Annotated in this window: 106 protein-coding genes, 1 other RNA gene and 2 other annotated features (1 of these 109 only partly in view); of the genes, 14 read left to right on the top strand and 93 right to left on the bottom strand. The window is 37.8% G+C overall.

The genetic code is table 11. The features are described from left to right. Positions 1–234: 234 nt before the first annotated feature. From OSO01_RS00635 to OSO01_RS00730, 20 genes are all read right to left on the bottom strand, one after another. Positions 235–1,515, bottom strand: coding sequence for a Glu/Leu/Phe/Val family dehydrogenase (locus OSO01_RS00635; protein ID WP_147207807.1), 1,281 nt, complete (start codon positions 1,513–1,515; stop codon positions 235–237). Positions 1,516–1,800: 285 nt separating this feature from the next. After that, complete coding sequence (locus tag OSO01_RS00640; RefSeq protein WP_147207808.1) at positions 1,801–2,388, bottom strand: genetic competence negative regulator; 588 nt, start codon at positions 2,386–2,388, stop codon at positions 1,801–1,803. Between the two features lie 279 nt (positions 2,389–2,667). Next, on the bottom strand, positions 2,668–2,943 hold the full coding sequence (locus OSO01_RS00645) for a hypothetical protein (RefSeq protein ID WP_147207809.1): 276 nt from the start codon (positions 2,941–2,943) through the stop codon (positions 2,668–2,670). Positions 2,944–2,953: 10 nt separating this feature from the next. Continuing rightward, entirely contained in the window at positions 2,954–3,520 is a 567-nt protein-coding gene (locus tag OSO01_RS00650; protein ID WP_147207810.1) for a CPBP family intramembrane glutamic endopeptidase, read from the bottom strand. Between the two features lies 1 nt (position 3,521). Next, the gene (locus OSO01_RS00655; RefSeq protein ID WP_147207811.1) at positions 3,522–5,060 is read right to left on the bottom strand and encodes a RecQ family ATP-dependent DNA helicase; all 1,539 of its coding nucleotides are present in this window, start codon (positions 5,058–5,060) and stop codon (positions 3,522–3,524) included. Positions 5,061–5,063: 3 nt separating this feature from the next. Beyond that, a complete protein-coding gene (locus tag OSO01_RS00660; RefSeq protein WP_147207812.1) occupies positions 5,064–6,119 on the bottom strand; it encodes a YpbB family protein in 1,056 nt (351 codons plus the stop codon). A 27-nt stretch (positions 6,120–6,146) separates the two neighbouring features. Further along, the gene (locus OSO01_RS00665) at positions 6,147–6,881 is read right to left on the bottom strand and encodes a YkgJ family cysteine cluster protein (RefSeq protein ID WP_147207813.1); all 735 of its coding nucleotides are present in this window, start codon (positions 6,879–6,881) and stop codon (positions 6,147–6,149) included. A gap of 219 nt (positions 6,882–7,100) precedes the next feature. Continuing rightward, on the bottom strand, positions 7,101–7,610 hold the full coding sequence (locus tag OSO01_RS00670; protein WP_147207814.1) for an ECF transporter S component: 510 nt from the start codon (positions 7,608–7,610) through the stop codon (positions 7,101–7,103). 2 nt (positions 7,611–7,612) lie between these two features. Then, complete coding sequence (locus OSO01_RS00675; RefSeq protein WP_147207815.1) at positions 7,613–8,044, bottom strand: DUF4430 domain-containing protein; 432 nt, start codon at positions 8,042–8,044, stop codon at positions 7,613–7,615. 361 nt (positions 8,045–8,405) lie between these two features. After that, a complete protein-coding gene (locus tag OSO01_RS00680; protein WP_147207816.1) occupies positions 8,406–10,160 on the bottom strand; it encodes an ATP-binding protein in 1,755 nt (584 codons plus the stop codon). Continuing rightward, positions 10,160–10,876, bottom strand: coding sequence for a response regulator transcription factor (locus OSO01_RS00685; RefSeq protein ID WP_147207817.1), 717 nt, complete (start codon positions 10,874–10,876; stop codon positions 10,160–10,162). Before OSO01_RS00685 ends, OSO01_RS00680 begins: the two co-directional genes overlap by 1 nt. A 195-nt stretch (positions 10,877–11,071) precedes the next feature. Further along, positions 11,072–12,262, bottom strand: a complete 1,191-nt coding sequence (gene ccsB, locus OSO01_RS00690) for a c-type cytochrome biogenesis protein CcsB (protein WP_147207818.1) — start codon at positions 12,260–12,262, stop codon at positions 11,072–11,074. A 42-nt stretch (positions 12,263–12,304) separates the two neighbouring features. Then, positions 12,305–13,948, bottom strand: coding sequence for a cytochrome c biogenesis protein ResB (resB, locus tag OSO01_RS00695; protein ID WP_147207819.1), 1,644 nt, complete (start codon positions 13,946–13,948; stop codon positions 12,305–12,307). A 25-nt stretch (positions 13,949–13,973) separates the two neighbouring features. Continuing rightward, on the bottom strand, positions 13,974–14,552 hold the full coding sequence (gene resA, locus OSO01_RS00700) for a thiol-disulfide oxidoreductase ResA (RefSeq protein ID WP_147207820.1): 579 nt from the start codon (positions 14,550–14,552) through the stop codon (positions 13,974–13,976). A 64-nt stretch (positions 14,553–14,616) separates the two neighbouring features. Further along, positions 14,617–15,351 carry a pseudouridine synthase gene (locus tag OSO01_RS00705; RefSeq protein WP_147207821.1) on the bottom strand — a complete coding sequence of 245 codons (735 nt, stop codon included), beginning with the start codon at positions 15,349–15,351 and terminating at the stop codon, positions 14,617–14,619. Positions 15,352–15,878: 527 nt separating this feature from the next. Continuing rightward, positions 15,879–16,409 (bottom strand): spore maturation protein, encoded by a 531-nt coding sequence (locus OSO01_RS00710; protein ID WP_147208062.1) that lies wholly within the window; start codon positions 16,407–16,409, stop codon positions 15,879–15,881. Continuing rightward, complete coding sequence (locus OSO01_RS00715) at positions 16,409–16,999, bottom strand: nucleoside recognition domain-containing protein (protein WP_147207822.1); 591 nt, start codon at positions 16,997–16,999, stop codon at positions 16,409–16,411. The genes OSO01_RS00710 and OSO01_RS00715 overlap by 1 nt, the downstream gene beginning before the upstream one ends. Continuing rightward, positions 16,992–18,029 (bottom strand): D-alanyl-D-alanine carboxypeptidase family protein, encoded by a 1,038-nt coding sequence (locus OSO01_RS00720; protein WP_147207823.1) that lies wholly within the window; start codon positions 18,027–18,029, stop codon positions 16,992–16,994. The genes OSO01_RS00715 and OSO01_RS00720 overlap by 8 nt, the downstream gene beginning before the upstream one ends. Positions 18,030–18,306: 277 nt before the next feature. After that, a complete protein-coding gene (gene scpB / locus OSO01_RS00725) occupies positions 18,307–18,882 on the bottom strand; it encodes an SMC-Scp complex subunit ScpB (RefSeq protein WP_147207824.1) in 576 nt (191 codons plus the stop codon). Positions 18,883–18,884: 2 nt separating this feature from the next. Beyond that, positions 18,885–19,628, bottom strand: a complete 744-nt coding sequence (locus tag OSO01_RS00730; RefSeq protein WP_147208063.1) for a segregation/condensation protein A — start codon at positions 19,626–19,628, stop codon at positions 18,885–18,887. Positions 19,629–19,850: 222 nt separating this feature from the next. Between OSO01_RS00730 and OSO01_RS00735 the strand changes: the two genes are divergently transcribed. Next, positions 19,851–19,943, top strand: a complete 93-nt coding sequence (locus tag OSO01_RS00735) for a YjcZ family sporulation protein (protein ID WP_077603073.1) — start codon at positions 19,851–19,853, stop codon at positions 19,941–19,943. A 96-nt stretch (positions 19,944–20,039) separates the two neighbouring features. On the opposite strand, the gene OSO01_RS00740 is transcribed toward OSO01_RS00735, so the two are convergent. The 10 genes from OSO01_RS00740 to OSO01_RS00785 form a co-directional block, all read right to left on the bottom strand. After that, positions 20,040–20,396 carry a GNAT family N-acetyltransferase gene (locus OSO01_RS00740; RefSeq protein WP_147207825.1) on the bottom strand — a complete coding sequence of 119 codons (357 nt, stop codon included), beginning with the start codon at positions 20,394–20,396 and terminating at the stop codon, positions 20,040–20,042. Between the two features lie 259 nt (positions 20,397–20,655). Beyond that, on the bottom strand, positions 20,656–21,087 hold the full coding sequence (locus tag OSO01_RS00745; RefSeq protein ID WP_077603075.1) for a peptidylprolyl isomerase: 432 nt from the start codon (positions 21,085–21,087) through the stop codon (positions 20,656–20,658). A gap of 240 nt (positions 21,088–21,327) precedes the next feature. Next, positions 21,328–22,653 carry a diaminopimelate decarboxylase gene (lysA, locus tag OSO01_RS00750; RefSeq protein ID WP_147207826.1) on the bottom strand — a complete coding sequence of 442 codons (1,326 nt, stop codon included), beginning with the start codon at positions 22,651–22,653 and terminating at the stop codon, positions 21,328–21,330. A gap of 189 nt (positions 22,654–22,842) precedes the next feature. Continuing rightward, positions 22,843–24,315 carry a spore germination protein gene (locus tag OSO01_RS00755; RefSeq protein WP_147207827.1) on the bottom strand — a complete coding sequence of 491 codons (1,473 nt, stop codon included), beginning with the start codon at positions 24,313–24,315 and terminating at the stop codon, positions 22,843–22,845. Positions 24,316–24,428: 113 nt separating this feature from the next. Next, complete coding sequence (locus OSO01_RS00760) at positions 24,429–24,857, bottom strand: stage V sporulation protein AB (protein ID WP_147207828.1); 429 nt, start codon at positions 24,855–24,857, stop codon at positions 24,429–24,431. After that, positions 24,835–25,452: a stage V sporulation protein AA gene (locus tag OSO01_RS00765; RefSeq protein WP_147207829.1), complete on the bottom strand. Its 618-nt coding sequence runs from the start codon at positions 25,450–25,452 to the stop codon at positions 24,835–24,837. The genes OSO01_RS00760 and OSO01_RS00765 overlap by 23 nt, the downstream gene beginning before the upstream one ends. A 140-nt stretch (positions 25,453–25,592) precedes the next feature. Beyond that, positions 25,593–26,348: an RNA polymerase sporulation sigma factor SigF gene (sigF, locus tag OSO01_RS00770; RefSeq protein ID WP_147207830.1), complete on the bottom strand. Its 756-nt coding sequence runs from the start codon at positions 26,346–26,348 to the stop codon at positions 25,593–25,595. 7 nt (positions 26,349–26,355) lie between these two features. Beyond that, the gene (gene spoIIAB, locus OSO01_RS00775; protein WP_147207831.1) at positions 26,356–26,796 is read right to left on the bottom strand and encodes an anti-sigma F factor; all 441 of its coding nucleotides are present in this window, start codon (positions 26,794–26,796) and stop codon (positions 26,356–26,358) included. Continuing rightward, a complete protein-coding gene (spoIIAA, locus tag OSO01_RS00780) occupies positions 26,793–27,146 on the bottom strand; it encodes an anti-sigma F factor antagonist (RefSeq protein ID WP_147207832.1) in 354 nt (117 codons plus the stop codon). Before spoIIAA ends, spoIIAB begins: the two co-directional genes overlap by 4 nt. A gap of 183 nt (positions 27,147–27,329) precedes the next feature. Continuing rightward, on the bottom strand, positions 27,330–28,508 hold the full coding sequence (locus OSO01_RS00785; protein ID WP_147207833.1) for a D-alanyl-D-alanine carboxypeptidase family protein: 1,179 nt from the start codon (positions 28,506–28,508) through the stop codon (positions 27,330–27,332). Between the two features lie 162 nt (positions 28,509–28,670). Between OSO01_RS00785 and OSO01_RS00790 the strand changes: the two genes are divergently transcribed. Continuing rightward, complete coding sequence (locus tag OSO01_RS00790) at positions 28,671–29,393, top strand: 3-ketoacyl-ACP reductase (RefSeq protein ID WP_147207834.1); 723 nt, start codon at positions 28,671–28,673, stop codon at positions 29,391–29,393. Positions 29,394–29,713: 320 nt separating this feature from the next. Here the strand turns inward: OSO01_RS00790 and OSO01_RS00795 are convergent, their stop codons facing one another. The 4 genes from OSO01_RS00795 to OSO01_RS00810 all read right to left on the bottom strand — a co-directional run bounded on the left by OSO01_RS00795 (position 29,714) and on the right by OSO01_RS00810 (position 33,469). Next, positions 29,714–31,006, bottom strand: coding sequence for a pyrimidine-nucleoside phosphorylase (locus tag OSO01_RS00795; RefSeq protein ID WP_147207835.1), 1,293 nt, complete (start codon positions 31,004–31,006; stop codon positions 29,714–29,716). A gap of 39 nt (positions 31,007–31,045) precedes the next feature. Next, positions 31,046–32,227: a phosphopentomutase gene (gene deoB, locus OSO01_RS00800; RefSeq protein WP_147207836.1), complete on the bottom strand. Its 1,182-nt coding sequence runs from the start codon at positions 32,225–32,227 to the stop codon at positions 31,046–31,048. A 151-nt stretch (positions 32,228–32,378) separates the two neighbouring features. Next, positions 32,379–33,269, bottom strand: a complete 891-nt coding sequence (gene xerD / locus OSO01_RS00805) for a site-specific tyrosine recombinase XerD (protein ID WP_147207837.1) — start codon at positions 33,267–33,269, stop codon at positions 32,379–32,381. A 2-nt stretch (positions 33,270–33,271) separates the two neighbouring features. Then, on the bottom strand, positions 33,272–33,469 hold the full coding sequence (locus OSO01_RS00810; RefSeq protein WP_147207838.1) for a DUF4227 family protein: 198 nt from the start codon (positions 33,467–33,469) through the stop codon (positions 33,272–33,274). A 237-nt stretch (positions 33,470–33,706) separates the two neighbouring features. Here OSO01_RS00810 and OSO01_RS00815 point away from each other — a divergent pair, with 237 nt between their 5' ends. Beyond that, entirely contained in the window at positions 33,707–34,570 is an 864-nt protein-coding gene (locus OSO01_RS00815; protein WP_147207839.1) for a fructosamine kinase family protein, read from the top strand. A 196-nt stretch (positions 34,571–34,766) separates the two neighbouring features. Here the strand turns inward: OSO01_RS00815 and fur are convergent, their stop codons facing one another. From fur to OSO01_RS00830, 3 genes are all read right to left on the bottom strand, one after another. Continuing rightward, entirely contained in the window at positions 34,767–35,240 is a 474-nt protein-coding gene (gene fur / locus OSO01_RS00820; RefSeq protein WP_077603089.1) for a ferric iron uptake transcriptional regulator, read from the bottom strand. 177 nt (positions 35,241–35,417) lie between these two features. Further along, positions 35,418–36,062 carry a stage II sporulation protein M gene (spoIIM, locus tag OSO01_RS00825; protein WP_147207840.1) on the bottom strand — a complete coding sequence of 215 codons (645 nt, stop codon included), beginning with the start codon at positions 36,060–36,062 and terminating at the stop codon, positions 35,418–35,420. A gap of 131 nt (positions 36,063–36,193) precedes the next feature. Further along, the gene (locus OSO01_RS00830; RefSeq protein ID WP_147207841.1) at positions 36,194–36,736 is read right to left on the bottom strand and encodes an NUDIX hydrolase; all 543 of its coding nucleotides are present in this window, start codon (positions 36,734–36,736) and stop codon (positions 36,194–36,196) included. Positions 36,737–37,553: 817 nt separating this feature from the next. Here OSO01_RS00830 and OSO01_RS00835 point away from each other — a divergent pair. Next, the gene (locus tag OSO01_RS00835; protein ID WP_147207842.1) at positions 37,554–38,474 is read left to right on the top strand and encodes an aldo/keto reductase; all 921 of its coding nucleotides are present in this window, start codon (positions 37,554–37,556) and stop codon (positions 38,472–38,474) included. Positions 38,475–38,598: 124 nt separating this feature from the next. Here the strand turns inward: OSO01_RS00835 and OSO01_RS00840 are convergent, their stop codons facing one another. After that, complete coding sequence (locus OSO01_RS00840) at positions 38,599–39,405, bottom strand: SDR family NAD(P)-dependent oxidoreductase (protein WP_147207843.1); 807 nt, start codon at positions 39,403–39,405, stop codon at positions 38,599–38,601. A gap of 207 nt (positions 39,406–39,612) precedes the next feature. Between OSO01_RS00840 and OSO01_RS00845 the strand changes: the two genes are divergently transcribed. The 3 genes from OSO01_RS00845 (at position 39,613) to OSO01_RS00855 (ending at position 42,941) form a co-directional block, all read left to right on the top strand. Further along, positions 39,613–40,356 carry a glycerophosphodiester phosphodiesterase gene (locus OSO01_RS00845; protein WP_147207844.1) on the top strand — a complete coding sequence of 248 codons (744 nt, stop codon included), beginning with the start codon at positions 39,613–39,615 and terminating at the stop codon, positions 40,354–40,356. A gap of 100 nt (positions 40,357–40,456) precedes the next feature. Then, the gene (gene rnz, locus OSO01_RS00850) at positions 40,457–41,374 is read left to right on the top strand and encodes a ribonuclease Z (protein ID WP_147207845.1); all 918 of its coding nucleotides are present in this window, start codon (positions 40,457–40,459) and stop codon (positions 41,372–41,374) included. A 187-nt stretch (positions 41,375–41,561) separates the two neighbouring features. Further along, positions 41,562–42,941 (top strand): aldehyde dehydrogenase, encoded by a 1,380-nt coding sequence (locus OSO01_RS00855; RefSeq protein WP_147207846.1) that lies wholly within the window; start codon positions 41,562–41,564, stop codon positions 42,939–42,941. A 44-nt stretch (positions 42,942–42,985) separates the two neighbouring features. On the opposite strand, the gene OSO01_RS00860 is transcribed toward OSO01_RS00855, so the two are convergent. The 11 genes from OSO01_RS00860 to OSO01_RS00910 form a co-directional block, all read right to left on the bottom strand. Then, positions 42,986–44,239, bottom strand: a complete 1,254-nt coding sequence (locus OSO01_RS00860) for a DNA polymerase IV (protein WP_147207847.1) — start codon at positions 44,237–44,239, stop codon at positions 42,986–42,988. A 110-nt stretch (positions 44,240–44,349) separates the two neighbouring features. Then, a complete protein-coding gene (locus tag OSO01_RS00865; protein WP_147207848.1) occupies positions 44,350–45,471 on the bottom strand; it encodes a M20/M25/M40 family metallo-hydrolase in 1,122 nt (373 codons plus the stop codon). A 398-nt stretch (positions 45,472–45,869) separates the two neighbouring features. After that, positions 45,870–46,853: an aromatic acid exporter family protein gene (locus OSO01_RS00870; protein WP_147207849.1), complete on the bottom strand. Its 984-nt coding sequence runs from the start codon at positions 46,851–46,853 to the stop codon at positions 45,870–45,872. A 76-nt stretch (positions 46,854–46,929) separates the two neighbouring features. Further along, positions 46,930–47,361, bottom strand: coding sequence for a BrxA/BrxB family bacilliredoxin (locus OSO01_RS00875; protein ID WP_147207850.1), 432 nt, complete (start codon positions 47,359–47,361; stop codon positions 46,930–46,932). A 144-nt stretch (positions 47,362–47,505) separates the two neighbouring features. After that, positions 47,506–48,777, bottom strand: a complete 1,272-nt coding sequence (locus tag OSO01_RS00880; RefSeq protein ID WP_147207851.1) for a dihydrolipoamide acetyltransferase family protein — start codon at positions 48,775–48,777, stop codon at positions 47,506–47,508. Positions 48,778–48,791: 14 nt separating this feature from the next. Further along, entirely contained in the window at positions 48,792–49,775 is a 984-nt protein-coding gene (locus OSO01_RS00885) for an alpha-ketoacid dehydrogenase subunit beta (RefSeq protein ID WP_147207852.1), read from the bottom strand. Between the two features lie 3 nt (positions 49,776–49,778). Beyond that, a complete protein-coding gene (locus OSO01_RS00890; protein ID WP_147207853.1) occupies positions 49,779–50,783 on the bottom strand; it encodes a thiamine pyrophosphate-dependent dehydrogenase E1 component subunit alpha in 1,005 nt (334 codons plus the stop codon). Between the two features lie 46 nt (positions 50,784–50,829). Continuing rightward, the gene (gene lpdA / locus OSO01_RS00895; protein ID WP_147207854.1) at positions 50,830–52,251 is read right to left on the bottom strand and encodes a dihydrolipoyl dehydrogenase; all 1,422 of its coding nucleotides are present in this window, start codon (positions 52,249–52,251) and stop codon (positions 50,830–50,832) included. Next, the gene (buk, locus tag OSO01_RS00900) at positions 52,252–53,346 is read right to left on the bottom strand and encodes a butyrate kinase (RefSeq protein WP_147207855.1); all 1,095 of its coding nucleotides are present in this window, start codon (positions 53,344–53,346) and stop codon (positions 52,252–52,254) included. Positions 53,347–53,406: 60 nt separating this feature from the next. Next, entirely contained in the window at positions 53,407–54,504 is a 1,098-nt protein-coding gene (locus OSO01_RS00905) for a Leu/Phe/Val dehydrogenase (protein ID WP_147207856.1), read from the bottom strand. Positions 54,505–54,639: 135 nt separating this feature from the next. Next, positions 54,640–56,673 carry a sigma 54-interacting transcriptional regulator gene (locus OSO01_RS00910; protein WP_147207857.1) on the bottom strand — a complete coding sequence of 678 codons (2,034 nt, stop codon included), beginning with the start codon at positions 56,671–56,673 and terminating at the stop codon, positions 54,640–54,642. Between the two features lie 201 nt (positions 56,674–56,874). Here OSO01_RS00910 and OSO01_RS00915 point away from each other — a divergent pair, with 201 nt between their 5' ends. Together OSO01_RS00915 and OSO01_RS00920 are read left to right on the top strand one after the other, a co-directional pair. Then, positions 56,875–57,108 (top strand): DUF2627 domain-containing protein, encoded by a 234-nt coding sequence (locus tag OSO01_RS00915; RefSeq protein ID WP_147207858.1) that lies wholly within the window; start codon positions 56,875–56,877, stop codon positions 57,106–57,108. A gap of 370 nt (positions 57,109–57,478) precedes the next feature. Further along, a complete protein-coding gene (locus tag OSO01_RS00920; RefSeq protein WP_147207859.1) occupies positions 57,479–58,873 on the top strand; it encodes an aspartate kinase in 1,395 nt (464 codons plus the stop codon). Between the two features lie 914 nt (positions 58,874–59,787). Here OSO01_RS00920 and glnA read toward each other — a convergent pair. The 7 genes from glnA to gltB all read right to left on the bottom strand — a co-directional run bounded on the left by glnA (position 59,788) and on the right by gltB (position 71,474). Beyond that, complete coding sequence (glnA, locus tag OSO01_RS00925) at positions 59,788–61,125, bottom strand: type I glutamate--ammonia ligase (RefSeq protein ID WP_147207860.1); 1,338 nt, start codon at positions 61,123–61,125, stop codon at positions 59,788–59,790. Positions 61,126–61,212: 87 nt separating this feature from the next. Beyond that, positions 61,213–61,620, bottom strand: a complete 408-nt coding sequence (locus tag OSO01_RS00930) for a MerR family transcriptional regulator (RefSeq protein ID WP_281289808.1) — start codon at positions 61,618–61,620, stop codon at positions 61,213–61,215. Between the two features lie 115 nt (positions 61,621–61,735). Continuing rightward, positions 61,736–62,977, bottom strand: coding sequence for a methionine gamma-lyase family protein (locus tag OSO01_RS00935; protein WP_147207861.1), 1,242 nt, complete (start codon positions 62,975–62,977; stop codon positions 61,736–61,738). A gap of 4 nt (positions 62,978–62,981) precedes the next feature. Then, entirely contained in the window at positions 62,982–64,223 is a 1,242-nt protein-coding gene (gene hflX, locus OSO01_RS00940; protein WP_147207862.1) for a GTPase HflX, read from the bottom strand. An 89-nt stretch (positions 64,224–64,312) separates the two neighbouring features. Further along, positions 64,313–65,224, bottom strand: coding sequence for a stage V sporulation protein K (gene spoVK / locus OSO01_RS00945; protein ID WP_147207863.1), 912 nt, complete (start codon positions 65,222–65,224; stop codon positions 64,313–64,315). A gap of 186 nt (positions 65,225–65,410) precedes the next feature. Beyond that, positions 65,411–66,907, bottom strand: coding sequence for a glutamate synthase subunit beta (locus OSO01_RS00950; protein WP_147207864.1), 1,497 nt, complete (start codon positions 66,905–66,907; stop codon positions 65,411–65,413). Further along, the gene (gene gltB / locus OSO01_RS00955; protein ID WP_147207865.1) at positions 66,900–71,474 is read right to left on the bottom strand and encodes a glutamate synthase large subunit; all 4,575 of its coding nucleotides are present in this window, start codon (positions 71,472–71,474) and stop codon (positions 66,900–66,902) included. Before gltB ends, OSO01_RS00950 begins: the two co-directional genes overlap by 8 nt. 120 nt (positions 71,475–71,594) lie before the next feature. Here gltB and gltC point away from each other — a divergent pair, with 120 nt between their 5' ends. Next, the gene (gltC, locus tag OSO01_RS00960) at positions 71,595–72,488 is read left to right on the top strand and encodes a glutamate biosynthesis transcriptional regulator GltC (protein WP_147207866.1); all 894 of its coding nucleotides are present in this window, start codon (positions 71,595–71,597) and stop codon (positions 72,486–72,488) included. 101 nt (positions 72,489–72,589) lie between these two features. Here the strand turns inward: gltC and mtnN are convergent, their stop codons facing one another. The 17 genes from mtnN to cymR all read right to left on the bottom strand — a co-directional run bounded on the left by mtnN (position 72,590) and on the right by cymR (position 89,675). Beyond that, complete coding sequence (gene mtnN / locus OSO01_RS00965; protein WP_147207867.1) at positions 72,590–73,279, bottom strand: 5'-methylthioadenosine/S-adenosylhomocysteine nucleosidase; 690 nt, start codon at positions 73,277–73,279, stop codon at positions 72,590–72,592. 12 nt (positions 73,280–73,291) lie between these two features. Further along, entirely contained in the window at positions 73,292–74,008 is a 717-nt protein-coding gene (locus OSO01_RS00970; protein ID WP_246144995.1) for a YrrS family protein, read from the bottom strand. Positions 74,009–74,454: 446 nt separating this feature from the next. Continuing rightward, positions 74,455–74,931: a transcription elongation factor GreA gene (gene greA, locus OSO01_RS00975; RefSeq protein WP_077603122.1), complete on the bottom strand. Its 477-nt coding sequence runs from the start codon at positions 74,929–74,931 to the stop codon at positions 74,455–74,457. A 209-nt stretch (positions 74,932–75,140) separates the two neighbouring features. After that, a complete protein-coding gene (gene udk, locus OSO01_RS00980; RefSeq protein ID WP_147207869.1) occupies positions 75,141–75,779 on the bottom strand; it encodes a uridine kinase in 639 nt (212 codons plus the stop codon). Between the two features lie 21 nt (positions 75,780–75,800). Further along, positions 75,801–76,439, bottom strand: coding sequence for an O-methyltransferase (locus OSO01_RS00985; RefSeq protein WP_147207870.1), 639 nt, complete (start codon positions 76,437–76,439; stop codon positions 75,801–75,803). 234 nt (positions 76,440–76,673) lie between these two features. Beyond that, positions 76,674–77,792 carry an endolytic transglycosylase MltG gene (mltG, locus tag OSO01_RS00990; protein ID WP_147208067.1) on the bottom strand — a complete coding sequence of 373 codons (1,119 nt, stop codon included), beginning with the start codon at positions 77,790–77,792 and terminating at the stop codon, positions 76,674–76,676. Positions 77,793–78,044: 252 nt separating this feature from the next. After that, a complete protein-coding gene (locus OSO01_RS00995; RefSeq protein WP_077603126.1) occupies positions 78,045–78,320 on the bottom strand; it encodes a DUF1292 domain-containing protein in 276 nt (91 codons plus the stop codon). After that, positions 78,320–78,745 carry a Holliday junction resolvase RuvX gene (ruvX, locus tag OSO01_RS01000; RefSeq protein ID WP_147207871.1) on the bottom strand — a complete coding sequence of 142 codons (426 nt, stop codon included), beginning with the start codon at positions 78,743–78,745 and terminating at the stop codon, positions 78,320–78,322. The genes OSO01_RS00995 and ruvX overlap by 1 nt, the downstream gene beginning before the upstream one ends. Further along, positions 78,742–79,011, bottom strand: a complete 270-nt coding sequence (locus tag OSO01_RS01005) for an IreB family regulatory phosphoprotein (protein ID WP_077603128.1) — start codon at positions 79,009–79,011, stop codon at positions 78,742–78,744. The genes ruvX and OSO01_RS01005 overlap by 4 nt, the downstream gene beginning before the upstream one ends. Positions 79,012–79,105: 94 nt before the next feature. Further along, positions 79,106–81,748, bottom strand: coding sequence for an alanine--tRNA ligase (gene alaS, locus OSO01_RS01010; RefSeq protein ID WP_147207872.1), 2,643 nt, complete (start codon positions 81,746–81,748; stop codon positions 79,106–79,108). Positions 81,749–82,209: 461 nt separating this feature from the next. Next, positions 82,210–82,415: a binding site (T-box leader), on the bottom strand. Between the two features lie 143 nt (positions 82,416–82,558). Continuing rightward, positions 82,559–83,623, bottom strand: a complete 1,065-nt coding sequence (locus tag OSO01_RS01015; RefSeq protein WP_147207873.1) for an AI-2E family transporter — start codon at positions 83,621–83,623, stop codon at positions 82,559–82,561. Positions 83,624–83,669: 46 nt separating this feature from the next. Further along, the gene (locus tag OSO01_RS01020) at positions 83,670–83,858 is read right to left on the bottom strand and encodes a YrzR-like zinc ribbon domain (protein WP_077603131.1); all 189 of its coding nucleotides are present in this window, start codon (positions 83,856–83,858) and stop codon (positions 83,670–83,672) included. Positions 83,859–83,922: 64 nt separating this feature from the next. Further along, positions 83,923–86,259 (bottom strand): SF1B family DNA helicase RecD2, encoded by a 2,337-nt coding sequence (gene recD2 / locus OSO01_RS01025; RefSeq protein WP_147207874.1) that lies wholly within the window; start codon positions 86,257–86,259, stop codon positions 83,923–83,925. Positions 86,260–86,271: 12 nt separating this feature from the next. Then, positions 86,272–86,943 carry a tetratricopeptide repeat protein gene (locus OSO01_RS01030; RefSeq protein ID WP_147207875.1) on the bottom strand — a complete coding sequence of 224 codons (672 nt, stop codon included), beginning with the start codon at positions 86,941–86,943 and terminating at the stop codon, positions 86,272–86,274. A 15-nt stretch (positions 86,944–86,958) separates the two neighbouring features. Then, on the bottom strand, positions 86,959–88,071 hold the full coding sequence (gene mnmA, locus OSO01_RS01035) for a tRNA 2-thiouridine(34) synthase MnmA (RefSeq protein WP_147207876.1): 1,113 nt from the start codon (positions 88,069–88,071) through the stop codon (positions 86,959–86,961). Positions 88,072–88,084: 13 nt separating this feature from the next. Then, a complete protein-coding gene (locus OSO01_RS01040; RefSeq protein ID WP_147207877.1) occupies positions 88,085–89,227 on the bottom strand; it encodes a cysteine desulfurase family protein in 1,143 nt (380 codons plus the stop codon). 22 nt (positions 89,228–89,249) lie between these two features. Continuing rightward, positions 89,250–89,675: a cysteine metabolism transcriptional regulator CymR gene (gene cymR, locus OSO01_RS01045; protein WP_077603136.1), complete on the bottom strand. Its 426-nt coding sequence runs from the start codon at positions 89,673–89,675 to the stop codon at positions 89,250–89,252. A gap of 345 nt (positions 89,676–90,020) precedes the next feature. On the opposite strand from cymR, the gene OSO01_RS01050 reads away from it, so the two are divergent. Beyond that, positions 90,021–91,295 carry a replication-associated recombination protein A gene (locus OSO01_RS01050; RefSeq protein ID WP_147207878.1) on the top strand — a complete coding sequence of 425 codons (1,275 nt, stop codon included), beginning with the start codon at positions 90,021–90,023 and terminating at the stop codon, positions 91,293–91,295. 218 nt (positions 91,296–91,513) lie between these two features. Further along, entirely contained in the window at positions 91,514–92,185 is a 672-nt protein-coding gene (locus OSO01_RS01055; RefSeq protein ID WP_147207879.1) for an RsfA family transcriptional regulator, read from the top strand. A gap of 89 nt (positions 92,186–92,274) precedes the next feature. Here OSO01_RS01055 and ssrS read toward each other — a convergent pair. From ssrS to OSO01_RS01110, 12 genes are all read right to left on the bottom strand, one after another. After that, a non-coding RNA gene (gene ssrS / locus OSO01_RS01060) (6S RNA) lies at positions 92,275–92,457 on the bottom strand. 68 nt (positions 92,458–92,525) lie between these two features. Further along, positions 92,526–93,896, bottom strand: coding sequence for an NADP-specific glutamate dehydrogenase (gene gdhA, locus OSO01_RS01065; RefSeq protein WP_147207880.1), 1,371 nt, complete (start codon positions 93,894–93,896; stop codon positions 92,526–92,528). A 585-nt stretch (positions 93,897–94,481) separates the two neighbouring features. Further along, positions 94,482–96,260 carry an aspartate--tRNA ligase gene (gene aspS / locus OSO01_RS01070; RefSeq protein ID WP_147207881.1) on the bottom strand — a complete coding sequence of 593 codons (1,779 nt, stop codon included), beginning with the start codon at positions 96,258–96,260 and terminating at the stop codon, positions 94,482–94,484. Between the two features lie 3 nt (positions 96,261–96,263). Next, positions 96,264–97,547, bottom strand: coding sequence for a histidine--tRNA ligase (gene hisS / locus OSO01_RS01075; protein WP_147207882.1), 1,284 nt, complete (start codon positions 97,545–97,547; stop codon positions 96,264–96,266). A 138-nt stretch (positions 97,548–97,685) separates the two neighbouring features. Beyond that, positions 97,686–97,907: a binding site (T-box leader), on the bottom strand. A gap of 152 nt (positions 97,908–98,059) precedes the next feature. Further along, positions 98,060–98,233, bottom strand: a complete 174-nt coding sequence (locus tag OSO01_RS23170) for a hypothetical protein (RefSeq protein WP_186813508.1) — start codon at positions 98,231–98,233, stop codon at positions 98,060–98,062. A gap of 86 nt (positions 98,234–98,319) precedes the next feature. After that, positions 98,320–98,766 carry a D-aminoacyl-tRNA deacylase gene (gene dtd / locus OSO01_RS01080; protein WP_147207883.1) on the bottom strand — a complete coding sequence of 149 codons (447 nt, stop codon included), beginning with the start codon at positions 98,764–98,766 and terminating at the stop codon, positions 98,320–98,322. A 14-nt stretch (positions 98,767–98,780) separates the two neighbouring features. Further along, positions 98,781–100,976 carry a RelA/SpoT family protein gene (locus OSO01_RS01085; protein ID WP_147207884.1) on the bottom strand — a complete coding sequence of 732 codons (2,196 nt, stop codon included), beginning with the start codon at positions 100,974–100,976 and terminating at the stop codon, positions 98,781–98,783. Between the two features lie 409 nt (positions 100,977–101,385). Continuing rightward, positions 101,386–101,898 carry an adenine phosphoribosyltransferase gene (locus tag OSO01_RS01090; RefSeq protein WP_147207885.1) on the bottom strand — a complete coding sequence of 171 codons (513 nt, stop codon included), beginning with the start codon at positions 101,896–101,898 and terminating at the stop codon, positions 101,386–101,388. Next, entirely contained in the window at positions 101,888–104,203 is a 2,316-nt protein-coding gene (recJ, locus tag OSO01_RS01095; protein WP_147207886.1) for a single-stranded-DNA-specific exonuclease RecJ, read from the bottom strand. The genes OSO01_RS01090 and recJ overlap by 11 nt, the downstream gene beginning before the upstream one ends. A gap of 89 nt (positions 104,204–104,292) precedes the next feature. Continuing rightward, positions 104,293–104,655, bottom strand: a complete 363-nt coding sequence (locus tag OSO01_RS01100; RefSeq protein ID WP_147207887.1) for a LapA family protein — start codon at positions 104,653–104,655, stop codon at positions 104,293–104,295. A gap of 207 nt (positions 104,656–104,862) precedes the next feature. Next, entirely contained in the window at positions 104,863–107,115 is a 2,253-nt protein-coding gene (gene secDF, locus OSO01_RS01105; RefSeq protein WP_147207888.1) for a protein translocase subunit SecDF, read from the bottom strand. A 43-nt stretch (positions 107,116–107,158) separates the two neighbouring features. Then, entirely contained in the window at positions 107,159–107,458 is a 300-nt protein-coding gene (locus tag OSO01_RS01110) for a post-transcriptional regulator (RefSeq protein ID WP_147207889.1), read from the bottom strand. Between the two features lie 231 nt (positions 107,459–107,689). Here OSO01_RS01110 and spoVB point away from each other — a divergent pair, with 231 nt between their 5' ends. Continuing rightward, on the top strand, positions 107,690–109,240 hold the full coding sequence (gene spoVB, locus OSO01_RS01115; RefSeq protein WP_147207890.1) for a stage V sporulation protein B: 1,551 nt from the start codon (positions 107,690–107,692) through the stop codon (positions 109,238–109,240). Positions 109,241–109,411: 171 nt separating this feature from the next. Continuing rightward, entirely contained in the window at positions 109,412–109,795 is a 384-nt protein-coding gene (locus OSO01_RS01120; protein ID WP_147207891.1) for a TIGR04086 family membrane protein, read from the top strand. A 65-nt stretch (positions 109,796–109,860) separates the two neighbouring features. Here the strand turns inward: OSO01_RS01120 and yajC are convergent, their stop codons facing one another. From yajC to OSO01_RS01160, 8 genes are all read right to left on the bottom strand, one after another. Beyond that, complete coding sequence (gene yajC, locus OSO01_RS01125; RefSeq protein ID WP_246144997.1) at positions 109,861–110,130, bottom strand: preprotein translocase subunit YajC; 270 nt, start codon at positions 110,128–110,130, stop codon at positions 109,861–109,863. Positions 110,131–110,146: 16 nt separating this feature from the next. Further along, complete coding sequence (gene tgt, locus OSO01_RS01130; protein WP_147207892.1) at positions 110,147–111,286, bottom strand: tRNA guanosine(34) transglycosylase Tgt; 1,140 nt, start codon at positions 111,284–111,286, stop codon at positions 110,147–110,149. Positions 111,287–111,344: 58 nt separating this feature from the next. Further along, positions 111,345–112,373 carry a tRNA preQ1(34) S-adenosylmethionine ribosyltransferase-isomerase QueA gene (gene queA / locus OSO01_RS01135; protein WP_147207893.1) on the bottom strand — a complete coding sequence of 343 codons (1,029 nt, stop codon included), beginning with the start codon at positions 112,371–112,373 and terminating at the stop codon, positions 111,345–111,347. 40 nt (positions 112,374–112,413) lie between these two features. Further along, on the bottom strand, positions 112,414–112,605 hold the full coding sequence (locus OSO01_RS01140) for a DUF2905 domain-containing protein (protein ID WP_147207894.1): 192 nt from the start codon (positions 112,603–112,605) through the stop codon (positions 112,414–112,416). Continuing rightward, positions 112,605–113,612, bottom strand: a complete 1,008-nt coding sequence (ruvB, locus tag OSO01_RS01145; protein ID WP_147207895.1) for a Holliday junction branch migration DNA helicase RuvB — start codon at positions 113,610–113,612, stop codon at positions 112,605–112,607. Before ruvB ends, OSO01_RS01140 begins: the two co-directional genes overlap by 1 nt. A 15-nt stretch (positions 113,613–113,627) precedes the next feature. After that, positions 113,628–114,236 carry a Holliday junction branch migration protein RuvA gene (gene ruvA / locus OSO01_RS01150; RefSeq protein WP_147207896.1) on the bottom strand — a complete coding sequence of 203 codons (609 nt, stop codon included), beginning with the start codon at positions 114,234–114,236 and terminating at the stop codon, positions 113,628–113,630. Positions 114,237–114,295: 59 nt separating this feature from the next. Next, positions 114,296–115,027 (bottom strand): YebC/PmpR family DNA-binding transcriptional regulator, encoded by a 732-nt coding sequence (locus OSO01_RS01155; RefSeq protein WP_147207897.1) that lies wholly within the window; start codon positions 115,025–115,027, stop codon positions 114,296–114,298. Between the two features lie 84 nt (positions 115,028–115,111). After that, positions 115,112–115,343 carry the 3' end of a YhcN/YlaJ family sporulation lipoprotein gene (locus OSO01_RS01160; RefSeq protein ID WP_186813509.1) on the bottom strand. Its footprint extends 263 nt past the window's final position, so 232 of the gene's 495 nt are visible here — the last part of the coding sequence; its start codon lies off the right edge, out of view; its stop codon occupies positions 115,112–115,114.

A 115,343-nucleotide genomic window follows, 5' to 3' on the forward strand; every position in this document is an offset into this window, starting at 1 on the left:
GAAAAACGATCAATTCGCCGCTGTTTAGTGAATCAACCGCCTTTTTATCCTTATTTTTCACATTAAATTTTCATTACCTATCGTACAACGAAGCTGACAGCATGGCAAATACAAAAGATTATCTTCATAAACAAATAAAAAACTCTTGTTGTGAAAGAGTTTTTTATTTATATCCTTTAGAACATTAAATTTCTGAATAGATTCTTTTCATAGATTGCCACATTCCGTTTTTAATTAAACCCAGCCTCTGAAACGGGAAGCTTCAGCCATTTTCCGCACGCCTATCATATAAGCTGCCAGCCGCATATCAATTTTTCTTGTTTTTGCCATATTGTATATACTATTAAAAGACTTAATCATAATTTCATGTAATCTTTTGTCGATTTCTTCCTCTGTCCAATAAAAGCCCTGATTATTTTGTACCCATTCAAAGTAGGATACAGTTACTCCACCGGCCGATGCCAGAACGTCAGGAACAATCAGAACATCTCTTTCTGTAAGAATTTTTGTTGCTTCCATTGTTGTTGGGCCATTTGCTGCTTCTACAATAATAGAGGCCTTAATATTATGTGCATTATCTCTGGTAATTTGATTTTCAACTGCTGCCGGAACAATAATATCACAATCGAGCTCAAATAATTCTTTATTCGTAATCGTTTTATCAAAAAGCTTCGTAACTGTTCCAAAACTATCACGGCGATCCAGCAGGTAATCAATATCTAAACCGTTCGGGTCGTGCAATGCTCCGTATGCATCAGAAATTGCGACAACTTTCGCACCGGCATCATGAAGAAATTTGGAAAGGAAACTTCCGGCATTTCCAAACCCTTGAATAACTACCCGGGCTCCTTTGATATCAATTCCTTTCTTTTTCGCTGCTTCATTTAATGCAATCGTTACCCCTTTAGCTGTTGCAGATTCTCTGCCGTGAGAACCGCCAAGAACGATTGGCTTACCAGTTATGAACCCAGGGTTATTTAATTTATCAATTTTACTATACTCATCCATCATCCAAGCCATAATTTGCGAATTTGTAAATACGTCTGGAGCTGGAATATCTTTTGTTGGACCAACAATCTGACTCACAGCCCGGACATATCCGCGGCTTAAAGCTTCCAACTCTCTAAAGGACATTTCCCTTGGATCACAGATGATTCCGCCTTTTGCTCCCCCATAAGGCAAATCGACAATTCCAGCTTTTAAGCTCATCCAAATTGAAAGTGCTTTCACTTCTGTTTCGGTAACATCCGGGTGAAAGCGGATCCCGCCTTTTGTTGGACCGATAGCATCATTATGTTGTGCCCTGTAACCTGTGAAGACTTTAACCTTTCCATCGTCCATACGAACTGGAATACGAACAGTAAGCATACGCAAAGGTTCTTTAAGTAAATCAAACACTTCCTCAGGGTAACCAAGTTTGCTTAATGCGGTTTCTACAATAGACAATGTAGAATTTAACACATCAGTATTTTCTTGATTTTCTTTGGAAGTATCTCCTGCTTTATCGGCTACCATTAATATTTACCCCCTACTATTATATCAATGTTTTACTCACTCCAAGTTTAGTATACACTTTCATACGGATTATGCAATAAAAGAGATGAACGTCATATTTATTAAGAATTAATATGACAGAGATGTATATATTTACCCGGCATTCATAACATGACAGAGGTTACGAATAATATATATTGGATTCCTTCATTCTGAAAAAATCCTGATGTATCAAATACTTATATTTTCAATTTATCGGCTGCCCAATTTGGAGAGAGGAATCCCCTCTCCAAATGAAGTTTCATTTTATGAAGCGAAATAATGATTTATTTCAGAAATTGCATCTTTTTCAAAAATAACTTTTCCGTACTCTTTTATACGATGAGAAGTTAAAATACTTGGGTGGGCAAATTCAGACATGAGACCAATAATATTTTCCTTATGACTGACTGTTTGCACATAAGGATCTAACAACATAAAATAACGGTTTTCCATAAAATATACGTTGGATTCTTTGATATTCATATTTGATAAATGCCCTGCTACGGAAATGACATCTTCAAAATCATCAAAGGAGAAAATAAGCTCTTTACTTTCGTCAAGTGTCACTTTCATCTCGATGTATTCATCATCTAACTCTATATCAACCTCATCATATTGGTGCGTCACAAAAATATGCATTCCCTGGGCTTGCATAAGATGTACCTGCACAAGTAACATTCCTTCAAATTCCATTCCAAGCTCACTGCTTGCTTCGTACATCATGTCACTGAACAGAGTACGAACATTAGATGCATCATGCCATAAGTCCTCCCGGGTAAACCCTCTTTCTATAAGATCATCGAACGTAAGAAAAATTTTAAACTGATCTGTTGAAATTCGTTCGATTCGCATACTGCATCCCCCTTTTACTCTTAACTTCGTAACAAGTATTTATATTACTATATGCACCATTTTCAAATGATGAACATAACCTGCTTGTATCGTTTTGAAAATGGGTATTCAATAGAGCGTAGAAATTATTAATTTTATTTTAAAAAGATATTTGAAAAAATGAATGAATTACTAAATAACCATGTTTTCTTTATCATTTTAAATACACTTCTATATATACTTGTACACCAATTATAACATTTTATGTGTTCGTTTAATTATATTATGCTTACTTCAAAATCAAATAAACCAGACAATAATTCCTGCAAGAGCGAGAAGTAATACAACAATAAAAATAAAACGTAATAAAGAAAAATTGACTTTGAAACGTATTTTACTGCTGTCTTTATGTACTTCATTTCTTGGTGGTAAATTTAATACATCTATTTCAACAGATGTTTGCTCCTTATGTTCATTCTGGTCCTGAACAGCTTCTTCTGTTTCTTTATTATGTTCTGCTATATCTTGAATAGCTTGTCTTAATGCTTCTGCTTGATCGTTTTGCTTGGAGCTCAATGCCATCACCTCATTTCTTTAACCGTATAACTAACCCAAGTAGAAAGTCAATAAAAAAATGCATGACAATGGGAATAATTAAATTAGCAGTATATTCATAAACCCAGCCGAGATAAAAACTGAGGACCAGTGCTGCAAAAAATAGTACAGGCTTCTTTAAATATCTTATATGGGCCAATGCAAAAAGAATACTTGCAAATAAGTATCCAAAAGTGGTTTGAATGGCCCCTCTAAATAAAAACTCTTCACAAATTGCTACTGTCAGTGTAAATACAAATATAAAACTTATCGGCTGATTTTGAAATATAAGTTCATTTATTCCGCCATCATCCCAGTATTTTTCAGGTGTTACGTACATTAAAGCAATCTCAATGCAAACGATGATAACAGCAGATAAAAACCCGAAGAAAATGATTTCCTTCAAATCCCATCTGAAAAGATTCAACCAATCAAAAAACGAATCAAACAGGAAAAAACTTAATATCATTGCCAACAGGAAAAATAATTCTTGAGAGAAAAATAACTGAATCCTTAGTTCTTTTTTTGACATTTGTTTTATCAGGTCATACTGTTTCACCTTATACCTCTTCCATATTCAGGACCTTTTGAAGCTTTTTGCGCCAATTTATTGGAGAAGAAGCTTCTGGTATTTTAAAAAGTGATTCAGGTACCCATTTATTCCAGTCAAAACCGCAGTTGCTGCAGCATTGATCGGTTGGGTCCCCAAATCCATCCTGAAAAGGCTGATAAAGTGTTTTCCGCAAACAATCCCCAGTCTGAACCCACCGGTATAACTCATTTAATTTATCATTTTTGTATAACTGCCGTTTTTCCAAGTATTGAACGATACTTTCTCTAACCTGTTTCCATTTCTTTTCATCAATAAACCATTCATTATCCTTAATAAGCCCATATTTTTGCAGTTGCCTCTGGATAAACCGGGCTGCACCTTCATTAATATCGAGCAGTATATGCAGTTGTTCAGGAGATGGCAAATCAACTTGAGTACTTTGACAGGTCAAGATTGTCGTGATAAGGCGATCAATAACCTCCATTGACGGCAGTTCATTTTTAACCATATTTGCCGATAGACGAAAATCTCCCTTATGATAAAGAATTACGCCGACACTTGATTCTCCGTCTCTTCCGGCTCTGCCTACCTCTTGAATATAAGATTCAATCTGGAGCGGAAGGTGATAGTGAACCACCAATCGGATATCTGATTTATTAATTCCCATTCCAAAAGCGCTTGTACAGCAAATAATATCAATTTGATTATTCATGAACTGCTGCTGAATTCGCAAGCGTTCAGATGCTTCCATTCCGCCATGATAATAAGCAATATTTCGTTTTGGAAGTTTGACGGATAAAGACAGAGCTGTTTCTTCTGCAATTTGTCTGCTTGTAAAATAAATTAATACAGGAATGAAATATGACTTTGTCATTTCTACAATGCGGTCTAATTTTTCTTGATCATTCTCCACTTCTTCCACACAAAAAGCAATATTGTTCCGATCCATCGGATAAATATGCCTTTTCATGTCCGGCTTGTTCAAGCTATGGATAATATCGGTCTGGACATCTGGTGTTGCTGTAGCACTCAACGCCAATACCGGAGGATGATTTAATGCTTCAATCACTTCATGCAGACGCTGATAGTCTGGACGAAACTCATGCCCCCATTGGGATATACAATGCGCTTCATCCACTACAAAAAGTTTAATCGGCAGCTGCTTTAAATAATTTTGATGCTTTCTTTTTTGAAGCCACTCCGGGGAAACATAAATAAGCCGGTATGAATCTAAATTATTTAAAGCTCTCTGTTGTTCCATAAAAGGCAAAAAACTGTTTAAAGCAATAACATCTTTAAAGCCGGCAGCCTTTAGCTCCTTAACCTGATCAATCATCAAAGAAATTAACGGAGATACAACAATAGTAATGCCGTCTAACAGCTTTGCAGGAAGCTGATAGCAGATAGATTTACCGGACCCTGTCGGCAATACACCAAGGACATCCTTCCCGCAGAGGACATCAGATATGATTTCCTTCTGTCCCTGCCGAAAAAAATCATAATTAAAATGACGATACAATGCTTCTTCTAAATGAATTATTCTCACCCTCTACTTATTGTATAAGACCAGCGCTAAACGAATTTGAAAATAACTGATATCCGGATTCACATTATTTTTAATTTCTTTTAAACGATAGGACTGCTTTGAATGTACGACTTCTTTAATCTCTTCATAAATCGTGGAATTCAAGTAATCAAAAAAAGGAAACTCCATCTCATGCATAGCAATCTCCACCAAGTGGTCCTGTATCGTATTTGCTTTTAAACGACGGATTTGCACAATTTCTTTAAAAGAATGCTTCTTTTGAAGTAAACGGAGTGTATGCTGGGCTGTTTGACTTAAGGGTGTATCAGAAATATATAAGTTTTTTGTAAAGTGCTTGAGCATTAGATAATCATTATCATGCTCCTGAACCCTTAACAGGCGATAAAAACCTTTTTGCAGAATTAAAAAACAATCCTGAATAGAAAGCTGATAATCCTGCGAAAGCTGCTGCAAACTGCTGCCGTAAGAGTAGTAACTGGTTATACGATCAACAAACATCGATGCTTCGAGGTCTGTCAGGCCGGATAAAGCTTTTTCTAATTCTTTATATAGTTGTTGTAATACCTCTTTTGAACGCTGCTTATACTGCTTATAAAAACCTTTAACAAATTGTTCAGCTTCATGGTTATCTGAAATGGGAATAAAAAGATATTGTTTTTTAGAAGTGTTGGTAATGGTTTGAATAAAAAGCAGCAATCGCTGCTTGAATGTCTCCATCACATTTGCATATTTCGCACCCGCAAATCCGTCAAGATTTGTTTTACATGATGCAAGCCAGGACTTTCCTTTTTTTGTGATTTGTATTTTTTTCTCATTATCTTCCCTCAAATAATCAAGTTCTATTAACTGGTTAAGCTGTATCCTGTAATCGTCTTTAGCCAAGCCGGGGTAGATACCGTAGTAATCAGCGATATGATAGAACCTGGCATCCTGTATAGTTTGGATAGCTTTTTTTCCGATTAAAAGATTATACACACTGGAAGATGTACGTTCTTGATTTATTTTTTGAAAACAATCCATAAGGATTCCTTGAAAAAGCATCCTGACACCACCACCCATACTGAAAACATCCTCTAAATTCCAAGCTTATTGAACAGCCTCTTTCATCCAGTTTATTAATAAATCCTCCTGATATAAATCTCCTGGATAATCTATTCTCTCTATTTTTTCATTTTCGTATAAATATTGTAATAGTTCGTTCATTGCCCCCATGTATTCATGGTATAAGAACTCGTAGCTGATTGTTTCCTGAGGCATTATATTGTCTGCACAAACTCCAGGATCTGTGTAATTCACATATGTTCTGCACGGCAACGGGCGAAACTCATATATAGTACAAGCATTTGCTTCCAGATTTAAAAATGGGCATGGGAGATGTTCCTGTTTGTATTTATATTTCGCATCTGGATCAGAAATCATATCCGTATGACTTAACCTGTTAATCTTTTCTCCAAAAGTTTGATAATACTGGCCAAGATGCTCTTTCATAAAATGCTTTTTATCATCGGGCATTTTATGAATTGCATTTTTGATAAGCTCTGCCTCCATTTTATTTATTACAATAGGAAAATAACAACAAAAAGCGCAGCCCATCTGGCACGTCGGCATAATATCAGCCGTAGATTCCATATCACTGATTTCTTCAGTCACTGCCTGCAATAACTGAACGAATGCCTTAGCAATTTTATCGTCAGCTGACATCTCTTCATTATCTAAAATATAATCAACTATTTCCTCAAAACGTTCTTGTTTAATTTGATATTTTGTATTAATTTCCTCACATTTCAGCAGAATTTCATCGTAGGTTAAAAACATAGACATTGGCTGGACTCCTATTTTATACATGATAAAAAGGCTATCATGCAATAAAGATTCAATTATTAATATAGAAAAGTATATCACGAATGATTATATGTTTATATATTTTATGATCAGAATAACTTCTAATGGGAAAAGACACAGGCCAATAAAATAACTCCTCAGTATACGTAACAAAAGAGAAAGCTGCTCATGAGCGGCTTTCTCTTTTGTTATAAGTAGCTAATATTTGATTCGAAATCTATTTTTCGAATATCTTTTAAACAAACCATGAAGCAATGGATATAATAAAAGGATAAACACACCATTACCAATAGCATGTGCTGTATCAAAAGGAAGCCCGGCTAAATAATATGGCCAGAAATGTCCCGTAACCTGAAACGTCGTTAAAGAAATAATAAAACCATAAAAATAACCGCTGAACATCGAAAAAAGGATAATAAAAAGTAAGGGAACATTTTTCCAAATAATGCCTATAATTCCTGCGGTTAAACCAATTAAACACCATGAGATAATTTGCCAAACAGTCCAAATTCCCATGCCAAGCAGCATGTTCGAGAGAAATACCACTAATACACTTAAAATAACAGATGATACTGGACCGAGGAAAATTCCTGTTAAAATAATAATTGCTGTAATAGGCTGTACATTAGGAAGAAAATGAAATGCATATCTGCCTACTACAGCCAGTGCCGCAAGTAGTGCAAGTAATGTCAGCTTGTATGTATTCATTTTTACTCTATTGATTGCAGATCAAATATGATTTCTTCGCCACCATTCAGCTCATATTCTCCTGCCCCAACCGGAGAAGACTCTCCGTCTACATAATACATCCAGTACTTTCCTTCGTCTTCATCATCTGACACTCGTTCAATCGAAGTGATAAAACCGTTATCTTCTTCTACATAGAAGGCATCCTCCAGTACATTTAAAAGGATATCCCCCTCTTCCACTTGAACAATTTCTTCTGATACATACTGATTCCCGTCATCAATTGTTATCGTTATTCGTACCTCATCTTCGGCCAGCTCCTGCTCTTCACCACTTGATTCATTCGTACTGACTGAAGTATTAGAGTTTTCATTTTCATCCCCATTATTACCGCACGCTGCAAGCAGAACAAAGGATATTAACATAATACCTAAAAACTTCAACCACCTATTCATCTTCATGTCCCCTTTCGTTATCAACTTCAAATTTATCCATAAAGTGTGTGTTCAAAAAGTCCGATAAATAGGACCAAGAAGTTCAAGGCGACTAACTTTTTGAACATCCTCATAAAGAAAGCCTGTTTAGTTAACAGGCTGAAGATGGAACAATATATACTTACTCCGTTCAATCCAGCTGCTTTACTTTGGCATTGGAGTGGTGGAAAGAAAGGTACTGCTTTTGCCAAGCTCTATTTAACAACTAATTATAAAGGAGTATAAATAGAGCTGCGAGTACAGTAACAGCTTTCACTGATTACCTCTCATCCCCTAATTTTTATTTTGTATATACCAACTATCTTATCATATCTATTAATTTTTAGGAATGTTTCATAGGTATTTCAAAACTAAATGTTGTACCAATATCCAGCTTACTCCTTACCTGAATTTTCCCATGATGCGCTTCAATGATATTTCTGGCAATGGCTAATCCTAAGCCTGTTCCCTGCTTCTCTTTCTTCACCCGTGATTTATCCGCTTTATAGAAGCGCTCAAAAACAAATGGCAGATCTTCTTCCGGGATGCCGCTGCCATTATCCTCTACTTCTACGTGAAGGAAATCTGAGTTGCTAAGCGCGTGCACCTCTACTTTTCCACCCTTGACAGAGTGACGGAGTGCATTATCAATTAAATTGGTTAACACTTGTTCGATTCGATCTGCATCCATTTCACCAATCTGCTCATGCATATCTAAGCTTAACGAAAGTTCTACTTCACTCTCTTGAGCAAGCCCTTGAAATTTATGCACAATACGCTCAACAAACGCCTGAACAGCAACAGACTCAACATGTAGTTGAATTTGACCGGCTTCCATTCTTGCTAAGTCAAGTAATTCATTTACAAGCCTGCCCATTCTGAGCGATTCTTCATATATAATCTTAGCCAGTTCATTCTTATCTTCTTTTGTTTCAGCAATATCATCGACAATTGCTTCACTATATCCTTGAAGCATAGAAATAGGTGTACGCAATTCATGCGAAACATTTGCGATAAAATCCTTGCGAAGTTTATCAAGACGCCGTTCTTCAGTCATATCACGGATAACGGCAACACAGCCCCGTACATGGGATTCATCATACAATGGCGTTACTAGCATTACATAGTTCCGCCCTTGGACAACAGACTCTTTTAACACCGCTCTCTCTTCAGCAATTACTTTATTGAGAGCATCCTTAAGTTCCGTTGGAAGCTGCTTTTCTTTATCCTCTTTCTGATTATGCTCATAATTCCAGTTATCTAAATATGCCTCTGCCGGGGGGTTCATAACGATAATTTCTCCATCTCTATTAAGTGTGAAGACACCATCAGCCATCGAACTCACAATGCTGGATAATTGTTCTTTTTCCTGCCTTAAAGCCTGAATATGATAATTGAGCTGATTACCCATACGATTAAATTCAATGGCTAAATCACCAATCTCATCCCGGGTTAATACAGGCACTTTGGTATTGAATTCACCACGAGTCAGATTATAGGCCGCTTCCCGCATTTTAATTAATGGCGCTGTAACACGGGATGATAAAAATACAGCAAAAAAGGTTGTCAGCAGTATTGCAATACCTGCACTCAGCAAAATCAGTTTGGTTGTCTGATCTTTGGTTTCATTAATCATATCCAAGGATTTAAAAACAAACACAGCTCCCCCGTTTTCCAAGGGCGAGCCTACTGAAATAATTTCATTCTCATCCTCAATCAGTCCTTGAGAGCTCTGTGCAGTGACTTGAACAAGCAATTCCTGGGCTTCTGGATCATTTAACATCCATGATTCATCAATAAAACTTAAATCTGTGTCCTCGGAATCAGAAATCCATGGCTCACCGTCTGCATAGTAAATGACAATTCGGCTGGAGGGATCTCTCAGCATCTCTGTAGCATCCTCGATAAAATCCAGATTATAGTCTGAATCAACCAATGAAGAAATTTTCGCAGCCATTTGTGTCATGTCATTTTCAGCTTCCTGAATATGATAGGTTTCAAAAAACTGCATTAAAAAGAACGTTAATACACTTAATACAAAGGACACTAATAATAATATCGTTAATGATAGTTTACCTACAACGCTCTTCCAAAACATCAGTCTTGTTCAACCTCAAATTTATAGCCGATACCCCAAACTGTTACAATCATTTTCGCAGCCTGCGGGGAAACAGAATTTAATTTTTCACGTAAACGCTTTACATGTGTATCTACTGTACGAAGATCACCAAAAAATTCATACTGCCAAACTTCTTTTAATAATTGCTCACGATTAAATACTTTATCCGGTGAATTTGCTAAAAAGCAAAGCAGCTCATATTCTTTAGGTGTCAAGCTCACTTCCTGATTATCTGCAGTAACCCGGTGCCCATCATGATCAATGGTCAAGTGTGGAAATACTAATAAATTTTTTGCGGTCGCATCTGACTGCTGATAATTTACATTAGAGACTCTGCGCAGAATAGCCTTCACCCGCAGTACAGCTTCTCTTGGACTGAATGGTTTAACAATGTAATCGTCTGCCCCTACCTCAAAGCCTTGCACACGATTGGATTCTTCCCCTCTTGCCGTTAACATAATGACGGGTGTATCCTTTTCTTTTTTCAGCTCTTCGCAAACCTGAATTCCATCCATTTCCGGCATCATAATATCTAAAATAATTGCATTGTAATTATTTTGTAAAGCCATCTCTAACGCAGTTTTTCCATCTGCTGCTTCATCTATTTCAAAATCTTCTTTTTCTAAGTACATTTTTATTAAACGTCGAATTCTTTCTTCATCGTCTACCACTAATAACTTTTGTGCTTCACTCATTTACAATTCACTCCTCATTTCAACTCTAATTAGCATTATAAACGAACCTGTTTGAAAAGTTAAGGAATTAAGAGAATCCTTGTATTCTTAACAGGTTTGACAGTCGCTTAATTAATCTTCATCCAAAAAGGGAATTGCTACCAAATGGTTGATAACAATCCCCTTTTTCTATTTGTAATCACCATACAGGCAGTGTTATGCGTATGAATGTAAGCTTGCCAGTATAAGATTTACTACAATCAGGTTGAACATAATAATTGCAAAGCCAACTACTGCAAGCCAGCCTGATTTTTCCCCATGCCAGCCTCTGGAGAGCCGTAAATGAAGGAATGCTGCATAGAAGAACCAAGTAATTAATGCCCAGACTTCTTTTGGATCCCAGCCCCAGAATCTTCCCCATGCCAGCTGAGCCCAAATAGCTGCGAAAATCAGCCCGCCTAAGGTGAAGACAGGGAAACCGATAGCAACAGAACGGTACATGATTTCATCCAGCATATCCGGTTTTACACCCTTGAGAAGCGGATGGAGTCTTTTACCAATTCGTTTGCGGGAAATTAAAAACGTAATACCATAAATAATCGTTCCTGCAAAGAATGACCAAATCACTGTATTTAGTTTTCTTCCTGCTTCGTCGCCATGCATCCAGGCTGGCGCCTCGAACCAGGAATTCATTACATTTTCTGATAGTAATGTGCTGTCTTTAGGTGCTGCAATCGGCGGAAGCTGGTATTCAGCCATAACAGCCTGTCCATCTCTTTCCACTTCAAAGGTTGCTTGATAAGAAACCGCGTTAAAGATTGATGTAATAGCAATAAATCCAATAAATAAAAAGATACAATAAATAACAACTTCAAGCATCGCATTGCGAAAAGTCAGCTTGGTTTGATCAATTTGTCGGATTAAATACATTAATCCGGCAACAAAACTTATAAATAAAATCCCCTGCCCTAATGCAACTGTTGTCACATGGATGTGCAGCCAATTACTTTGTAAAGATGGTACCAGTGGTGCTGCTCCTGTGGAAAACATGCTTGCATAAGCGATAATAATTGTTGCCAAAGGAAGAGCAAATACTCCTAAAAAGGCTGTTTTATAGTAGATGTAAATAATAATAAATGCAAAAATCATTGACATCCCTAAAAAGGTTGTAAACTCAAAAAGATTACTTACAGGCGCATGGCCAGTCAACATCCACCTTGCAATAAAATAAACTAATTGAGATGCAAAACCAATAATTGTTATAACTAAACCGATGGTCCCTGCTTTTGTTTTCTGATGTCGTTCACTTTTATTTTGACGAATTGCTCCTCCAAAGAAAAAGGTTGCAACTAAATATAAAATAAAAGCAATAAGCAAAGCTCCACTACTAAGACTGTATAAATCCATTCGCTTACCTCCAATCCTATCTTAACCATTCCGTTTTAATGTTTACTCATCTATTTCCTGCTGATCCTTGACCATCTTAATGTTTGTATCCTCTACAGCTTTTTCAATATCACGTTTAATTCCGTGCCAGTTTTTATTTGTATGAGCTGCTAAAAGAAGCGTATTGTCATTTTGTTTATTAATCCAGACTCGGCGATGCTGCCAGTACATTCCCTGAATAACACCAATCATAAAGATCATGGCACCTACAAAAAAGTAGGGAAGCGTCCGGTCTGAGCTTACTGCAATACCGCTGACATCCCGGAATTCAACATCATCAATAGCTACCTTGTATTGATTTTCTCCAGTAGCATCGATATTCCGGCCAACCCCCAGAAAGCTCACTTCTCCTTCTTCTGAACCGGGAGGATAAACTGTCACAACAAAGGCTGGATTTCTAGGAAAATCTGTTTCTGAAGCAGGATTTCCGTTTTCTGTCATAATATAATCTGGATAATAATTTGTTAATTCTACCCGGAAACCGCTGTCTAATTCATATACTGAATCCGGATTTGTTAAATCAATGGTAAAATCTCCAAGCGATTCTTCTTCTGAATCATCTGCTTCGTGAATATGAAAGCTCATATTTTCAAATTCATTTAACTGATATCCCTGCTGATATAGTGTGTATTTATCAAATTTTGCCGGGTTATTCATTTGAATAGAATGCTCCAGAATGGGTTCCAATTCCGGCTCAGCACCTACCACATCAGCATTCTTTGCTTCGTAAACGACAATATCTGTCTGGAAATTACTTGCAATTTCTTCCTCTTTCAGAAAAGCCTCCTGAAAGCGCTCATCATCTTGATCATGTGTTTCCAATATAAAGTCTTTATTCTCTATGTAATACTGATTGTTTGTGCCGGGAATAACTCTCTGCTCCCCTTCACGAACCCACATATATTCTTCAGTAAACATGATTGGTGTTGTACGTAAGATAGCTGCAATCAATATAATAATAAGTCCAATATGGTTTACATAAGGTCCCCACCTGGAAAATCGGCCTTTCTCTGCCAATATCTGGCCATCTTCTTCCGTGATTTTATACCTGGAATTCTTCAATCCTTTAACCAGTTTGTCTATATCTGAGTCATCCGCATTTATTGACTCGCTGTACAGGCGCTGTCTGGATAAAAACTTCTTATGTTTTTTCGGTTTCTGGTTTCTTAAAGCTCTAAAAAGCGGGACAAAACGGTCTAAACTGCAAATAACCAACGAAATACCAATTAAAGCAATTAAAGTAATAAACCAGTAAGAGCTATACATATGATGAAATCCGAGCTGGTAGTACATTAGACCCCAAATACCATAACGGTCTTCATAAAAAATTGCCGGATCTCTTGATACAGCATCCTGCGGTATAAATTGCTCCTGCGGAAAAATCGTACCAAATATAGACGCAACTAATGCTGCTACAATAAGCCAGACGCCTACTTTTACAGAGGAGAAAAAACTCCAAATTTTATCTATAATTGATTTTTGATATGTTTGTGAGCGTCGGGCACTGCCGTCATAGCGCATATTTAAAAGCTTTTTGCCGTCATTCCCGTCAATATGCTGATTTCCTTCTACAGGCTTTCCGCATGCTTCACATAACACGGTACCCTCGGGATTAATATGGCCGCACTCACATTTTATTTTATTCATTGTCTACCTCCATTCTCATGGAATATCATGATGCATCTGGTGTGATTGCATCTAAGTGTCCTTCTAATTTATCTAATGTCAGCGCCCCCTGGACAATTTCGTCTATCGTTCCATCAGGATTAATAAAGAACGTTGTAGGCATTGGTCTGATTCGATATAAATCTCTTACCTCAGCGTTGACATCATGCGGAATAGCAAACGTTAAGCCATACTCATCGATAAAATTATCAACTACTAATTCTGTACTGTCCAGACTGACAGCAACGATTTCGACCCCTTTTTCTTTATACTTCGGGTATAATTCCTGCATATAGGGCATCTCTTGTTTACAAGGCCCGCACCAGGTTGCCCAAAAATTCAGCATAACCCCTTTTCCTTCTAAATCGCTGAGCTGCATTACATCAGCATCAAAATCTCCATTAATTTGACTTAATTTAAAATCTGGAGCAGCATCACCTGCACGGTATATTGTATTTTCATCTTTTGAATTTGAAAATAGTACAAATATTACTGCAGCAACTAAAACAGCTAAAATAGAAGAGCGAAAAATGAGACGGTTGCGTTTCTTTTTCTGTTTATTAATATTTCTCTCTCCCTTATTCAACAGCACTCCTCCCCTTTCTCACTGATTATACCATTGTGGGCAGCTTGTAAATTTGAATATTATCTTACAATTTTGTGGACGTGTTCCGTAATTGGTTGACTTCTTTCGGTGTTAGTGATCTATACTCGCCGGCATTTAATCCCTGCAGTGTTAAAAAGCTGTATTGTTCCCGCTTCAGTTTCATCACCGGAAACCCAATTGCCTCAAGCATTCTGCGTACTTGTCTATTTTTCCCTTCATGCAATGTTAATTCAATAATAGACGTTTTCTTTTCCTTATCGCTTGACAGCATATTAACGTAGACTGCTTTCAGTTTTTCATTGTCAGATATAACACCCTTCCGTAATTTTAATAATTCTTTTTTATGGGGTATACCTTTGACTTTTGCTACATATACTTTATTAACTTCTTTACTTGGATGCATCAGATGATTTGCAAATTCACCATCATTTGTTAAAAGCAATATTCCTGAAGTATCATAATCCAGTCTTCCGACGGGAAATACTCTTTCACTTACACCCGGCAGAAAATCTGTAACAACTTTTCTTCCTTTATCATCTTTAACGCTGGAGATAACACCTCTGGGTTTGTATAGCAGATAATATACGGGCTCTTCTTTTTCAAGAGGCACACCATCAACTTCTACTTTATCGTCAGAGGTAACCTTAATCCCCATCTCTGTTACTGTTTTATTATTTACTTTTACTTTTCCGTCAAGAATTAATTGCTCAGCCTTTCTTCTGGATGTCAGACCGCTTTGAGCAATAACCTTCTGTAATCTTTCTTCATGCTTTGACATATAGATCCCCAATCTTTTTTAATTGTTTTTACTTGAAGATGATGTTCAAAAACCCTCAAATAATAATCCGCTTAACAATGACCTTCTAATAAAATTACCCACATCATACAAGCAGTACGGAAAACACTTTCACGTACGAGAAGCCCATTCGTAAAAAACACTTCATTTTGAACTTTCATTGGCGCCTATTTATTCTGTATTCCTGTAACGATTGAACAGAAGAAGAGGCTGTTATTTCTTCCTTTTCATACAGCCAGCACCTGTCACACTAAAATAGCCGGTTGACTCTTGTATAACAAGAAAGCCTATGATGAAATATATTTTTCACATATCTTCATCATAGCCCTATTTTACAAGTTAGGAAAGCATAAAATTCCAGCGACGATTTTTGATGGGACAAGTGATTATATCATTATAACAGTAATTTGGTACAGCAATATTTTAATATACCAGACCCTAAGAAAAAAATATGCATTCGCTAAGGTGCCATTCCATGCAGTTTTTTAATATTTGCTACTGACTATTAATTATCCAAACATCATTGTAACAAGAAATACAGCTGCAAGTATAGCAATTAAATCAGCTAATAACCCAGCCTGTAATGCATAACGGATTTTCTTAATACCAATGGCACCAAAATAAATGGTAAGCACATATAGGGTAGTATCCGTACTACCCTGCATAACAGATGCAAGTGTACCGATAAAGGAATCTGGACCATAGGTTGCGATTAATTCCGTAGTCATACCTAATGCTGCTGTACCAGATATTGGACGGATTAGAGCAAGGGGCAAAACTTCTGCAGGAAATCCAATAAAGTCCAGTGCTGGGGCAATTAATCCTACAAACGCATCTAAAGCACCCGAACTTCGCAGTATTGAAATAGCAGTAATCATCCCCACCAAAAAAGGAAGCAAAGAAACAGCTGTCTTTATGCCTTCCTTTCCTCCCTCTACAAATAAATCGTATGCAGGTAATTTTCGAATACTTGCTGCAATCATAATTATTAAAATAAAGCAAGGTATCATCCAAATACTAATTAAGCTGATAAACCCCATCATGATTTCCTCCAAGTACTTTTATAATAAAAGATCCGGTCAATAATCAGTCCGGCAATTGTACCTATACATGTAACCAGCAAGGTAACACCGACAATTTGAGTAGGAGAAGCAGATTCATATTGCATTCTGATTCCGATAACCGTTGTAGGAATCAGCGTTAATCCAGTTGTGTTCAGAATAAGAAAAGTAATCATGGAACGTGATGCCGTATCAGAATTATTGTTAAGTTTCTTCATTTCCTCCATTGCTTTAATTCCTAATGGTGTTGCTGCGTTACCCAGCCCAAACATATTTGCTGTTAAATTAGATAAAATATAACCTAACGCTGGATGATCCTTCGGTATTTCCGGAAATATTTTCGATATAATAGGACGAAAAATCCTTGCCAGTCCCCGTAAAATACCAGCTTCTTCTGCAATGCGCATCATGCCAAGCCAAAATACCAAAATACTTATCAGACCAATAGCTAAGGTAACTGCCTGCGCAGCACTATCGAATATAGCTTCATTGACTGCCTCCATATTCCCGGAAAACATTGCATAAATAATTCCGATAGCAGCCATACATATCCAAATCCAATTAATCATTTGTATCCCACCTCAGAATGGAATGAAACACATGAGCGACATCATCCATAAAATAATCTTTTTCATTATCATCCAGTTGATTTAATACGGTATTGTCAGTCAGTGACGTTGCTTCTTCATTTAAGTATACTTCTTTAGCCCAAGAGTCATTTTCATGCTTGTAAAGTGGTAAAGTAACAGTGTTTTTTGATAAATCCTTTTTATCTGTTACAACTTCTCCATTCTGGTCAACCTCTTTCATTTCAAACTGTTCAAAGCCCCATTCAAACATGGCCATATGATCTTGCCAATCATCAGGAGCATCCAATGTTACAGCAATTAATTCCATTCCGTTCTTCTCAGCTGTAGTAAGCAGCGTGCGCCCTGTTTGCTTTGTATAACCTGTCTTTCCTCCTGTGCAATATTCATAAAAAATAGTCAGGAGTTTGTTTTTATTTTGCCAATAGTAAGATCTGTTTTCGGACAAATATCTTTTCGAGCCGCTTATCTCTTGAAAAACAGGGTTTTCCATTGCATACTGCATTAAAATTGCCATGTCATGAGCACTCGAATAATGCGTCTCTGAGTCCAGTCCATGCGGATTATCAAAATGCGTATTCTTCATTCCAAGCCACTTAGCCTTTTCGTTCATTAAATAAACAAAGCCCTCTTCACTTCCGCCAACATGTTCAGCAATAGCAACAGCAGCATCATTTCCTGAACGAAGCATAAGGCCATATACTAAATCCGTTAAAGACATTTCTTCCCCCTGCTCTAAATAAATAGAAGACCCTTCTGTATAAATAGCATTTCTGGAAACAGTGGCCTTTTCATTCATTTCTCCAGATTCAATAGCAATAATTGCTGTCATTACCTTCGTAATACTCGCAATAGAGGCCTGCTCATCAGCGTCTTTTGCAAATAATACCCTTCCTGATGATTGTTCGATTAAAACAGCCTGCTGTGCCGAAACATCCGGTGCAGCATGTCCATGAATTGGAAAAGATATGAAGCTAATAATACAAATGACCATCCATATAAAAAAACGCATCAGGTTGGTTCCCCCTCATAAAACACAGCTTTATGTCCAGAACTTCATCAAATTCTGTCTCTGACAGTGAACTTGATAAATATTTCTAATTCATTTATATGCATGAAACAAGCTGTTATGATTAAAATGAGATCAGGCGAGATATGGAAATTAAAAGAAATAGAGAAAGAACCACTGCTGGAAGCTGGCAGCTACTTCCTGACCAATATTTATTTATGCATTAAAAAACCTTATAGATAAGTATTCATTACTCATCAATAAGGTTTTCTAATCTATATTATTCATCCTGAAAACGGTCAAAAAATAAATCGACATCTGATGTATCAGTTTCAGAATCAAGCGTACTTTCCAATTCAGGCAGTTCTTCTAAGGTGGATAGACCAAAGAAAGTAAGAAATTCCTTGGTTGTCCGAAAAAGTATTGGCCTGCCTACGGTTTCTTTTCTTCCGCACTCTTCTATTAACATCCGTGAGACTAATGTTTGCAGTGGTCTTTCACTGCGGACACCACGTATTTCATCAATTTCAGCCCTCGTTATCGGCTGCTGATAAGCAATGATTGCCAATGTTTCTAGAGCTGCCTGGGACATTCTATTCGGCTTCGGCTGAATAACCCATTTCTTAAAATACTCATTATGATCAGGTTTTGTTGTTAAGCTGAGCATTCCATTAGCATTCAGAATCATCAGGCCCCGACTCTGCTTTTTGTAATCTGTTTGAAGTTCATCAATAATTTGGCGAACTTCATCTAAGGAAATATCAAGGATGCTGCTAAGTTCACTTACAGTTATCCCTTCATCTCCGCCGGCAAACAGCAGACCTTCTGCAACTCCTTTTAAACGCTCTTGTTCCACGATTATTCCTCCATCTTATAAACATATAATTCTTCAAAATGCTGTTCTTGCATAGCATAGACTTGTCTGTTTTTCATTAATTCTAAAATAGCTACAAAGGTTGTTACGATATATGATTTGGTCGGAACAGGAAACAAGGCATGAAATAATACCCCATCTTTACTATTTATAACTTGCTGTAACACTTCTTCCATCCGTTTTTCTATCGGAATATCCGCTCGTTGAATAACTGTATCCTGCGGCTCTTTCCATTGATTTCTCTGCATCATTTTTTTCAGTGCATTAATCATATCAAACACAGATACATTCCCGGTATTTGTATTTTCGATCGGTACATCTTTAAATTCAAAAACAACCGGTGAGCGTGTATAAACCTGCTGTTCGGCAGCTTCTTTCTCTTTTAACGCTTCTGCGGCTTCTTTGTATTTCCGGTATTCAATTAAACGCTGCATCAGCTCTTCACGTGGATCATCCATATATGCTTCGTCCATATCGTCCTCTTCAAACTCCTGTTTTGGAAGAAGCATCTGACTTTTTATTGCAAGCAATGTAGATGCCATCACCAGATATTCACTGGCAACGTTTAGTTCCAGATACTGCATGGTATGAATATAATCCATATACTGCTGTGTAATTTGGGCAACGGGAATATCATAAATATCGATCTCATATTGATTTATCAAATGAAGTAATAAATCCAAAGGGCCTTCAAATGTTTCTAATTTAACTTCATATCCTTGAATCATCGCTGTAATTCCTCTCAAGCGTAGTAAAACAATGTGTTAGAAGCTGATTAAAAAGTCAGCTTTATCGAGCTTATTAAACATCCTTTCAGTTACTTAACCTAAAAAAGTAACTAAAATATTTGCAAAAGCCCATACACTCTTTGCTTAGCTTACATAAGTTATAACGTAATATAAATGTTAGCACAAAACATTTATGGATTGAACTAAAAAGGAGGAAATAAAATGAGTGGATATTCAGGTGGTTACGCAGGCGGATTTGCCTTAATCGTTGTTCTATTTATTTTATTAGTAATTGTTGGAGCTGCTTGGTTCTAAAATAAAATGAAATAAATAAAAGTAGCAACGAATGAAAAGCCAACCCTTATAAGGGTTGGCTTTTCTACATTAAATTTAATCAGGTGAAACTCCATTTTACAATGCGTCTAATGATTTCTCGTAAAAAGCTTTCACACTTTCAGCAGGCACAATATTGTATTTATCCGAATAAATACGATGAATTTCTGCAATCATTCGTGATCCTATCCCTTGATCCCTGTGTGAAGGGTTCACTGTAAGATGCTTAATAACCAACTGATTGTCATTCATAATTTGTACACCTACTGCTCCCAAAACATCATCGTCTTCTTTCCATAAATGCAAATGCCATCCATCATTTTCTTCATACTCCCGAATGGTTTCTTGCAGTTTTTTCACGTCTTTTTCCTCAGGCATAAATGATAATAAACCCATAGCAATCTTTTCTAAGTTTCTTTTAAAGCGAATTAACATAATTACCCCTCATTAAATTTCTTGTATGGTAATCCTCTTAAATTCCAATCAATATTTACTCTGAAAGTATAACGCATTTCCAGTATAATGAAAAGCACCATTTTTATTTTGCATAAAATAGCAGAGAATATTTAAAAAGGGATGCAGCCTTGAAAAATAGATTACCGGACTAATTCATTCCCTTTTATAAAAAAGACAACATTAGTACGTTTTCTTGCTATTTTTTCTCTTAAGGCCATCATCCCTTTGCAAATCTTTATTATCCTTCTACGCGAATTTCTTTCATTACATCGCCATTTGACATTGCTTTTGCAAGCTCAATACCAGATGTTACTTTTCCAAATACAGTGTGAACCCCATTTAAATGAGGCTGTGGTTCATGCACAATGAAAAATTGAGAGCTTCCCGTATCTTTTCCGGCATGTGCCATAGATAGAGAGCCTTCCTCATGCTTGTGCGGGTTTCCCTCTGTTTCACATTTAATTGTATATCCAGCAGAACCTGTTCCATTACCTACAGGACAACCGCCTTGGCTGACAAATCCAGGAATTACACGGTGAAAAGTTAACCCGTCATAAAATTTTTCATTTGCTAATTTTTCAAAGTTAGCTACAGTACCAGGTGCTTCCTCTGGATATAATTCAAATTCAATTTTATTACCATTTTCCATTTCAATATAACCTTTTTTCATTTGGGCAAATCTCCTTCTAAAAATATATGTTCAAAAAACACGGTTAAAATGACCCATCGGCTAAGTTCACAACCCCAGCGGAAATGCAAGCTAACGAGCTTTCACAGGATGTGATGACTTCTACGCTGTCCACAGGACGTGGACGCACTTAGTAGAAGTTCTTTTTCCCATAGTGTCATTTTGATTGGACTTTTTGAACTTCTTTAAAACAATTATACTTTATTTTACCACTTATTTGGGTTAAGTAAAGCTCTTTATCCCCTCATAAGACAAGTCATTTTTGACAATATCCTGACACGTTTCTCTGCGGACCACAAGATGATCCTGTCCGTCTTCAATAAATACAACTGCCGGTTTTGTTAAACGGTTATAGTGGCTGGCCATGGAATAATTATAAGCGCCGGTTGAAAAAACTGCCAGTATATCTTTATCTTTGATTTGTGGTACGGGTAAATCCCAAATCAGCATATCACCCGATTCACAGCATTTTCCCGCGATAGAAACTTCCTTCTCAGGACTTGCTGCCGAACGGTTAGCAATAACTGCGTCATATTTTGACTGATACAATGCGGGCCGGATATTATCTGTCATCCCGCCATCAACGGAATAATATTCTCTTACACCAGGGATATTCTTATTTGCACCAATTGTATACAGCGTAATTCCTGCATCGCCTACAATAGACCTTCCCGGCTCAATCCATATCTCTGGAGATTTCATATTATATTTATTACAATTTTGCCCGACGCTTTGAATCATATCTTTTACATATTCTGCCAATGGAAGCGGTGTGTCATCTACTGTATAACGAATTCCAAAGCCGCCGCCTAAATTAAGGACCTCTGATTCAAATTGGTATTTTTCTTTCCATACTGCTAATTTAGCAAAAAGGATATCTGCTGCTACACGGAATCCATCGGTTTCAAATATTTGTGAACCGATATGGCAATGCAGTCCTTTTAAATAAATTCTGGGATGTCCCAAAAGCTTTTTTAAAGCACCCTCTGCCTGCCCATTTTGAAGATCAAAACCGAATTTTGAATCTTCATTTCCAGTCATTATATACTTATGTGTTTTCGATTCGACCCCTGGGGTTACCCGAATTAACACGTTCATTGTTTTCTCCTGCTTCATAAGCTCCATATCTAACAATTCAATATCATGAAAATTATCAATAACGATACACCCTATTTCATGTTCTACCGCCATAGCAATTTCTTTTTCATTCTTATTATTGCCATGCATATGAATTTTTTCAGTTGGAAAGTCTGCTTGAAGTGCTGTATATAATTCACCTTCAGAAATAACATCTAAGCATAATCCTTCCTGCTTTGCCACCTGAAGCATTGCAATTGTAGAAAAAGCCTTGCTGGCGTAAGCAACTCTTCCATGAACTCCCGCATCACGAAAGGCTTGAACAAAAGCTCTCGCATGCCTCCGGATTATTTCCACATCATAGACGTATAAAGGTGTTCCGTATTTTTCCGCTAATTGGACAGTATCAACACCACCAATTTCTAAATGTCCCTTTGTATTTACGTTAAAGGGGTGCGCATCAAGTATCATTCTTTTTCCCCCATTATTTCAAATAATAAAATACTTTATCACAATACAGTAAATAATGAAAGCCTAAATAAACTGAAGCTTCCTTCAGTAAGGATTCTTTTATCCTTTAATGAAGGAAATTGCGATAAACCTGCAGCACCTGAATATACCGTAACCAATCTATAAAAGGAAAACCATTCCTCTGTTTTTTTAAGGGCGCCGGTAATTATTACGTGGATGTACAATACTGGGACGATGCTTTGTGTATGGAACCGGCATACGAAGTATAATGTGCGTCATTGCTTTTAAATTAAAAGGCAGTAATGGCCACATATATGGTGTTCTTAGAGATCTGATCTGAACAATAAATAAAATATAAAGTGTGATTCCAATCATATAACCCGGTAATCCGAATAAGCCTACAGCCAGCACAAGAATTATAGTAATTACCTTATTGGCCACACTTAATTCGTAGCTTGGTGTTACATAGTTCCCGATCGCGCTTGTTGAAATATACAGAATAACCTCTGGTGAAAACAATCCAACTTCAATTGCTATTTCTCCAATTAAAACAGCTGCGATTAACCCCATCGCTGTTGATAATGGCGTTGGCGTATGTATCGCCGCCATTCTTAAAAACTCAATCCCGATTGCTGCAATGATAATTTGAACGGTTATCGGTACATTTCCTTCATCATTAGGGCCGATAAAGCTTAATTTCTCCGGCAATAAGGATGGTTCAACTGCAAATAATAGCCAAGTTGGCAATAGAAATAAAGCTGCTAATACTGCCAGAAAGCGGATAAATCGAATACATGTACCGATTGCGGGTACTTGCCGGTATTCTTCTGCATGCTGCATATGATGAAAAAAAGTTGTCGGAACAATAATAGCACTTGGAGAAGTGTCCACAAAAATAATGACATGGCCTTCTAATAAATGGCTTGTCGCTACATCCGGTCTTTCTGTATACCGAACCAAAGGGTAAATATTCCATTTTTTAACTAATAAAAATTCTTCCAATGATTTATCGGACATAGACAAGCCATCTACTTCAATTTTTTCAACTAGATCTTTTAAGTACCTTACTAAGTTTGGGTTAGCTACATCTTCAATATAAGTGAGACAAACGTCTGTCTTTGAGCGTTCGCCAACTTTCAGCATGACATTCCGCAGCTTTTCATCACGCAGACGTCTTCTGGTAAGCGCTGTGTTTTCTACAATATTTTCTGTGTACCCATCTCTTGATCCGCGAATGACCTTCTCTGTATCTGGTTCTTCCGGCGTTCTTCCCGGATAATTACGCACATCAATAATTTGTGCATAATCCTTCCCGTCAATAAATACGGCAATGAGTCCACTTAACACCTCGTCAACAGCTTCATCCATTGTAGTAACATGCTCTACTTGCTGATGGACTAATCTATTCTCAATGATTTCTCCAATCTTGCCACTTTCCGATTCATTATCATTGACTTCAACCATTACCTTTAATATCTCTTGTACAACGGATGTATCCGTTAAACCATTCACATAATACATCTGTATACGCTGATTCAAGACCACTGTTTCTCTATATCCCAAATCATACGATTCTTCTAAACCTACCCTCTTTTTCATATATGCATACGTATCTTCAATATGAGGAGAAATAGACTTCTTTTTTCCTTTGTCTGTCTGCATATTATCACCTTCTGAATGTTATATCGAATTAATCTCACACTTATAACTTCATTGTTCTAAAGCCTGGAATTAAACAGTTATATTTAATCAGGAAGTTATGATTGATTCTGCCTTTACCGGACAAAATAGATCCATTGAAATAATGAACCGAACACCTTACCAAGCAACAATGCCATCATGAATAAGATCACATAGCTTCCCATCCCTATTCTCCGCGTGAGAATAGGGAAAACATTTAATACTTCTGTTAATGCTGCAGCTAACATTCCGTTAAAAATACCATGAAATAACCCCCACAGTATTAATACAACAACAGACTGTGATGTTGATATAGGGGCAAATGAGAAATAAGCTCCGATTAACATCCCTATTATCACTGCAGCTCCATAGGCTTTTATATACTTTTCTGTCTTACTCAATTGAATAAGCCTCGGGATGATCCCTAACACCGTAATAAAAGCAACAAATCCCGCACCAACAGCAATGCCGCCACTGAATCCGATAAAAATTTGCAGGATACTAAGAAGAATTTCTTGGATCATTTAGCTCATTTTCCATCGTATTAATATACTGCTGTAAATCCTGCTGGTAATTAAAAATCTCTACTTCTAACGGGCTTGGTTCTTCGTTAAAACGTTTTTTAAACCAATGGTTAAAAAAAAGAACCGTTCCTAATCCAAGACCTATAGAATAGGGAATTTGAATCCATAAAGGATACTCATTTTCTACACCGGTCAGGATAAAATGCAGTTTTTGCTGAACGGGCTGCATACTAACATCATAATGAAAATTCATGATGGTCATTGCTGAGCCTACAAACAGAAGTAACCAGACAAATGTAATAATCAATGGATGTGTCGGCTTTTTATGCGGTTCAATTTGTATGAGGGTCTGTTCTGGCCCAAGCAGTTGAAATTCAAAATTTGAATATTTTTTTGTGAGGTGGTCAATGATTAAAAAGCTGTCAATCACTAAAATACTTTTATCTTTTTTAGACAGCCGGTAAATAGGCGTGTTTTCCAGTAATTCTTTCTTATCCGAATGCGTGGATATATAAGCAATTTCTTTTAACTTAAGTTCTTGCCATTGTTCCAAAACCACTCTCTTCCGCATTCTTATATAGACAAGCTCTGCCATAATCAAAATCCCCCCTTAATCTGTTTTCCTTAACAACTAGTATTTGTTAAAAGAAAGCAAATTATAAGCCTTAAACCCAAATCCTTTAACAACAAAAAAGCTTATCTGTGTTATTTACACAAATAAGCTTCATATATCTGTCATCCGGCATCCATATTTTTTTTCATATCTTCTAAAATCTTTTTCTCCAGTCTGGAGACCTGAACTTGAGAAATTCCGAGTCTTTCCGCTACTTCTGTTTGTGTCTGGTCTTTGTAATAACGTAAGTAAATAATAAGTCTTTCCCGTTCAGTAAGCGAACGAACAGCCTCTTGAATGGATAATTTTTCAAACCATTTGGAATCCTGATCAGCTATTTGATCTAATAAAGTAATAGAGTCACCATCACTTTCATAGACCGTTTCATGTATGGACTGAGGTGATTTTGCAGCCTCCTGCGCATGCACAATTTCCTCTGGTTCCAGCTCTAAAGCTTGAGCAAGTTCATTAATAGATGGAGATCGCCCTAAATCTTTTGCCATTTCTTCCCGTTTACGGCGAATTTTATTCCCCATCTCCTTTAAGGACCTGCTGACCTTTACACTGCCATCATCTCGGATAAAACGCTGTATCTCGCCAATAATCATGGGAACGGCATAGGTAGAAAATTTCACATTGTAGGAGAGATCAAATTTATCCACTGCTTTGATCAATCCAATACTTCCAATTTGAAATAAGTCATCTGGATCATATCCGCGATTTACAAATCGTTGAACAACTGACCACACAAGCCGGACATTTCGACGGATAAGCTCTTCCCTTGCTTCATTGTCACCAGACTGGCTTAATTGAATCATTTTCTTTACCTGTTCATTGGAAAGCTGCTCTCTTTCCTCCGTTTTATGAATATTCACCATTGATTTTTTAGTTGTATACCGTTTTTGATTTTGATAATTGCTTCTTCATATAAACGGAAGTCCCTTTTTCAGGAGCAGAAATGACTTCCACGGTATCCATGAAATTTTCAATAATTGTAAAACCCATGCCGGATCGTTCCATTTCTGGCTTTGATGTAAATAAAGGTTCCCTTGCTTCATCAATATTCAAAATGCCTTGTCCTTCATCACGTATGGTCAGCTCTATTTCCCCATCATACAGCACACAGTCAATATAAACCTTATGATGCGGTTCGCTTCCATAGCCATGAATAATAGCATTGGTCACTGCTTCAGATACCACCGTTTTAATTTCTGTTAATTCCTCCATTGTTGGATCCAATTGTGTGACAAAGGATGCAACAGCAACTCTGGCAAAAGCTTCATTTTCACTTACACTTGAAAAAGAAATATTCATTTCATTTTTCATGATGTCACCCCCAAGCCTTGAAGTGCACGTTCTTCATCTTCCTCTAAACGAATAATTTTGAAAAAGCCTGACATATCAAAAAGACGGTGCAGGGAAGGAGCTACAGAGCACAGAACCATCTCTCCCCCTAATTGAACAATCTCTTTGTAACGCCCTAAAACAACACCTAATCCAGAGCTGTCCATAAAGCTTACTCCCTTTAGGTTTAAGATGATATGTTTAATGGAATGCATATATATCCAATCTTTCCACGTATCTCTTAACCCTTCTGCTTCATGATGATCCAATTCACCTTGCATACGTACAATCAGCACATCGCCTTTTACTTCAAATTCAGTCTGTAATCCCATGTGCAATGCTCCTCCTCTTTGTTGTGAAATAGTTACACTTTGCTTGAAATAACTGTTCAAAAAAATCCGGCGAATTCTTTTCACTATATTGATTTTAACGGCTTTTTGAACATCCTTAGTATAAGGAATTCTCTAAACAAATGACTATTTCCTGCTACTCGACAAAAGAAGTGGAAATACGTATTAATCGGCTGCTTTCACCATTTTTTGCAATGTTCGTTTTGTTAATTCAGGAATAGATGCCTGTGTAATATCTTCATTAATAATCAATGGTGTAGTATATAAAGGCTTGTCATTTTCTTTGACAATAAGCTCCCCGACAACAGTTCCTTTTTTAATTGGAAATTTCCAATCATCTTGAATAGAAATTTCTGTTGTTACAGCCGGTTCTTCTTCTCCTTTTTTATGAAGGCTATGAACATCCTGTTTGGTAACAATGTCAAAGCTTTGAGGCTTTGCTTTTATTTGGTTTAGTTCCATCACAGTTTCTTCTTTGGCAAAAAGCTGCTTTGTATGATAGCTTTGGAAGCCATAGTCCAGTAATCCGGATACCATTTTATTCCGCTCTTTAGGTGTTTCAGCACCCATAACCACTGCAATCACCCGCATATCATCCCGCTTTGCTGTAGCAGTTAGACAATACTTTGCTTCATTTGTATATCCTGTTTTCATGCCGTCTGCACCTGGATAAGAACGAATCAGTTTATTTGTATTCACAAGCCAGAACTCATTTTCTTCCCCCTGGCGTAAATAATCCTCATAGATAGACGTATAGTTCGTAATATCTTCATATTGTAATAATGCTCTTGTCATGACAGCCATATCATAAGCACTGCTGTAATGATTGTCTGCCGGAAGCCCGGTGGTATTTTCAAAATGGGTATCCTTAAGACCCAGTTCTTCTGCTTTTTTATTCATTTTACTGACAAATTCCTCTTCTGTTCCTGCAATAGTCTCTGCCATTGCGACGCTGGCATCATTTCCGGAAGCAATTGCTATCCCTTTTATTAAATCATCTACAGACATTTCTTCCCCAGCCTCCAGGAATACTTGAGATCCCCCCATTGAAGCGGCATATTCACTTACGACAACGATATCCTCTTTTGAAATTTTATCTTTTTCCAAAGCTTCCATAATTAAAAGCAGAGTCATTATTTTTGTCATACTGGCTGGCGGTAATTGTTCGTGCGCATCTTTGTCAAACAGTACTGTACCGGTATTCTGTTCAATTAAAACCCCTGATAATGCATCCTCGGCTAAGCTTGTTTTTTCTTTATTTTCTTCATTCGCTAAAACAGTTGAATAGTTGAAAAATGTCGTTCCGATAAGTAATCCAATCATCAATACGATTAGTCGCTTCATACTGCTTCCCTCCAAATCACAATAATACTTTTAGGATTTCCATTTTGGCTTTATTTCATACTATTTTTAATTTGAAATTTATAAATAGGAGCATCTTTTTTGTTGTTCGATAAACTCTGCCCTATACTGGAACTAGATTAGATAAAGAAGGGAGATTTATAAATGGGACAGGAAATAAGCGGTAAAATTGCATATATTACAGGAGGAAGCAGCGGAATTGGAAAAGCAGCTGCACATCATTTTGCAAAAGAAGGTGTTCATCTCGGTTTAATTGCCAGAAGAAAAGAAAATCTTGAAGAAACACAGCAAGAGTTGGAAACATATGGTGTGAATATTGCTATCTGCAGAGCAGATATTTCTAAGCCTGATCAAGTGAAAACAGCTGTTCAGCAGTTTGAACAGAAATTAGGGAAAGCTGATATATTAATAAATAATGCTGCAATAAGTGATTACGGCAACTTTCAGGATATGGATGAGGAAGTCTGGAAGCATATTTTTGAAGTAAATGTTTTTGGAACATACCATGTTTTAAAAGAAGTTCTTCCACATCTTGTAAGCAAACAAAAAGGAGATATTATTAATGTTTCCTCCAGCAATGGATTAAAAGCAACTGCAGGATCAACTGCTTACAGTGCTTCCAAATTTGCCATTCAGGGTATGTCAGAGGCTCTGATGCAGGAAGTTCGCAAAGAAAATATCCGCGTATTTACTATGAATCCAAGCTTAGTTGCAACCAAGTTAGCATTTGGTGATAAACTGGAAGAGAAAAACGAAGACAAGTTTATGCAGCCTGAGGATATTGCGGAATATATGGTAGCTCAGCTAAAATTAAATCAGCGTATTTTTATTAAGCAATCCGCCCAATGGGCGACCAATCCATTTTAATAAAATAAACCAAGAAAATCACTTGGTCTTTAAAACGATGGTGTTCTTGCCAAAGAGATGTCCGCTCCAACGGTTTTCGATGGGACGAGTAATCGCAGTCAAAGGAAGCCGCTTTCCATGGGCAACGCTCAGCCTCCTCGAAAAAAGACCCCACAGGAAAAAATGTACCTCTTTTTTTCGAGGAGATGAGCTCGGGATCCACGGAAAGCGTAGTGTATTTCTGGAGCGGTTGTTTTCAACGTTTTTATATACTTTCTTATTCATTAAAAAAAGATTTAGAAGACAAATACCTTCTAAATCTTTTTTTAATGAAACTATTTTCAATTAACAATACCAATAACACTTGGTTTTACTTGAACAGGATTTTCCGATATCGTAATAGCATCCTTTATTTTCTTAATGACAGTATCGTTATCTTCCATGTTCGTGTGAATTGTTGCAAGTTTAGCGCCTGCCTGCAGCCTATCACCTGTTTTTACATGGAAAGTGATTCCTACCTGATGATCAATTTGATCATCCTTTGTTTTTCTGCCGGCGCCGAGAAGCATAGCAGCTTCTCCTAATTGCTGGGTTTCTATAGAAGCAATATATCCTGCCTGTTCAGCATTTACATCAATAGATTGTTTAGCCTCAATTTCATGGATACTGTCTACCTTACCATCCTGTGCTTTGATAAAGGTTACAAACTTTTCATAAGCCTCTCCACTTTGAATCACTTCTTTTACAAGCTTTCTGGCTTGTTCTTCGGTAGTTGCTTTTCCTGCTAAGAAAACCATTTGTGCTGCTATTTCTACGGATACATCGTATAAATCCTGACTATACTCCTGATCGCGCAATAATTTTACTGCTTCCAACACTTCATTTCCATTACCAATCTCTGTTCCGAGAGGCTGATCCATATTGGTTAACACAGCCACTGTTTCCCGATTTAATTTTTTACCGATAGCGACCATTGTTTCAGCCAGCTTCTTTGCCTCTTCTTCTGTTTTCATAAAAGCACCGTTGCCGACTTTAATATCCAAGACAATTGCATCTGCACCGGAAGCAATTTTCTTACTCATTATAGAGCTGGCTATTAAAGGAATTGAATCTACTGTTCCTGTCACATCTCTTAATGCATAAATCTTCTTATCTGCCGGTACTAAATTTCCTGATTGGCCGACTAATGCAATTCCAAGCTCTTTCACCTGGTCTTTAAATCTTTGTAACGGGAGCTCTGTATGGAACCCTTTAATCGATTCCAGCTTGTCTACTGTACCACCCGTATGTCCCAGCCCGCGTCCGCTCATTTTCGCAAAAGGAATTCCTAAAGAAGTAATTATGGGAGCAACAATTAAACTTACCTTATCCCCTACACCGCCAGTAGAATGTTTATCTACAACTGTTGTATTTAAAAAGGATAAATCAATTGTCTCTCCCGACTTGACCATTAAGTCTGTGAGAGCGGAGGTTTCATCACTATTTAACCCCTGAAAATAAACAGCCATAAGCCAGCTTGAGATTTGATAATCTGGTATGGAATTATTAACATATCCATTTACAATATGCTCAATTTCTTCGTAGGATAATTCTTTACCATATTTTTTCTTATTAATAATTTCTATGGTATTCATGTTAACCATCCTTTCTATATTATGATGAACAATTCTCTTTTAGTTCTTTATCTCATTCAGGAAGCTTGTGCCATGCTCAGGTAAAGGAATATTAAAATTATCTGCAATTGTTGCACCAATATCAGCAAAATTTGTACGTAAAGGGAATTCTTTTCCTTCTTTAATGTTTGTATGGTAAACAATAAGCGGTACATACTCCCGTGTGTGATCCGTTCCATGGTGGGTCGGATCATTTCCATGATCGGCTGTAATAATTAACAAATCATCCTCCTGTAACTGTTCGAGTATTTTCGGAAGCTGCTTGTCATAAGTCTCCAGTGCCTGCCCATAGCCAATCGGATCTCTGCGGTGCCCGTATTTCGCGTCAAAATCAACAAGATTAAGGAAGCTTAGGCCAGTGAAATCTTTTTTCATAGATTCACTTAATTTTACCATGCCATCGTCATTATCCTTTGTACGAACAGCCTCTGTAATGCCTTCTCCATCATAAATATCAGATATTTTACCAAGCGCAATGACATCAATTCCAGCGTCCTTTAATTCATTCATTACAGTACGTCCAAAAGGTTTCAATGCATAATCATGGCGGTTGGAAGTACGTTCAAAAGCACCGGGCTCTCCAACAAACGGGCGGGCAATAATACGGCCTACCATATAACGTTCATCCAATGTAAGCTCTCTCGCAATTTCACAAATCCGATATAATTCATCAATTGGAACAATATCTTCATGTGCTGCAATTTGCAATACAGAATCTGCCGATGTATAGACAATCAGGCTGCCAGTTTCCATATGCTCCTTCCCAAGCTCCACTAATATTTCTGTACCGGAGGCCGGCTTGTTGCCAATTACTTTTCTGCCTGCTTTTTCTTCCAGCTCTTGAATAAGCTCATCTGGGAAACCATCCGGGAATGTCCGGAATGGCTGATCGATACGAAGACCCATAATTTCCCAATGACCGGTCATTGTATCTTTGCCATTAGAGGCCTCCTGCATTTTTGTATAATGCGCTTTCGGCTTATCTGCCGGATCAACTCCTTCAATTTCGCGGATATTGCTCAGACCTAAGCTGCCCATAGTCGGCATATCAAGCCCTTTCATTTCTTTTGCAATATGCCCTAATGTATCTGACCCTAAATCATTAAACTTTTCTGCATCGGGAGATTCCCCGATTCCAACTGAATCCATGACAATTAAAAAAACACGCTTAAATTGTTTCATTTGTATCTACCTCCTATGTACTATATTCCCGAAACAAGTGCTCAGTATGATCACTATTACAGATGTTAGATGTCTGACAACACAAGAATAAAGGAATTTCTTTTATTTGAAAAGCTTTTCGATATTTAACAGCTTAATCATTGACTGAAGATTATGCTCTGGGATGGTAAGTTTGATAAATATCTTTTAACCTTGCTTTCGTCACATGTGTATAAATTTGTGTAGTGGATATATCTGCATGTCCCAGCATTTCCTGCACGATTCTTAAATCGGCACCATTTTCCAATAAATGCGTTGCAAAAGAATGTCTTAACGTATGCGGGGTGATGGTTTTATGTACCTCTGCTTCCATCGCAAGTCCCTTTAAAATCTTCCAGAACCCTTGTCTGCTTAATGGCCGGCCGTGCTGATTTACAAATAGAGCATTCTCTTGCTTGTTTTTCTTCAAAAGCTCTTTTCTTGCCGTTTGCATATACTCCTCTAAAACTTTTTTGGCTGTATCTCCCAAAGGAACAATCCTTTCTTTTGAACCTTTCCCCATACATTGAACAAAACCCATGGATAAATGTAAATCTTCCAATTTTAAACCTATCATTTCAGATACACGTAATCCCGTAGCATATAACAATTCTAACATGGCTTTATTACGCAACGACAGAGGTGTTGTTGTTTCAATGCTTAATAATTTCTCTACTTCCTCCTGAGAAAGGGTGTCCGGCAGCTTCCGCTCTTTTTTCGGAGTCTCAATATGAAGGCTGGGGTCCGTATCAGCAATGCTCTCCCGTATTAAAAACTGATGAAAGGATCTGATTGAAGAAATATGCCTGGATATTGTTGCAGTTGACTTACCGCTGTCTTTTAATTCATATAAAAAACGCATAATATCATTACGGCTTATGTCATTCCATTCGTTATATCCTATTTTTGTCAATTGTTTTTCATAAGCAGTAAGATCTCTTTGATAAGAGGTAATAGTATTATCAGACAGCCCTCTTTCTACCCGTAGAAAATGATAGAAATCTTCTAATGCATATTTTAACATATCTATTCTCCTTTCAAAATATCAAATGGAAACCAGCCAGCTTCCTCATATATCACCTTAACCGCTGGCCCTTCAGGTGAATCATAACGATGCATTTCTTGAAATTCATTATATATATAATGTAAACATACCGTAAAAAAGCAGGCTCCTATCATAAACCAAATAAATATTTTAACAGCCTCTTTAAAATGTTTTTCCATATTCTGACCTCCCTGTATCTGAATGTTTATTATTATGTTGTATTGTAAACAAACACTTATACAGTTAGAATATGCAAATAACAATTTTAAAAATACTAGAAAAAGATGGAGGAAATAAAAAAACGAAACATCTTCTTCTGTTAATATTATACAATGGTTGGAACCAGAGTTAAACTACAAACACTTTTGGGCTGTTTAGCTCTATGACATAATAAAATCAAAAAGGAGTTCATACAGATGATTGAAGAAAAATTAAAACAAATTGGCGACAATACGTCTATTCAAACAATGACTCCTATTTCCGGAGGCGATATTAACCAGGCATATTATATAAAAACCGAAAAACAAGAATACTTTGTAAAAGCGAATCGGAATACTGCCGATGATTTCTTTCAGGTGGAAGCTGATGGTCTTGAAAGAATACGTTCAACACAAGCAATTGCTGTCCCGGAAGTTTATTACTATGACAAATCCTCTAGCAATAAAGAAATGGTGCTGATAATGGAATGGATTCAGGGTGAAAAAACAGCAACGACAGAGCAGCAATTAGGAGAACAGCTGGCTTCTATGCATTTAACTGACCGCTCCGCTCAGTATGGGTTAGGTAAGCCGACTTATATTGGAAAACTGCCTCAGACAAATGGTTGGTATAGCGATTGGGTCGAGTATTTTCGCGATCATCGTCTACAGCTACAATTAGATTTATCTGTAAAGTTTAATCGGATGAACCAAAAAAGACGCTTAAAACTGGAAACATTGATACGTGATTTAGATAAATATCTGCCAAACCAGCCACGGGTTTCTTTATTGCACGGCGATTTATGGGGAGGAAATTGGATAACGGGTCAGGCAGGAAAACCTTATTTAATTGATCCTTCCGTGCTGTATGGGGACCATTTATTTGAGCTTGCATTTACAGAGCTCTTTGGTGGTTTTTCAGAAGTTTTTTATAGTAAGTATAAGGAAATTCTTTCATTAGAGGATTATTATGAGGAAGTGAAGCCGATATACCAGCTATTCTACTTGCTTGTTCATTTAAATATGTTTGGAGAAGCTTATGGGGCTGTTGTGGATCGGATTCTAAAAAAATATATCAGGTAAATTATTCACCTTTTTCAGATTAAAATATGTGACAGTACAACAAACAGATACTGCCACATATTTTAATCTGGTTGCCATATCAGCGAAATCGCTACACCCTTAAGATAGTGCAAATATGCCAGCTCCTATTCTTGTTCATGTATGTATTTTTCCCAATAAAAAAACCTTTCTCTATTCGAAAAAGGTTTTACTCTGATTAGGGGGTCGCTTTTTGAACATCTTCTTTTACGGCTGCTGCCTGGCATTGGCGACAAATCCCATGAAAGGTTAACCGATGATCCTTTACCTCAAAGCCCCAATCATTTTCAACAATTTGCTCCACTTCACCTAATAAATCATTCTCAATCTCTTCAACAGAGCCACATTCAATACAAACCAAATGATGATGAAAGTGTTTTGCGCCTTCTTTACGCAAATCATATCTTGATACACCATCGCCAAAATTAATTTTGTCTACTATTTTTAATTCAGATAATAATTCTAATGTACGATAAACGGTTGCCAGACCAATTTCCGGTGATTTCTCCTTTACAAGAAGATAAACATCCTCCGCGCTTAAGTGATCGTCTTCTCTTTCCAGAAGCACTCGAACCGTAGCTTCCCTCTGGGGAGTTAATTTGTAGCTATGCGAATGTAGCTGTTTTTTTATCTTTTCAATCCGGTGTTCCATGGATAGTCGCCTCCCTCACTTTACATCTTCATTATATGCATCTATCTTCCATGTGTCAAAGAGTATTCTCAATTATTAATAATAATTATTACAAACTAATATTGGTTATTATATTATAAATGGAGTCTCTTAGCAAGATTTAAGCGAATAACATAAAGTAAGAAGGTCTTTTAATAATCATCCATTATATCTTTCAATCCATTCTAACATTAAGGTATTGGACAGGTAAGCTTCCATTAATGCTGCTAAAGCAGTAAATACCATTAAAATAGCGAATATAATAAGCAATCGGATAAAAGGCGGCAGAATCTCCTGGTGATGATGCTTTAAAAATAATTTCTGCCATAAGCCTATAGAAAATATCATCGATACACTTCCAGCAATAATATAGATAGGAATAATTAATAGATTTTGAGGAGCGATGGATATAGCTGACAAAAGCAACCCTTGGCCCCCTAACTGGCTTACCATAAATCCGACTGAAAAACCGACAACAAATCCTTTCATAAATACCATAATCCATATAATCGGAAGCCCAATCATACTCAGTGCCAATAAAATCATAAAGGAGAGATACTTTATATGGTAAAGAAGACTTCTGATAAAGATATCCTGCCGGCTGATAACTTCACCGTCATTTGTCTGCTGCGTAAAAAAACGTTCTAAATAGAAGAATAAATTCTGTTTTTGTACAAAATCCATACTATTTACTAAGATAGCTCCGAATACGATACCTGTCAGAAAAAGAATGATTGTAAATACATAAATTGTTGTATGGCGTTTTATATGCTCCATAAATAAATTACGAGAGGGATTATACATGTGGATCCTCCTGACTATAGTTCTTATACTACAATCTATGAGAACCCCACTTTAAACATACCTATTAATTTTATCTTTTGATAGAGCATATACATATTGGTCATACTATGATTTTTGCAACGTTGCCTTTATTATTTATTTAAAGCATGTAAATAAAGCACAGCGTAATTTGTTTTTGCATCTTGAATACGCCCTTCTTCTACAAGTTTTTTTGCTTCTTCAAGAGTCACTTCCATGATTTCTACAAATTCATCATCATCCCCGGCAGGCGGATTTTCCATTTTAATTAAATCATTAGTAATATAGACGTATACCAGCTCATTAGCAAATCCCGGCGATGTATAAAAAGATGTAACCTGTGATAGATTTGTTGTTGTATAGCCTGTTTCTTCTTCCAGTTCACGGACAGCTGCAGTTAACGGATTCTCGTTCTCTTCCAGCTTCCCTGCCGGAATTTCTATTAAAGCTCTTTCTAACGGTTTGCGATATTGTTCTACAAGCACTATTTTATTATCTGCTGTAATCGGAATTACTGCTACTGCTCCAGGATGATATACAAGCTCTCTCTTAGCTGTTTCTCCATTCGGCAGCTTCACTTCATCCAATTGAACATCTATAATATTTCCTTCAAATATTTTCTTGGTTGTAATTGTTTTTTCTTCAAAACGATGCATGTCTCCATCTCCACCTTTTATAAATTATTATAGATATCCATTCAAAAAGCTTCCGTGGAAGGAAGCTTCATTTTTGTCTATCTTCCTATTCATTCTAATTCGCTATGCTCTATTGTAGCAAGTCCATACTAATTTTTCTTCTGATACGTTTTATTTTTTACTCAACTTTTGCACCTTAAAAAATAACTTGCTTATCATAGAGACTAGAGTTGATCGTTCCTTCCATCTATCTCTTGGTGAATTATAAACTCTATCTAGAAAGAAGGTAACGTGTAAAGCCACCACTGCGGCGGACTGTTTTGCTTTCCTAGGGGCATGCTCTTCAGCTAACTCCATCAGGCTATGATTTCTTTCATTCGCTTTAGAAGCCTAACTGAGCGCAGACCAACCACGCAGACCCCTACGTGGTTCGCAGGCTAAACCCGTGACTCCTGGGGTTGCGATTACTCACCCTATCGAAAAGCGTTGTCACAACGCCTGCACTTGCGCGTCCTGGGACTGCGATTACTCGTCCAATCAGAAACATTTGTACAACGGAAAGCGGAGTGGTTGGTTGCAGGAGCTATACACAACCTCCATTTCAATTGAAGGATGATTTAACAAAATGCAAACGGGATAATGAAGAACATGTTCATCTTGGAATAGTATGGTATAGAAGCTTATTCTCAGGTACGTTTTTTTTAAATGAATTTCCTTCTAAAAACTATTTGTGTTATTACAGACAAATATAGGTATTTCTTCAATATGTATATTAATTGTATTCTTTTCCATCTGCCTCTACAATATATGCATACGTAATTCATAGAGGAGGAATAACATGAAGAAACGGCAGCTTGGTACAAGCAATATTGAAATTTCTGATTTAACGCTTGGCTGTATGTCCCTGGGAACAAATGCTGAGCAAGGTAAAAAAATGATTGATTATGCTTTAGATAAAGGAATTAATCACCTCGATACGGCAGACCTTTATAATTTTGGTGAAAATGAAAAAATCGTTGGAGAAGCAATTAAACACCGCAGATCTGATGTGGTTGTTACAACAAAAGTCGGAAATCATTTCCAGGAAGGAAAAGATAACTGGTTCTGGGACCCATCGAAAAAATATATCCATGAAGCTGTCCGTAATAGTTTACAAAGATTAAATACAGACTATATTGATGTGTATATGCTTCATGGCGGCACCTTAGATGATCCTGTTGGCGAGACAATTGAGGCTTTTGAAGAATTAAAGAAAGATGGATTAATCCGCACCTATGGAATTTCCTCTATACGTCCGAATGTCGTCCGTGAATATGCAATCCGGTCTTCTATCGATGTTTTAATGACACAATTCAGCCTCTTAGATAGGCGGCCTGAGGAAGCAATTTTACCAATTGCAGAAGAAAATCAAATCAGTGTCGTTGCCCGCGGACCGCTTGCTAAAGGACTGCTGAGCAATAAAGCTGATGAAGTATTGGATAAAAAAGGAAAAGATGGATATCTCGATTATTCTTATAATGAATTAAAATCTCTTTACTATGAGCTCGAACAGGCTTTACCTGACAGCTCTCTCCAACAATTAGCAATGTACTATGTTGCCAATCATCCTGCTGTTACATCAACAGTGTTTGGAGCAAGCTCATTACAACAATTAGAACAGAATATTGCTGTCCACCAATCTATCAATGAAATCACGGACGCTGCATATCCTATTCTGCAACAGCTGACAAAAGCTGCTCAATATGAGCAGCACCGCTAGAATTAATAATATTCTAGTTACCCTGAGATCTGGGAATTTTCGTGTTCAAAATAACCGGCCAGCTTCAGAGAGCAAGGTATCGTTCCTCTCTGAAGCTGCCCTCATTTTAAAAATCAGCATACCATTATTTTTTATCAAATTGAGCTTTTAAGACGCTTTCCATTAATCCAGGGAATAGACGGTACAAAATACTTCCGGCTTCCATCCACCACGGCATATTAATTTCTCTTTTTTTAGTAAATAAAGAACGAACTATCTTAGCTGCGACCTTTTCAGGCTTGAGCATATATTTTTCTACATTCTGTTGATATGTGCCATCCTTATCCGCCATCTCAAAAAAGTTCGTCTTTACAGGACCCAGATTTACAGAAGTAACCGTCAAACTGCTTTCTCTGGTCTCCTGTCTGAGTACATTCGTAAAGCCAAGCATTGCATGTTTGGAAGCAACATATCCTGCAGCTTTGGGAGTCGGTAATTTTGCAGCCTGGGAGACAATGTTTATAATATGTGATTTTGCTTTAAACTGCAGAAAATGCGGCAGAAATGCTTTTGCATATTGAATTCCTGCTAAAACATTTACCTGAAACATTTCCTCTAACTCTTCCATATCTAGTTCTTCTATCTTCTCAAATACGCCAAACCCTGCATTGTTAATTAATCCGTGAATACGCTTCTCTGTTTCCATGATTTCATTAATCTGTTCATCAATAAGTTCCCTTGAGAACTTTTCAATCGGATAAATCTTACAAAGACCATTATTTCCGTCTATTTCATCGGCTAATTCTTCCAGTAATTCTCTTGACCTCGCTATTAGAATTGGTATACCGCCCTGGGCAGCAATTTCCTTGGCAAGTTCTCTTCCTATCCCCTTAGATGCACCGGTAATAATAATTTTTTTCTCATTAACAGAATGATTTATTCCTATTTTCATAATTATCGACCCTTACTTCATATAATTATTTAAGTACGTGTTCAAAAAGTATGAAGAAACTCACCGCGTCATTATTATTGGACTTTTTGAACATCCTATTAAGTGGACATACTATACCTATTGTACAACGAATCAATTATCCCGTACACCTGTTTAAACATTGACTTATAAACAAAAATCTAACACAATGAAGTTGGGGGTGAGACCATGACATCCATTATCGCACACCGGGGAGCAAGCCGATATGCCCCTGAAAACAGTTTCCCTGCATTTAAGCTTGCATATGAAATGAAGGCAGATGGAATTGAAACAGATGTACAATTAACCAAAGACAATATCCCTGTCCTTTTCCATGACGAAAGCTTGAAACGGATTTTTGGAGAAAAAGGCTGGGTTAATCAATATACGCTGGAACAATTAAAACAACTGGATATGGGAAAATCTTTTCATCCCAAATTTACAGGAACAAGCATTTTATCATTGGAGGAATTTCTTGCTTGGATAAAAGATAAACCATTAATGCTTCATTTAGAATTGAAAAATAACAAAATTGAATATAAGAACCTGGAGGAAATTACATATCAGCTTATCGAGCAGTATCAGATGACAGATAGAACATACTTCTCTACATTCTCTAATAAAAGCATAACGCGCCTGGCCAGCTTTAAAAAAATTTCGAATATCGGCTGGTTAACAAAACGAATCAGACGGGATTTATTAGCATATGCTCTATCAATTGGAGCAACAGCTATTCATATAAAGCACACACTTTTGCGGCAGCGTCTTGTAAATGAGGCCTTAAAAAGCGAGATTCCTGTACGGGTTTATACAGTTAATTCATCCCGTCTTTTGAACCGCTGTTTTTCATACAAAGTAGACAGCGTATTTACAGATGTTCCTGACAAAGCATTTGCTGCACGGAAAAAATTATATCGCAGTTTTTTGATTTAATAAGGGACAATCATGAATTTTTAGCCTTATACATTGATGATTGATGCGTATTTGGGTAAAATCTTTAATTATAATATTATATATAGGGTGAGATGGAAACATGGAAATTACTTTCTTAGGCACTGGAGCCGGACTTCCTTCTAAGGAAAGGAATGTAACAGCAATTGCGCTGAGTATGCTGCAGGAACTAAACGAAGTTTGGCTGTTTGATTGTGGAGAAGCAACACAGCATCAGCTTCTTCATACAAAAATTAAACCAGGAAAAATAAATAAAATCTTTCTTACCCATATGCATGGAGACCATATTTATGGATTGCCGGGATTCTTAAGCAGCCGATCCTTTCAGGCTGGTACGGATAAACCGATGACTGTCTATGGTCCTGAGGGAATAAAGGACTTTATTGAATATGCTTTAAACTTGAGTCATACCCATTTAACTTATCCTCTTACAATCATTGAAATAAATGAAGGATTATTATTTGAAACAGAAGCAATCGAAGTATATGCAAAAAAACTTTCACACGGCATACCAAGCTTTGGTTTTCGTATTGTTGAAAAAGATAAACCAGGTGAGCTGCTTGTTGAAAAATTAAAAGAAAAAGGTGTCCGTCCTGGTCCGATTTATGGGGAAATAAAAGAAAAACCTTCTGTCACTCTTGAAGATGGCAGAGTTATTCATCAAAAAGATTTTATCGGTCAACCTAAAAAAGGCAGGATTATTTCTATTCTTGGTGATACAACCTATCAGACGGCACATGAAGAATTTGTTAAAAACAGCGATCTGTTAATTCATGAAGCAACCTTTGCTGGAAATAAAGAAATACTTGCAAGAAACTATTTTCATTCAACAAATATACAAGCTGCAAAATTAGCAGTTGACGCTAGTTGTAAACAATTAATTTTGACACATGTATCTTCAAGATATCAATTTTCTGAGATGGATGCGTTTCTTGAAGAAGCAAGAGAAGTGTTTTCGAATACCTCTGTTGCGAGCGACTTTAGTGTGTTTCAATTATAGTTTGAAGTGCGTGTTGAAAAAGACTGATAAAAAGGACCGGCAAGTTCGAGGCAGCGCAAGCTCCTGGCAGCACATCGTATGCACTTAAGTACGTAAGTACACTTCATAAAAAGTCCTTTCACGAAGTGTCATTTTTATTAGACTTTTTGAACATCCTCTTGAAGGAAGAAAGGGAGAGACAGATTTGATGACCTTACAAGAAAACTATCAACAAATCGTTGATGATCACCGGAAGTATGTTGAGCAAGGAAATACGGTTGATTATACATTTCGTAAACATCAATTAGAGAAAATAAAAAAAATACTTAAAGACTATGAAACTGAAATATATGATGTACTAAAAAAAGATTTGAATAAACCAGATCATGAAATTATCACTACCGAGATTGGGATTATTCATACAGAATTAGATTTTACAATTAAAAATCTCCGTTACTGGATGCAGCCTGAAAAAGTTGCTTCTCCATTAACTCATAAAGGCTCTAAGAGCTACATTATGAAGGAGCCGCTTGGTGTTGTACTGGTTATATCGCCATGGAACTATCCTTTACAATTATCCCTGGTACCGATTATTGGAGCACTCGCAGCCGGCAACTCAGTAGTATTGAAGCCTTCTGAGCATGCTGCACATACCTCTGATCTTCTTGCCAGAATGATAGAAGAGAATTTTGATCCATCCTATTTCTCCGTTATTCAGGGGGCTGTCGAAGAAACAACAGAGCTGTTAAAGCAGCGGTTTGATCATATTTTCTATACTGGTGGAAGTGCTGTTGGAAAAATCGTTATGCGTGCTGCAAGCGAGCATTTGACACCTGTCACATTGGAGCTCGGAGGGAAAAGCCCTGCCATTGTTGATGAAGATGCAAATATTCAAATTGCTGCAAAACGGATTGTTTGGGGAAAATATACAAATGCCGGACAAACCTGTGTTGCTCCTGATTATTTATTAGTACAGGAATCCGTTAAATTCAAACTGCTGAAAGCAATGAAAAAACAGATTAAATCCATTTTCGGTAAGAATTTGATTCAGGGTGAGAATTATTCAAAAATCATTAATGAAGATCATTTTAAACGTTTAGTTTCATTCCTGAACGAGGATCATATTGTACACGGCGGAGAATATAATCAGGAAGATCTTATCATTGAGCCTACCATTCTTGATAAGATTGATTGGGATGATCCAATTATGCAGGAAGAGATATTTGGACCAATTCTGCCTGTACTGCAATTTGAAAATATTGAAGATGCTCTTTCACTTATTAAATCAAAGGAAAAACCACTAGCTTTATATTATTTTGGTGAAAATCCAAGAATGCAATCCCAGGTAATGGAATACGTTTCATTTGGCGGCGGTGCTATCAATGATACATTCTTCCATTTAGCAAACCCATATCTTCCTTTTGGCGGTGTTGGGAAAAGCGGTATGGGAAGTTATCATGGAAAAGCCAGCTTTAATACTTTTTCGCATCAGAAAAGTGTTTTAAAGCAAACTACGAAATTTGATTTTCCGTTCCGTTATACAGGCGGCACGGTTTCATCAAATATTTTAAAGAAATTCCTGTCCTAAGAATAAAAAGCCTTGATTTTACATCTATTAAATCAGAAGTAAAATCAAGGCTTTTTATAATCATCTAGAAAATCTTTTTGAAAGCTTGTTCGGGGCTGCTGCTCTTTATCCTTCTCGCTATTCAAGGAAAGAAATACATTCTTACCATATTTATCTGTCAGTTCTTCCATTGTTTCATACAGCTTTTCTTTCTTTACATTATCGCGGTAGGTAAACAAGTCAAGCTGCTCCCCTACTTGCCGCTTTTCTTCTAAATTTTGTAAAGAAACACCTAATAGTCGGACAGGTTCTTCGTTCCAATGTTTTTTTAATAATTCTTTCGCCACAAAAAGTATATCCTTTTTTTCATCAATATATTTTTGTAATGTTTTGCTGCGTGTAATGGTTTGATGGTTGTGAAAACGAATCATCAGCTGAACGCTTTTTCCTGCTGCACTCTTTCTTTTTACCCTTTTCGCTACATTTTCAACGAGGTGTTCCAGCAGTTGATGCAGCTCATCCCAATCTGTTGAATCATGCGCTAAGGTTTGTGAGCTGCCGATACTTTTAAAGTCATGCACTGCTTCTGGATCAACCGGACGATAGTCTATCCCATTGGCAAGATTCTTTAATCTTTCTCCATTAACACCTAATAACTGCTTTAAAGAATAAACATCATGTGCAGCCAGATCACCAATCGTATGAATAGATACTTTTTTTAATTTTTCAGCCGTTTTTGCACCGATCCCGTGCATCTCTTCAATCTGGAGCGGCCATAGCGTCGAAGCCAATTCACGCTTGCGCAAAATTGTTATTCCTAAAGGCTTTCTCATATCTGAGGCCATTTTTGCCAAAAATTTATTCGGTGCAATGCCAAGACTGCACGGAATATCCAGCTCTTTTAAAATCCTCTGTTGAAGATAGTCGGCAATTTCCACAGGAGTACCCAGTTCTTTGGTATCTGTAATATCCAAATATCCTTCATCAATCGAAACTGGCTGGACTAACGGTGTGATCTCAGAAAGCATCTTAAAAATAGCCCGGGATGCTTCCCGGTATCTGTCAAAATTAGGACGCATCAATAGTAAATCAGGGCATAGTTTTTTTGCCTGCCAAACCGGCATGGTTGTTTTAACTCCTTTTGCTCTCGCTTCATAGCTGCTTGTTACAATAATACCTTTGCGTTCTTCCGGATTTCCAGCTATGGCAATCGGCTTTCCTTTTAATTCCGGGTTATGCGCCATTTCTACAGATGCATAGAAACAGTTCATATCAATATGAAAGATTACGCGTCCTTTTGAATTTGCAGAATGAGCCATGTTATCACTCCTATTCTTACATTGCAATAAAAAGAGAACACACTCCATCATGGAATGCGTTCTCCTCTTTGTTTCCGCAGAAAGCCGCTCCAGGAATTGAAGCTTTTATCTTATTTTGCTGCGATTTTAACAATTTCCACAATAAATTCTGTTACTTTTACAAGATCTTCCGTTTTAATCCGCTCATTTGTAGTATGAATTTCTTCATAGCCGACAGCTAAGTTTACGGTTGGAATACCGTACCCTGCAATCACGTTAGCATCACTGCCGCCGCCGCTTTGTTCTAACTTACTATCTCTGCCGATAGTACGTGCAGCTTCTCGGGCAACCTCTACAACTTGAGAGCCCTCTTCAAAATGATAGCCTGGATATGCGACAACAACATTCACATCAGCAGATCCACCAAGCTCTTCAGCAGCCTCTTCAAAAGCTGTTTTCATTTTCTCAACCTGCTTTTCCATCTTCTCAGGCACTAACGAACGTGCTTCTGCTAAAATTTCTACGTGGTCAACCACAATATTCGTCTGCTTTCCGCCCTCAAATCGGCCAATGTTTGCTGTTGTATCCTTATCAATTCGGCCTAATGGCATTTTAGAAATTGCTTTGGATGCAATCGTAATGGCAGAAACCCCTTTTTCGGGTTCTAATCCGGCATGAGCAGTTTTTCCAGTAATTGTTGCGTGAATCTTTGCCTGGGTTGGTGCGGCAACGACAATATCACCCACATTGCCATTACTATCTAACGCATACCCGTAACGCGCATCCAGCTTAGAAGAATCTAATGCTTTCGCACCCACTAAACCGGATTCCTCACCTACTGTAATAATAAATTGAATCTGTCCGTGAGGGATATTATTTTCCTGAAGCACTCTAATCAGCTCAAACATGGCTGCTAAGCCTGCTTTATCATCCGCTCCAAGGATTGTATCTCCTTCAGAAGAAATAACTCCATCTTTAATAATTGGACGTATGCTCTTGCCTGGAACAACTGTGTCCATATGAGAAGTAAAATAAATTGCGTCAGCTGCCTCTTTGGTTGCCGGCAATGTACAAATTAAATTTCCTGCGCCATGGCCGGTTTGCTCTTTTGAATTATCTTCTTCCACCTGGACACCTAAAGCCTCAAATTTTTTGGTTAAAATCGATGCTATTTCTCTTTCAAACCCTGTTTCAGAGTCCACCTGAATAAGCTCTAAAAATTCATTAACTAATCTTTGTTCATTCACACTCATATTTGTAACCTCCTATCCAATAGGCTACTATATTTTTTAAGTTTTTTACAGTAGAAAGCCTTAAATTGGCAGTCTTTGTATGCAAAATAGGCAGAATGATAAAGAATGTTTCTGGAAAAGTTATATTATTAACTTGTCTCATCAACAAATTCGCGTTAGAATAACGATAGATGATATCGGATGATGAAGGAGGATTTTTCATGGCAGCAAAACAATCTAAACGCGCACGCCGCAATAAAATTATCGTATATTTCATGGTCGCTCTTATGGTTATTTCAGCCATTACAGCTGGATTAGCAGCATTTGTCTAAAAAATTCTGTACAGAAATTTATTTCATTAATTTCTGTACAGAATTTTTTATAATCAGCTCCATATGTAACGATAGAAAAGAAAACCTTTAATTAATTTTAATTTTTCTTTTCTTCCAATGTGATACATCGCTTTTCTTAAATTTATTTTTTATAATTAAGTACTCTTCTATTTCATGCAGTAATTGAAATAAATGCGCTCTTGTTTCAAACTCTTCCCGCGTTTCGGGTAAATCCTCTGCGTGGAATTCTCTTTTTAGTTCCTTCAATTCCTCTAAAAAGGTAATAGCTGTATTCCCGGGATGGACAGCTTTGGACAAACGTTCAAAAAAACCTGCAATTTTAATCGCAATGGCATCTGTTTTCGGTAAATGCGTTACTAGAGGAAGCATTTTCTTCAAAAGTTCAAATTGTCTTTCCCTCATTTTAAAATAATTATAATAAGTATGCTCATTTCGCAGCAGATGATTATCTCTATCCCGAATGACTAATTGTTTTGCTTCAACAAGTATGTCCTCTGTAACTGCAATTTCATTTCCTTGCCACATTTCATTTTCATCCCGAATATACAGGGAATATTCATATAAAATATGACTGAAATTACTTTCTAATCGAATTTGCAGCTTCTTTAATTTATTTTCTAAGCTGGGCATATAAAGGTTCAACAGCAGCCCTGTTCCGAGCCCAATTGTAATAAGAACAAACTGCTCTCCTATCAAAGAAAGCGTCACATGTCCAGATCCGTACAGATTCAGCATGACAACAGAACTGGAGGCAATACCGGGAGTCGCCTTCAACGCAACAGTTGCAGGGATAAATAATAGAAGCAGTATAAATATAGAGATTGCATGATAGCCAATTATTTCAAAAATAATACACGAAAAAACAACGGCTGAAGCACATGCAACAAACCGTTGCCAGGCACTTAAAAATGAAGATTTTCTTGATGGCTGTATACATAGAATTGTTAGAATTCCTGCTGAAATAAAATTTGAAAGACCGACCCATTGCGCCAGCGATATAGCGACCGGAGTTCCAATAGCAGTTTTTAAGGTGCGATATCCAATTTTCACCCTTTAAGAACCTCCTGCGGTATTTTCCTGTAAGCAAAGCAAAGAAGGCTGCCAAATGACAGCCCCTCTTAATTCCTTACACTTCTTCACAATATTGATCAAACAGATTTTGAAGTTTAGCGGAAACATCCATTGCACTATGTCCTTCAATCTGATTTCGCTCTACCATTGCAAGAATTTTTCCATCCTTAAGTAATGCGAAACTTGGTGAAGATGGTGCATATCCTTCAAAATAAGTTCTTGCCTGCTCTGTCGCTTCCTGATCCTGACCAGCGAATACGGTCACTAAATGATCCGGACGCTTATCATAATGAATCGCATTCCCTGCCGCTGGACGTGCTACACCGCCTGCACAACCACAGGTTGAATTAACCATCACAAGTGTTGTACCTTCACGGGAAAGTGCTGCATCCACCTCTTCTGCGGTGCGTGCTTCTTCATATCCTGCTTCCGTTATATCTGTTCTGGCAACTTTAACTACATCCTGCATAAATAAATCGAAATCCATTGTACTCCACCCTTTTGCTTAAAATATATTTATAGCTTATCAGCTAGTCATTAAAAATTCAATCTATTGGCTTTTGTTCTGTTAGAGGATGCTCAAAAAGCTCAATAAAAATGACACGGTGAACTTTTTGAACATACACGGTTATTAATAAAGGGTTATGGAAGATTCATTCATACCTTCAAGAATTTCTTTTACACGGGCTAAAAATCTTCCGCATACTAATCCGTCTAAAATACGATGATCCAAGGAAAGTGATAAATTCACCATATCACGGGCTGCAAACATATCATCAATAATGACAGGACGTTTTACAATTGATTCTACCTGTAAAATTGCCGCCTGCGGAGAATTAATAACTCCCATCGAGGAGATGGATCCAAAGGAGCCTGTATTATTTACAGTAAATGTACCTCCCTGCATATCCTCGGGAGATAGTTTACCTTGACGAGCTTTTGTTGCCAATGTTGTAATATCACGGGCAATTGCTTTTATTGTTTTTTCATCTGCATGCTTAATCACAGGAACAAACAATTCTTTATCCTTGGCTACTGCAATGGATAAATGAATATCTTTTTTCTGAATGATCTTATCTCCCGCCCACATGCTGTTTAATTCAGGATATTCCTTTAAGCCTTGAGCAACAGCCTTTACAAAAAATGCAAAAGGTGTCAAAGAAAAGCCCTCCTGATTTTTAAATGGTTCCTTTACACGATTACGGTATTTTACTAAGTCAGTAACATCTGCCTCTACCTGCATCCAGGCATGAGGGATTTCATGCTTTGACCTAACCATATTTTCGGCAATCACTTTCCGGACGCCCTTCACAGGGATTTCAATATCTCCTGCCGAGCTTCGTATGCTTTCTTTTGATGCGGATGGTGTTTCTTTCGCAGGAGCTGTTCCTATTTTTTTCTCTTGGGAAGGCTTTGCCTGTTCTTGAGATACACCCCTATTTTCAATACTCTTCTCGACATCTTTTCTGGTAATTCTTCCTCCCTTACCTGTTCCTTCAATACTATCTAGGTCAATATTATGTTCCTGAGATAAACGTAATACAGCAGGAGAATATCTTTTTTTCATTGAGCTGTCTTTACTGCCTGCTTCTTTCTCAGCTTTGTCATCTTCCGTATTCGATTCTTTTTCGTTTGTTACTCCCGGGCCTTCTAAAGAAGCCTCTTCTGTTTCTATATAGCAGATTAGAGTACCAACCTCTACTGTTTCTCCTTCTTCCACTACAAGTTCTGTTATTGTTCCTGTATAGGAGGAGGGAACTTCTGCATTTACTTTATCAGTCATTACTTCAGCAATAGGATCGTATTTATTTACTTGGTCTCCGACAGAAATAAGCCAAGAACTGACTGTCCCCTCTGTTACACTCTCACCAAGCTGAGGCATAGTAATTTTTTCAACACTCATAATTCTACCTCCAATTAATATTCCGCAAGGTCACGCATTGCTTTTTCTACTTTATCGGGGTTTAGCATAAAATATTTTTCCATAGTCGGTGCATAAGGCATCGCCGGCACGTCGGGGCCAGCCAGACGCTTAATCGGAGAATCTAAATCAAATAAGCAGTTTTCCGAAATAATTGCTGCAACTTCACTCATCACGCTGCCTTCTTTGTTATCTTCCGTCACAAGGAGAACCTTTCCTGTTTTGCTCGCTGCTTCTATAATTGCTTTTTGATCCAGCGGATATACCGTACGTAAGTCAAGAATATGTGCTTCTATTCCATCTGCCGCTAATCTTTCAGCAGCCTGCAATGCAAAATGTACACATAATCCATAAGTAATTACAGTAATATCCTCGCCTTCTCTTTTTACATCTGCTTTACCAATCGGAAGGACATAATCATCCTCAGGTACCTCTTCCTTCAACAAACGATAAGCACGCTTATGCTCAAAAAATAATACAGGATCATTATCCCGGATAGCTGCTTTCAGCAAACCTTTAGCATCATACGGACTTGAGGGCATAACAATTTTTAATCCTGGTTGATTTGCAAACAGCGCTTCTACAGATTGAGAGTGGTACAAAGCGCCATGCACGCCGCCCCCATATGGAGCCCGAATCGTGATAGGACAATTCCAATCATTATTAGAGCGATAACGGATTTTTGCAGCTTCGGAAACAATTTGATTTACTGCCGGCATGATAAAATCAGCAAATTGCATCTCTGCAACCGGGCGTTTTCCGTACATTGCTGCACCAATGGCAACACCCGCAATAGCAGACTCTGCCAGCGGTGTATCTAATACGCGGTCTTCCCCAAAAGTATCATAAAGTCCATGCGTTGCTTTAAACACGCCGCCCTTTTTACCTACATCCTCACCAAGAATAAATACATTCTCATCTTTTTGCATCTCTTCTTTTAGAGCAGCTGTAATTGCTTGTATATAAGACATAACAGGCATTGATTATTCCCCTCCTTCGTCCAATTCCTCATAAACATACTTCAATGTATCCTCTGGAGCAGCATATGGAGCTTTTTCTGCATAATCTGTCGCTTCATTCACAAGCTCGTTAAGGCGCTCATGAATTTCTTTTTCTTTTGCATCATCTATAATATTCTTTTCTTTTAATTTTTCAGCAAATGTAATAATGGAATCCTTCTCTTTCGCTTTCTTCACCTCATCCTGTTCTCGATAAACACGATCATCATCATCACTGGAGTGTGCGGTGAAGCGATAGGTTACTGCTTCAATCAATGTCGGACCTTCCCCGCTAACTGCTCTTTCTCTTGCTTCTTTGACTGCTTGATAAACAGCAATAGGATCATTTCCGTCCACAGTAACTCCCGGCATTCCATAAGATGATGCTCTTTGAGAAACAGTTTCACTGGCTACTTGACGATCATAAGGCACAGAAATAGCATACTTATTATTTTCAACCATTGTAATAACTGGAAGCTTATGCACACCTGCAAAGTTTAACCCTTCATGAAAATCTCCTTGGTTGGAGGAACCCTCTCCCAATGTAACAAACGTTGCAATATCTTTTTTATCCATTTTGCTGGCTAATGCTACACCAACGGCATGTGGAACTTGAGTTGTTACTGGAGATGAACCGGTCAGAATACGATTTTTCTTTTGACCAAAGTGACCCGGCATTTGACGTCCTGCTGAATTTGGATCCTCTGCTTTTGCAAATGCAAATAACATTAAATCTTTTACAGTCATTCCAAAGGCTAAAACGACTCCTAAATCTCTATAATACGGAGCTGTATAATCAACAGAACGGTCCAATGCAAAAGCTGCTCCGACCTGTGCTGCTTCCTGCCCTTGACAGGAAACCACAAATGGTATTTTTCCTGAACGGTTTAAAAGCCACATTCTTTCATCTATCTTTCTTGCTAACAGCATCATTTCAAACATTTCGACAGCCATCTCGTTGCTTACATTTTCCCAAGATGTTTGTTTCATATTATTTCCCTCCTTCAGCCATTTCACAGCATTAAATGGTATTCATTTATCCATGAATCTGTTTTTCGTCAACTGCCAGAGCTGCTTCACCGATAACCTCTGATAAGGATGGATGCGGATGAATTGTCTGGCTGATTTCCCATGCAGTTGCGTCTAATACTTTTGCCAATCCCGCTTCAGATATCATATCTGTTACATGCGGACCAATCATATGAACTCCCAATAAATCCTGTGTTTTTTTATCTGTAATTATTTTTACAAAGCCGTCTGTTTCACCATAAACCAGCGCTTTACCAACAGCTTTAAAAGGAAATTTTCCGATAACAAGCTCATAACCTTCTTCTTTTGCCTGTTTTTCTGTCAGGCCGACCCTTGCTGCTTCCGGGTTTGCATAAATACAACTTGATACTGTATTATAATCTATTTTTTGTGGGTTTTCATCTGCAATATGCTCGACAGCAATAATGCCTTCATGAGAAGCCACATGGGCAAGCTGCATACCACCGATTACATCACCAATAGCATAGATATGTGATTCCTTTGTCTGGTAAAAATCATTTGTATCGATGACATGATTCGAGATTTGGATATCCGTATTTTCAATCCCGATATTTTCGATATTTGCTTTTCTTCCAACAGATACAAGCATTTTGTCAGCGTTAAATTGTTCTGTCTTATCATTAATCAATGCTTTTATTGATATATTATTATTTTTTTCTAATGTATCTGCCTGAACATTAGCACCCGTTACAATTTTCACGCCTCTTTTTTTCAATTGCTTCTCCATCTCTTTTGCCACATCTTTATCCTCAGTCGGCAGAATTTGCTTTTGGTATTCCAATACAGTTACATCTACTCCGAAATCATTCAGCATGGATGCCCACTCTATGCCGATAACTCCACCGCCTACAATGAGCATAGATTCTGGAAGTTTTTCCATTTCCAGCGCTTCATTGGAGCTGATAACAAGTTCACCATCAAAATCCAGTCCAGGCAAGGTATTTGGCTCCGAACCGGTTGCAATCAAAACGTTTTTGGGAATTAACATATCGTTTTCATTGCCATTCTCATATTCAACAGAGATAGTACCAGGCATTGGTGAAAAAATACTTGGTCCTAAGATACGGCCAAATCCCTGATAGACATCTACCTTTCCTTTTTTCATCAGCCCCTGGACGCCTTTGTGCAGTTGATCAACAATTGCTTTTTTTCTTTGCTGTACCTTGATAAAGTTTAAGACTGGCTTATTCACCTCAACGCCAAATTTATCAGCATTTCTGGTTTGCTGATAAATTTCTGCACTGCGGAGCAATGCTTTAGAAGGAATGCAGCCTCTATGTAAACACGTTCCCCCTAATTCAGCCTTTTCAACGATTGCTACTTTCATTTTTAACTGACTCGCACGGATAGCAGCAACATAACCGCCTGTTCCGCCGCCTAAAATGACTAAATCATACTCTGCAGCCATCTAATTAGCCTCCTCTGCTACGTATATCTTTACTTCCCCGGGATTATTTAAAACTTCTAAAACCCCTTCATTCATTGCCTCTAAATCATTTTTACCTGGAAACACCATTACATCAGCAATCCAGTTTATTCTTGGGATAATCGCATCAATAACAAAATCATTCTCACTGATCTTTCCAGTAAAAACAATCCCGTCCACTTCTCCGTGTAACACTGTACTCATTGCTCCAACTTCTTTGGCAATCTGGTATGCCTGCGCTTCGATGACGTTTTTTGTGTGACGATCTCCCTGCATCAGTCTGGAATGGATTATAGAAGGATCTTCTGTGTGCAAATAAGCCTTTAATCCTCCATCCTGCTGTAGATGATTCCAATCAAAATCCTCCACATTAGAATATTGTTCAGATATATAGGCCAGGAACCCCTTTAATGGAATACTTCCTGAACGATCAATTGTAAAGGGACCCTCTCCATCAACACCATTCGTTACATCTATAATTTTGCCTGATTGATGCGAAGCAATGGTAATTCCTCTCGCAATATGAATGGAGATAAGTTTTAAAGAATTATATGCAGCCCCAATTTGTTTAGCTGCAATTCTGCCGGCATGCCGATGATTAAGAGAATGAAATATACTGGCTCTTTCTATTTCAGGAATACCAGTATATTTAGCTATTTTCTGCATTTCATCCACTACTGGCGGGTCAACAATGTATGCATGTATATTTAAATTCTCAGCAATATCATAAGCAAGGATTGCTCCCAAATTAGATACATGCTCCCCATACGCGTTTGTTTTTAAATCATAGAGCATCGCATCATTTACTTGATAAGTTCCCCCACCGATTGGACATAATAGCCCGCCCCGGCCGCATACACTTATTAAACGCGATGTATTCATTCCATCCAAATCCAGCTGTTCAAAAATGGCCTGTTTTCTGTAAGCAACCTGATCGATAAGCTGGTCAAAACGATTTAACTCATCTTCATCGTGAATAATCGTCTGCTGATATAAATGATGATTTCCTTCAAATACACCAATTTTGGTGATATACATGTCGGGGTAGATAACTAAAACACGTCCACTCTGACTCACAATACAACCTCCATCATTGCCCTTTTCATATTTCAGTACCTCATAACAAGAGGCACAATTTTATTGTCTATGATCTAAAATATTTCGTTCATTTATAATAAACTGGCTGCGGGAATTCTTCTTTGCCTGAATTCTTTCTTCCGCAAGACGGTCAGCTGCGATATATGTTGGTATTTGATCGCGGTTCGAAATCGCAAATACCTGCTCCAGATTTTTGTATATGCGCTGTACATTATGTAATGCACGCTCACGATTGTAACCAATTAATTCATCAGCAACATTTATTACTCCACCAGCATTAATTACATAATCCGGTGCATATAAGATTCCTCTTTGATGCAGGATATCACCATGCTCATGGCTTTTCAGCTGATTATTAGCAGATCCTGCAACTACCTTGGCTTTTAGTCTCGGAATTGTATTATCATTAATGGTCGCACCAAGTGCACAAGGTGCATAGATATCACAATCCACATCGTAAATATCATCTGGATCTACTGCTTTTGCGTTAAAATCATTCTGCGCGCGCTGAACTGCATTCTTATTGATATCTGTTACTATTAACTCGGCACCTTCTTCATGCAATAATTTACATAAGCTGTAAGCAACATTTCCGACTCCTTGAACAGCAATGACTTTACCCTCTAAGGATTCTGTTCCAAAAGCTTCTTTAGCTGTTGCCTTCATTCCTTGATAAATTCCAAGTGCAGTAACCGGTGAAGGATTTCCTGCTGCTCCGCTATAAGAAGTCACTCCTGTAACATATTCTGTTTCCAGCGCAATTTGATCCATATCCGATTCATTAGTGCCTACATCTTCAGCGGTAATATATCTGCCGCTTAAGCTTTGGATATAGCGTCCAAATGCACGGAACATTTCCGGATTCTTATCCCTTTTAGGATCTCCTATAATGACTGTTTTTCCGCCGCCAAGATCTAAACCGGCAGCAGCATTTTTATATGTCATTCCTTTTGCCAGCCGCAGTGCATCCTCAATTGCTTCTTCCTCTGAAGCATAAGTCCACATTCTGGTTCCTCCCAGTGCCGGCCCTAACGTAGTATCATGTATTGCAATAATAGCTTTCAGTCCTGATTGTTTATCCTGACAAAAAAGCAGTTGTTCATAATCATATTTCTCCAAGTAATTAAAGATTTCCATATTTACCCCTCCTGAATAAATCACGATAAATTATTATCTAACTTATATTTATCTATAAAATTTTAAATATGCTTTAAGTCGGATGATTATCTTCATCCTCTATTTATATAAATCTGCAAAATATTGCAGAATATATTACTCAATCCGATATTTTTCAAGCTTATAATAGAGATTGCGAACAGATATTTGTAGAACTTTTGCTGTTTTAGTCTTATTTTTATTACATTTCTGATAAACTTCCTGCAAATACATTTTTTCATAATGGTCCAGTGCTTCTTGTAATTTTAGCGGTTTCTCTGTTTCCACACTGCCTTCTGAAAATGTACTTTGCTTTGTTTGAAGTTCCGGTAAATGAGATACTTCAATCTGTTCCTCTGTATTACCAATAAATATCATGGAATGACTTATCACATTAGCCATTTCTCTTATATTACCCGGCCAATGATATTGCATCAGCTTATCCAGAGCTTCATCAGATATCCCCTGAACATTTTTCCCATATTCTTCATTAAGCTGATAAATAATATGTTCGACCAGTACAGGTATATCCTCTTTCCGCTCCTTTAATGATGGAATGGATATTGGCAGTTTATTAATCTGATAATAAAGATCCTCCCGAAACTTCTTATTCATAACAGCCTTCTCTAAATTAATATTCGTCCCGGCAATAACACGGACATCAACAGAAATAGGCTTTGTTGCTCCAACAGGAATCACCTGGTTCTCTTTTAGCACACGCAGTAATTTTTCCTGAATAGTTAAGGAGAGATTACCAATCTCATCAAGAAAGATGCTCCCATTATTAGCCTGCTCAAACAAGCCTTTTCTGCCTATTAATTTCTCATCTGCTGAACCAAACAATTCTTTCTCAAGCATTGATTCAGACAATGTTGAACAATTAACGCGGAGGAATTTATTATATTTGCGGTCACTTTCATGATGTATAGCATGAGCGAACAGCTCTTTACCAGTACCTGTTTCTCCTCTTAAAAGAACAATTGCCGGCGTCTTTGCACCTACTTTTGCCTGTTCTAAAGCAAGTTTCATTTCTGGTGAATTGCCGATAATATCATCAAACGTATACCTTGCCTCCAAATTACGGATAATCTGCCTAGCTCTTTTTAACTCTTTTGTCACAGATTGTAATTCACTGACATCATGAAGTACACCGACACTGCCTTTCATTTTCCCTTGAACAATAACCGGTGCAACATTTACAATGACTTCTTTCCTTGCAGGGCCAACCTTCATATGTACTCCGCGAACAGCACGGCGGGTTTTTAAAACCTTCAGATGAACACTGTCTCCTTCAGATATATCCACTGTTGCCGGTTTACCAATTACTTCATTTTCTGTTAACCCGGTTAAACGTGTATAAGCAGGATTAATAATTAAGCCATTTCCATTTTCATCAACAACACTGATAGCTTCATCAGAAGATTTAATAATTGCCTCCAGCATTGTTTTTATTTCATTTAAATCTGTATTTTCTTCTGCTAGTTGGACTACTTCTGTAATATCCTTGAAAACAGCAAAAGCTCCAACCAAATCACCAGTTTTATTAATAATTGGTATACGTGATGCAATTACTTTCTTGCCGTTATCTAAAATTGTTTTTTGGTTTAATTCTTTTCTCTGACTTCTTAAAACATGTGACAAACGGCTGGTTTTCAACAGTTCTTTTACATGCTTCCCTATGTAGTCTCTTTCCTTTTTGCCAAGAATCTGTTCTGCCCGCCGATTTAGCAGCTGGACCTGCTCGTCTTTATTAACAACAATCATACCGTCATTCATATGATTTAAAATTAATTCCAGGCGGTTTGCCTGTACCTTTACTTCATTCGTTAATATTGTCTTTTCATGAATTAATTCATAAATAATATTTGCTACAGATCCGGGAATAATGATTGTTTTTCTAGGAAAGAGCTCTATCATTTTTTCAAATAAATCTTCCTCGCCTGTTACATTAACGACTATATCAATATTATGGTGAATCCACTCTTTCCATTCTGTGCTTGTATGAACGTTCATCTCTTCAGCTAACTTCATGGCAGGAGCATTCGGATCCTTGTCAACAATTGCACAAATTTTCATTCGTTTTGTTTCTTTAAATAGGCGAAATAATGCTGTACCACCTTTTCCAGCGCCGACTATCAGGATTTTCTTCATACTTTTCATCCACCTTGAATTTATTTGCACACTTTCATCATACGATACCATGCATAATTTAGCAAACGAATTCTATTTCTATTTTTCGACTTATTTTGATATACTTATGTCGATGTTAAAAATATAATGGAAGTACATATCAGTTTAAAAGTGCTCAATAGAAGAAGTCATTGGAAGTATTTATAAAGGAGTTCGAGTTTTATGCAAAGAAACCTCGCTCTAATCATCCTGTTTATTCCCGGGCTGATTGCAGCTTTTGGCATTAAATTAATGCGTGATACGCTTTTTAATGAGTTCTATCCTATTTTTATTTACGGAAGTATTCAATTTATTGTCGGTCTGATATTATTTGCAGGCGGATTGGTTTTTCTCGGCGGCTTTATCATTTATAGAGACAGGAAGAAACGTAACCAGGAAAAGAAAACGCAAAGCTGAAAAATTCTGTTCTATATAGAGACAGAATTTTTTATTTTATTGCGGCAAATCATCAGTAAAAGCACTGCTGACTCAAGTTTCATTTATATGTAATGCAACTTTGAATTCATACTCTGAAAACATCTCAGATCATCTTTAATAATCCATTATTAAAACTTGTTTTTTATTCCAGATTAACTGAAATTGTAATTTTAAAATTAATTTAGCGGAATGAAAGCGTTATTTTCGTCGTTTTTCTTTCTTTTTTTCGTTTTCCACTTTAATTTAACAGAAAATATGTTATATTAATAAAAATAAAAAATACCAAGTATTAAATCTTCATATTATTTTAGTAGTTTATGGAGGAAATTTTGAAATGGGGGATCATCAAATGAAAGTAGCAAAATTTGGAGGAAGTTCTGTAGCAAATGCAACACAAATTAAAAAGGTAGCGAACATAATTAAGTCAGATCCCTCCCGAAAGGTTATTGTTGTATCTGCGCCAGGAAAACGTTTCTCCGATGATGTAAAAGTGACGGATTTGCTAATAGACCTTTGCTATGCAAAACAAAATAATCAAGATTATGAGCAGCATTTACAAAGAATCTTGGAAAGATTTCAAGAAATTATAAATGATTTAGAGCTGGGTAATGATATTTTAGAAGATATCCAGCAAACGATTGAAAAATATCTGCAATTCGATACATCGCCATTAGGACAGCTGGATGCTTTAAAATCTATTGGAGAAGACAGCTCCGCTAAAATAGTAAGTGCTTATTTACAACGGTTAGGCTTAAATGCAAGTTATGTTAATCCGAAAGAAGCAGGAATTTTTGTAAGTAATGAGCCCGGGCAGGCTCAGCTGTTACCCGAAAGCTTTTCTATTATTTATCAGCTCCGTGAACGTGATGGCGTTTCAGTAGTTCCAGGATTCTTTGGTTATTCTAAAGAAAATGATTTAGTTACCTTCTCGCGTGGCGGGTCAGATATTACAGGAGCTATTCTTGCTGCCGGTACCAAAGCAAGTTTATATGAAAATTTCACAGATGTAGATTCTGTTTTTGCGGTAAACCCGAATTTCGTGGAAAATCCAAAGGATATTACCGTATTAACCTATAAGGAAATGCGTGAGCTTTCTTATGCAGGTTTTTCTGTTTTTCATGATGAAGCACTTATACCTGCGTTTAAAGAGCAAATCCCAGTTTGTATTAAAAACACAAATAATCCAGATGCGCCCGGCACTATGGTCGTTGCTGAAAGAGATGCTACAGACCAATGTGTTGTCGGAATTGCAAGTGATGTCGGCTTCTGCAGTTTATATGTAAGTAAATTTTTAATGAACCGTGAAGTCGGTTTTGGCAGAAAGCTTCTGAACATTTTTGAGGACGAAGGAATCTCCTTTGAGCATGCTCCTTCAGGAATTGATGATATGTCTGTTATTTTTAGAGACCACCGGTTTACACCGGATAAAGAACAGGTGGTTATCGACAGGATCCGTAATGAATTACATGTAGATACCGTAAGTATTCATCGTGATTTAGCTGTGATTATGGTTGTTGGAGAAGGATTAGTAAATACAGTTGGTGTTGCAGCCAAAGCAACTGCCTCCTTTGCCAAGGCAGGTATTAATATCGATATGATTAACCAAGGATCTTCTGAAGTATCTATGATGTTCGGTGTTCATGCTGTTGATTTGGAGAGAGCAATTCAATCATTGTATAAAGAATTTTTTACTGAGGATGAATCTAATTTAAAGTTTCCTTCTGTGTCAGCAAAAGGTCATTAATAACTTTTAAACACCGTTTTGAGCAGATTGTCTGTTTAAAGCGGTGTTTTTTCTATCTCTGAACAACCTTGCTGATTCCCCCTGATTTATGAAACAAAAAATATCGCTTCAAACATATAATACTTATCTACTGACAGGAAGGTTGTTGAATACTTGAAAAATGCTTATAAGGCACCTCTTTATTTGCAATATCTTGCATGCTTTTTATCATTGTTGGACCGCTGACTATATGAATCATTTATCAAAAGCAGCTTTTCCTGGATAATTAGCAAAAAATGAAATAGAAGTAAACGAATCGTCCTTACCAGCCCATCATTGTAGCAAAACTGCTGAAATTTGGGTATATCCTCCCTCGGAAAATATTAGTGAAGTGTACTGTGTTACCCAAAAGAAAATGAAGAACTCCCTATAGAATCTAAAAAATACGAAAACAACCATCAAAAATTGGGAGTAACGTATCTCTTTACTAACGACGGTAATGAAAACACTATATTTAACCGCATATAATACCGAGGCGGTGGTTTAGAATTCATTTATATTACCTATCACTTTTTTGATCAAATAAAAAATCGTTTTATCATCTCCATCTCTATAGCTACACCTATTTTAGCCGGAATCTATTTTATTCTATATCGAAGGAGTAAGCGTTAGTTCTTCGTTAGCGAGATGAAATAACGTTTATTTGTACGCCTTCACCAGCATTGTCCGACAGGTGAACGATGTGCGCAAACTCTGTCTCGGAACACGCTTTAGAGTCATCCTTTTTCTTATACTTCTATATTGTGCAAAAAAAGATACTGTGCAAGTACGAATAGTACTTGCACAGTATCTTATAATAAATATTAAATTTACAGTCATTTTTATAGAACGAGACAGATTAACTTTGCTTAAATCAACGTTCTAAGCAACACGAGTTAATAGTTGGTCAAATACTGCTCGCGCTCCCATGGATGCACAGTAGTTCTAAACATATCCCACTCTATATCCTTCGCCTCAATAAAGTGTTCAAATAAATGCTCACCTAAAGAATCTACAAGCACTTCATCCTGTTCAAGCAGGTTCATTGCTTCCTTCAACGTAGACGGTAAATCTTTTACACCATTTTCTTCACGTTCTTTTTTATTCATTACATAGATATTGCGGTCAACAGACTCTGGAACTTCTAACTCTCTCTTAATACCATCCAAGCCCGAAGCCAATAGAACAGACAATGCCATATATGGGTTTGCTGTCGGATCTACACTGCGGACTTCTACTCGTGTACTTAATCCGCGGGAGCTTGGAATACGCACAAGCGGACTGCGGTTTGAAGCTGACCATGCTACATAACAAGGCGCTTCATAGCCCGGTACTAATCGTTTATATGAGTTCACTGTCGGGTTTGTTACTGCAGTGAAGTTTGTTGCGTGTTCAATAATTCCGGCGATAAACTGATAAGCCGTTTTACTTAACTCTAATTCACCTTTTGTATCGTAGAATTTATTTTCTTTGCCATTGAAAAGAGACATGTTCACATGCATTCCAGAGCCATTCACTCCAAATAAAGGCTTCGGCATAAATGTTGCATGCAGATTATGCTTTCTGGCAATTGTTTTTACTACTAATTTAAAGGTTTGAATATCATCCGCATGCTTTATTGCATCAGAATATTTAAAATCAATTTCATGCTGTCCAGGTGCAACCTCATGATGGGATGCTTCAATCTCGAAGCCCATTTCTTCAAGCTCTAAAACAATATCACGACGGCAATTTTCGCCTAAGTCGGTTGGGGCTAAATCAAAATAGCCGCCATGGTCATTTAATTCCAATGTAGGTTCTCTATTCTCATCCAGTTTAAATAAGAAGAACTCCGGTTCTGCACCAATATTAAACGCATCAAACCCTAATTCCTCCATTTTTTCCAGGTTGCGCTTCAGGTTATAACGCGGGCAGCCTGCGAATGGAGTACCATCCGGATTATAGATGTCACAGATAAAGCGCGCCACTTTTCCTTTTTCGGAAGTCCAAGGAAATACGATGAATGTATCCAAATCAGGGTGCAGGAGCATATCTGACTCCTCAATACGTACAAACCCTTCAATACTGGATCCATCAAAAGCCATTTTATTATCTAAGGCTTTGTTTAATTGGCTTAAAGGAATTTCAACATTTTTAATCGTCCCGAGCATATCTGTAAACTGCAGACGGATAAAACGTACATTCTCCTTCTTAATCTGACTTATAATTTCTTCTTTGGTCAATTTCTTAGCCATTTGTTCTCCTCCTAAAAATCTTTGATAATATGAAAAGAAAGTCTTCACTACATTGGATGTGCAGTCAGAAATCTTTTTAACCTGATACTAGCGTTTCACAAAAAAACGTGCTAATTCCCCTTGTCTCATACTTGCTTTTCCGTATCTGCCTGCTTCATTTAATTCGTTCTTTAAAATTCCTCTAAGCTCTTCATCGGTCAGATTAGCTGGAGTTTTTTTCTTTTTCTCCGGGACTGCCTCCAGAATTTCTTTTTTCTCTTCATCCAGCAGAAGCTTAATTCCAGCCATATTTAATCCTTTGTCTAAGAGATCTTTGATTTGAAGCAGCCTGTCTACATCATTAAATGAAAATAGACGCTGATTTCCTTTTGTCCGCTCTGGAGCGATTAAATCATTTGCTTCATAATAACGAATTTGTCTTGCAGTCAGTTCGGTTAATTTCATTACTATTCCTATAGAGAATAAGGGCATTGAACGACGATCCATATCATTCAAAAGATGACCCCCTTCTTTGTTAATGTGTTCAGTATATAATATGTCAGATTTAATGTCAATTAAGTGTTAGGTTCTTTAACATACAAATCGTGCTTTACTTTCTTTTTCCCGTTGGCTAAGAAATTAAACCTTTATTTTCCAATGTTTTCACAGCTTCGACAATAGCAATTTTCACATGTGTATAGGTTAATCCTCCTTGAACATAGGCTGTATAAGGAGGACGAATTGGTCCGTCTGCCGATAATTCGATACTTGCTCCTTGAATAAATGTACCTGCAGCCATAATAACCTGATCCTCATAACCCGGCATTTCACTGGGATAGGGTTTTACATATGAATTTATTGGTGAATTCTCTTGAATTGCCTGACAGAAAGCAATCATTTCCTCGTCTCTGTTAAATGTAACTGTTTGTATCAGATCTGTTCTTTTTTCCTGATATGAAGGGGATGTTTTAAAGCCTGAAAGCTCTAAAAATCGCGCTGTAAATAAAGCCCCTTTTAAAGCCTCTCCTACTGTATGCGGAGCCATGAAGAAGCCCTGATACATTTCCTGAAGCATACAAAGAGAAGCTCCTGTTTCTTTGCCGAGACCAGGGGCTGTCAGTCTGTTAGCACATAAATGGATGAGGTCTTTGCGACCCGCAATATAGCCCCCAGCCCGTACCAGTCCTCCCCCAGGATTTTTAATAAGAGATCCCGCAATTAAATCGGCGCCGACATGCAAGGGCTCCTTTATTTCTGTAAACTCCCCGTAACAGTTGTCCACAAATACAATAACAGAGGAGTCTATTTCTTTTACGAAAGCAATCATTTCTTTTATTTCATCAATTGTAAAGGAAGGTCTTGTACCATAACCTTTTGAGCGCTGAATAGCAATTACTTTTGTCTCTTTTGTCCAGCTTCTTTTTATCTCTTCAAAATCAACTTCTCCTGTGTTTTTTAAAGCAACCTCGCGATAGCCAATTTGAAAATCGGCGAGTGATCCTTCTTCTTTTCCCGGCTTTCCGATTACTTCCTCCAATGTATCGTATGGATGTCCTGTAATGTAAACCAGCTCGTCCTGCGGGCGCAGTACACCGAATAAAGCGGTTGTAATAGCATGTGTCCCGGAAACTATTTGCGGACGTACAACGGCATCTTCTCCGCCAAATACTTCGGCATATACTGCTTCTAATCCTTCTCTGCCCAAATCATCGTATCCATAGCCTGTTGTTCCCTGCAGGTGTGTATCGCTGATCCGATGATTCCTGAAGGCCTCCAGGACACGTCTTTGATTTTTCTCTACAATTTCTTGAATATACTGATGACCTTCCAAACAATCTTTTTCTGCTTCTATAACTAGTGATTCTGCATGCATTTATTTACTTCTCCTCTACAAAACGGTGAAATGGATGATCTTTTCTGACATAACCCTGAACATGAAATTGATTTGTTTCTTCCAGCAGCTCTTTTTTAACTACTAACGCAGCAGATTGCAGCTGATATATTAAATCTCCTTCACTCGAATCTAATACAATGTCAAATAAATCCCATTCTTCCTTTAATACCTCTTCTATTTTTGCTAATAATGTTTGTAAATCTTCTTCTTTCAATGCACTGATTTGAATATTAGGGAATTGATTAGCAAAAAAGAAATCTGCTTTCAGCTGGTCCTTTTTATTATAAACAGTCAATACAGGGATATGGCCGGCATCTAATTCAGTTAAAAGTTTACGGACTGTTTCCTGCTGCTGTGATAAATCAGGATCAGAAATATCCACTATATGCAATAGAAAGTCTGCTTCCCTCACTTCCTCCAGAGTTGATTTAAACGCTGCAATAAGTGCAGTAGGGAGATCTTGAATAAAGCCTACCGTGTCCGTGATTAAACTTTTCAATCCGCTGGGCAATTGAATGCGACGGGTAAGTGGATCCAAAGTCGCAAATAATTGATCTTCTTCTAACGACTGGCTATTTGTCAAACGATTAAAAATAGTCGATTTTCCGGCATTTGTATAACCCACAATGGCAATTTGAAAGACATCGTTTGCTCTCCTCCGCTTTCTATACTGATCGCGCTGCTTCACTACTAATTGAAAACGACGTTTTATATCATAGATTCTTCTTTCAATATGCCGGCGGTCTGTTTCTAATTTTGTTTCTCCCGGACCTCTTGTCCCGATTCCACCGCCCAGTCTTGATAAATTTGCCCCTTGTCCATGCAAACGGGGAAGCAGATACTCCAATTGAGCCAATTCTACTTGGAGCTTCCCTTCCTTTGTTTGTGCACGCATTGCAAAAATATCCAATATTAATTGACTCCGGTCAAGAACACGAACATCCAGTACATCTGCTAAATTGCGGACTTGACCAGCCGATAACTCATTATTAGCTACAACTAAATCAATTTCCTCCGTCTCTACAATCCGGGCAACCTCTTGAAGCTTCCCCTCACCGATATAAGTGGCTGGATGGACACGGTCCCGATTTTGCGTAATCACATGCTGTACCCGACCCCCGGCAGTTTTACACAAAGAGATCAATTCATCTAAAGAAGATTGAAATTGACGTTCTGGTTTTTGGGATTGGTTAACCGAAATTACTAATACATTTTCTAATGTCATAGCCTACCTCTTTCTTATAGCTTTGGTACATAATTTTTTTGCTTTCCTGATGCGAAAAAAATGCCCTATATATATCATACCCACTATTTCTATTCTAGCAACAAATCCTGCTCTGTTAAAATAATTAAATCCCTGGATACAATCTGTTCTGAGGTCAGTAATCGAACTGCCTGCATACGTATTGCTTTTTCAATTACGTTTCTTACATATCTTGCGTTAGAAAAATTAATTGTATCCTCCCGGAGTTTTCTTGTTAAATGATTGCGAAGCTTCCATTCTGCCGGCTTAGATAGTTGATATTGTCTTTCCGTAAGCATTCGGCTACCAATATTTAATAATTCATCAACAGAGTAATCATCGAAATCTAAAATAAATGGAAATCTGGATTCAAGACCAGGATTCATTGTAAGGAAACGATCCATTTCCCGGGGATAACCTGCAAGAATCAATACTATATCCTCTCTTGAGTCTTCCATATGTTTTACCAGCAGGTCAATTGCCTCTTTGCCAAAATCCTTTTCCCCGCCTCGTGATAAGGAATATGCTTCATCAATAAATAAAACACCGCCCATCGCCTTCTGTATGACGGCTCTTGTTTTTTGTGCTGTCTGCCCAATGTATTCCCCTACTAAATCCGCACGTTCTGCCTCGATAAAATGGCCCTTGGAGAGAATATTTATATTATGATAGAGCTTTGCTAATTTTCGGGCAACCGTTGTCTTTCCTGTTCCAGGATTCCCTTTAAACAGCATATGAAGAACCTGTTTTGAACTTTTTAAACCTTGCTCCTTCCTCTTTTCATTTATAAGAATATTTGCGTAGATTTCTTTAATAGACGTTTTTAAATCATCTAAGCCGACAAAAGATGCAAATTCTTTATCTATTATTTCAAGTGGCGAATGTTTTTGCTTTTTTACACGGACCTCTCTGCCGGGCTGCTGTGTATTCTCGTGTAAAATGATATTAATACGGCCATTTTTATAACCTTCCGCTTGTGCCAATTCTTCATCACCCCTTATTCATTAACAATATACGCAGATAACTGAAAAGGGGTGACAAATGCCTATAGATTCGTAATAGCTTATGTTTTAAGAAATCATTTAATATTATATGTAAAGCTCTGAGTATATAAAAACCCGAAGACGCCAGAGAACGAATTCGGGTTTTTATAAAGCTATTCTGCTTTCTTACATATTCGCAACAGTTGGTAAGGAAGTAGCTCCCATTAGATATTCATCAACCTGATAAGCTACCTCTCTCCCCTCATTAATCGCCCAGACAATTAAGCTCTGACCGCGGCGCGCATCTCCTGCTGCAAACACATTATCTTCTGTTGTTAAAAACTTTCCGTATGCTGCAAGCACACGATTTCTCATTGTTTTCACCCCAAAAGCATCTAAAACGGGCTCTTCAGCACCTTCAAATCCAATAGCAATTAAAACAAGCTGTGCCGGCCAGATTTTTTCTGTTCCGGGTATTTCCTCGAAAAAGAAGACGCCATTTTCATCCTGTCTTTTCTCCATTTGAATGGTATGCAGCTCTTTCAGATTTCCTTTTTCATCTGTTACAAACCTCTGCGTCTGAATAGAGTATTCACGGATATCCCTGCCGAACTTTTCTTTCGCTTCTTTGTGCGCATATTCTAAACTGAATACCTGCGGATAAGCCGGCCATTGATTTTTTTCAGCCCGTTTAATTGGGAGCTGTGGGTGCTTGCCGAATTGTACAATACTTTTAGCACCTTGACGAATTGCCGTTGCAATGCAATCTGCACCAGTATCTCCACCGCCAATAACAATAACATCTTTTCCATCAGCGTTTAATTCATCTTCCAATTCAATATTATTATCAAGGAGTTTCTCCGTTGAGCGGGTCAGATAATCCATTGCAAAGCGTACTCCTTTTCCATCTCTGCCTTCTAAAGGCAGATCACGATGCTTCTGGGCACCGGTACAGAGAATAACAGAATCAAAGTTTGCTTTGATTTTTCCTGCTGAAATATCCTTGCCTACCTCTGTATTTAAAACAAAGTGAATGCCTTCCTGACGAAGTAGCTGAATACGTCGTTCAACAACGCTTTTTTCCAGCTTCATATTAGGAATTCCATATGTTAATAATCCGCCGGCACGATCAGCGCGTTCATAAATCGTCACTTCATGACCTGCTTGATTCAGTTGATCCGCTGCTGCTAATCCAGCTGGACCCGACCCAATAATAGCAACTTTTTTTCCGGTACGTACATCAGGAATTCTCGGCTCAATCCAGCCTTCTTCAAAGCCTTTATCAATAATTTTCTGCTCAATATTTTTAATTGTTACGGCAGGATCATGAATCGCTACTGTACAGGAACCTTCACATGGTGCCGGACAGACTCTGCCGGTGAATTCAGGGAAATTATTTGTTTTCATCAACCTGTCTAATGCTTCTCTCCATCTGCCTTTGTATACAAGATCATTCCATTCCGGGATCAGGTTATAGACAGGACAACCAGATGTTGCTCCTTCTATTTCCATACCAATATGACAAAAGGGAATACTGCAATCCATGCAGCGTGCCCCTTGTTCTCTTGCTGAATTGTCAGAAAAAGAGCCAGCGTATTCTTTCCAGTCTTTCATCCGTTCCAGCGGTTCACGCTCACTTGCAGTTTTTCTTTTAATTTCCATAAACCCTGTTGCTTTACCCATTTACTCTGGCTCCTTTCTCATTCCTGATGATAGATTCTTTATCTAAGTTCACAGTCATTTTTTGATTTTTCTTTGCCATAAATGCTTCATAACGAGCTTCTTCTAAGCTTAAGCCTTGCTCTTTAAACCATTCAATCTGCTGAAGCATTAATTTATAATCTGTTGGAATAACTTTTATAAATTTCTTTACTTCTTCCTGCCAGTTCTTTAAGATAAATGCTGCTTTTTCACTGTCCGTGTAATCCAAGTGATTAATAATTAAATCCTTCACTTCCTCCTGTTCCTTTAGATCAGTTATTTCTTCAAACTGGATCATTGCCGTATTTGTCAAGGACTTAAATGCAGAAATATCGTCTGGTCTTATATAAGAGATACCACCCGACATTCCAGCAGCGAAGTTTTTGCCGACGTTTCCAAGGATAACAACCCGACCGCCTGTCATATATTCACAGCCATGATCACCAACACCTTCTACAACTATTTTTGCGCCACTGTTTCTGACTGCAAAACGCTCGCCCGCATAGCCTTGGATATATGCCTCTCCACCTGTTGCACCATAGAATGACACATTTCCTGCAATAACATTATGACTTGGATTAATCGTTGAATCCTTTGGAGCACGAACAATCACTTTACCACCGGAAAGCCCTTTACCAACATAATCATTGGCGTCACCAGTAACTGTCATTGTCATACCTGATGGGATAAAAGCACCGAAGCTCTGGCCGGCAGATCCTGTGAAATGTAAATTAATTGTATCCTCCGGCAGGCCTTGTTCCCCGTATTTCGCAGTAAGCTCACTGCCGACAATTGTACCGGTAACACGGTCTGTATTTCTAATCGGAAAGCTTGCTTGCATTGCTTCCCCTGTCTCTAATGCGTCTTGAACGACAGGCAAAATTTCTTTTAAATCTAAGGATTGGTCTAACTGATGATCTTGCCCGGCTGTATTTCTTTTCGTGCCTTCCGGCTGATAGACCAAGGTTGATAAATCAAGATATTTCGCTTTCCAATGTGTATCCGCACGATGGGATCTTTCCAAATATTCGGTATGGCCAATCATCTCATCCATTGTCCGGAAGCCAAGCTCTGCCATAATTTCACGAACTTCTTCAGCGACAAATTGCATATAATTCACAACATGATCTGGATCTCCGGTAAATTTTTTACGAAGCTCCGGATTTTGTGTTGCGACACCAACTGGACAGGTATCCTTATGACAGACACGCATCATCACACAGCCGACAACAACTAGTGGTGCTGTAGCAAATCCGAATTCTTCCGCTCCAAGCAATGCTGCAGTTACAACGTCTTTTCCAGTTAACAGCTTACCGTCCGTTTCTAAAATAACCCGATCTCTAAGACCATTTAACATTAATGTCTGATGTGCTTCTGCTAATCCTAATTCCCATGGAAGACCAGTATGCTTAATACTTGTTTTGGGTGATGCTCCTGTTCCGCCATCATAACCGACAACAGAAATAACATCGGCATTTCCTTTAGCTACCCCTGCAGCAATCGTCCCAACGCCTGATTTTGCTACCAGCTTAACACTTACTCTGGCTTTTCGGTTAGCATTTTTCAAATCATGAATCAACTGCGCCAAATCTTCAATAGAATAAATATCATGATGCGGCGGAGGAGAAATTAAATCAACGCCCGGTGTTGATCTCCGTACATCAGCAACCCATGGATAAACCTTTTCGGCCGGCAACTGACCGCCTTCACCAGGTTTTGCTCCCTGCGCTACTTTTATTTGCAGCTCTTTTGCATTTACTAAATAGTTGCTTGTCACTCCAAAACGGCCGGATGCTACCTGTTTAATTGCACTGGAACGCAAATCACCGTTGGCATCAGGAGTAAATCGAGATTTGTCCTCCCCGCCTTCTCCGCTGTTACTTTTACCGCCGAGACGATTCATCGCAATCGCCAATGTTTCGTGCGCCTCTTTACTAATAGAACCAAATGACATCGCACCTGTTTTAAAGCGTTTGACAATAGATTCAACCGATTCTACTTCTTCAATGGATATAGGTTCTGTTTTCTTGAAATCAAATAGATTTCGCAAAAAGCCGATACGTTCTTCATTCGATTCTTTAGAAAATTGCTTGAACAGCTTATAATCGCCTCGTCGGCAAGACCATTGTAATTTATAAATTGTAGAGGGGTTAAATGCATGATGTTCACCAGTTTTGCGCCACTGAAAATCACTTCCTGAATCAAGCAGCTGACTAATTGCTTCCTGATATCCTTCATGGTGACGTTTTTCTGTTTCCAGCTGTATCACATCAAGTCCAATTCCATCAATTTGTGAAGCCGTCCCGGTAAAATGTTCTTCTATAACCTGTTTACTGATCCCGACAGCTTCAAAAATTTGTGCACCACGATAACTCTGCACAGTCGAAATCCCAATTTTGGACATTACTTTGATAATACCTTCCGTAGCAACTGCAATATATCTTGCCTGAGCTTCTTTTGGATTTAAAGCCAATTGGCCAGATTCGAAAGCCTGCTGGTATGTCTGATAAACCAGATATGGGTAAATCGCATCCACGCCGTAGCCAAGCATTGCTGCAAAATGGTGTACCTCACGCGCTTCACCTGACTGGATAATGATACTTGCTTTCGTACGGATACCTTCACGGATTAGATATTGATGCAGCCCGCTTACCGCCAGTAATGCGGGTATTGCTTTTCGCTCTTGATCCATTTCTGTATCACGCAGCACAAGAATATTTTTCCCATTCAGAATAGCAGTTCTTGCTTGTTCAAATACTTGATTTAACGCCGCTTCCATATTATCCGTAAACAAAGTATCAATAATTGCTGTCTGTAAACCATTGATTTCATTATTTACTATCTTTCTCATTTGTACATTTGATAAAATAGGTGAATCTAATCGTATCCGTTTTTTCTTTTCTGTTTCCGGATGAAGAATATCTCCTTCACTTCCGAGCCACGTCAGCATTGAGGTCACTAATTGTTCGCGATAAGCATCAATTGGAGGATTCGTTACCTGGGCAAAGAGCTGTTTAAAATAATTAAATAAACTTTGCGGACGCTCCGATAAAACAGCTAATGGAGCATCATTTCCCATGGCTCCGATTGGATCTTTTTCATCCTGCACCAACGGAATTAAATACTTTTCAATATCCTCCAGAGTATAACCGAATGCTTTCTGTTTATGGAACAATTGCGGGTCCATTTCTCTGCTTTCGTCAACCTCTGGGTCCAGTGTTATAGTTTGCTCCTCCACCCAGTTCTGATAAGGGTGTTCATTTGTAATGGCCGATTTTATTTCTTCATCAGAAATAATTCTTCCCTGCTCGATATCTACTAATAACATTTTCCCCGGACTCAACCGTTCTTTTAATAAAACATTACTCTCTTCTACATCAATCACACCAACTTCGGAGGAATAAATAATATAATCATCTTTTGTTACATAATACCTTGCCGGCCGCAAACCATTTCTGTCTAAAATAGCCCCAATTTGCTTTCCATTCGTAAAAGTGATGGATGTCGGTCCGTCCCAGGGCTCCATCATTAGGCTGTGATACTGGTAAAAAGCACGTCTTTTCTGTCTCATATGTTCATTTTTATCCCAAGGCTCAGGTATAAGCATCATCGCTGCATGCGCAGGCTCTCTTCCTGCCAAAGTTAAAAATTCCAGCGCATTATCCAGTGTTGCTGAATCACTGCCGTCACTCCGGATAATTGGCAACAGTTTTTCTAAATCATTACCAAATGCGTCAGAAACAAATTGTTTTTCTCTTGCTCTCATCCAATTCACATTTCCACGTAATGTGTTAATTTCGCCATTATGGATTAAATAACGGTTCGGGTGCGCCCTTTCCCATGATGGAAATGTATTTGTACTGAACCGGGAGTGTACGAGTGAGAAAGCGGAAATAAAATCTGCTTCCTGTAATTCTAAATAAAATCCATTTACCTGCTCTGGAGTCAGCAGGCCTTTATATACAATTGTTCTGCTGGAAAGGCTGGGAACATAAAAACGAATATTTCTTTCTTCTGCCCAATGCTCTGCTTGCTTACGGATAACATATAACTTTCTCTCAAAATCCATTTCATCGGCAGTTGCATTTGCTTGAATAAATACTTGTTTAATTTCCGGAAGTGTTTCAACTGCCCCCTTTCCAATACAAGACGAGTTAACGGGTACGCTTCTCCAGCCAATTAACTGCTGCCCTTCTTGAGTAATTAAAGCATTTACTTTTTCCATTACTTCAAGCTGTTCCTGCTCGCTTTGAGAAAGAAAGACCATGCCAACCGCATATTCTCCAGCTGGTGGAAGCTTAAAGTCCCGACATACTCTTCTGAAATATTGATCAGGAATCTGTACCATTAATCCAGAACCATCACCAGTCATTGGATCGCTGCCCTGTCCGCCACGATGCTCCAGCTTACAAAGCATACTCAATCCTTTTGTAACAATGTCATGAGTCTGTTTTCCTTTTATATGTGCATATAAGCCAATTCCACAGGCATCGTGTTCAAAATCCGGTTGATATAGCCCCTGCGCTTTTGGCAAATTATGAAATACCATTCTGTGTTCCTCCATTCCGTATACATTAAAAGTGGGTAAGATACATTTTATGTTTTTTTATCTATCCAAACAATATATAATAAACATAATATTAATCTAATTTTGATATGAGGTGGAAATATGGAACTGCGTCAATTGAAATATTTTGTTGCGGTAGCAGAACGGGAACATGTATCAGAGGCTGCATTGGAACTGCACGTTGCCCAGTCGGCAATCAGCCGGCAAATTTCAAATTTAGAAAATGAATTAGGAGTGCAGCTTTTTGAAAGGGTCGGGAGAAATGTACATTTAACATCTATCGGAAAAATATTCTTAACACATATAAAATCTGCTTTAAAGGGGTTGGATTATGCGAAAAAGCAGGTGGATGAATATCTGGATCCTGAACGCGGCTCGATAAAAATCGGATTCCCAACAAGTCTGGCAAGCAACCTCTTGCCAACCGTACTATCAGCTTTTAAGAAAAGCTATCCAAATATCCGATTTCAATTAAGACAGGGCTCTTATAATTTTTTAATTGAGGCAGTCAGGAACAGAGAAATTGATTTAGCCTTTCTTGGTCCTGTACCCGATAATCAACCTGATATTATTGGCAAGGTTCTTTTTATGGAAAATTTTTATGCCCTTATTCCCAGTTCTCATCCTAAATCTGCAGAAGAAAAAATTTCTGCACAAGCTTTAGAACATGAAAATTTCGTGTTGTTTCCTGAAGGATATGTACTTCACCAGCTTGTTATTGATTTTTGCATCCGTTCAGGCTTCACACCAAATATTTATTCTCAGGGCGAGGATTTAGATGCTATTAAAGGACTTGTAGCAGCCGGAATGGGGATTACTTTGCTTCCAGAAAGTGCTTTTAATGATTTAAACACTGCTTACAGTTCTAAAGTAGCGATTGATAACTCCCCTTTAAAACGGACAGTCGGGATTATTATTCCAAAAAACCGTAATCTCGCCCCTTCTGAAATGGTTTTTTATAATTTTATTCAGGATTATTTTGGGGTTGGGGAATAAAGAAAAATGAAAAACATCGCTTAAAATGATAGATAGCAGATATAAAAACAGGCTTCTATTTGTTTTTCAAATAGAAGCCTGTTTAAAAACTCTCTTATAATCTATAATTTACGAACCATTTTTATAATAACATCTGCTGCATTCTTTGCAGCTTTTTCTAAAAATACGTCAAAGGAAACAGATGATTTTTTTCCAGCAATATCGGACAGTGCCCGAATAATAACAAACGGTGTCTTATACTGGTAGCATACTTGCGCAATTGCAGCAGCTTCCATTTCTAAAGCCAGCATTTCCGGAAACCGTTCGCGGACAACAGCTATTTGATCTTCTCTTTGCATAAATGAATCACCTGTTGCTATAATACCAAATTCTGCCTGGATATCTGATTCCAGAATAACTCCGCCTGCTAATTTAACCAATTCTGGTGAGGCCGTATAGGATGCCGGCATGCCGGGAACTTGTCCATAATCATAACTGAATGCTGTTGCATCTACATCATGATGTAATACCTCTGTGGAAATAACAACATCACCTACATCCAAATTTTCAGCAAACCCTCCAGCAGATCCTGTATTAATAATTTTATCAGGATTAAATCGTTCATGCAGGATAGTTGTGGACATTGCCGCATTTACTTTTCCAATACCCGACAGCAGAAGAACAACTTTTTTTCTTTCCAGATAACCTTGATAAAAATAACTATTTGCAATTTCGATTTCTTGTATATCTGTCATTTTTTGTTTCAGCAATTCAATTTCTTCATCCATTGCTCCAATAATTCCTATCGTCATCTTCATCCTCCATTACTGTCCTGCATCGTTTTCAATCAGCTTTTCTACCTTTGTCGGCTGCCAGCCTTCCCCGTCTACCCAATCTAAGAACACACGATAAAACTCTGAGCTGCTTGAATCAGAAACCGTGGCAATTACTTTGTCAGGGCCATTATTTCCAACCCAATGTTCTATCATACCATCTTCACTTAAACCAGTAACCAAGGAGGTTGCTTTTTTTATTTCAACACGATCCTGAGATCCATTGCTAAAGTCTGTATTATGCTCTCCTTCTTGCTCTGTACCTACAGGATCCCAGTCGCCAGTATATGCTTCTGAAACATTATCATCTGATGGTTCAGCAGATTCCCTGTCTTCGTATGAATTATCTTCTTCATTTTCGTCCTCGTTGTCATCATCTTCTTTGGACGCATCCTCGTCTTTATCTTCATCTTCATTTTCTTCGTCTCTATTCGCATCCTCATTATCATTTTTATCTTCATCATTTGAATCAGGATCAGTTATTAGAAAGCCATTATCATCTTCTCCGCCGCCTTCTTCACCATTATCTCCCTCGGACGTATTTTCAGATGCATCAGATTCAGTACCTTCATCAGCTGTATCGTTTCCGCCAAATACCCATATCGCAAGGAAGACCACTAAAACGACTCCTGCAGCAATGGATAGAATGGTAATTGCATTTGTATTTTTTCTTCTTTTTTCAAATTTGTTTGATCTTGTTTGATTCACCAAGTACTCCCCCTAACTACAACTATTTGTATTATACTATCATATCGAGTTTAACAATCCTTGTCTATTCAATTTTAGCATAAAAATGCTGTTTGTTTCTTCTATAAACTAAAGTATTGATAGAACAAAGTGAAGATGAGGATTTTACTATATATTAAAAATTCAACTATGTAATACTATTCGTACAGATTCTCTGATTTTTAACGTTTTAGGAATAAAAAAAGCAGGCAGCTGAATATGACAATCCTTGAACAAAAATGTATATATTCGAGGATGTTACACATATCTTATCAGTAATAACAAAACTTACAGCTTAATTAATGCAGCTGTAAGTTTTGTTATTACTTAAGTATAAGTTCTTGAAAATCCATTCTCTAATCAGAGCGCTTACTATACATCATTTAAGATTCAGAATAAAGAACTGCTAAGCAAACGCTTTCCAATTTTTAATCTACACTTGTTATTCGTACTTCAATATCTCCGGCAGGTGTAGCTACTGTAACTTCCTGTCCAATTTCCTGCCCTAACAAACTTTTAGCCATTGGCGAATCATTGGAGATTTTCCCTTCAAATGGGTCAGCTTCTGCACTTCCAACAATTGTGTAAGTTTCTTCATCACCATCAGGTAATTCAATAAAAGTAACTGATTTACCCAATGAAACAACATCTGGGTTTTCATTATCATTCTCGATAATTACTGCATTGCGGATCATTTTTTCTACTTGTGTAATACGCTGTTCTACAAATGCCTGTTCATCTTTAGCAGCATCATATTCAGAGTTCTCAGACAGGTCTCCAAAATCACGAGCCACTTTTATTCTTTCAACGACCTCTTGCCGACGGTCTGTTTTTAAATAATGTAGTTCTTCCTCTAACTTATCTTTCCCCTCTTGTGTCATGTAAAAGCTTTTTTCTGCAGCCATTTTCTATACACTCCTTCTCGTATCATTTCTTTTCAGGGATAAACGCAGCATATTTTTGACTCAAAACTGATTTTAAAAACTAACCTGCCGCTTATTTCCCATGTATATAAATTAATTAATAAAATTGGCTATATAGCTTATGTGCTAATTCTTGAAAATATACTAATCAATACTATGGCAGATATTACCTAAAATATCAAGAAAAATAATTACCTATTTGAATTCTTTATTAAGATATTTTCTATTTTAGATGCCATAATATCTACTGCAACATGGTTTTCTCCGCCTTCTGGAATGATTAAATCTGCATATCTTTTCGACGGCTCAATAAATTGCATATGAGCCGGACGAACCACTTGAATATATTGATCAATTACTGATTCTAACGTTCTGCCGCGCTCTTTAATATCTCTTAACAGGCGACGGACAATTCGTAAATCAGCATCTGTATCAACAAATACTTTTATATCCATTAAATCAACCAGATTGACATCTTCCAAAATCAATATTCCTTCAACAATTATTACTTCTTTCGGTTCAACATGAATCGTTTCTTTTGAACGGTTATGGACTTTATAATCATAAACCGGCTTTTCTATAGGTTTATATTCCAGCAATTGTTGCAGATGCTCTACTAATAAATTATTGTCAAACGCTAATGGATGGTCATAATTTGTTTTCAACCTTTCCTCAAATGGGAGATGCGACTGATCCTTATAGTATGCATCCTGTTCAATAACTAGTATTGACGTCTCTTTAAAACGGTTGCAGATAGATTTTGTTACTGAAGTTTTTCCACTCCCGCTCCCGCCGGCTACGCCTATTACAATGGGTTTATCTTTTTCCATGCTATTATCTCCTTACATTTCTCATCTCTTATAGCTAATGGAAACACCATCATCAATCGGTATAATAGACGTATGATAATCTGGATGATTCATTAGCATTTCATTGTACGCTTTTAATTTTCGCACTAAAGTTTTATATTTTTTAGGCGCTTCTCCACCTGAATAAACCATCCCGCGAAATAATACATTATCTGTAATTAATATACCGCCAGAAATGAGCATTCTATCTGCCAAGTCAAAATAAGATTGGTATTGCCCTTTCGCAGCATCGATAAAAATAACATCGAACTGTTTCTTCTTTTCAGCTAAATCCTGCATGACATCAGCAGCATCACCTAAGATTACGTCGACCTTGCTATTACGCTTCTGCTTTTGAATATTTGTAATAGCTTCATAATAACGTTTCTTATCTTTTTCAACGGTAATAATTTTGGCATCTGGTGCTCCCTCTAACATTCGCAATGCAGAGTAGCCAATTGCTGTACCTACCTCTAAAATAGATTCAGGCTGCTGCATGGTTAAAACAAGATTAATCATATGCATGCTGTTTCGATGAATGATTGGAACATGATTTATTTCTGCATATTTTTCAAGCGCTTTTGCAGAATCCGGTGAAGCAGGCAGCAAGTTTTCCAGGTAATTTTCTATTTTTTTATCCATTTCATCATTTCCTTTAAGTTGCAAAGCATTAAATTTATTCTATATGTGCTTATTCATGGTCAAAAAAAGCATATTCATTTTCCCGCACAGAGAGTGTGCTGATCCTCAGCATTCCCATAAATTCTATACTTTCCTAATCTGTAAAAAAGAAAACGGAACATGGGGAAATTCTCCATAAGTCCGTTTAAGGGTTGTTCAAGCTGACACTTCTAATCATCTATTTGAACACACTCTTTAATTTATATATTTTTCCCGGTTCTTAACATGTTCGTCAAACGTTTCAGCAAAGTGAATATTTCCATCTTCATCATGTAAGAAAAACAGGTAATCTGAATCTTCTGGAGACACCACTGCTTTCAAAGAGTTTTCCGCAAAATTCGATATTGGGCCTATTGGTAAACCATCAACTACATATGTGTTATATGGTGACTCTACCTCTAAATCCTCAAAGGTAACAACAGCTTGATGTTCACCTTTTGCATATAATACGGTTGGATCAGTCTGCAGCTGTATACCTTCATCCAAACGATTATAGAATACACCGGCAATTTGCGGCCGCTCCTCTTCATGGGCAGTTTCCTTCTCCACAACCGATGCAAATGTTATCGCTTCGTGCGGTGTTAAATCCCGCTCTGCAATTTCACCTTCATATTGCTGGAAAATAGAATTTGTTTGTTCGACCATACGATCTATTATCGATTCAATGGTTGGTTCTTCTTCATAAAAATCGTATGTCGAAGCAAACATATACCCTTCTAAAGGAGTACGAATTTCGTCATCTAAAATATCCTCCGTTAATAAGGAAGGATATTTTCCCATTAATTCTTCAATAAAATCAGGGTCATTAGCAACCTCTAAGAAATCTTCCTTGGAAAAATCAAGCTGCTTACTGTATATCTCAGCAATTTGATCAACTGTCAATCCTTCAGGAATTGTTACAGTATGTACAGCATCAACAATAACTCTTCCATGCTGCAATGATTCAATAATTTCATCCATATTCATCGCTGTATTAAAAGTATAGTTTCCAGCTTGGAATTCGTTCACATTATTAAATTTTGTATAGAAACGGAACACACGTGCATCTTTTATAATTCCATTTTCTTCAAGAATACCAGCTATCGTTGAGCTGGAAGATCCTATCGGAATTTCCACTTCTACCTGGGTTGAGTTATCTTCGTCAACGGGCTCCAATGCCGAATTAATATATATATATCCTGAGATACCGCCGATTATTATAATAAGAGTAAAACACACAATAATAATTGCTACAATTTTTCTAACTTTAGATGCTTCTTCTCCTCTTTTTATAAGATTCTTCTGGAATCCATTATGTTTGTCATCTTTTGACACCATGTACCCCCCTTTCATCCGCTTTATTATACTAAATCCATATAAAATTATCCAATATTCCTGTTATTTTATTTCATACTTCTTTATTTTAAACAGAAATTTTTATTTTCATAAGGAATTTTGGAGAAAAATATATTTTTTGCAGACATAGAAAGGTTAATATTATTTAAAGCCAGACTTGTAAAAAAATAAAGACATCGTAAAAGAAAGCTGATGTCACAAAACGTGAACATCAGCTTTCTTATCTTTTTTTTACTCTTCTTCTTCTGCTAATGTGTTTAACATTTCCTCTACCATATTCCATTCATCGTCAGATTCAATAGGGTATAATGTGTAATCTTCATTTTCCTGTTCCTCATAGCGGAATGCATACACCTCTACCTCTTCATCCTCTGCCTGTTCAGCAGGTACGACAGCTATATAAGATTGTTCAGTTTCATCCACATCGAATGTGAAGAGTACTTCGAAAAGATGCTCATCACCGTTTTCATCTGGGATAATAATTCGTTCTTTTTCCTCTAACGCCATTAAATAACGCCTCCTTTTGAATCAAGATAACCCTGCAAAATCATTGTAGCTGCCATCTTATCAATTACTTTTTTTCTTTTTTTCCGGCTCATGTCTGCTTCTAAAAGAACACGTTCAGCCGCCATTGTCGTTAAACGCTCGTCCCATAATACAACAGGTAAATTATATTTTTCTTCCAAATAAGCAGCATAACGCTCTGAAGCTTCGCCTCTTTCGCCAATCGAACCGTTCATGTTTTTAGGCAGACCAACAACAACCCGGGATACTTCACTATCCTCTATAATGGTTTGAAGTTCTTTATCCGCAGAACTGAACTCGTTCTCATCCCAATAAATAGTGGTTAGTCCTTGTGCTGTCCAGCCAAGAGCGTCACTAATTGCAACACCTATTGTTTTTGAACCTACGTCTAAACCTATTACTTTCATGAATTCTCCTTATTCTGTTCTAGATAAAACTTTACAAGTTCTTCAATAACTTCATCCCGTTCAACTTTACGAATCAAATTACGAGCATCATTATACCTAGGAATATAAGCAGGGTCACCCGATAATAAATAACCGACAATCTGATTTATCGGATTGTATCCTTTTTCCTGTAATGATTCATGAACAGTCAATAAAATTTTTTTAATGTCCTGGTCAAATGGTTCTTCGGAAAAGTTGAATTTCATTGTTTTATCAATTGAACTCATAATGACACCTCGTCCTTCGTTAACCTTCTTCATCTATTCTAACATGTTTATCTCTATCATTATACTTATTTACAAGAAAACATACAACCAATGATTAGGCATTTGTCGCTTCTGTTACATAACTTAAAGCACTTTGTAATGCTTCTGTAACCTTAGATGGGTCTTTACCCCCAGCTTGTGCCATATCTGGACGGCCGCCGCCGCCGCCGCCACAAATTGTTGCAGCCTGTTTTACCAGGTTACCGGCATGAAGGTTTTGTTTCATCAAATCTTTTGTTACCCCTGCAACAAGCTGTACTTTATTATTATGCACAGCTGCAAGCAGAATTACACCTGATTCTATTTTTTGTTTTAATTCATCTACCATCGAACGTAATTGATTCATATCTTTCACATCAACTTGTTTAGCTAATACTTTTACATTATTTACCTCTTTTATTTCATCTAAAATAGAAGATGCCTCTAAATTAGATAATTTAGCTTGTAAAGAATCTACATGCTTTTGTGTCTCTTTTAATTCCAATTGTAACGAAGACACTTTTTGAGGAATTTGTTCATCTTTTGCTTTTAATAATGCGCCAGACTGCTTCAACAGTTCAATCTTGTTGTTTAAATAGTTATATGCTTCTTTGCTTGTTACAGCTTCAATCCTTCTTGTTCCTGCACCTATACCGCTTTCTGATACAATTTTAAACAATCCGATTTCTGCTGTATTACCAACGTGACATCCGCCGCATAATTCAATACTGTAATCGCCGATTTGAACAACACGGACAATATCTCCGTATTTTTCCCCAAACAACGCCATCGCACCCATTGCTTTAGCTTCTTCAATTCCTTTGGTTTCAATGAAAACCGGCAATGAATCCCATATTTTTTGATTCACAATTTTTTCGATTTTTTCCAGTTCCTCGTCGGTTACACTGCTGAAATGAGAAAAATCAAACCGGAGACGGTTAGGCTGATTTAAAGAACCTGCCTGATTAACATGTGAACCGAGTACATCTTTTAATGCCTGATGCAGTAAATGTGTAGCTGTATGATTTTTAATGACATTTGTACGGAACTCCCGTTCAACGACAGCTTTTACTTCCTCAGAAACGGAGAATATGCCTTTCTTTACTTCTATCCGATGAATATGTTGGCCGTTTGGTGTTTTTTGTACATCTATAACTGCAGCAAGAGAATTCTCTGTCTGAATCGTACCAATATCAGCAACTTGACCGCCACTTTCAGCATAGAATGGTGTTTCTTTCAACAGAATAAATGCTTCCTGTCCAGCAGCTGCTGATTCCACAACTTCTTTCTCCTGAATAATTGCTTGAATAACTGTTGTTCTTTCCAGCTCAGAATATCCAATAAACTTGCTTTCTACATCAATAGTTGAAAAGACTGTATCCTGAACCTGCATGGAGTCAATTTTTTGACGTGCATTTCTTGCTCTTTCACGCTGAAGCTTCATTTCATTTTCAAAGCCTTCCTGATTCACTGTAAATCCAAGCTTTTCAACATATTCTTCTGTTAATTCCTTTGGAAAACCATAGGTATCATATAAACGGAATACTTCTTCTCCAGGAAATATACTGCTTCCTTTTTCTTTTTCCGTCTCAATGAGCTTCGTCAGGATTTCTAAACCGTCATTTAAAGTTTCATGGAAACGTTCTTCCTCTACTTTAATAATTTTTTGAATGTAGTCTGTTTCTTTTACAACCTCTGGGTAGAAATCCTTCATGATTTCAGCTACTACCGGAACCAGGCGGTACATAAAAGCTTCATGAATATTAATATCCTTCGCAAAACGTATAGCACGGCGAATCAGTCGGCGCAAAACATAACCTCTGCCTTCATTAGACGGCATCGCACCATCTCCAATTGCAAAGCTGACTGTCCTGATATGGTCAGCAATGACTTTAAATGCGGTATCAGCCGCTTCATTTTCTCCATATTTGCTGTCTGCGATCAATTCCGTTGCCTGGATAATCGGCATAAATAAATCCGTTTCATAGTTTGTAGGCACATCTTGAATAATGGAAGTTAATCGTTCCAGGCCCATCCCTGTATCAATATTTTTCTTAGGAAGTGGCGTATACGTATCATCCGGGTTATGGTTAAACTGAGAAAATACCAGATTCCAGACCTCTAAATATCTGCTGTTTTCACCGCCTGGATAAAGCTCTGGATCAGCAGGGTCATTTCCATAGCTTTCTCCTCTGTCATAGAAGATCTCTGTGTTTGGTCCACTTGGTCCTTCTCCAATATCCCAGAAATTCTCTTCTAATCGAATAATGCGTTCTTTTGGCAGACCTATTTTTGTAAGCCAAAGATCATAAGCTTCATCATCTTCCGGATGAACAGTAACAGATAATTTCTCTGAATCAAAGCCAATCCACTTTTCATCCGTTAGAAACTCCCATGCCCACTCAATCGCTTCTTCCTTAAAATAATCACCAATTGAGAAATTACCCAGCATCTCAAAAAATGTATGATGACGAGCTGTAAAACCAACATTCTCAATATCATTTGTCCGTATAGCTTTTTGAGCATTCACTATTCTTGGATTATCAGGAATGATCCGGCCATCAAAATATTTTTTTAATGTCGCCACACCGCTATTAATCCATAACAGCGTAGGGTCATCATGAGGTACTAAAGAAGCACTGGGCTCTACCTGATGCCCCTTCTCTTTAAAAAAGTCAATAAACATTTGCCGAATTTCTGCAGAACTCAATGATTTCATTATATTTTTCCTCCTTTTTAGAAAAGCGCAAGCCGCGCCCGTTAAAAAACGTAGAGATTACGCCCCCCGGTCTTTTGGGGGTGGTTTTCCTTTACTTAGGAGATAAAGGAAACATGCCCCTTTAGGGGTATGCCGACGTTAGGCTTCAGCCTGCTTTTAGTCGGTCTTCCTTCACTTTAAACCGATATTGACTTTCACCCGCAAGGCATAAGTGCGGCGGTTTTGATGGGACGAGTAATCGCAGTCCCAGTCCCGACTTTACCTCTGTCTACGCCTGGCGGCTTGACAATCGCTAAGTCTTCTTTTCACCCTCCCGGGCATAAGTGCGACTTTACCTCTGTCTACGCCTGGCGGCTTGACAATCGCTAAGTCTTCTTTATCGTAGGGCGTGACGTGAAATCTCTAAAGTTTGGTGCTCGGAGCTAGACAGTACAAAACAAAAAATCTCCTCTCTGCATCATTGCAGGGACGAGATTTCGCGGTACCACCCTTATTATGAACAAATTATATGTTCATCACTTTATTCATTATAACGGTATGATACCGACGGGGATTAGCCGTACTCCAATGCAGCTTTCCATAACAATATAATTAGGAGTCCTTTCAGCCGGGGGATTCCCTCTCTTGAAATATCATGTCATGTACTTAACATCTTCAACGTGATTTGCGTGATTATTTTTTGTTGTTTGTGTGATTATAGCGTTATTATATTGATTTTTCTGCTGTATGTCAATTTTTCTTCTTTGCAATCAAATTCTTAGTGTAGAAGTCATACTGCCAGTTACACTGTGGATAAGCATGTGTTTCAGCTTAACCGGCTTTTGAAATTTGATATTGCTGAATCAGTACTTTTAACATTGTAAAAACAGGAACAGAAATTACCATGCCTATTACACCGGAAAGCTGTCCACCCAATAACAAGGCAAAAATGATACCGATTGGATGAATTTTCACTGTTTTCCCCATAATGTACGGAGATAATAGATTGCTTTCGATCAATTGAATCACAAAGATAATTATAATAACGAATAACGCTTTTTCCGGCTGTACCATATAAGCAACTGTTACGACTGGAATGGCCCCGATAATAGGCCCGAAATAGGGAATGATGTTCACGATTGCCAGAATAATTCCCAACAATAAAGCGTATGGTAAATCTAACCAAATCCAGCATAGGGTAGAGATAACACCAACTGCTGCACTGATAATGAACTGCCCACGAATATAGCCGCCCAGCCCCTTACTTATTTCCCTGCATACATTTCCAGTTTCATTCCGATATTTATAAGGAATAAAACGTAATAGAAATGATTTAATAAAAGGATAGTCCTTTAAGAAATAAAATACTAGAACAGGAATTATGGTCAAGAGTATGACAGCGTCCATCATTCCATTAAATCCACCGATGATTTTCCCTGAAAAATTGTTCATCGTGTTCTCTAAGGATTGAATGAATATATCCATCCTGTCATGTACTGTCTCCGGCAGGAAAGAAGTAGAAGTGTACATTTTATTTAACCCGTTCTGATACAGCTCAATAAATTCAGGGAAATTACGGCTCATTTCCTTCATCTGCTCCACCATTAATGGATAAGCACGATAGATAGCATAGCCGGCACCTCCAAAAAAAAGGACATAAATAATTAGCACTGCTATGCCGCGATGAATACGGTACCTATGCAGCCATTCAATCAATGGATGCAGCAGGAAAGCCAAAATCCCCGCAATTAAAAAAGGAAGCAACAACTTACCAATAAAGGAAAAAAATGCTCCATAATAGGGTTTTGTAATCGCTAAAAAATATAAAAGAATAAAGGAAAGGATAGCAATTACTAAGTAATAGACAACTTGCTTCGCTTTTATTTTTTTCCACATAAGAATCACTCCCAGTCCATGGTAGTGTAACCAAGAGGCTGGGAGTTTATAATAAACTTCTCTCTTCTTTTGAAAATAAATCATCTAATGAACTGAGCGTCCCGTCCGCTTCTATCTGATGGATGTGTAATTCCTTTCCAGACACAGTTAATTCAATGGAGCACACCCAGCAGTAATAGCTTGTAGGACTTAATTTTCCAATTTGTTTTTCCCGGCAATTTGGACATTCCAGCATACTTCTTCATTCCTTTTCTGCTAAATCAGTCCAAGTATTGCCCTAAACAGAATTTTTTATACACTTAATCCATAAAATCATATGGAGATAATTCTTCTTCCGGTATATCTTCTACAGCTTCATATTCCTTATTCTCTGCTTTTTGATTGGCTAACTGAATATTTAACATTTCCTGCAATGAAGTATACCTCCGATTCGTATCTTCTGTTTGCACACCTTTAATAAAAGCCTCTTTTTCGCCACAGATAATCAAAGACTCTTTTCCCCTGGTAATTGCTGTATATAAAAGATTTTTTCGCAGCATACGATGATGTGAATAAACAACGGGAAGAATGACAATTGGAAATTCGCTCCCCTGCGACTTATGAATGGAGATACAGAATGCATGAGTAAAGTTATGATAATCTTTCCGGATAAAGACAACTTCTTTATCTTCAAAAGCAATCACTATCTGCTCTTCATTATCGACATTTTCTTCTGCTTTAAAAATGGCAACAATTTCTCCAATATCTCCATTATATATGCCGTCTTCCGGCTGGTTAATTAACTGGATCACACGATCGCCGACACGATAAACAACGTCTTGAAAAGCAATCTCCCGTTTCTTCTCTCCGGGGGGATTAATTAACTGCTGTAATGCTTCATTAATCGCATGAATTCCGGCCTGCGAACGATACATTGGCGAGAGAACCTGGATAGAAGCAGGGTCAAGACCTTTTTTCTCTGCTTTATCAATAATGGATGTCAATACATCGACCATCTGATAATCACGACAAGAAATAAAGCTGAAATCCCGTGCATTTTCCAAAGAATTTTCATTACAGCTGGCATGTTTAATTTCATGGGCAAGCTGAATAATCTTAGAACCTTCTTTTTGACGATATACATCCCTTAAAGAGATGACAGGCAAAACTTCGCTTTTCATTAAATCTGTTAAAACCTGGCCTGGTCCAACTGATGGAAGCTGGTCTTCATCTCCAACCAGGATAATTTGCATTGTATCTGGAATGGCTTTAAACAGATTATTTGCCAGCCATGTATCTACCATGGAAAATTCATCCACTATAAGCAGCCTTCCTGATAATGGCTCATGTTCATCTTTTTCAAAATTACCCATGCCATTCCAGCCAAGCAGCCGGTGAATTGTGACTGCCGGCAAACCGGTAGATTCCGACATCCGTTTGGCTGCCCGGCCTGTAGGAGCTGTTAAAATAAATGGAAAACTGTCTTTATTTTTATAATCCGATAGATTTAAAGAAAGCTCATGAATCTTCGCAAAAGCCTGGATGATACCAGTTATAACTGTTGTTTTTCCAGTCCCCGGCCCGCCTGTTAAAATCATAATTTTAGAATGAATCGCCTGGACAATAGCATCAAATTGCTCTTTTCCATAGCTTAATGACTCTTCTTCTTCAATATCGCCGGTTATTTTCAACAGCTCTGCTAAAGGCACCTCATCTTCTATAGGTTTTGTCAGTATTTTTTTCAGACTTGCTGTAAAGTTGTCCTCTGCGTAATATAATGAAGGCAGATATACTCTTTCATCGATCATGATGATTTTTTTCTCCGTATTCAGCTGCATCATAACATCAGAGACAGAGCTTTTATCCGAATGGGGAAGATGAAGTAAGTAAATAATTTCCTGCACACATTTTTCAAATGGAAGATAAACATGCCCTGCTTGTATACTTTGCTGCAGGACATAGATTACCCCAGCACCGATACGGCTTTCATGTGTATGAGAAATACCTTGCTGAGAAGCTATCTGGTCTGCCATTTTAAAGCCAAAGCCTTCAATATCAAACACAAATTGATACGGATCTTTTCCAAGAACCTCCATGGCGTTATCACGATAGGTCTGAAAAATTACCTGGGCCATCTTCAGTCCAATTCCGTAGCCTGATAATTGAACAGCAACCCGCTCAAAGCCTTGGTTTTCTCTTAAACGATCTGACAAACGTTTTCCTGTTTCCTTTGATAATCCAGAAATCCCATCTAAAACAGAAGGGTTATCCATAATTTTAGAAACAGCCTTTTCTCCCAGCTCCTCCACTATCTTTAGTGCACTTTTTTTCCCGACACCGTAGAATAAATCGCTGGATAGGTATTGAACAAGTCCATCCTTTGTTGTCGGCATAATAGTTTCATAGGACTGAACTTTTAATTGTGATCCGTAGCGGGGATGCTTTTCCAGCGCTCCATAAAAACGATAGGCTGTCTGCTCCTGAAGCTGATCAAAATAACCTTTTACAATGATTTCTTTATCTTCATAGTCAAGGTTTGTCTTTGTGATTTTAATTAGGACGATAGAAAAATGCTCTGCTTCGTTACGAAAAATAGTATTTAATACGCTCCCCGTTACAAAAGGCAGTGCTTCCTTTGCTTCTACCTGGTTTTCCATGCTGATTACCCCTTATTTATCATCAAATTGCTCCATATACTGTAACGCAATTTCCTTTCCGTTTGCAGCCAGCACATGATCAGACTGTAATTCAAGTGCTTTTTCAAAATGGTTTAAGGCTTGTTCTGTTTTTTCATGGAATAATGCAATCACGCCCAGATTATAATAAGCATCGCTGTGCTCGCTATTTAATTCAAGTACTTTTTCAAATGTTTTTTGGGCTTCATCTAAAATTTCTCCCTGTGCAAGAGAGAGTCCGTATTGAAATAGATAACTTTCGTCCTGTGAATCAAGTTCTGTCGCCCGTAGCAAATATGGCAGAGACAGCTTCCATTGTTCCTGGTTTCGGAAGCACATACCCAGCATGAAGTAAGCATCTGCTTCTTCAAGTCCCAATTCAATTGCTTTTAGAAAGCTTTGTTGTGCTTTCCCAAAGTCTTCCTGATCAAAATAAAGATTACCTAAACCATAGTATGCTGTTGCAGCTTTTTCATCCAATTCAATAGCACGCTTCAAAAAACGTTCTGCCCGTTCCATTTCATTCAGCTGCATTAAAAGATTGCCGAAATTAATATATCCCAATGGGTCATTTGGAGATTCTTCAATTACCTCATTAAACAGCTTTGCTGCTTCTTCATACTTTTTTTCATTTAGCAGTGTAATTGCCTGCTGATTCTTATCCATTCATAAACCACCCTGCTAGCCTACATATTGTAATGCTTTATTGTCTTTTATAATTTCATCGATTGTTCCGCCGCCAAGGCATATATCCCCTTGATAAAATACAACAGCTTGTCCTGGTGTAATTGCCCGCTGGCTGTCTTTAAATACAACATATGCTTTATTATTTTTTACACTTACTGTTACTTCTGAATCCTTTTGACGATAACGAAATTTCGCTGTACAAGTAAAATTGTCCTCGATCTGATCCGGTTGAACCCAATTTAAATCCGTTGCAACGAGTGCATCAGAGTATAGATATTCATTATGATAGCCTTGTGCAACATATAAATAATTGTCTTTTAAATTTTTCCCTACGACAAACCATGGGTCTCCGGAACCGCCGATTCCAAGCCCTTGACGCTGGCCGATAGTATAGTACATTAATCCATCATGTGTTCCTTTTTCTATCCCGTCAAGTGTCATCATTTTCCCTGGCTGTGCAGGTAAATATTCGCTGAGAAAGCTTTTGAAATTTCTTTCTCCAATAAAACAAATTCCTGTGGAATCTTTTTTAGCTGCTGTAACCAGACCATAATCTGCTGCAATTTTTCTTACTTCCGGTTTAGGCAGATGACCTAAAGGAAACATAACTTTTTCTAATACATCTGAACTAAGCTGATTTAAAAAATAAGTCTGGTCCTTATTATCATCAGCTCCGCGAAGCATTTGAATTTTCCCGTCTTCGTTTCTTGCCACTTGAGCATAATGCCCTGTAGCTAAATAATCAGCGCCTAAAGAGAGCGCATGGTCAAGAAATGCCTTGAATTTAATTTCTTTATTACACATAACATCCGGGTTAGGCGTTCTTCCGGCTTTATATTCATCCAGAAAATAAGTGAACACCTTATCCCAGTATTGTTTTTCAAAGTTTACCGAGTAATATGGAATATCTAATTGATTACATACCCGGACAACATCATCGAAATCTTCCGTAGCCGTACAGACCCCAAATTCATCTGTATCGTCCCAATTTTTCATAAAGATACCAACCACATCGTATCCTTGTTCTTTTAATAATAATGCTGCAACGGAAGAGTCGACTCCGCCGCTCATTCCAACTACAACACGTATATTTTTATTATCTTTCATTGTCGCCCCTCCTTTAACTTGTTAATCTTTTTACAATACTTGCAACTCTTGCAGCTGCTTCTCTCACATTATCTTCAGTATTCGCCAATCCAAAGCTGAATCGGATAGAATTTGTAGTAATTGGACTATCTGAACCATACATTGCAGATAAAACATGGGAAGGCTCTACACTACCTGCAGTACACGCACTGCCGCTCGAGGCTGCGATGCCGCTCAAATCAAAATTTGCAAGTAATGCTTCTACATTTGTTCCTGCAAAGCTGACATTCATAATAGATGAAACTGTCTTCTCCTGGTCTCCATTTATACTGAAAGCAATACCCGCTTCTGTAAATGTTTCTATTAAAATTTGTTTATATTTTTGATACCTTTCGTTTCTTATCTGTTTTGTTTCCATTGCAATATTAGAGGCTAATTCAAAACCGGCTACGGATGGAATATTCTCTGTTCCAGGCCGGCGCTTTCTTTCCTGCTCGCCGCCAAATTGAACAGGAGTCATCTTAACTCCTTCTTTCACATACAAAAAACCAATTCCTTTTGGACCGCCTATTTTATGCGCGGATACCGTTAATAAATCAATACCCTGCTCATGCACATCAATATCGACCAGTCCATAAGCCTGAACGGCATCTGTATGAAAATATGCCTGGTGATTCTTCAATAAATCTCCAATTTCATCGACAGGCTGGATAACACCTGTCTCATTATTTACATACATAATAGAAACAAGGATTGTATCATCTGTTAAAGCTGCTTCAACATCTTGTACAGAAACCAGCCCTGCCTCATTTACTGGTAAATATGTTACACGGAAGCCTTGTTTTTCTAATTTTTCTGCAGTGTGCAAGGTAGCATGATGTTCCTGAATAGAGGTGATAATATGATTGCCCTTATCCTGATTAGCTTCTGCAACGCCTAAAAGAGCCATATTATCCGCTTCTGTACCGCCACTGGTAAAGATTATTTCCTTTTCATTTGCACCAACTGAGGCGGCGAGAACACGCCTTGATGTATCCAGCTGCTGTCTTGCCTTCCGCCCAAAGGAATGCACACTTGATGCATTGCCGATGATATCTTTATATACAGGGATCATCGCTTCAACCACTCCATTTGCCATAGGAGATGTAGCGGCATGGTCTAAATAAATTGCTTCCATGATTCAAAATCCTTTCTTCCCATTAAATATAAAACATATATGCCTCGCGCGGGCCATTATCACCCTCGTCATAATTTGCCAAATCTTCCAGAGTTGTTTTTTCCAATACATCTTTCACTGCATCTCTGATTTGCATCCATAAAGATGCCTGCGCCGGCTTTTCATTTTCCATACCTTCCACAATTGTCAAAGGCCCCTCCAGCACACGGATAACATCACCGGCTGTAATTTCATCCGGTTTTTTCGCAAGCTGGTATCCACCATATGCACCCCGTATACTTTTGATTAGGCCGGCATTTCTTAATGGTGAAGCCAGCTGCTCTAAATAATGCTCTGATAAATCATTATCCTTTGCAATAACTTTTAGTGAAATTGGACCGTTTCCTTCATTTTTTGCCAAGTCTATCATTATTGTCAGTCCATATCTTCCTTTTGTTGAAATCTTCATTATATACACCTCAATTTTTTAAACTATCATCTGCCATTTATATATTATTTAATCTATATAATGTACTAAATAAGCAAAATTATTGGAATCCCCTTGTAACTGTCGGATTGCTTTTCCAGAGCTTGAGATTGCTCACCTGCCGTAATCCGCCGTATTGCTTACGGTCTGGTAATTATTTAAGTCATACACATACAGAAAAAAGAATAGCCTTTAATTCCATCTATACAAATTTGATTATTTATATTATAAGGATACACCTATTATAGCATGACTGCTAACCTCTTGCATTTCTTCTATATTCACTTTAAGCTAATAGAATAATAAGAAGATGAAGGAAGTTATTTGATGTATAAACAACCACTCGCATATCGAATGCGTCCAAAAAACATAGATGATATTATAGGACAAGAACACTTGGTAGGTCAAGGAAAAATAATTAATCGCATGGTTAAAGCCAATCAGCTTTCTTCCATGATCTTATTTGGTCCGCCCGGTACAGGCAAAACATCCATGGCATTTGCGCTTGCAGAAACCATTGGACTCCCATCCAAAACATTAAATGCGGTTACAGATAAGAAAAAAGATATGGAAATTGTAGTTGAGCAAGCAAAAATGCAAGGACAAACTGTTCTTATCTTAGATGAAGTTCATCGTCTGGATAAAGCAAAACAGGATTTTTTACTGCCTCATTTGGAAAATAATTTATTGACTTTAATCGGATGTACAACAAGTAATCCCTATCACTCCATTAACCCGGCGATAAGAAGCCGCTGTCATCTTTTTGAGCTGCACGGCTTAACTCTTGATAATGTTAAAACAGCATTACAGCGTGCTATTCAAGATACGACCAATGGATATGGAGATAAAAATATCCAGATCAGTCCGGATGCTATGGAACATTTAGCTATTTCAGCTAATGGTGATCTGCGCTCAGCATTAAACGGCTTAGAACTTGCAGTCAGTTCCACTCCGCCAAATGCTAATGATCAAATTCAGATAACACTGGAGATTGCGGAAGAATGTATGCAGAAAAAAAGCTTTTCCCATGACAAAGACGGGGATGCTCATTACGATGTACTGAGTGCTTTTCAAAAATCTATTCGCGGCAGTGATGTGAATGCTGCCCTGCATTATTTGGGACGGCTGATAGAAGCTGGTGATTTAGACAGTATTGCAAGAAGATTAATTGTTATTGCATATGAAGATATTGGTCTGGCAAGTCCGCAAGCAGGCCCGCGAGCTGTCGCGGCTGTACAGGCCGCTGAACGGATTGGTTTTCCTGAAGCACGTATTCCATTAGCCGATGTAGTCGTAGAATTGGCTCTTTCACCAAAATCAAATACCGCCTATAAGGCATTGGACGCAGCTTTAGAGGATATTCGCAAAGGAAAAAGCGGCGATATTCCTGCTCACTTAAAGGATGCTCATTACTCAGGAGCAAATAAACTTGGAAGAGGAATAGATTATAAATATCCTCATAATTATCCAGGTGCATGGGTAAAACAACAATACTTGCCAGATACTATCAAAAACCGAAATTACTATACACCGAAAGAAACAGGAAAATTTGAAAATGCATTGAAACAAGTATATGAACGAATTAATAAGGAAAAAAAGTAAGAACTCAATTAGTAAAATTAATAATTTTGAACATCCTCTTTAAAGAAATGTATATTTTTTAACTCCTCTGGAAAGAATAGAGATTACTATAATCTTTCTAGCACGTTAGGAAAGTATAATTTTTTAACGTGTGAAATATAAGAAAACTGCCTATTCACTAAAATAAAAGTGTGTGCAGATTTTTCTAAGTATTTTCTTAATAATGAGGAGTGAATGACATGGTAAAGGTAAGGCAAGACGCTTGGTCTCATGAAGATGATCTATTACTGGCAGAAACTGTCTTGAGACATATTCGTGAGGGAAGCACACAGTTAAATGCTTTTGAAGAAGTAGGAGATCATTTAAATCGTACTTCAGCCGCTTGCGGTTTCAGATGGAATGCTGAAGTGCGTAATAAATATGAAAACGCAATTGATTTGGCTAAAAGACAACGAAAAGAGAGAAAAAGAGCTTTAAATAAAACCGTACAAGCTCTTCCAAAACCGGTTCAAATCGATACTTCGGAGACTGTTCCTTCTCGCGAAACAATAGATCAGCCGACAGTACAAACAAACCCTGAACCTGCTGCAGCATTTAATCTGGACACAGTAATTAAGTATTTAAAATCGCTAAAGCAAGAATTATATACTTCCAATCAATCAAAGTCCTCTATGCAGTCGTTAGAGAACGAGAATAAATCCTTGCATACAAAGGTAGAAGAATTACAAAAGAATTTAGCGGATACAGAACAGCAGCTGCAGGCAATGAAAGAAGATTACCAAACATTTATTCAAATTATGGATCGGGCCCGCAAGATGACAGTTTTTGAGGATACGAATCTTATCAGCTCTCCATCATTCCGTATGGATAAGAACGGGAACCTGGAGCAGCTGGCACAAGGCTCAAATTAGTTCAGAATAAAGACCATACATTATACTTATAACAGTAAGTGTATATCAATTACGAAAAAATACTGCACAAAAACTGTGCAGTATTTTTTCGTAATCCCGATAGTGCCGTCCGACAATAAAGTTTTGATCCCGCTTTTGGCAGGTGGGTGTCCTGCTTTAAAGATATTATGCTTCCTTTTTTAGGCATGCATGCACTTTAAAGACGAATCGGACTCCCTAACTTATAGGTGTTCGGTCAAAATACCAATTGTTGACGTACACATCAGGATTGTTATGATTTATTTTTATTATCGTAGCATAAATTTATTCAAAGTACAAATAATATATTCCAATCTGCTGATTAAATAATGCCCTGTTCGACCATAGCATCTGCAACCTTCAGGAAGCCGGCAATATTAGCTCCTGCAACAAGGTTTCCAGGTTTACCATACTCGTTCGCTGCTTGAATACTATTTTGATAAATATTACGCATAATTTCTTGCAGTTTTTCATCAACTTCTTCAAAACTCCAGGCAATACGGCTGCTATTTTGTGCCATTTCCAAAGCGGACACAGCTACACCACCGGCATTTGCCGCTTTTGCAGGAGCAAACAAAACATTATTCTCCAGAAATTGGTTAATTGCTTGCAGGGATGATGGCATGTTAGCTCCTTCACCTACAGCAATAACACCATTTTCAATTAAAGTTTTTGCTGTCGCTTCGTCAATTTCATTTTGTGTAGCACATGGCAGAGCAATCTCACATGGAATTTCCCAAACTGACCCGCCGTCAACGTATTCTGCATTTGGATGCGTTTCTAAGTATACATTAATACGCTCTCTATCTACTTCTTTGATCTGCTTCACAAGTTCAACATCAATACCATTTTTATCATAAACATACCCATTAGAATCGCTGCAGGCAACTACTTTTGCACCAAACTCAGCTGCTTTCTCCATTGCGTATATGGATACATTCCCGGATCCGGACACAACAACTGTTTTACCGGAGAAATCCTGCCCGTTATCTTTAAGCATTTCCTGCACAAAATAAACCGTGCCGTAACCAGTAGCCTCTTTACGTCCCAAGCTGCCTCCAAAACCTAAGCCTTTTCCTGTTAAAACACCTGGTTCTACAGTACCTTTAATTTTCTTATATTGACCGTAAAGGTAGCCGATTTCTCTTCCGCCGACACCAATATCTCCTGCCGGTACATCCGTATCCGGTCCAATATGTCTAGATAATTCTGACATAAAACTTTGACAAAATCTCATAATTTCTAAATCTGATTTTCCTTTTGGATCAAAATCAGATCCGCCTTTTCCTCCGCCAATAGGTTGACCGGTTAAAGAGTTTTTAAAGATTTGTTCAAAGCCTAAAAATTTAATAATACTTGCATTTACCGTTGGATGAAAACGAAGCCCGCCTTTATATGGCCCAATCGCACTGCTGAATTGAACACGATAACCGCGGTTTACTTGAATCTGTCCTTCATCATCCACCCAAGGAACACGGAAAGCAATTAAGCGCTCTGGTTCTATAATTCTCTCTAATATGCCTAATTCTGCATACTTAGGATGTTTCTCAAAAACAACCTCTAGAGATTCGACAATTTCTTCCACTGCTTGCAAAAATTCTGTCTCATGACTATTTCTATTTTTTAGTTCCTCATAGACTCCCTGTACATACTCTTTTGCTGTTCGATTATGATGCTGTAATTTATTTTCCATGGCTCCTAACATTCATCTCCTTTAATTTTTTCAACCGATTCCTCAACCAGAAGGTTTTTTTATTTTATATGAAAAAGCAAATAAACACAAGACTATTGAGCTTTTGTTTGCTTTTATTTCACAAATGATATGCACGATATGCAGAGATATCGTGCATATTCTCTATTAAAGAATAAAAAAGTATAAAAAATGCTGAAGATAACCGCTCCAGAAATACACTACGCTTTCCTTGGGCCCCGAGCTCATCTCCTCGAAAAAAAGAAGAGCACTTTTTTTCTGAGGGGTCTTCCCACTGCGCATTCCCACAGGAGTCTCCGTGTATTTCTTCCGCTAGAATTAGATTAATCTCTTTGCAAGATAACAAAAGAAACATATTTCTTCATAGATGGGAGCGGAAGGAAGCCGACTCCTACGGGACAAGCAACAGGTGAAGACCCCCGCAGGAAGTGGTTTTCTTCCGAGGAGGCTGAAGCGTTGCCCGTGGAAAGCGGCTTTCTGAGACTGCGATTACTCGTCCCATCAAAACCGCTGGAGCGGACATCTCCTTGACAAGAACATCCTTCTTTTAAGAACCGAGTAATTTTCTTATTTTTTATTATCGTTTCTTTTTGCTAATGCAATTGACAATTCCTGCAGCTGGTCCCCGCTAACTTCGCTAGGAGCTTCTGTCATTAGGTCAGAAGCGGATGCTGTTTTAGGGAAAAGAATTGTATCACGAAGGTTAGAACGGCCCGCCAGAAGCATAATAATACGGTCTAAACCAAGCGCAACCCCACCATGAGGCGGTGCTCCATACTCTAGCGCATCCAATAAGAATCCGAATTGCTCCCTTGCTTCTTCTTCTGTAAATCCTAATGCTTGAAACATTTGATTTTGAAGCTCAGTCTGGTGGATACGGATAGATCCGCCGCCAAGCTCATAGCCGTTTAAAACTAAATCATATGCATTTGCACGGACATTCATCGGATCTGTTAACAGTTTTTCCTTATCCGCTTCAATTGGTGATGTAAATGGATGATGCGCTGCGAAATAACGGCCTAATTCCTCATCGTATTCAAATAGTGGCCAATCTGTTACCCATAAGAAATTAAACACTTCTTCATCAATCAACCCTAAATCTTTCCCCAGCTTCAAACGCAGGGCTCCTAAACTATCGTAGACAACAGTTGACTTGTCAGCCACAAATAACAGTAAGTCCCCGCTGTTTGCCTTTGCCTTATCCATGATAGCTGCTTTTTCCTCATCAGATAAAAACTTGCTGATCGGACCTTTTACTTCTTCTTCCTCTACTTTTAACCAGGCTAAGCCTTTTGCACCATATACATTTACAAACTCTGTTAACTTATCAATATCTTTTCTGGAATAGCTGCCGGCTGCAGCTTCCACATTTAATAATGCTACTTTTCCGCCGTTCTCTACCGCCTGCTTAAATACCTTGAATCCAGAAGCAGCCACAATATCTGATACATGAATTAATTCTAATCCAAAGCGGGTATCCGGTTTATCAGAACCAAAGCGGTTCATTGCTTCATCATAAGGCATTCTTTGTAAAGGTAAGGTGATATCAATACCTTTTACCTCTTTAACAACCTCTTTCATCATTTCTTCTGTCATTGTCATAATTTCATCACTTGTTAGAAAAGATGTTTCAATATCAACCTGTGTAAATTCCGGCTGACGGTCTGCACGCAGATCTTCATCCCGGAAACAACGGGCAATTTGATAATAACGTTCAAATCCGCTCATCATAATTAATTGTTTAAATAACTGCGGAGATTGTGGTAAAGCATAAAATTCACCCGGATGAACACGGCTTGGCACAAGATAATCCCGCGCTCCTTCTGGTGTGCTCTTCGTTAAAATAGGTGTTTCCATTTCTAAAAATTCATTTCGATTTAAATAATTGCGGATGCTCTGCGTGGTTTGATGCCGCAATTTAAATGTTTCCTGCAAGCCTGGACGACGTAAATCTAAATAACGATATTTCAAACGGATATCCTCTGAAATATTTACATCATCCTGAATCATGAATGGCGGGTTTTTTGCTTTATTCAAAACTTTAATCGAGCTGGCCAGTACTTCCAATGTACCAGTTGGAATGGAAGGATTAATGGTTGCTTCATCACGTAAAACAAGCTTGCCAACTACATCAATCACATATTCAGAACGGATACTTTCCGCTGTTTCGAGTGCTTCCTGTGAATAATCCGGGTTAAATACAATTTGCATAATTCCAGACTTATCACGTAAATCAATAAAAATAAGTCCGCCAAGATCCCGGCGTTTTTGAACCCAGCCTTTTAGTCTGACTTCCTTTTCAATTTCATTTTCAGTTAAGTGCCCAGATAAAACACGCTCTGTCATTTTTTAACTCTCCTCCAATAACAACTCTTTAATTTCAGAAACAATATGATCAACTGAGACCTCTTTTTGATCTCCAGTTCCCATTTTTTTAATGGTCACCAATTGTTTATCAAGTTCATCATCACCTAAAAAGATAACAAATTTTGCCTTTAAACGATCTGCTGCTTTAAGCTGACCCTTCATTTTGCGGTGCTGGTAATCTGTATCTGTCTGAATACCAGCTGAACGTAACTGATGCACAAGTTTTACAGTCTCTGTTCGTACTTTTTCAGAACCAAAGCCTGCCACAAAACAGTCTAGTTTAGTATCAACAGGTATATCAATATTTTCTACCTGAAGAGCCATTAATAAGCGTTCCAGCCCCATTCCAAAACCAATTCCCGGTGTATCCGGACCGCCGAATTCAGTAATCAAACCATCATACCTGCCGCCGCCGGCTAATGTCGTAATGGCACCGAAGCCGTCTGCTTCACTCATAATTTCAAATGCTGTATGGTTATAGTAATCTAAACCCCGGACTAGATTAGGATCCACAGTATAAGAAATTTCCATCGCATCTAAATATGCTTTTACCTGTTCAAAATAAGCTTGTGACTTTTCATTCAGATAATCTAAGATGGATGGTGCTGTTTTCATTGCAGGGTGATCTCGATCCTTTTTACAATCCAGCACACGTAACGGATTTTTATCCAATCGTGATTGGCAATCCGAGCAAAGCTCCTCACGGTATGGATCAAAATGTGCTACTAGTGCATCACGATGTGCTTTTCGGCTTTCCTTATCACCTAATGAGTTGATCACCAGCTTCAAAGATTTCAATCCTAACCTGCGGTAAATTTGCATGGCAAGATCAATTACTTCTGCGTCAATTGCTGGGTCCTCACTTCCCATTGCTTCCACACCGAATTGATTTAATTGGCGCATTCTTCCTTTTTGGGGACGCTCATACCGGAACATTGAGCCAAAGTAATATAGTTTTTCCGGTAAATTTGGGCTCCCGTATAATTTATTTTCAACAAATGCACGGGCTACAGCAGCAGTTCCTTCTGGACGAAGTGTTAGGCTTCTGCCTCCCCGATCCTCAAAAGTATACATTTCCTTCTGTACAATATCTGTTGAATCCCCGACACCACGCTGAAATACTTCTGTGTGTTCGAAGATTGGTGTGCGTATTTCATGATAGTAATATGCATCACAAATTTCTTTAATTTGCTTTTCTACATACTGCCATTTTGCCGTATTTTCCGGCAAAATATCCATTGTTCCTCTCGGAGCTTTCATAGACATTTTATTTCCTCCTTCACTAATATACAAAATAACTGATGTAATTCATTTTCTGGTCAGCAGAAAATAATAACAGATAACTTTTAAAGCGGACGCTGCAAGTTCTTTAACAATACAAAAATCCCGTCCCTTATTTTAAAAATAAGGGACGGGATTTTTCCCGCGTTGCCACCCTAGTTGATATCCAAAGATACCCACCTTTATCAGTTAACGCCTGCAACACGTTTATATCTACTCAATCTTTTTCGATATAAATCCTCCAGAATGTCTTTCATATAAGCCGGATAGATAGCTGCTCTCAGCCAATGACAGCTACTCTCTTACTACCTGTTCCTATATTACTTTTTCTTTCAACGGTTTCATTCATTTAATTTTAAGAAACTTCTACCTAATACCGCCCATGTCCCGGGGCTGGTCTTACCCGTCCCGCGGAAAACATTCGTAGGCAAACTTAGAAGCTGCCACCTCTTATAGAAGTGGAATGATTATAATAATAAGGTTAGTTTCGTTCATTGTCAAGAACGACTTAAGCTTTTTTTCAATTGCTTCACTTCCTGTATAGAAATTCCAAGCTCTGTTGCTATTTCTAAATAGGTTGAAGACTTTTCCATTTGTAGAAAATGATGAAAATCAACCATCATTATTTCAGAGTAATTATTAGCGCTGTGCTGCTTTATCTCTCGATGCATAACTTAAATGCTCCTTTAAGAGTACTTTTAAAATCTATTTAAGATAGCATCTCCATAAAACCCTAACCTTATTCTTATACCTTCCCTTATCTGTCTTTACTATCAATAATTAATGTGACAGGACCATCATTTACCAGACCGACATCCATCATGGCACCGAACTCTCCGGTCTCTGTCACTATTCCTTCTGTGCGTAACGCTTTATTAAATGCATCATACAAAGCTTCTGCTTCATCAGGCTTAGCTGCTTTAATAAAGCTTGGACGTCTACCCTTTTTAGTATCTCCGTACAAAGTAAATTGAGATACAGATAAAATGCTTCCGTCTACATCTTTAATAGAAAGATTCATTTTTTTGTTTTCATCTTCAAAAATCCGCAGGTGAACAATTTTATTGACAAGATAATTTAAATCCTCATCAGAGTCCTCATGTGTAACGCCAACAAGTAAAAGAAATCCTTTTTTTATTTCACTGATTTTTTCTCCCCGGACGGTTACAGAAGCTTCCTTCACCCGCTGTAATACTACCTTCATAAAACAAACGCTCCTTATTGCACCGTTCTGGTAACGGTGTATACTTCCCGAATCTGCTTTATTCGATCTACAACTTTACGCAAGTGATTGGTATTATGAATTAAAATCGTCAATTGAATAATAGCCATTTTATTTCGGTCAGATCGACCATTAACATGCGTAATATTCGTTTTTGTTTCGTTAACAGCCTGCAATACCTCATTAAGCAGGCCGCGGCGATCATAGCCTGTAATTTCCAAATCAACATGATACTGCTTTTTCTCTGCATACTGATTTTTCCATTTCACATCTATATAGCGCTGCTTTGCTTCCTCTGTCTGTACATTCGGACAATCAGCACGGTGGACAGATACTCCTCTGCCTTTGGTAATATAACCTAGAATTTCATCCCCAGGCACCGGGTTACAGCATTTTGCTATACGGACAAGTAAATTATTTACACCCGCCACTTCAATACCCGAATCTTTCTTGGAGGACGGTCTTGCTTTATCTGTTTTTACTTCTTCTATTTTCTTTTCTAAATCTTGATCGGCTTCTCTTGATTGGCGGATTTTCTCCGTTAATCTGGTAGCTATAAGAGCTGCCGTAATCCCTTGATAACCCACAGCAGCATACATATCATCTTCACTTGTAAAATTAAACTTATCAAATACACGCTGCAAATTATCTGCAGTTAATGCTTCTTTAGGATCGATGTCGAAAGTACGAATTTCTCTTTCAACAGCTTCCTTCCCTTTGACAATATTTTCATCGCGCTGCTGCTTTTTGAAAAATTGTTTTATTTTGCTCTTTGCCTGCGAGGTCTGCACCATTTTCAGCCAATCCTGGGACGGCCCATAGGAATGCTTTGATGTCATCACATCGACAATGTCTCCGTTCTGCAATTCATAGTCTAATGGCTCCATCTTGCCATTAATTTTTGCTCCAATGGTCTTATTGCCAATTTCCGTATGAATCTTGTAAGCAAAATCAATTGGAATAGAACCTGCCGGCAGCTCAATGACCTCACCTTTTGGTGTGAAAACATAGACCATATCAGAAAACAAATCAATCTTCAATGACTCCATAAATTCTTCCGCATCATGTGTTTCACTTTGCCATTCCAAAATTTCCCGGAACCATGACAATTTTTCTTCAAAGGAGCTTTTTCCTTTTGCCTGCTTTCCTTCTTTATATGCCCAGTGTGCAGCAATTCCGTATTCTGCAATGTCATGCATTTCCTTCGTACGAATCTGTACCTCTAACGGATCACCCTTCGGACCGATGACTGTTGTATGCAGAGATTGATATAAATTTTGTTTCGGCATAGCGATATAATCCTTAAACCTTCCTGGCATCGGTTTCCAATTCGTATGAATAATACCTAAAACAGCATAACAGTCTTTAATATTATCAACTAAAATCCGGACTGCAAGAAGGTCATATATCTCATTAAATTGCTTTTTCTGATTGACCATTTTTTGATAGATGCTATACAAATGCTTTGGCCGGCCGGACATCTCTGCTTTTATATTTACAGCCTCAAATTCTTGAGAAAGATCATCAATAACTTCCTGAATGTAAGACTCTCTTTCTTCCCTTTTCTGCTTCATCAATTGAACAATACGATAATACTGCTGCGGATTAAGATAGCGTAAAGCTGTATCCTCAAGCTCCCATTTTATCGTTGAAATTCCCAAGCGATGAGCAAGCGGAGCAAAAATTTCCAGCGTTTCATTCGAAATGCGTCGTTGTTTTTCTGGAGGCAAATGCTTTAACGTTCTCATATTATGCAATCTGTCAGCCAGTTTAATCATAATGACACGAATATCTCTTGCCATAGCCACAAACATTTTCCGGTGGTTTTCTGCCTGCTGGGCCTCTTTTGTTTCATAGCGAATTTTACCAAGTTTCGTTACACCATCTACGAGTGCAGCTATTTCATGATTAAATTCTTCTTCAATTTGTTCAAAGGTTACATCTGTATCCTCGATAACATCATGAAGAAAGCCTGCTGAAATCGTTTCAGCGTCCATTAATAATTCAGCAAGTATCCCTGCGACCTGTACCGGATGAATAATGTAAGGTTCCCCAGACTTACGAAATTGGTCTTTATGAGCCTCTTTCGCAAATTCATAGGCGTGTTCAATTAGAGCAACATCTTCATCAGATAAGTATTCTTTTACTTTTTCTATAATATCTGTAATGTTGACATTTTCATCTTTTGCCATGTTATCACCTTTATTTACCTTCAATATTGAATAAATTATTTCGTAAAAAATCATATTTGTATTTATTAAAACAAATCTGTTACTTCTCTTATATCAGAAACTTAAATTTTCAAATGGTTCGAAACAGCTTTTACCGGACGGGGAATGCTCGTTCCATCGAAAAGCCCCGTTAAAAATTTACCCTTCCTGATGTAAAAATAAAAATAGCAACAAGTGTTTAAAAGCTTGAAGCCATTTCTTTCATTAAAAACTCTTAAATTTCGCAGATTTAAAAACATTATTCGATAATAATTACTATTATAAGACTTTTTTTATATTTCTGTCCAACTAAAACCTAATATAAGCTGATAAAATAATATATAAAAAGAGTCAACACAGTTTTTATCTCTGTTTGACTCTTTTCTGCCATTTAATAGGTCATAATTGTAAGTACATCGTAGCCTTCCAGCTTATCCTTTCCATCCAGATAACTTAACTCCACTAAGAAAGCACATCCTACAACAATTCCTCCAAGCTGTTCAACTAAATTAATCGTTGCTTCAATCGTACCGCCTGTCGCTAAAAGATCGTCTGTAATCAGAACACGCTGTCCAGGTGTAATAGCATCCTTATGAATGGTTAATACATTTTTTCCATACTCCAGCCCATAATCTACTTTGATTACTTCGCGGGGCAGTTTTCCTTCTTTACGAACAGGAGCAAAACCGACCTCTAATGCATAAGAAACCGGGCAGCCAACAATAAATCCTCTTGCTTCAGGACCAACAACAACATCGATTTTTTTTTCTTTTGCATATTCTACAATCTCGTCAACAGCTGATTTATAAGCCGGCCCATTAGCCATCAATGGCGTAATATCCTTAAAACGAACCCCTTCTTTTGGCCAATCTTCTACAATCTCAATATATTCTTTATAATCCATACACTGCTTCCTCCTGTAGATTCGCAGACGTATCCAGATTTAGATACGATGCAAACCATTTTTTTAAATCCTGGTAATTAGAATAAATAAGTATACTTTCTGCTTCTTTTTGTTTGAAGCAGGTTTGGTAAATGACTGATTCTGATAAATCCTTTTTATTCTTTGCGGCTTCGTAACAAAGCCATCCGTCCTTCAACGTTGCAAATCCTAAATCTGTGAAAACATCTGACATAAATTTTATCTTGGCTTCATTCCAGCCCCGATGCTGTTCAATAGCTTTCTGCATTTCCGTAACCCGAAATTGCTGATGCTGTTTAATTAAGCTGTAATAATCCACAAATTCCTTTCGGGAAGGAAATTGAAATGGGTATTGATTCGTAGTCTGACGTAACGCTACAACAATATTTTTCGGATTCATCTGCTTTATAATTTTCTTCATAACATCCATGCTTTCAGGTAATTCGGTAAAACCGATTGTATGATAAGATGTCAAATCTCTGGAAAGCGCCTCTTTATAAGTAAATGTTTCCGTATGCTCATCAGGCTGTATAGACTCATCGCAGACAAAGACTTCGTTAGCCTTATCAGGAATTAATTGCTCAGCTTTTTTCCCTCGAAAATCAAATAGCTGCCACTCTGTAATTCTTAAATCCTCTATCATTAATTGGGCATTCCTTCTCCCATTCCACTCGTTGACAGAAAGCTCTCCAACTATCGATATCTCTGTTTGCGGAGAAATAGCATCCTTCAGCTCACCAAATCCAAAACCAACCATATCCATTTGACCATTTGCAGATGCAAATTGCATTTTCAAATGGTTTTTTCTGCTTCCAATTTGACGAACCTCTTTCGGTATTTCTCTTATCTCAAACAAAGGCTTCGGATTTCCCATCCCAAACGGAGAAAGTTTTGCTATCTCCTCAATTAATGCTACATTAATATCTGCAATATCTAATATAGCATTAATATGCAATTCCTGCTTAAAATCTTCTTCCGACAGATTCTGGAAAAGTAAATCATTTAAAGCAGTTTCCAGAGAATCTAAGTTTTCAATAGGTAAGGTCATACCTGCTGCCTGTGCGTGTCCGCCAAAATGCGTAAATAAATCTCTGACTGTCATACAGCCTTCAAATAAGTCAAATGCAGGAATACTTCTGGCTGATCCCTTTACAATACCCTGCTTTGGTTTTATCGCTAAAACTATTGCAGGACGATCATATTTCTGGACTAACTTTGAAGCAACAATTCCTAATACGCCTTCATTCCAGCCTTCTTTTGCTACAATAATAATCCGTTTATCTGTTTGAACCATTTCCATCGCTTCTTGTACAATATCCTGAACAATTTTCTTTCGCTGTTCATTAATATGGTTTAGTTCGTTTGCCATTTCTAACGCAATTTCATTATCTTCTTCCAGTAAAAGATCTACAGCTAAATCGGCATCTCCTAAACGTCCCACTGCATTCAGCCGTGGACCAATGCGAAAACCGATATCCTCCTCTGTAATGATTTCCTCTAACTGACATACCTGTTTTAAAGCTTTCAAGCCAACATAATTGGTTCTTTTAAGCTCTTTCAAACCAAATGTAGCCAAAATCCGGTTTTCAGAAACCAATGGCACCAAATCCGCAATCGTACCTATAGCTACAAAAGGAAGCACTTCCCGAGGCAGCTCTCCGATTAAAGCCTGTGCCAGTTTTAACGAAACACCGACACCCGCCAGCTCTTTGAAAAAGTAATCCTCAGATAATTTCGGATGAATAATAGTGTAGCAATCCGGAATTTCTGCTTGAGGCTCATGGTGATCAGTAATGATTAAATCAATACCAAGCTCCTTTGCCACCTCTGCTTCATGAACAGAAGCAATACCTGTATCCACCGTGATAATTAACCCGAATCCAGCTTGATGAAACTGCCTGAATGCTGCTTCGTTTGGACCGTATCCTTCAGTAAAACGATTGGGAATATAGTATTCACAGTCTGCACCAATTTTTTTCAGAGCATGCAGCAGGACAACTGTAGAGCTTACACCATCTGCATCATAATCTCCATACACAACAATCTTTTCTTTATTTTCAGCTGCTTCTTTAATTCGCTTAACCGCTTTATCCATTCCATTCATTAAAAATGGGTCTATTAAGTTATTTAAATCCGGCTGCATAAATTGATTTGCTTCTTCCGTTGTGGTAATTCCTCTTTGTAAAAATAGATCCTTAACAATAGGCGACATAGCTATTTCTATAGAATCTCTTTCCTCCACAGGAGGATTATTTATATATTTCCAATTTGCTTTACTTGATAGCATAAATTCACCCCTGACCTAATCATTATACTAGAGTAGGCCAGGGGCATCAAATAGATTCCTCTGATTATCAGTTAAACTGTAAAGAAAGATTATTCTTTATTTGATTTTTTTGCTTGTTTAGCTTCTTGACGCATTTCTTTTCGGGATTCTTTTTTATTTTCTTCTTTCCCCTGCACATCTGTAATTCCATGGGCTGCCATTCTTTTTTTCAAGCGCTCATTTTCTGTACGAAGTTTTTTAATCTCATGATGCGCTCTATAAAGTCGAATTGCCCCTACCGCTGCAGTAATTAATCCTCCCATTAATACAGAAAAGAGGATAACCAGGATTAAAGGGGAATCCGCCGTCCAAAATAAATAATCGACTGCTACAGGTTCCACATTAATAACAGCAAAAACGGCGATAATAATTACAAATATAATAGCGAGTATGACATAAACCTGTCCATTCATAATTGTTCCTCCATAAAAAATATTTTTTCTATATATTCATTACCCGATTGAGTATTATTTTAAGCATGATAGTAAAAAAAGAGAGCTTTCAATGGTTTAAATCGGTAATGTTAACTAAAGTCTGAAGCTAAGCTCTTTCAGAAATATTACCACATTGAAAGCTCTCTTACTATATGACAGTTGCTAAATATAGGCTCCTTAATGCAGCTATACCTGCGGCCCGTCAACTTTTTCTTTTTTTCTAAAGTCAACTGGTTTATCCTTCACTGTTCTTCCTCTCCATACCAGCCAAAGCTGTGAAGCCAGGAACAGAGAAGTATATGTTCCAGCCAGTAATCCGACTAACAGTGCAAAAGCAAAGGCCCATATTGAGGATGCTCCAAGCACTAAGAAAGCAACAACAGCAATAATCGTTGTAATAGACGTGTTCATTGTCCGCGTAAATGACTGAATAATACTCTTATTGATAATTTCTGCAAGTTTCTTAAATGATTTTACCCGTTTTTCGTGACGGATATTTTCTCTGATCCGGTCGAAAATAACAAGTGTATTATTTAATGAGTAACCGATAATGGTTAAGATTGCAGCTACAATCGTAATATCAAATTCAATTTGCGTTATACTGAATGCCACCAGCATAAAGAACACATCATGCAATAGGGCAATTACAGCAGTAACACCGAAGAAGATTTCGAATCGGACAGCTATATATGCAACAATAAATAAAGATGCTATTGCTACAGCATAAACTGCATTTTTAACAAGCTCCTGACCAACAATCGGCGATACAACACTCACACCGGGTTCATGTCCGTATACCTCTTCAAAATGTTGCTTTAGACTATGCTCTTCCCCTTCATCCAGTACTGTATCAAAACGGACAACACCTATTTCATTATTTTCACCAGATAAATTTACAGAGCTTATTTCATAACCAAGCGTTTCAAACTCGGATTCCACTTCTTCTTCCGTTAAGCTTTGATCAGCAACAACTTCTATCCGGGTACCACTTGTAAAATCAACTCCCGGATTAATTTTAAAAATCCCAATGCTGACAGCGCCAATAATCACCAGTATTGTTGTAACAGCAAAAAACTTCTTGCGATGCTTCACGAAATTAACATGCTTGCCAAAAAATGCAGGATCAGATTCTTCTCCTTCTGTAATATCTTTAATTTGTTTCTTATTGACACCAAGCCAGCCTTTTCTTTTTTTCAAAAAGCCGCTTTGAATCCATAATGCCAGGAGAGCTCTTGTACCAAATACTGATGTTAAAAAGCTGATTAAAATACTGATGATCAGCATAGTCGCAAATCCTTTAACGGAGCTTGTACCAAATACGAACAGTACTCCTGCCGCAATTAAGGTGGTCAGATTCGCATCTAGAATTGTCACAAAAGAGCTTTTATTTGCAGATTGAAAGGCTGCTTTTACAGATTTTCCAACCCTTAATTCTTCTTTCATTCGTTCAAAGGTAATTACGTTTGCATCAACAGCCATTCCAACCCCTAAAATAAGAGCGGCTATGCCAGGCAATGTTAATACTCCATTGAGCAATTCAAAAATTAATACTACTAAAAATACATAGACAGCTAAGTTAATGGAAGCAATGATACCGCTGAAGCGATAGAATGCACATAGGTAAAGAATTATCAATGAAATTCCAATGATCCCTGCAAACACTGTCTGATTTAATGCCTGTTCACCAAATTGTGCACCTACAGATGTAGAGAAAATCTCATTCATATGTACAGGCAGTGAACCAGAATTAATAATATCTGCCATTTGCTGGGCTGATTCCACTGTAAAGTTACCTTCAATCATGACATCGCTGGAATTAATCGTCTGACTTACTGCCGGTGCAGAAATAAATTTAGGCTCTTCTTTCTCAGCTTCTGCAGCGAATGAATCCTCACCTTCCTGATAATCCATCCAGATAACCAGACGATTATCGGCCATTTGACTAATTTCTTGCGTTACCTCACCAAATTTATCTGCATCTTTTAGTTTAAGAGTTACAATTGGTGCATTGGTGTTCGGATTATAATCCTGCTTGGCACTTCCCTCTACAATATCTGATCCATCAAGATATTCCTCATCGTCAACATCCCTGAAAGACAATTGCGCAGATGTTGACAGTATCTCTCTGGCCTCGGCTTGATTTTCAATCCCTGCAAGCTGAACCCTGATTCGGTCCTCCCCTTCTATATTAATGACAGCTTCACTAATACCCAGGCGATTAACCCGATCATTCAAAGTCTGGACTGTTCCTTCCATTAAACTGTTTGAAATTTCCTGACCATCTTCAACAGGCTCTACCTCGTACAGGACTTCAAAACCTCCCTGCAAGTCCAAGCCAAGATTCACTTTACTTATCAAGTTGCTAAACGTTGTTCCAATTACTCCTGCCAAAATTGCGATGACAAGAAAAAAGGCAACGATTCTGCCTCTTTTTTTCATCGTTTGCGCTTCCTCCTTCATATATCAACCTTTTAGACGGACCTTATTTATCCGCTTGTGGTGAATTTCCAATAAGTGCTTCAATTGAAGCTGCTAAATCATCATTTTCATAGGATTGAATAGTTAAATAGCTTAAATAAACAGATGATTTCAAATGAAAAATATCTTGAACAATTTCATGAAGTCTTTTTTCGGTTTTACCCTTCCAAATTTTCACGCAAAGACATTGCCATACGCCTTCTGGAGTCGCTTGTTCATAACCTAGCATTTTTAATTCTTCCTGTTTACTTTTTAATGCCGGATAAATCAATTCTTTCCATGACTCTACATGCTGACTGTCCATTTCATCCCACCATTTCTTTATAAATCTCCATAAAGTCCTATCTTATTGTACGCCTTTTTAATTGGTAAAGAAAGTATAAAAAAGTCTAAACAGTGCTATATAGGAAAACCTGAGCACTTTTGCTGCATTATTCATTGCTTGACCCAATTCAACTGTCATGGTTTGTCCATTACCCAGCATATATATCATTGTATATCAAAATTATTTTTTTGAGAAGGCGGGGCAACTCGAATGACGAAACAAACCTTTATCCAAGGAGCATTGATTCTAATTATTGCAGGCATGCTTACCCGGTTTATGGGTTTCATTAACCGGATGGTCGTAGCACGTTTTATGGGAGAAGAAGGTGTCGGTCTTTATATGATGGCTCTGCCAACTCTATTTTTAGTTATGACCCTGACACAATTCGGGCTTCCAGTGGCTATTTCTAAACGTGTAGCGGAAGCAGATGCACAAAATGATTCTAAAAAAATAAAACAAATTGTTGCCGTCTCGCTGGCTATTACTTTAAGTGCAAGTGTCCTGTTTACAGTGCTTTTGATTCTGGCTGCGCCAATTTTATCTGTCACCTTATTTACAGACAGCCGTGTATTACTCCCTTTAATTGTCATTAGTCCTATTATTCCAATTGCCGCTGTATCAGCAGTTTTAAGGGGCTATTTTCAAGGAAAACAGAATATGAAGCCCCAAAGTATTGCCCAAGTACTCGAACAAATTGTACGGATTACATTTGTTGGTGTATTTATTTATATTCTTTTGCCTTATGGAATTGAATATGCCGCAGCAGGTGCTATGTTCAGTATTATTATTGGTGAATTTGCTTCGCTCTTATACATGATCCGAAAATTTCGTCAAAAAAGAAAGCTGAAAATACGAAAACATTTTACAGAAACTGTTCTATCCGGAAAATCAACAGCAAAAGAACTATTATCTATTTCCATGCCAACTTTGGGAAACAGAATGATTGGTTCTATTTCAAATTTCCTCGATCCGATCATTATTGTCCAATCTCTTGCACTCGCAGGTGTCACTGCCGCAGCTGCAACAAAGCAGTATGGTGAATTAATGGGCTACACGATGCCTTTATTATTTTTGCCGACATTTATTACAAGCTCTCTCTCTATTGCCCTTGTGCCATCCATTTCTGAGGCAGGAGCAAAAAATCAAACAGAATTGATTCATAACCGCATACATCAATCTATCCGGATATCTTTTGCATCAGGAGCTGTAGCTACTATTATCATGACCTTATTTGCTTCTGATTTACTTAACCTTATGTATCGTTCTGATTCAGCAGCATCCCTACTAATTATCATGGCACCTTTTTTCCTGTTTTTATACATTCAGGCTCCACTGCAGGCAGCTTTACAAGCTCTCGATTTAGCACGACCGGCTATGTGGAATTCGTTGATAGGGGTTATCTTAAAATTTGGCGTCATGATCTTATTGGCAACAAGTTCAAATTTAGGGATTAAGGGAGCCGCAGTTGCTATCTGCGTGAATGTTGTTCTTGTTACGTTTCTTCATATCGGGGTACTAAGAAGAGAAATTAATTATTTTCCTGCCTGGAAGGATATTATCCGCATGATTATATTATGTGGAGCAACTTTTCTTCTGACCTATTATATTAAAAACCAATTTTACACGGGTGACACAAACCTGATCTCATTCATCCTGCTGCTTTTAATTATCGTAATAATTTATTTTATATTACTGCTTCTATTAGGTTTTATTCGTAAAGAAGAATTAAGACAACTGCCGTTTTTCTCGAAAAAGAAATGATTTTATTTGATAGAATTAACTACTTGGTTTTATTTTGCCTATAAATGATTATCTAAACATCAGCAAATAGTTTTCTCTAACAGCTCGGTATCTCTCTTTTAAATATTTCTTCTAAATAAAAAATACAAGCATAAATTTAGAAGAAAGGACAAACTTAGAGGAGATGAATGAATGGAAAAAATTCAATGGACATCTTTATTCTACGGTTGGATTATATTATTCGGGTTACTTTTTCTTTCAAGTTTTACGTTAGGTTTGCTTTTGAAATTTCTGGATATGAAAGAAGCAACCTTATCTTTAGTCACTTTTATCATTGGACTGCTTATTCTATTCGTCTGTGGAGTAATTACTGGTTTAAAGGGAAAAGCAAAGGGTTGGCTTTTAGGTGTATTGATTGGATTGGGATTTACCGGATTTGTTTTTTTAGTTCAATTTCTCGGTTATCAGCAGGGCTTCTCGCTAACTCAAGCAATGTACCATGGATTCTACCTGATTGCAGCAATATTAGGAGGGATTATCGGAGTTAATTTTTCAAATCCTGTGGAAGAAAACTAGTTTGTACAGCATATAATGAATGCATGAAAAAAAGCTAATGATTGTCCATTAGCTTTCTTCATGCATTATGCTTCTTGTTTTATTTCTCTGATTGCAGAACGGTCATACGTTAATTTTGTGCCTTCATCAGTAATTAGCACGATTGTGCCTTCATCAATGGCATGGATTTTCGCATGTAATCCGCCGATTGTTACGATTGAGTTGCCTTTTTGAAGACTATCCTGCATTTCTCTTACTTGCTTCTGACGCTTTTGCTGCGGGCGAATAAGTAAGAAATAAAAAATAGCAAACATAAGTACAATCCATAAAATTGGTGTAATCATTTCAGCTCCCATATGTTCCATCTCCTTCCTAAAAGTTCTTTGGATTTTCTTGATTCAATCCATATTGTTCAAAGAATGACTCTTTGAAATCACCAAGTCGATCTTCTTTTATAGCAGTTCGAACTTGCTCCATTAATTTTAACAGAAAATGCAGGTTATGATAAGTCGTAAGTCGGAATCCAAATGTTTCGTTACATTTTATCAAGTGACGAATGTAAGCTCTCGTATAATTTTTACAAACATGACAGTCACAATTTTCATCAATCGGTGAAAAATCACGTGCATATTTTGCATTTCTAACCACTAATCTGCCATGAGATGTCATGCAAGTTCCATTTCTGGCAATTCGGGTCGGCAATACGCAGTCAAACATATCCACACCGCGGATAGCTCCATCAATTAAAGCATCCGGCGATCCCACCCCCATTAAATATCTCGGTTTATTTGCCGGTAATAATGGTGTTGTGAACTCAAGAACCTGATTCATAACATCCTTTGGCTCTCCAACGGATAATCCGCCAATAGCATACCCGGGAAAATCAAGTGAAACTAATTCACTCGCACTCTGCCTTCTTAATTCTTCATATTCTCCACCTTGAACAATACCGAAGAGTCCTTGAATATCTGGCCGTTTATGAGCCTCCAGACAACGTTCAGCCCATCTGGAAGTCCGCTCCACTGAAGATTTCATATAATCATAGGTAGCTGGATAAGGCGGACATTCATCAAATGCCATCATAATATCTGATCCTAATGCATTTTGAATATGCATTGCTTTTTCAGGAGATAAAAATAGCTTCTCTCCATTTAAATGATTACGGAAATGAACACCTTTTTCTTCTATTTGTCTCATATCACTTAAGCTGAAGACCTGAAATCCGCCCGAATCAGTCAAAATTGCTTTATCCCAATTCATAAACTTGTGCAAGCCGCCAGCTTCTTCAATAATATCTTCTCCCGGACGCAGCCATAAATGATACGTGTTAGAAAGTATTATATTTGCCTGCATAGAGCTTAATTCCTCAGGACTCATCGTTTTTACAGTTGCCAGTGTTCCGACAGGCATAAAGGTCGGTGTATCAAAAGATCCGTGCGGAGTATGCACACGTCCAAGCCTTGCTCCAGTCTGTTTATCTGTTTTTATTAATTCATACGTTATAGGTATCATGATTTCTCTTCCTTTTTTTCAGTCTAAACATATCATAACGCATTTATACCCGATAAAGCTAGATAATTAGCATAGCGTCCCCAAAGCTGAAAAAGCGGTAACGCTCCCTTACAGCCTCTCGATATGCATGAAGCACCTCATCTTTTCCTGCCAGCGCACTTACCAGCATAATAAGCGTTGATTTAGGCAGATGAAAATTCGTAATCAATCCATCAATTGCCTGATATTGATATGGTGGATAAATAAAAATGTCAGTCCAGCCGCTCGTTTCCACAAAGGCTCCATTATTATCACGAGCAATTGTTTCCAGTGTACGAGTTGAAGTGGTTCCAACTGAAATAATTCTTCTTCCCTCTGCTTTAGCATTATTTAATGATTCACTGGCCTTCTGAGACATGCGGTAGAATTCACTGTGCATCGTGTGCTCTTCAACAGAATCTACACTAACCGGACGAAATGTACCCAAACCGACATGTAGTGTGATAAAAATAACCTCGACACCTTTATCCTTTATTTGTTGTAATAATTCGTTGGTAAAGTGTAACCCGGCAGTCGGAGCAGCAGCGGACCCTTTTTCTTTTGCGTAAACAGTCTGGTAACGGTCTTTTTCCGAAAGCTGTTCCTTAATATATGGCGGCAGGGGCATTTCACCCAGTTCATCTAATATTTCATAAAAAATCCCGTCGTAAGAAAATTTCACTGTACGCCCGCCATGCTTTTTAATATCTGTACAAACAGCTTTTAACAATCCGTCTCCAAAATCAATGACTGTTCCTTCTTTAACTTTCTTAGCAGGTTTTACTAACACTTCCCAATTGTCGTTCTCTTCTTGATGCAGTAAAAGAACTTCTATTTTTGCACCTGTATCTTCTTTTACTCCATACAAACGCGCCGGCAATACCTTGGTATCGTTTAAAACGAGACAATCACCTGCATGCAGATAATTTATTATATCTGAAAAATGCTGGTGCTGTATTTGACCGGTCTGTTTATCCAAAACACAAAGTCTGGATGCTGTCCGATCCTTCAAAGGTGTCTGCGCAATTAATTCTTCAGGCAGATCAAAGTCAAAATCTTCTATATTCATGTCTATCCCCTTACTTTCGTCTTATCGTAGCTATCGAACCTTATCTAAATCTGCTTATAATAAATAGGATCAGAGTTAGTACAACACTAACAAGAATAGAAGTCATTAACGGGAAATGAAAGGTCATATTTCCTTTTTGAAATGTGAAATCACCTGGCAGTCTCCCGATAAATGACCAAAGTAAACCAATTACAATCAGAACAATCCCTGCAATAATAAATACTTTCCCCATTATTCTTCTCCATTTACGATTGGAATGCCAAGATGCTCATAAGCTTTAGCCGTAACCCGTCTTCCTCTTGGAGTCCGCTGGATAAAACCTAATTGAAGCAGAAAGGGCTCATATACTTCTTCGATGGTTTGCGATTCCTCGCCAATTGTCGCTGCAATCGTGTCTAGTCCAACAGGCCCGCCGTTAAACCCTTCAATAATTGCTTTTAACAGCTTATGGTCAATATGATCCAATCCTGCATCATCGACTTGCAGCATTTTCAAGGCCTGCCTGGTTGTTTCAAAGCTAATCTCTGTTTCGCCCTTCACCTGTGAGATATCACGTACTCTTTTCAGTAATCGGTTTGCAATACGGGGTGTTCCTCTGGATCTGCGGGCAATTTCTACTGCCGCATCTTCTGAAATTGTCATATGAAATATATCGGCTGTGCGCATTACAATCCGGCGCAGGTCGGCTACTTCATAATATTCCAGCCGACTAAGAACACCAAATCTGTCACGCAGCGGCGCGCTTAACAGCCCTGACCGTGTTGTTGCTCCTACTAATGTAAAAGGCGGCAAATCAATCCGGACACTACGCGCACTTGGACCACTGCCTATGACAATATCGATAAAAAAGTCTTCCATTGCTGGATACAGCACTTCTTCAACTGATCTCGGAAGCCGATGTACTTCATCAATAAATAATACATCTCCCGGCTCCAGGGAAGAAAGAATTGCTGCTAAATCTCCTGCTCTCTCAATGGCAGGACCAGAAGTAGATCTGAATTGAACACCCATCTCATTAGCAATAATAGAGGCTAACGTTGTTTTTCCGAGTCCCGGCGGTCCATATAGTAATACATGATCAAGCGGCTCTTCGCGCATTTTTGCAGCCTGAATAAATATACTTAAATTTTCCTTTACCTTAGACTGTCCAATATAATCATCTAATTGCAATGGTCTCAGGCTTTGCTCGATGGATACATCTTCTTCATGTAGATTTCCATCTATCATACGTTCATCCAATAATAACACTCCCTTCTATTTTGCTAATAGACTAAATGCTTTGCGGATGACTTCGTCTGTATTTTTTAATGTACTGTCCGACTTCAACTGCGGTGTAATTTTCTTCAGTTCATTCGGTGTAAAGCCTAATGACTTTAAAGCGTCTAGTGCTTCAGACACGATTTGCCGCTCTTGTGTGCTGCTTACTTCTTCAGATTCCTCAGCTGTACTTCCTATTGCAAAGTCGTTCACCAGTTTTCCTTTTAAGTCTAAAATAATTTGACGCGCGGTTTTCTTCCCTACCCCTGGAAAGGTTGTTAAAAACTTTTCATCTTCATTTTCCACTGCTGCAATAAATCCATGAATATTTACACCGGCTAAAATTGCTAAAGCTCCTTTAGGACCAATCCCTGAAACAGAGATAAGCTTGGTAAATAAGTATTTCTCATCTGTATTTCGAAAACCGAATAAGATTTGCGCATCCTCTCTGACGTGATGATACGTATGTATTTGGACTTGCTGATTCATTTGCGGTTCAAATATATAAGGATTGGGACAAATAATCTCATACCCAATCCCATGCACATCCACAATGACAGCATTTTCTTTTATTGAACTAAGTTTTCCATTTATATATGCAATCATTTTAAGCTCCTTTTGTTCTGGACAAATCAATGAATAAACTTCTATTCATAAATAGAAGTTTATTCATTCGATTCCAGATTATGATGAACATCCTGTACGTCTTCGCTTTCTTCCAGCGCATCCACCAGCTTCATCATTTTCTCTTCATCTTCCGAAGACAGAGAATTGAAATTTTGTGGAATTAAAGTGACTTCTGCATCAGCCAGTTTGTAGGACTGTTCTTCTAAATAAGAGACCACATCTTGGTAATCCTCAGGGCTCGTGAAGATTTCATAAGCTCCATCCTCTACGCTGACATCTTCTGCTCCTGCTTCCAGTGCATCTAAAGTAATTGTATCTTCATCAATAGAGCCATCTGCATTTTCAACGACAATATAGCCTTTACGGTCAAACATAAAGGATACACTTCCATTTTCACCAAGGTTTCCGCCATTCTTTTTAAAAGCATGTCTAATTTCAGCAGCGGTACGATTTTTATTATCAGTTAATACATTTACAATCACAGCAACTCCGCCGGGTCCGTACCCTTCATACGTAATTTCCTCGTAAGTGGCGCCATCCAGCGTACCAGTTGCTTTTTTAATATTTCTCTCTATATTATCATTTGGCATATTATCAGCCTTTGCTTTATCAACAGCTGTTCTTAAAGCAGCATTGGTATCCATATCTCCTCCACCGCTTTTCGCAGCAAGATAGATATCTTTTGCATGCCTCATAAAAATTTTACCTTTTTTTGCATCTTGTGCGTTTTTTCTCTTTTGTATATTTTTCCACTTGGAATGTCCAGCCATTAGACATACTCCTCTCTCGAAACTCTTTTTTTACTATATCAAAAAAAGTCCCATCAGAAAAGGAAAACCATCTTTTCGCCATAACTATTCAAAAAGATTTTGAAACAGACGTTCCATATCTTCCCCCATCTGATTCCCTTCATTACGTGCATTAAAATCTTTTACCCGTTCCCATTTCGCTACATTGTTATAAATAAACAGCTTTTTATCTGTATGCAAAATATGCTCTATATCGTCACTTACTTCCTCAAAGTCACGATTATCTGTCCCTTTTTTCATTTGAATTGCAACAACAACACGATCCTCTGTTGTAACA

The sequence above is a fragment of the Oceanobacillus sojae genome (genome assembly GCF_007991515.1).
Classification (GTDB): Bacteria; Bacillota; Bacilli; order Bacillales; family Amphibacillaceae; genus Oceanobacillus; species Oceanobacillus sojae.

Bases quoted from the DNA above. Each gene is read 5' to 3' on its own strand.
- rnz (WP_147207845.1), top strand. From the start codon at position 40,457: ATGGAAATTACTTTCTTAGGCACTGGAGCCGGACTTCCTTCTAAGGAA.
- spoIIM (WP_147207840.1), bottom strand. From the start codon at position 36,062: ATGTATAATCCCTCTCGTAATTTATTTATGGAGCATATAAAACGCCAT.
- OSO01_RS01090 (WP_147207885.1), bottom strand. From the start codon at position 101,898: ATGGATTATAAAGAATATATTGAGATTGTAGAAGATTGGCCAAAAGAA.
- gltC (WP_147207866.1), top strand. From the start codon at position 71,595: ATGGAACTGCGTCAATTGAAATATTTTGTTGCGGTAGCAGAACGGGAA.
- OSO01_RS00855 (WP_147207846.1), top strand. From the start codon at position 41,562: ATGACCTTACAAGAAAACTATCAACAAATCGTTGATGATCACCGGAAG.
- OSO01_RS00840 (WP_147207843.1), bottom strand. From the start codon at position 39,405: ATGAAAATAGGAATAAATCATTCTGTTAATGAGAAAAAAATTATTATT.
- yajC (WP_246144997.1), bottom strand. From the start codon at position 110,130: ATGGGAGCTGAAATGATTACACCAATTTTATGGATTGTACTTATGTTT.
- aspS (WP_147207881.1), bottom strand. From the start codon at position 96,260: ATGACAGAGCGTGTTTTATCTGGGCACTTAACTGAAAATGAAATTGAA.
- OSO01_RS00880 (WP_147207851.1), bottom strand. From the start codon at position 48,777: ATGAGTGTTGAAAAAATTACTATGCCTCAGCTTGGTGAGAGTGTAACA.
- OSO01_RS00905 (WP_147207856.1), bottom strand. From the start codon at position 54,504: ATGGAAATCTTTAATTACTTGGAGAAATATGATTATGAACAACTGCTT.
- OSO01_RS00795 (WP_147207835.1), bottom strand. From the start codon at position 31,006: ATGAATACCATAGAAATTATTAATAAGAAAAAATATGGTAAAGAATTA.
- OSO01_RS01020 (WP_077603131.1), bottom strand. From the start codon at position 83,858: ATGCTGGAATGTCCAAATTGCCGGGAAAAACAAATTGGAAAATTAAGT.
- OSO01_RS00920 (WP_147207859.1), top strand. From the start codon at position 57,479: ATGAAAGTAGCAAAATTTGGAGGAAGTTCTGTAGCAAATGCAACACAA.
- OSO01_RS00755 (WP_147207827.1), bottom strand. From the start codon at position 24,315: ATGCAGACAGACAAAGGAAAAAAGAAGTCTATTTCTCCTCATATTGAA.
- lpdA (WP_147207854.1), bottom strand. From the start codon at position 52,251: ATGGCTGCAGAGTATGATTTAGTCATTTTAGGCGGCGGAACAGGCGGT.
- udk (WP_147207869.1), bottom strand. From the start codon at position 75,779: ATGGAAAAAGATAAACCCATTGTAATAGGCGTAGCCGGCGGGAGCGGG.
- OSO01_RS23170 (WP_186813508.1), bottom strand. From the start codon at position 98,233: ATGCATCGAGAGATAAAGCAGCACAGCGCTAATAATTACTCTGAAATA.
- spoIIAA (WP_147207832.1), bottom strand. From the start codon at position 27,146: ATGGGATTACAGACTGAATTTGAAGTAAAAGGCGATGTGCTGATTGTA.
- hisS (WP_147207882.1), bottom strand. From the start codon at position 97,547: ATGTCTATGAAAGCTCCGAGAGGAACAATGGATATTTTGCCGGAAAAT.
- OSO01_RS00760 (WP_147207828.1), bottom strand. From the start codon at position 24,857: ATGATCCAAGAAATTCTTCTTAGTATCCTGCAAATTTTTATCGGATTC.
- lysA (WP_147207826.1), bottom strand. From the start codon at position 22,653: ATGATACTTGATGCGCACCCCTTTAACGTAAATACAAAGGGACATTTA.
- OSO01_RS00935 (WP_147207861.1), bottom strand. From the start codon at position 62,977: ATGCATGCAGAATCACTAGTTATAGAAGCAGAAAAAGATTGTTTGGAA.
- OSO01_RS00745 (WP_077603075.1), bottom strand. From the start codon at position 21,087: ATGAAAAAAGGTTATATTGAAATGGAAAATGGTAATAAAATTGAATTT.
- tgt (WP_147207892.1), bottom strand. From the start codon at position 111,286: ATGATACCTATAACGTATGAATTAATAAAAACAGATAAACAGACTGGA.
- OSO01_RS00845 (WP_147207844.1), top strand. From the start codon at position 39,613: ATGACATCCATTATCGCACACCGGGGAGCAAGCCGATATGCCCCTGAA.
- mnmA (WP_147207876.1), bottom strand. From the start codon at position 88,071: ATGAAAGATAATAAAAATATACGTGTTGTAGTTGGAATGAGCGGCGGA.
- recD2 (WP_147207874.1), bottom strand. From the start codon at position 86,259: ATGGAAAACCAGGTAGAAGCAAAGGAAGCACTGCCTTTTGTAACGGGG.
- OSO01_RS01085 (WP_147207884.1), bottom strand. From the start codon at position 100,976: ATGGCAAAAGATGAAAATGTCAACATTACAGATATTATAGAAAAAGTA.
- OSO01_RS00830 (WP_147207841.1), bottom strand. From the start codon at position 36,736: ATGCATCGTTTTGAAGAAAAAACAATTACAACCAAGAAAATATTTGAA.
- OSO01_RS00910 (WP_147207857.1), bottom strand. From the start codon at position 56,673: ATGAAGAAAATCCTGATAGTCGGCGCTGGAAAAGGTGGTACAGCATTA.
- OSO01_RS00785 (WP_147207833.1), bottom strand. From the start codon at position 28,508: ATGAAGCGACTAATCGTATTGATGATTGGATTACTTATCGGAACGACA.
- hflX (WP_147207862.1), bottom strand. From the start codon at position 64,223: ATGACATTAGAAAATGTATTAGTAATTTCGGTTAACCAATCCCAAAAA.
- OSO01_RS00815 (WP_147207839.1), top strand. From the start codon at position 33,707: ATGATTGAAGAAAAATTAAAACAAATTGGCGACAATACGTCTATTCAA.
- OSO01_RS00680 (WP_147207816.1), bottom strand. From the start codon at position 10,160: ATGTTTTGGAAGAGCGTTGTAGGTAAACTATCATTAACGATATTATTA.
- OSO01_RS00790 (WP_147207834.1), top strand. From the start codon at position 28,671: ATGGGACAGGAAATAAGCGGTAAAATTGCATATATTACAGGAGGAAGC.
- alaS (WP_147207872.1), bottom strand. From the start codon at position 81,748: ATGAAATCATTGAGTTCTGCAGAAATTCGGCAAATGTTTATTGACTTT.
- OSO01_RS01110 (WP_147207889.1), bottom strand. From the start codon at position 107,458: ATGGACAGTCAGCATGTAGAGTCATGGAAAGAATTGATTTATCCGGCA.
- OSO01_RS00875 (WP_147207850.1), bottom strand. From the start codon at position 47,361: ATGGATTTCGATTTATTTATGCAGGATGTAGTTAAAGTTGCCAGAACA.
- OSO01_RS00950 (WP_147207864.1), bottom strand. From the start codon at position 66,907: ATGGGTAAAGCAACAGGGTTTATGGAAATTAAAAGAAAAACTGCAAGT.
- OSO01_RS00865 (WP_147207848.1), bottom strand. From the start codon at position 45,471: ATGAGTGTGAATGAACAAAGATTAGTTAATGAATTTTTAGAGCTTATT.
- resB (WP_147207819.1), bottom strand. From the start codon at position 13,948: ATGAATAAAATAAAATGTGAGTGCGGCCATATTAATCCCGAGGGTACC.
- OSO01_RS01155 (WP_147207897.1), bottom strand. From the start codon at position 115,027: ATGGCTGGACATTCCAAGTGGAAAAATATACAAAAGAGAAAAAACGCA.
- OSO01_RS00660 (WP_147207812.1), bottom strand. From the start codon at position 6,119: ATGGGTGGTGGTGTCAGGATGCTTTTTCAAGGAATCCTTATGGATTGT.
- OSO01_RS00715 (WP_147207822.1), bottom strand. From the start codon at position 16,999: ATGATTAATTGGATTTGGATATGTATGGCTGCTATCGGAATTATTTAT.
- OSO01_RS01055 (WP_147207879.1), top strand. From the start codon at position 91,514: ATGGTAAAGGTAAGGCAAGACGCTTGGTCTCATGAAGATGATCTATTA.
- OSO01_RS00740 (WP_147207825.1), bottom strand. From the start codon at position 20,396: ATGTTAATTCGCTTTAAAAGAAACTTAGAAAAGATTGCTATGGGTTTA.
- spoVB (WP_147207890.1), top strand. From the start codon at position 107,690: ATGACGAAACAAACCTTTATCCAAGGAGCATTGATTCTAATTATTGCA.
- OSO01_RS01120 (WP_147207891.1), top strand. From the start codon at position 109,412: ATGGAAAAAATTCAATGGACATCTTTATTCTACGGTTGGATTATATTA.
- OSO01_RS00705 (WP_147207821.1), bottom strand. From the start codon at position 15,351: ATGTCAAAGCATGAAGAAAGATTACAGAAGGTTATTGCTCAAAGCGGT.
- OSO01_RS00670 (WP_147207814.1), bottom strand. From the start codon at position 7,610: ATGAATACATACAAGCTGACATTACTTGCACTACTTGCGGCACTGGCT.
- OSO01_RS00890 (WP_147207853.1), bottom strand. From the start codon at position 50,783: ATGAAACAAACATCTTGGGAAAATGTAAGCAACGAGATGGCTGTCGAA.
- sigF (WP_147207830.1), bottom strand. From the start codon at position 26,348: ATGGTGAATATTCATAAAACGGAGGAAAGAGAGCAGCTTTCCAATGAA.
- fur (WP_077603089.1), bottom strand. From the start codon at position 35,240: ATGGAACACCGGATTGAAAAGATAAAAAAACAGCTACATTCGCATAGC.
- queA (WP_147207893.1), bottom strand. From the start codon at position 112,373: ATGAATATAGAAGATTTTGACTTTGATCTGCCTGAAGAATTAATTGCG.
- OSO01_RS00675 (WP_147207815.1), bottom strand. From the start codon at position 8,044: ATGAATAGGTGGTTGAAGTTTTTAGGTATTATGTTAATATCCTTTGTT.
- OSO01_RS01015 (WP_147207873.1), bottom strand. From the start codon at position 83,623: ATGTGGAAAAAAATAAAAGCGAAGCAAGTTGTCTATTACTTAGTAATT.
- OSO01_RS00915 (WP_147207858.1), top strand. From the start codon at position 56,875: ATGCAAAGAAACCTCGCTCTAATCATCCTGTTTATTCCCGGGCTGATT.
- ccsB (WP_147207818.1), bottom strand. From the start codon at position 12,262: ATGGATTTATACAGTCTTAGTAGTGGAGCTTTGCTTATTGCTTTTATT.
- OSO01_RS00720 (WP_147207823.1), bottom strand. From the start codon at position 18,029: ATGCGTTTTTTTATATGGATGGTCATTTGTATTATTAGCTTCATATCT.
- greA (WP_077603122.1), bottom strand. From the start codon at position 74,931: ATGGCTGCAGAAAAAAGCTTTTACATGACACAAGAGGGGAAAGATAAG.
- OSO01_RS01040 (WP_147207877.1), bottom strand. From the start codon at position 89,227: ATGGAAGCAATTTATTTAGACCATGCCGCTACATCTCCTATGGCAAAT.
- OSO01_RS00860 (WP_147207847.1), bottom strand. From the start codon at position 44,239: ATGGCTCATTCTGCAAATTCAAAAGGACGCGTAATCTTTCATATTGAT.
- dtd (WP_147207883.1), bottom strand. From the start codon at position 98,766: ATGAAGGTAGTATTACAGCGGGTGAAGGAAGCTTCTGTAACCGTCCGG.
- OSO01_RS00710 (WP_147208062.1), bottom strand. From the start codon at position 16,409: ATGGGGTTTATCAGCTTAATTAGTATTTGGATGATACCTTGCTTTATT.
- cymR (WP_077603136.1), bottom strand. From the start codon at position 89,675: ATGAAGATTTCAACAAAAGGAAGATATGGACTGACAATAATGATAGAC.
- ruvA (WP_147207896.1), bottom strand. From the start codon at position 114,236: ATGATTGCATATATAAATGGAAAACTTAGTTCAATAAAAGAAAATGCT.
- OSO01_RS00730 (WP_147208063.1), bottom strand. From the start codon at position 19,628: ATGATTCAAGGATATGAAGTTAAATTAGAAACATTTGAAGGCCCTTTG.
- OSO01_RS00835 (WP_147207842.1), top strand. From the start codon at position 37,554: ATGAAGAAACGGCAGCTTGGTACAAGCAATATTGAAATTTCTGATTTA.
- ruvX (WP_147207871.1), bottom strand. From the start codon at position 78,745: ATGAAAGTAATAGGTTTAGACGTAGGTTCAAAAACAATAGGTGTTGCA.
- OSO01_RS01100 (WP_147207887.1), bottom strand. From the start codon at position 104,655: ATGAATGGACAGGTTTATGTCATACTCGCTATTATATTTGTAATTATT.
- OSO01_RS01050 (WP_147207878.1), top strand. From the start codon at position 90,021: ATGTATAAACAACCACTCGCATATCGAATGCGTCCAAAAAACATAGAT.
- glnA (WP_147207860.1), bottom strand. From the start codon at position 61,125: ATGGCTAAGAAATTGACCAAAGAAGAAATTATAAGTCAGATTAAGAAG.
- OSO01_RS00995 (WP_077603126.1), bottom strand. From the start codon at position 78,320: ATGGCGTTAGAGGAAAAAGAACGAATTATTATCCCAGATGAAAACGGT.
- spoIIAB (WP_147207831.1), bottom strand. From the start codon at position 26,796: ATGAAAAATGAAATGAATATTTCTTTTTCAAGTGTAAGTGAAAATGAA.
- OSO01_RS00765 (WP_147207829.1), bottom strand. From the start codon at position 25,452: ATGGCAGAGCTTGTCTATATAAGAATGCGGAAGAGAGTGGTTTTGGAA.
- OSO01_RS00985 (WP_147207870.1), bottom strand. From the start codon at position 76,439: ATGGATAAAAAAATAGAAAATTACCTGGAAAACTTGCTGCCTGCTTCA.
- OSO01_RS00665 (WP_147207813.1), bottom strand. From the start codon at position 6,881: ATGTCTATGTTTTTAACCTACGATGAAATTCTGCTGAAATGTGAGGAA.
- gdhA (WP_147207880.1), bottom strand. From the start codon at position 93,896: ATGGAAAATAAATTACAGCATCATAATCGAACAGCAAAAGAGTATGTA.
- gltB (WP_147207865.1), bottom strand. From the start codon at position 71,474: ATGGTATTTCATAATTTGCCAAAAGCGCAGGGGCTATATCAACCGGAT.
- OSO01_RS01005 (WP_077603128.1), bottom strand. From the start codon at position 79,011: ATGAGTTCAATTGATAAAACAATGAAATTCAACTTTTCCGAAGAACCA.
- deoB (WP_147207836.1), bottom strand. From the start codon at position 32,227: ATGAAACAATTTAAGCGTGTTTTTTTAATTGTCATGGATTCAGTTGGA.
- OSO01_RS00735 (WP_077603073.1), top strand. From the start codon at position 19,851: ATGAGTGGATATTCAGGTGGTTACGCAGGCGGATTTGCCTTAATCGTT.
- secDF (WP_147207888.1), bottom strand. From the start codon at position 107,115: ATGAAAAAAAGAGGCAGAATCGTTGCCTTTTTTCTTGTCATCGCAATT.
- OSO01_RS00810 (WP_147207838.1), bottom strand. From the start codon at position 33,469: ATGGAAAAACATTTTAAAGAGGCTGTTAAAATATTTATTTGGTTTATG.
- OSO01_RS01030 (WP_147207875.1), bottom strand. From the start codon at position 86,943: ATGGATAAGAATCAGCAGGCAATTACACTGCTAAATGAAAAAAAGTAT.
- recJ (WP_147207886.1), bottom strand. From the start codon at position 104,203: ATGCTATCAAGTAAAGCAAATTGGAAATATATAAATAATCCTCCTGTG.
- OSO01_RS00685 (WP_147207817.1), bottom strand. From the start codon at position 10,876: ATGAGTGAAGCACAAAAGTTATTAGTGGTAGACGATGAAGAAAGAATT.
- OSO01_RS01140 (WP_147207894.1), bottom strand. From the start codon at position 112,605: ATGGGGAAAGTATTTATTATTGCAGGGATTGTTCTGATTGTAATTGGT.
- mtnN (WP_147207867.1), bottom strand. From the start codon at position 73,279: ATGACGATAGGAATTATTGGAGCAATGGATGAAGAAATTGAATTGCTG.
- xerD (WP_147207837.1), bottom strand. From the start codon at position 33,269: ATGTTAAAATATGCATTAGAAGATTTCTATCATTTTCTACGGGTAGAA.
- OSO01_RS00640 (WP_147207808.1), bottom strand. From the start codon at position 2,388: ATGCGAATCGAACGAATTTCAACAGATCAGTTTAAAATTTTTCTTACG.
- OSO01_RS00635 (WP_147207807.1), bottom strand. From the start codon at position 1,515: ATGGTAGCCGATAAAGCAGGAGATACTTCCAAAGAAAATCAAGAAAAT.
- OSO01_RS00885 (WP_147207852.1), bottom strand. From the start codon at position 49,775: ATGCCTGTTATGTCTTATATACAAGCAATTACAGCTGCTCTAAAAGAA.